General features: G+C 60.4%; 90 protein-coding genes and 2 pseudogenes (2 of these 92 running past the window's edge). 61 read left to right on the top strand and 31 right to left on the bottom strand.

The window, feature by feature from the left end; translation table 11 throughout:
* Nucleotides 1–184: the 3' end of a hypothetical protein gene (locus tag ABH945_RS26755; protein WP_429252526.1), read on the top strand. Its footprint begins 1,376 nt before the window's first position; the window shows 184 of its 1,560 coding nt (coding positions 1,377–1,560); the start codon falls outside the window, past its left edge; its stop codon occupies nucleotides 182–184.
* Between the two features lie 174 nt (nucleotides 185–358).
* On the opposite strand, the gene ABH945_RS26750 is transcribed toward ABH945_RS26755, so the two are convergent.
* Nucleotides 359–1,366 (bottom strand): ATP-grasp fold amidoligase family protein, encoded by a 1,008-nt coding sequence (locus ABH945_RS26750; protein ID WP_429252525.1) that lies wholly within the window; start codon nucleotides 1,364–1,366, stop codon nucleotides 359–361.
* Between the two features lie 50 nt (nucleotides 1,367–1,416).
* Nucleotides 1,417–2,340: a helix-turn-helix domain-containing protein gene (locus tag ABH945_RS26745; protein ID WP_429252623.1), complete on the bottom strand. Its 924-nt coding sequence runs from the start codon at nucleotides 2,338–2,340 to the stop codon at nucleotides 1,417–1,419.
* Between the two features lie 1,432 nt (nucleotides 2,341–3,772).
* Between ABH945_RS26745 and ABH945_RS26740 the strand changes: the two genes are divergently transcribed.
* The 6 genes from ABH945_RS26740 to ABH945_RS26715 all read left to right on the top strand — a co-directional run bounded on the left by ABH945_RS26740 (nucleotide 3,773) and on the right by ABH945_RS26715 (nucleotide 12,481).
* On the top strand, nucleotides 3,773–6,124 hold the full coding sequence (locus ABH945_RS26740; protein WP_429252524.1) for a polysaccharide biosynthesis tyrosine autokinase: 2,352 nt from the start codon (nucleotides 3,773–3,775) through the stop codon (nucleotides 6,122–6,124).
* Nucleotides 6,125–6,184: 60 nt separating this feature from the next.
* Nucleotides 6,185–7,300, top strand: coding sequence for a glycosyltransferase family 4 protein (locus ABH945_RS26735; protein WP_429252523.1), 1,116 nt, complete (start codon nucleotides 6,185–6,187; stop codon nucleotides 7,298–7,300).
* 3 nt (nucleotides 7,301–7,303) lie between these two features.
* Nucleotides 7,304–8,764, top strand: coding sequence for a hypothetical protein (locus tag ABH945_RS26730; protein WP_429252522.1), 1,461 nt, complete (start codon nucleotides 7,304–7,306; stop codon nucleotides 8,762–8,764).
* A gap of 118 nt (nucleotides 8,765–8,882) precedes the next feature.
* Entirely contained in the window at nucleotides 8,883–9,893 is a 1,011-nt protein-coding gene (locus tag ABH945_RS26725) for a glycosyltransferase family A protein (protein ID WP_074767341.1), read from the top strand.
* A gap of 28 nt (nucleotides 9,894–9,921) precedes the next feature.
* The gene (locus tag ABH945_RS26720; RefSeq protein ID WP_083380019.1) at nucleotides 9,922–11,238 is read left to right on the top strand and encodes a lipopolysaccharide biosynthesis protein; all 1,317 of its coding nucleotides are present in this window, start codon (nucleotides 9,922–9,924) and stop codon (nucleotides 11,236–11,238) included.
* 52 nt (nucleotides 11,239–11,290) lie between these two features.
* Nucleotides 11,291–12,481, top strand: a complete 1,191-nt coding sequence (locus tag ABH945_RS26715; protein WP_429252622.1) for a glycosyltransferase family 4 protein — start codon at nucleotides 11,291–11,293, stop codon at nucleotides 12,479–12,481.
* Here ABH945_RS26715 and ABH945_RS26710 read toward each other — a convergent pair.
* A complete protein-coding gene (locus ABH945_RS26710; protein ID WP_429252521.1) occupies nucleotides 12,457–13,092 on the bottom strand; it encodes a phosphatase PAP2 family protein in 636 nt (211 codons plus the stop codon). The two genes, ABH945_RS26715 and ABH945_RS26710, sit on opposite strands and share 25 nt — an antisense overlap.
* Before the next feature lie 96 nt (nucleotides 13,093–13,188).
* Nucleotides 13,189–14,436: an O-antigen ligase family protein gene (locus ABH945_RS26705; RefSeq protein WP_074767353.1), complete on the bottom strand. Its 1,248-nt coding sequence runs from the start codon at nucleotides 14,434–14,436 to the stop codon at nucleotides 13,189–13,191.
* Nucleotides 14,437–15,101: 665 nt separating this feature from the next.
* Between ABH945_RS26705 and ABH945_RS26700 the strand changes: the two genes are divergently transcribed.
* From ABH945_RS26700 to ABH945_RS26680, 5 genes are all read left to right on the top strand, one after another.
* Complete coding sequence (locus tag ABH945_RS26700) at nucleotides 15,102–16,616, top strand: mannose-1-phosphate guanylyltransferase/mannose-6-phosphate isomerase (RefSeq protein WP_074767356.1); 1,515 nt, start codon at nucleotides 15,102–15,104, stop codon at nucleotides 16,614–16,616.
* 40 nt (nucleotides 16,617–16,656) lie between these two features.
* A complete protein-coding gene (locus ABH945_RS26695) occupies nucleotides 16,657–18,039 on the top strand; it encodes an undecaprenyl-phosphate glucose phosphotransferase (RefSeq protein WP_429252520.1) in 1,383 nt (460 codons plus the stop codon).
* 81 nt (nucleotides 18,040–18,120) lie between these two features.
* Entirely contained in the window at nucleotides 18,121–19,179 is a 1,059-nt protein-coding gene (locus ABH945_RS26690) for a sugar-transfer associated ATP-grasp domain-containing protein (protein ID WP_429252519.1), read from the top strand.
* 117 nt (nucleotides 19,180–19,296) lie between these two features.
* Nucleotides 19,297–19,620: a hypothetical protein gene (locus ABH945_RS26685; protein WP_429252518.1), complete on the top strand. Its 324-nt coding sequence runs from the start codon at nucleotides 19,297–19,299 to the stop codon at nucleotides 19,618–19,620.
* 140 nt (nucleotides 19,621–19,760) lie between these two features.
* Nucleotides 19,761–19,970, top strand: a complete 210-nt coding sequence (locus tag ABH945_RS26680; RefSeq protein ID WP_429252517.1) for a hypothetical protein — start codon at nucleotides 19,761–19,763, stop codon at nucleotides 19,968–19,970.
* A 24-nt stretch (nucleotides 19,971–19,994) separates the two neighbouring features.
* Here the strand turns inward: ABH945_RS26680 and ABH945_RS26675 are convergent, their stop codons facing one another.
* Entirely contained in the window at nucleotides 19,995–20,576 is a 582-nt protein-coding gene (locus tag ABH945_RS26675; RefSeq protein ID WP_429252516.1) for a TetR/AcrR family transcriptional regulator, read from the bottom strand.
* Nucleotides 20,577–20,773: 197 nt separating this feature from the next.
* Between ABH945_RS26675 and ABH945_RS26670 the strand changes: the two genes are divergently transcribed.
* Nucleotides 20,774–21,550: an SDR family NAD(P)-dependent oxidoreductase gene (locus ABH945_RS26670; RefSeq protein ID WP_429252621.1), complete on the top strand. Its 777-nt coding sequence runs from the start codon at nucleotides 20,774–20,776 to the stop codon at nucleotides 21,548–21,550.
* A gap of 82 nt (nucleotides 21,551–21,632) precedes the next feature.
* Here the strand turns inward: ABH945_RS26670 and ABH945_RS26665 are convergent, their stop codons facing one another.
* A complete protein-coding gene (locus ABH945_RS26665) occupies nucleotides 21,633–22,031 on the bottom strand; it encodes a hypothetical protein (RefSeq protein ID WP_074767373.1) in 399 nt (132 codons plus the stop codon).
* Nucleotides 22,032–22,384: 353 nt separating this feature from the next.
* On the opposite strand from ABH945_RS26665, the gene ABH945_RS26660 reads away from it, so the two are divergent.
* Nucleotides 22,385–23,689, top strand: a complete 1,305-nt coding sequence (locus tag ABH945_RS26660; protein WP_429252515.1) for an MFS transporter — start codon at nucleotides 22,385–22,387, stop codon at nucleotides 23,687–23,689.
* Here the strand turns inward: ABH945_RS26660 and ABH945_RS26655 are convergent.
* The gene (locus ABH945_RS26655; RefSeq protein ID WP_074767379.1) at nucleotides 23,664–24,587 is read right to left on the bottom strand and encodes a LysR family transcriptional regulator; all 924 of its coding nucleotides are present in this window, start codon (nucleotides 24,585–24,587) and stop codon (nucleotides 23,664–23,666) included. The two genes, ABH945_RS26660 and ABH945_RS26655, sit on opposite strands and share 26 nt — an antisense overlap.
* Before the next feature lie 142 nt (nucleotides 24,588–24,729).
* Here ABH945_RS26655 and ABH945_RS26650 point away from each other — a divergent pair, with 142 nt between their 5' ends.
* The 4 genes from ABH945_RS26650 to ABH945_RS26635 are packed head-to-tail and all read left to right on the top strand — an operon-like array spanning nucleotide 24,730 to nucleotide 29,043.
* A complete protein-coding gene (locus ABH945_RS26650) occupies nucleotides 24,730–26,067 on the top strand; it encodes an MFS transporter (protein ID WP_429252514.1) in 1,338 nt (445 codons plus the stop codon).
* A gap of 22 nt (nucleotides 26,068–26,089) precedes the next feature.
* Nucleotides 26,090–27,265, top strand: coding sequence for an L-rhamnonate dehydratase (locus ABH945_RS26645; RefSeq protein ID WP_074767385.1), 1,176 nt, complete (start codon nucleotides 26,090–26,092; stop codon nucleotides 27,263–27,265).
* A gap of 31 nt (nucleotides 27,266–27,296) precedes the next feature.
* The gene (locus ABH945_RS26640; RefSeq protein WP_429252513.1) at nucleotides 27,297–28,298 is read left to right on the top strand and encodes a 4-hydroxythreonine-4-phosphate dehydrogenase PdxA; all 1,002 of its coding nucleotides are present in this window, start codon (nucleotides 27,297–27,299) and stop codon (nucleotides 28,296–28,298) included.
* A gap of 19 nt (nucleotides 28,299–28,317) precedes the next feature.
* Complete coding sequence (locus tag ABH945_RS26635; protein WP_429252512.1) at nucleotides 28,318–29,043, top strand: haloacid dehalogenase type II; 726 nt, start codon at nucleotides 28,318–28,320, stop codon at nucleotides 29,041–29,043.
* Between the two features lie 34 nt (nucleotides 29,044–29,077).
* On the opposite strand, the gene ABH945_RS26630 is transcribed toward ABH945_RS26635, so the two are convergent.
* On the bottom strand, nucleotides 29,078–30,100 hold the full coding sequence (locus tag ABH945_RS26630; protein ID WP_074767391.1) for a LacI family DNA-binding transcriptional regulator: 1,023 nt from the start codon (nucleotides 30,098–30,100) through the stop codon (nucleotides 29,078–29,080).
* A gap of 204 nt (nucleotides 30,101–30,304) precedes the next feature.
* On the opposite strand from ABH945_RS26630, the gene ABH945_RS26625 reads away from it, so the two are divergent.
* The 6 genes from ABH945_RS26625 (at nucleotide 30,305) to ABH945_RS26600 (ending at nucleotide 37,971) form a co-directional block, all read left to right on the top strand.
* The gene (locus tag ABH945_RS26625) at nucleotides 30,305–31,444 is read left to right on the top strand and encodes an ABC transporter ATP-binding protein (protein ID WP_429252511.1); all 1,140 of its coding nucleotides are present in this window, start codon (nucleotides 30,305–30,307) and stop codon (nucleotides 31,442–31,444) included.
* A gap of 133 nt (nucleotides 31,445–31,577) precedes the next feature.
* The gene (locus ABH945_RS26620; RefSeq protein ID WP_074767397.1) at nucleotides 31,578–32,837 is read left to right on the top strand and encodes an ABC transporter substrate-binding protein; all 1,260 of its coding nucleotides are present in this window, start codon (nucleotides 31,578–31,580) and stop codon (nucleotides 32,835–32,837) included.
* Nucleotides 32,838–32,901: 64 nt separating this feature from the next.
* Nucleotides 32,902–33,807 (top strand): carbohydrate ABC transporter permease, encoded by a 906-nt coding sequence (locus tag ABH945_RS26615; protein WP_074767400.1) that lies wholly within the window; start codon nucleotides 32,902–32,904, stop codon nucleotides 33,805–33,807.
* Between the two features lie 19 nt (nucleotides 33,808–33,826).
* Nucleotides 33,827–34,678 carry a carbohydrate ABC transporter permease gene (locus ABH945_RS26610; RefSeq protein ID WP_429252510.1) on the top strand — a complete coding sequence of 284 codons (852 nt, stop codon included), beginning with the start codon at nucleotides 33,827–33,829 and terminating at the stop codon, nucleotides 34,676–34,678.
* 38 nt (nucleotides 34,679–34,716) lie between these two features.
* Nucleotides 34,717–36,681 carry a beta-galactosidase gene (locus ABH945_RS26605; RefSeq protein ID WP_429252509.1) on the top strand — a complete coding sequence of 655 codons (1,965 nt, stop codon included), beginning with the start codon at nucleotides 34,717–34,719 and terminating at the stop codon, nucleotides 36,679–36,681.
* 114 nt (nucleotides 36,682–36,795) lie between these two features.
* A complete protein-coding gene (locus ABH945_RS26600; RefSeq protein WP_429252508.1) occupies nucleotides 36,796–37,971 on the top strand; it encodes a glycoside hydrolase family 53 protein in 1,176 nt (391 codons plus the stop codon).
* Between the two features lie 68 nt (nucleotides 37,972–38,039).
* Here ABH945_RS26600 and ABH945_RS26595 read toward each other — a convergent pair whose 3' ends face one another.
* The 4 genes and pseudogenes from ABH945_RS26595 to prpR all read right to left on the bottom strand — a co-directional run bounded on the left by ABH945_RS26595 (nucleotide 38,040) and on the right by prpR (nucleotide 43,657).
* Nucleotides 38,040–38,369 carry a hypothetical protein gene (locus ABH945_RS26595; protein ID WP_074767412.1) on the bottom strand — a complete coding sequence of 110 codons (330 nt, stop codon included), beginning with the start codon at nucleotides 38,367–38,369 and terminating at the stop codon, nucleotides 38,040–38,042.
* A gap of 275 nt (nucleotides 38,370–38,644) precedes the next feature.
* Entirely contained in the window at nucleotides 38,645–40,003 is a 1,359-nt protein-coding gene (locus tag ABH945_RS26590; RefSeq protein WP_074767418.1) for an MFS transporter, read from the bottom strand.
* A 69-nt stretch (nucleotides 40,004–40,072) separates the two neighbouring features.
* A complete protein-coding gene (locus tag ABH945_RS26585; protein ID WP_074767420.1) occupies nucleotides 40,073–41,293 on the bottom strand; it encodes a porin in 1,221 nt (406 codons plus the stop codon).
* A gap of 404 nt (nucleotides 41,294–41,697) precedes the next feature.
* Nucleotides 41,698–43,657 (bottom strand): annotated as a pseudogene (gene prpR / locus ABH945_RS26580) (propionate catabolism operon regulatory protein PrpR).
* A 219-nt stretch (nucleotides 43,658–43,876) separates the two neighbouring features.
* Here prpR and prpC point away from each other — a divergent pair.
* The 4 genes from prpC to ABH945_RS26560 all read left to right on the top strand — a co-directional run bounded on the left by prpC (nucleotide 43,877) and on the right by ABH945_RS26560 (nucleotide 49,618).
* Nucleotides 43,877–45,046, top strand: a complete 1,170-nt coding sequence (gene prpC, locus ABH945_RS26575; RefSeq protein ID WP_429252507.1) for a bifunctional 2-methylcitrate synthase/citrate synthase — start codon at nucleotides 43,877–43,879, stop codon at nucleotides 45,044–45,046.
* A gap of 284 nt (nucleotides 45,047–45,330) precedes the next feature.
* Nucleotides 45,331–47,928 (top strand): Fe/S-dependent 2-methylisocitrate dehydratase AcnD, encoded by a 2,598-nt coding sequence (gene acnD, locus ABH945_RS26570; RefSeq protein WP_074767428.1) that lies wholly within the window; start codon nucleotides 45,331–45,333, stop codon nucleotides 47,926–47,928.
* 104 nt (nucleotides 47,929–48,032) lie between these two features.
* Nucleotides 48,033–49,214, top strand: coding sequence for a 2-methylaconitate cis-trans isomerase PrpF (gene prpF, locus ABH945_RS26565; RefSeq protein WP_429252506.1), 1,182 nt, complete (start codon nucleotides 48,033–48,035; stop codon nucleotides 49,212–49,214).
* 158 nt (nucleotides 49,215–49,372) lie between these two features.
* Nucleotides 49,373–49,618 (top strand): hypothetical protein, encoded by a 246-nt coding sequence (locus ABH945_RS26560; RefSeq protein WP_074767432.1) that lies wholly within the window; start codon nucleotides 49,373–49,375, stop codon nucleotides 49,616–49,618.
* Nucleotides 49,619–49,736: 118 nt separating this feature from the next.
* Here the strand turns inward: ABH945_RS26560 and ABH945_RS26555 are convergent, their stop codons facing one another.
* Nucleotides 49,737–50,369: a TetR family transcriptional regulator gene (locus ABH945_RS26555; protein ID WP_429252505.1), complete on the bottom strand. Its 633-nt coding sequence runs from the start codon at nucleotides 50,367–50,369 to the stop codon at nucleotides 49,737–49,739.
* Between the two features lie 249 nt (nucleotides 50,370–50,618).
* Between ABH945_RS26555 and ABH945_RS26550 the strand changes: the two genes are divergently transcribed.
* From ABH945_RS26550 to ABH945_RS26530, 5 genes are all read left to right on the top strand, one after another.
* The gene (locus ABH945_RS26550) at nucleotides 50,619–51,788 is read left to right on the top strand and encodes an efflux RND transporter periplasmic adaptor subunit (protein ID WP_429252504.1); all 1,170 of its coding nucleotides are present in this window, start codon (nucleotides 50,619–50,621) and stop codon (nucleotides 51,786–51,788) included.
* 12 nt (nucleotides 51,789–51,800) lie between these two features.
* Nucleotides 51,801–54,947 (top strand): efflux RND transporter permease subunit, encoded by a 3,147-nt coding sequence (locus ABH945_RS26545; protein ID WP_074767438.1) that lies wholly within the window; start codon nucleotides 51,801–51,803, stop codon nucleotides 54,945–54,947.
* A 1-nt stretch (nucleotide 54,948) separates the two neighbouring features.
* Nucleotides 54,949–56,478 carry an efflux transporter outer membrane subunit gene (locus tag ABH945_RS26540; RefSeq protein ID WP_429252503.1) on the top strand — a complete coding sequence of 510 codons (1,530 nt, stop codon included), beginning with the start codon at nucleotides 54,949–54,951 and terminating at the stop codon, nucleotides 56,476–56,478.
* A gap of 412 nt (nucleotides 56,479–56,890) precedes the next feature.
* Nucleotides 56,891–58,216: an MFS transporter gene (locus tag ABH945_RS26535; RefSeq protein WP_429252502.1), complete on the top strand. Its 1,326-nt coding sequence runs from the start codon at nucleotides 56,891–56,893 to the stop codon at nucleotides 58,214–58,216.
* Complete coding sequence (locus ABH945_RS26530; protein ID WP_429252501.1) at nucleotides 58,213–59,973, top strand: winged helix-turn-helix domain-containing protein; 1,761 nt, start codon at nucleotides 58,213–58,215, stop codon at nucleotides 59,971–59,973. Before ABH945_RS26535 ends, ABH945_RS26530 begins: the two co-directional genes overlap by 4 nt.
* A 45-nt stretch (nucleotides 59,974–60,018) precedes the next feature.
* Here the strand turns inward: ABH945_RS26530 and ABH945_RS26525 are convergent, their stop codons facing one another.
* Nucleotides 60,019–60,288 (bottom strand): hypothetical protein, encoded by a 270-nt coding sequence (locus tag ABH945_RS26525; RefSeq protein ID WP_074767446.1) that lies wholly within the window; start codon nucleotides 60,286–60,288, stop codon nucleotides 60,019–60,021.
* Nucleotides 60,289–60,579: 291 nt separating this feature from the next.
* Here ABH945_RS26525 and ABH945_RS26520 point away from each other — a divergent pair, with 291 nt between their 5' ends.
* Complete coding sequence (locus tag ABH945_RS26520; RefSeq protein WP_429252500.1) at nucleotides 60,580–61,143, top strand: hypothetical protein; 564 nt, start codon at nucleotides 60,580–60,582, stop codon at nucleotides 61,141–61,143.
* On the opposite strand, the gene ABH945_RS26515 is transcribed toward ABH945_RS26520, so the two are convergent.
* Complete coding sequence (locus tag ABH945_RS26515; protein WP_429252499.1) at nucleotides 61,128–61,499, bottom strand: hypothetical protein; 372 nt, start codon at nucleotides 61,497–61,499, stop codon at nucleotides 61,128–61,130. The two genes, ABH945_RS26520 and ABH945_RS26515, sit on opposite strands and share 16 nt — an antisense overlap.
* A gap of 216 nt (nucleotides 61,500–61,715) precedes the next feature.
* Entirely contained in the window at nucleotides 61,716–65,249 is a 3,534-nt protein-coding gene (locus tag ABH945_RS26510; RefSeq protein WP_429252498.1) for an autotransporter domain-containing protein, read from the bottom strand.
* Nucleotides 65,250–65,624: 375 nt separating this feature from the next.
* Between ABH945_RS26510 and ABH945_RS26505 the strand changes: the two genes are divergently transcribed.
* A complete protein-coding gene (locus ABH945_RS26505) occupies nucleotides 65,625–66,857 on the top strand; it encodes an MFS transporter (RefSeq protein WP_429252497.1) in 1,233 nt (410 codons plus the stop codon).
* 109 nt (nucleotides 66,858–66,966) lie between these two features.
* Here ABH945_RS26505 and copM read toward each other — a convergent pair whose 3' ends face one another.
* Both copM and ABH945_RS26495 read right to left on the bottom strand, forming a co-directional pair.
* Entirely contained in the window at nucleotides 66,967–67,365 is a 399-nt protein-coding gene (gene copM, locus ABH945_RS26500; RefSeq protein ID WP_429252496.1) for a CopM family metallochaperone, read from the bottom strand.
* Nucleotides 67,366–67,459: 94 nt separating this feature from the next.
* Nucleotides 67,460–67,657 (bottom strand): heavy-metal-associated domain-containing protein, encoded by a 198-nt coding sequence (locus tag ABH945_RS26495; protein WP_074767458.1) that lies wholly within the window; start codon nucleotides 67,655–67,657, stop codon nucleotides 67,460–67,462.
* Nucleotides 67,658–67,917: 260 nt separating this feature from the next.
* Here ABH945_RS26495 and ABH945_RS26490 point away from each other — a divergent pair, with 260 nt between their 5' ends.
* From ABH945_RS26490 to ABH945_RS26475, 4 genes are all read left to right on the top strand, one after another.
* The gene (locus ABH945_RS26490) at nucleotides 67,918–69,525 is read left to right on the top strand and encodes a tetratricopeptide repeat protein (RefSeq protein WP_429252495.1); all 1,608 of its coding nucleotides are present in this window, start codon (nucleotides 67,918–67,920) and stop codon (nucleotides 69,523–69,525) included.
* Between the two features lie 275 nt (nucleotides 69,526–69,800).
* Nucleotides 69,801–70,775, top strand: a complete 975-nt coding sequence (locus ABH945_RS26485) for a hypothetical protein (protein WP_429252494.1) — start codon at nucleotides 69,801–69,803, stop codon at nucleotides 70,773–70,775.
* Between the two features lie 191 nt (nucleotides 70,776–70,966).
* The gene (locus ABH945_RS26480; RefSeq protein ID WP_074771039.1) at nucleotides 70,967–71,278 is read left to right on the top strand and encodes an antibiotic biosynthesis monooxygenase family protein; all 312 of its coding nucleotides are present in this window, start codon (nucleotides 70,967–70,969) and stop codon (nucleotides 71,276–71,278) included.
* 353 nt (nucleotides 71,279–71,631) lie between these two features.
* A complete protein-coding gene (locus ABH945_RS26475) occupies nucleotides 71,632–72,639 on the top strand; it encodes a zinc-dependent alcohol dehydrogenase family protein (protein ID WP_429252493.1) in 1,008 nt (335 codons plus the stop codon).
* Between the two features lie 72 nt (nucleotides 72,640–72,711).
* Here the strand turns inward: ABH945_RS26475 and ABH945_RS26470 are convergent, their stop codons facing one another.
* From ABH945_RS26470 to ABH945_RS26460, 3 genes are all read right to left on the bottom strand, one after another.
* Entirely contained in the window at nucleotides 72,712–73,335 is a 624-nt protein-coding gene (locus ABH945_RS26470) for an ABC transporter ATP-binding protein (protein WP_429252492.1), read from the bottom strand.
* A gap of 62 nt (nucleotides 73,336–73,397) precedes the next feature.
* Nucleotides 73,398–74,240 (bottom strand): shikimate dehydrogenase family protein, encoded by an 843-nt coding sequence (locus ABH945_RS26465; RefSeq protein ID WP_429252491.1) that lies wholly within the window; start codon nucleotides 74,238–74,240, stop codon nucleotides 73,398–73,400.
* A 93-nt stretch (nucleotides 74,241–74,333) separates the two neighbouring features.
* Nucleotides 74,334–75,221 (bottom strand): NAD-dependent epimerase/dehydratase family protein, encoded by an 888-nt coding sequence (locus tag ABH945_RS26460; RefSeq protein WP_429252490.1) that lies wholly within the window; start codon nucleotides 75,219–75,221, stop codon nucleotides 74,334–74,336.
* 147 nt (nucleotides 75,222–75,368) lie between these two features.
* Between ABH945_RS26460 and ABH945_RS26455 the strand changes: the two genes are divergently transcribed.
* The 7 genes from ABH945_RS26455 to ABH945_RS26425 all read left to right on the top strand — a co-directional run bounded on the left by ABH945_RS26455 (nucleotide 75,369) and on the right by ABH945_RS26425 (nucleotide 85,346).
* On the top strand, nucleotides 75,369–77,162 hold the full coding sequence (locus ABH945_RS26455) for an FAD-dependent oxidoreductase (RefSeq protein ID WP_429252489.1): 1,794 nt from the start codon (nucleotides 75,369–75,371) through the stop codon (nucleotides 77,160–77,162).
* A 118-nt stretch (nucleotides 77,163–77,280) separates the two neighbouring features.
* Nucleotides 77,281–79,074 (top strand): FAD-dependent oxidoreductase, encoded by a 1,794-nt coding sequence (locus ABH945_RS26450; RefSeq protein ID WP_429252488.1) that lies wholly within the window; start codon nucleotides 77,281–77,283, stop codon nucleotides 79,072–79,074.
* Nucleotides 79,071–79,682, top strand: a complete 612-nt coding sequence (locus ABH945_RS26445) for an NIPSNAP family protein (RefSeq protein WP_429252487.1) — start codon at nucleotides 79,071–79,073, stop codon at nucleotides 79,680–79,682. Before ABH945_RS26450 ends, ABH945_RS26445 begins: the two co-directional genes overlap by 4 nt.
* A 47-nt stretch (nucleotides 79,683–79,729) precedes the next feature.
* Nucleotides 79,730–80,563 (top strand): sugar phosphate isomerase/epimerase family protein, encoded by an 834-nt coding sequence (locus ABH945_RS26440; protein ID WP_429252486.1) that lies wholly within the window; start codon nucleotides 79,730–79,732, stop codon nucleotides 80,561–80,563.
* Nucleotides 80,564–80,656: 93 nt separating this feature from the next.
* Nucleotides 80,657–82,060 (top strand): MFS transporter, encoded by a 1,404-nt coding sequence (locus ABH945_RS26435; protein WP_429252485.1) that lies wholly within the window; start codon nucleotides 80,657–80,659, stop codon nucleotides 82,058–82,060.
* A gap of 89 nt (nucleotides 82,061–82,149) precedes the next feature.
* On the top strand, nucleotides 82,150–83,004 hold the full coding sequence (locus ABH945_RS26430; RefSeq protein WP_429252484.1) for an IclR family transcriptional regulator: 855 nt from the start codon (nucleotides 82,150–82,152) through the stop codon (nucleotides 83,002–83,004).
* 437 nt (nucleotides 83,005–83,441) lie between these two features.
* Nucleotides 83,442–85,346 carry an AAA family ATPase gene (locus tag ABH945_RS26425; protein ID WP_429252483.1) on the top strand — a complete coding sequence of 635 codons (1,905 nt, stop codon included), beginning with the start codon at nucleotides 83,442–83,444 and terminating at the stop codon, nucleotides 85,344–85,346.
* A gap of 74 nt (nucleotides 85,347–85,420) precedes the next feature.
* On the opposite strand, the gene ABH945_RS26420 is transcribed toward ABH945_RS26425, so the two are convergent.
* The 3 genes from ABH945_RS26420 to ABH945_RS26410 form a co-directional block, all read right to left on the bottom strand.
* Entirely contained in the window at nucleotides 85,421–85,687 is a 267-nt protein-coding gene (locus ABH945_RS26420; protein WP_074767482.1) for a hypothetical protein, read from the bottom strand.
* Nucleotides 85,688–85,741: 54 nt separating this feature from the next.
* Nucleotides 85,742–86,542: a TSUP family transporter gene (locus tag ABH945_RS26415; RefSeq protein WP_429252482.1), complete on the bottom strand. Its 801-nt coding sequence runs from the start codon at nucleotides 86,540–86,542 to the stop codon at nucleotides 85,742–85,744.
* A 227-nt stretch (nucleotides 86,543–86,769) separates the two neighbouring features.
* Complete coding sequence (locus tag ABH945_RS26410) at nucleotides 86,770–87,966, bottom strand: acyltransferase family protein (RefSeq protein WP_429252481.1); 1,197 nt, start codon at nucleotides 87,964–87,966, stop codon at nucleotides 86,770–86,772.
* A 594-nt stretch (nucleotides 87,967–88,560) separates the two neighbouring features.
* On the opposite strand from ABH945_RS26410, the gene ABH945_RS26405 reads away from it, so the two are divergent.
* Complete coding sequence (locus ABH945_RS26405; RefSeq protein ID WP_429252480.1) at nucleotides 88,561–89,697, top strand: OpgC domain-containing protein; 1,137 nt, start codon at nucleotides 88,561–88,563, stop codon at nucleotides 89,695–89,697.
* On the top strand, nucleotides 89,694–91,397 hold the full coding sequence (locus ABH945_RS26400; protein WP_429252479.1) for a tannase/feruloyl esterase family alpha/beta hydrolase: 1,704 nt from the start codon (nucleotides 89,694–89,696) through the stop codon (nucleotides 91,395–91,397). Before ABH945_RS26405 ends, ABH945_RS26400 begins: the two co-directional genes overlap by 4 nt.
* Before the next feature lie 220 nt (nucleotides 91,398–91,617).
* Here ABH945_RS26400 and ABH945_RS26395 read toward each other — a convergent pair whose 3' ends face one another.
* Nucleotides 91,618–92,031 carry a hypothetical protein gene (locus ABH945_RS26395; RefSeq protein WP_429252478.1) on the bottom strand — a complete coding sequence of 138 codons (414 nt, stop codon included), beginning with the start codon at nucleotides 92,029–92,031 and terminating at the stop codon, nucleotides 91,618–91,620.
* A gap of 274 nt (nucleotides 92,032–92,305) precedes the next feature.
* Between ABH945_RS26395 and ABH945_RS26390 the strand changes: the two genes are divergently transcribed.
* Nucleotides 92,306–93,232, top strand: coding sequence for an ABC transporter ATP-binding protein (locus ABH945_RS26390; protein WP_074767491.1), 927 nt, complete (start codon nucleotides 92,306–92,308; stop codon nucleotides 93,230–93,232).
* Complete coding sequence (locus ABH945_RS26385; protein ID WP_429252477.1) at nucleotides 93,229–93,990, top strand: ABC transporter permease; 762 nt, start codon at nucleotides 93,229–93,231, stop codon at nucleotides 93,988–93,990. Before ABH945_RS26390 ends, ABH945_RS26385 begins: the two co-directional genes overlap by 4 nt.
* Before the next feature lie 155 nt (nucleotides 93,991–94,145).
* On the opposite strand, the gene ABH945_RS26380 is transcribed toward ABH945_RS26385, so the two are convergent.
* The gene (locus tag ABH945_RS26380) at nucleotides 94,146–95,162 is read right to left on the bottom strand and encodes a helix-turn-helix transcriptional regulator (RefSeq protein ID WP_429252476.1); all 1,017 of its coding nucleotides are present in this window, start codon (nucleotides 95,160–95,162) and stop codon (nucleotides 94,146–94,148) included.
* A gap of 729 nt (nucleotides 95,163–95,891) precedes the next feature.
* Here ABH945_RS26380 and ABH945_RS26375 point away from each other — a divergent pair.
* From ABH945_RS26375 to ABH945_RS26365, 3 genes are all read left to right on the top strand, one after another.
* On the top strand, nucleotides 95,892–96,317 hold the full coding sequence (locus tag ABH945_RS26375) for a DUF3830 family protein (RefSeq protein WP_429252475.1): 426 nt from the start codon (nucleotides 95,892–95,894) through the stop codon (nucleotides 96,315–96,317).
* A 224-nt stretch (nucleotides 96,318–96,541) separates the two neighbouring features.
* Entirely contained in the window at nucleotides 96,542–97,762 is a 1,221-nt protein-coding gene (locus ABH945_RS26370; RefSeq protein ID WP_429252474.1) for a sensor histidine kinase, read from the top strand.
* A gap of 550 nt (nucleotides 97,763–98,312) precedes the next feature.
* Nucleotides 98,313–101,039 carry a YadA family autotransporter adhesin gene (locus ABH945_RS26365; RefSeq protein ID WP_429252473.1) on the top strand — a complete coding sequence of 909 codons (2,727 nt, stop codon included), beginning with the start codon at nucleotides 98,313–98,315 and terminating at the stop codon, nucleotides 101,037–101,039.
* 167 nt (nucleotides 101,040–101,206) lie between these two features.
* Here ABH945_RS26365 and ABH945_RS26360 read toward each other — a convergent pair whose 3' ends face one another.
* From ABH945_RS26360 to shiA, 3 genes and pseudogenes are all read right to left on the bottom strand, one after another.
* Nucleotides 101,207–101,335, bottom strand: a complete 129-nt coding sequence (locus ABH945_RS26360; RefSeq protein ID WP_074767503.1) for an MFS transporter small subunit — start codon at nucleotides 101,333–101,335, stop codon at nucleotides 101,207–101,209.
* A gap of 10 nt (nucleotides 101,336–101,345) precedes the next feature.
* Nucleotides 101,346–102,766, bottom strand: a pseudogene (locus tag ABH945_RS26355) (L-lactate MFS transporter).
* 391 nt (nucleotides 102,767–103,157) lie between these two features.
* Entirely contained in the window at nucleotides 103,158–104,477 is a 1,320-nt protein-coding gene (gene shiA / locus ABH945_RS26350; protein WP_074767507.1) for a shikimate transporter, read from the bottom strand.
* 383 nt (nucleotides 104,478–104,860) lie between these two features.
* Here shiA and ABH945_RS26345 point away from each other — a divergent pair, with 383 nt between their 5' ends.
* From ABH945_RS26345 to ABH945_RS26320, 6 genes are all read left to right on the top strand, one after another.
* Complete coding sequence (locus ABH945_RS26345) at nucleotides 104,861–105,100, top strand: hypothetical protein (protein WP_429252472.1); 240 nt, start codon at nucleotides 104,861–104,863, stop codon at nucleotides 105,098–105,100.
* On the top strand, nucleotides 105,078–105,797 hold the full coding sequence (locus tag ABH945_RS26340) for a GntR family transcriptional regulator (protein WP_012427873.1): 720 nt from the start codon (nucleotides 105,078–105,080) through the stop codon (nucleotides 105,795–105,797). The genes ABH945_RS26345 and ABH945_RS26340 overlap by 23 nt, the downstream gene beginning before the upstream one ends.
* A 660-nt stretch (nucleotides 105,798–106,457) precedes the next feature.
* Entirely contained in the window at nucleotides 106,458–108,224 is a 1,767-nt protein-coding gene (locus ABH945_RS26335) for a thiamine pyrophosphate-binding protein (RefSeq protein WP_429252471.1), read from the top strand.
* 24 nt (nucleotides 108,225–108,248) lie between these two features.
* Nucleotides 108,249–109,496, top strand: a complete 1,248-nt coding sequence (frc, locus tag ABH945_RS26330) for a formyl-CoA transferase (protein WP_429252470.1) — start codon at nucleotides 108,249–108,251, stop codon at nucleotides 109,494–109,496.
* 64 nt (nucleotides 109,497–109,560) lie between these two features.
* Complete coding sequence (locus ABH945_RS26325) at nucleotides 109,561–110,373, top strand: fumarylacetoacetate hydrolase family protein (RefSeq protein WP_429252469.1); 813 nt, start codon at nucleotides 109,561–109,563, stop codon at nucleotides 110,371–110,373.
* 64 nt (nucleotides 110,374–110,437) lie between these two features.
* A complete protein-coding gene (locus ABH945_RS26320) occupies nucleotides 110,438–111,196 on the top strand; it encodes an NAD(P)(+) transhydrogenase (Re/Si-specific) subunit beta (RefSeq protein ID WP_429252468.1) in 759 nt (252 codons plus the stop codon).
* 68 nt (nucleotides 111,197–111,264) lie between these two features.
* Here the strand turns inward: ABH945_RS26320 and ABH945_RS26315 are convergent, their stop codons facing one another.
* Both ABH945_RS26315 and ABH945_RS26310 read right to left on the bottom strand, forming a co-directional pair.
* Complete coding sequence (locus ABH945_RS26315; RefSeq protein ID WP_429252467.1) at nucleotides 111,265–111,564, bottom strand: hypothetical protein; 300 nt, start codon at nucleotides 111,562–111,564, stop codon at nucleotides 111,265–111,267.
* A gap of 96 nt (nucleotides 111,565–111,660) precedes the next feature.
* The gene (locus ABH945_RS26310; protein ID WP_074767521.1) at nucleotides 111,661–112,608 is read right to left on the bottom strand and encodes a LysR family transcriptional regulator; all 948 of its coding nucleotides are present in this window, start codon (nucleotides 112,606–112,608) and stop codon (nucleotides 111,661–111,663) included.
* A 390-nt stretch (nucleotides 112,609–112,998) separates the two neighbouring features.
* Here ABH945_RS26310 and oxlT point away from each other — a divergent pair, with 390 nt between their 5' ends.
* Nucleotides 112,999–114,342, top strand: coding sequence for an oxalate/formate MFS antiporter (gene oxlT / locus ABH945_RS26305; protein ID WP_429252466.1), 1,344 nt, complete (start codon nucleotides 112,999–113,001; stop codon nucleotides 114,340–114,342).
* A gap of 55 nt (nucleotides 114,343–114,397) precedes the next feature.
* Nucleotides 114,398–115,343, top strand: partial view of a LysR family transcriptional regulator gene (locus ABH945_RS26300; protein ID WP_429252465.1) — the 5' portion only. 38 nt of this gene lie beyond the right edge of the window; 946 of the gene's 984 nt are visible here — the first part of the coding sequence; it begins with the start codon at nucleotides 114,398–114,400; its stop codon lies beyond the right edge, outside the window.

The raw sequence follows: 115,343 nt of genomic DNA, 5'->3' as shown, positions 1-115,343 counted from the left end.
AAATTACATCACCACGCAACTGGGCGAGTTCTATCAGAACAGAAAGTCGCACAACATTCAGTCGGTGATGTACTACGTGCTCGATAGCGGTGACGACACCTACGGCATTATGGTCAACGGGTCCGCGATCAATCCGTCGTACAGTGCGTTCACGAGCTTCACGTCAGGTCACGCGGATAACTAACACGCGGTTGTCGGTGCCTGTTCTTATGCGAAGGATGTGAAGGAACAGGCACCGCGTGTTGAGCCGCTACAATGGCTTATCTCGCGGCAAGTCCGAGCGGGTGATGGAGGTACTTTCGTATCTCCATCACCCGCTTTTCGCTTTTCGAGCCGGTGGCTTTCCACCCTTCATCTTTCAGGCAAGCAGCTTTCCCCACTCGTAGTCGGTCTTGTCGGGAGTGAATGGCAATACGCCGGCACCGGGCGTGAATGTTAGCTCGCCGAAGTAGACCCGGTTATCCGGCGCATATAGGTCAACGCGAACGTAGTCGAAGTCTTCACATAGCTTGACGGCGGTGTCGAGCACAGTCTGAAGATGCGGAGGACGAGGTGCCGGTTTTGCACTGCGCTTGTAATAGCCAATAGCGATGTCGAGATGATTCCAGTCGACGTCGTACACGTCGCCATGAGTGTCGTTCCCGAATCTGTCCGATATCACCAGGATGTAGATGATGGGTCGTCCCGGCCGACCGCCAAAGCAATGCAGCTTGAAATCCGCAGGTATCTTGCCGCTTTCGTCCAGAAGCAATTGTTCGAAGAAGATGCGTGGTTTGATCTGGCGGTAGTGCCTTTCCCTTGCAATGCTGTAAAACGCGGTCGACAGCCACTTGTCGGCAAGAAGCTGAAGCTTTTCGAAAGATGTGGCAGATTTATTTTTGACCACCTCGACGAAGCTGCTGCCATGATTGGCCTTCATCACAAAGGCGTCCGGCAGCGCGTCGAAGACCTCACGGGTAAATGCGTCGGGCGCCGCGACTAGCGGAATGAGATGTTCCTCGCCAATCTTGCTCGCGATGTATTGCCGAACCGTTAGCTTGTCAGTCAGGCCGATATAGCGAGGATCGGGTCTGAGGCTACGCTGCAGAATCTTTTCGTTAAAGGTGACAGGGCGCACGAGGTTGGGGTACCGCCCGATACACTTATGATGAAGCAGGCTCAGAAACAGCGAGTCCGGCAGCATTGACTTCGCCGCCTCCTTGATCCTTCTGATCACGGAGCCCGACTGCGCCGGAGACTGATATAGCGCTGCTAGTGACTGGCCGGTTTCGGCGAGTACTTTGTCCTCATGCAACTCGAGTTCCTTGCGCAGCAAAACAGATGCGGCGGCTTCTTCTTCGAGCTGGACGGAAGGGGGGGGCGTCATCTCTCAATCCATTAATTGAAGGCGCTACGCGGCTGTTCGGAAGAGCGGGCTCAAGGAGTTTCCTTCAACATCTCAGTCGCCGAATGCCAGCCGTCTTCAGGCGTTAGCCACCGCTCCTCGGATTCGAAGTGCTGTTGCGCGCGAAATTGCGTGGGCGACATGCCATACCGCTCCTTGAACAGTCGGCCCAAACGGTTGCCGTCACCCATTCCACAACGCCGGGCAATCTTGTCGACAGGTAGATCAGTATTCTTCAACATCGTGCAGACGACCTCGAAGCGAGTGCGCAACAGATACTCGAGCGGGGTCATGCCGAATTCGCATTTAAAGCGACGCTGAAAATTGCGCTTGCTCATTGCCGCCGATTCAGCCGCTTTGGCCACTGAAATGGCTTTGCTGTAGTTGTCCTTGATCCACCGCGCCGACTCGCGAATCTTCTCCGTTGTCGTCGTAATGTTCGCGTCGTCGTGTTCGTTCTTGCTCTGCTCGTTGTAAGTGGGGTGCAGAAGACGGGCAATCTTCCTGGCCGTGTCTGAACTGAGATCCCGCTCGATCTGGGAAAGAGCCAGATCGGTTGGCGTTACGCTTGGAGTGGTGCGCATGGCGTCGCTACCGTCATCGAACAGGAAGATCGGTACTGTCGATTGCAATGGATTCCTGCAAACAACCGCGAGATTCGCACCTTGCTGAATCCCGAACGATGCAATCGACCCTTGGCGTGAGATCCACGAGAGAAATCGGTCATTGGATTCCATCGCTTCGGCGGCATCGCGGCACGCGACAAAGAATGCATGAAAATCTGCCAGGTTGTAGCGCTCAAGTGTCTGCGTCCAGATGGAAATGCTGGAAGAACTGGTCACCAGTCCGCCTCCATCCGAGAGCACCGAGAAGCGATAAGGAGGTTCTTCGCCTTCGGCTTTTTCGAACTCGTTGGCCAGCCGAAATGCATCTCCAATAGCTCCCGTAGTCACCATGGAACAGTCCTGAAAAACCAGAAGACCAATGTGTCTCATAGCGCGTAGCCCATTCAGATGCTCTTTGCCGAACGACGTAAAAAAATCGGTCGAGATCATCGTTCTCGTTATCAAACAAACGAGTCACTCACGTAGCGAGATTAGCGCATCGAAATTTTCAAGACGAACTTGGCCGGTATTCATGGGTGTTTGGCGTAATAGTCATGATCGGGGAAATACTTACCTCGCAATTTGCTAAAGGTCGTCCTAATATCTATTTCCACCAGAAACTTTTTCCGTAGCTAATGTGCAAGCCGGCAACTAGAAAGGCTATGAGCCATATGGCTGGCTGCTCCGCGTGGTAAGGGCTGTAGCGGAAAATCGCGTTCTAAACACGCGTTTTTTCTTTTGAACTGTCACTAACGTTCTGTTACAGCGCCAGACCCGCCTTGTATAACTCTGTTACATTAATTGCAGATAGCAACAATGCTTTCTGTTGCCGCTGCATTTGTAACGAAATCAACCTAATCGGCCAATAACACCCGAATTTATGCCCGCTATGATTCGGCCGTTTTTTTGCGGGCTATGCTTCACCGCAACATGGAAAGAAAAATCGTTAGTCCGCATTGAGCGATTTTTCAAATGTTTGAGATGAGTAATTTGCTTTAACGCGCCGTCACCTTGCTGTGGCAAGGTCATGCCAATTACCTTTCTACGGGGCCGCTGGATACCGTGTCCGGACTCTTGCGTGACATTTGGAGTTGTACCTGTCACTCAGAGTGTTGATCGTCTGGTTCTATCGGTCTTGCGTTCGTCGTGTTTCGCCAGCTTCTTATGGGACGAGGCGCGACCGTCTAGTGTTCGCATATAACAAATGACTTTGCAGGGCGTGTGTCTGGGAGGGCACGATGGCGGCTTGCCGACTGGGCGTTAGCAATTCCCGCTCGAGAACTTGTGCCATGGCAATCAGGCAAATGGTCGACCAGGTTGATCCCGGTGGAGGAATGCGCCTTTACCTTCTCCCGCTATGACCATGAGTTTTTTCGTAGAAACATCAAGTATTGAAAGTTCTGGAAACTAATTCGCAATCATATTTCGTAGTACCAATATGAAAGGCTTATGAAGCTATTGGATAGGCGGTTCTTCAGGTTCCATTGGCATTGGAGCACGAGAATGGGCGCCCGTTCAGCGCGGCAATGCCGCTAGCTTCAAGCGGCCTGCTGTAGCGATCAGCATTGCCAGCTAGACCAGTAACAAGCGCCGTACTGTCATCCGTTGTTCATGAAGTTCTGAACACGGTTCTCCGACCTTACTGACCCAGCACGTAACTCCGAGGTGCTGCCGGCCAATCAAGCCAACGCCGGCCGGCGGCGGTTCCAGATCGCGAACTGGTGGTGCAGCAGAGCAGTATCGATTCATTACTCTGCCCATCGAACATGGAAGGATCAAACCGGTGGATTACTACCCTCTGAATTCGCTCTCTCCCGCCGACAACAATGAGCGCGGCCAACTCAGCGCGCGCGGGATGCTCTCCCTGATGCGCGATCACATCTGGGAGATCGTGGTCACTACGGTGATCGTTCTGACGCTGGCGGTGGCCTACCTGCTTATTGCAACGCCAATTTATTCGGCTGACGTACTTGTGCGTGTGGATCCCCCGGAGCCCAATGCGCTAGGTCTGGCATTGCAGAGCCAGGAAGCGATGCCGCCTCCCGCACCGGCGCCCGTGACCGAAATGGCTGTGATGAAAAGTCGTTCGGTGCTTGACCCGGTAATTGATAAATACCGCTTCGACGTGTCGGTGACACCGCACAAGATTCCAATTCTGGGTGATATTGCCGAGAAATTCTCGACGCCTGGAGAACCGGCGGCTCCGTGGCTCGGTCTGAGTTCCTTTGCATGGGGCGGTGAGCGCGTGCAGATTGGCTCGCTGGATGTCCCGATCGATCTCGAAGAAGAGAAGCTCACTTTGATTGCGCTTGCCGGCAATGAATTTGAATTGCTCGGCCCTTCGAATCAGGTTCTGGTTAAGGGCGTGGTGGGTACTCCAGTCACTGACAACGGCGTCTCCCTGCTCGTGAAGCAGCTCGACGCACGGCCGGGCACGAAATTCGAAGTGATTCGCTGGAATGAACTCGACGCGGTTAAACGCTTTGCCGATCTGGTCAAGGTGAGCGACAAGGTCAAGGATTCGGGACTGCTTCAGATCGAATACGCGGACAGGAGCCCCGACAAGGCTGCTGAAGTTGCCAATGCATTGGGGCAGCAATACCTTGCATCCGCCGTGGCCAGCCGTCAGGCCAATGACACCACCACGCTCGCATTCATCAATGGAGAACTCCCCCGTTTGCTTGCGGATCTGCGGAAAGCAGAAGACGCGCTCAAGCATTTCCGTTCGAACTCGCAATCGATGCAGCCGACGAGCGAAGCGCAAGCATATCTTCAGGGCGGAATGGATCTCGACAAGCAGATAGCGACCTTGCAATTGCAACGTACGCAACTCCTCGAGCGCTATCAGCCGGATAGCCGCTGGGTGCAAAGCGTCGATACTCAACTTTCGCAATTGAAAAACGCCAAGGCGCAATTCAATGGCCGTTTTAGCGGAATGCCGTCGTCCGAACGCGAAAGCGTCGACCTTATTCGCGCTCAGAAAGTTGCGGAGACCATTTACCTCGGGATGGTTCAGAAAGCGGAACAGTTACAGGTTCGGCGCGCCAGTACCACGGGCGGTGCGCACATTGTCGACGAGGCGATCCGTCCCCACCGTCCGGTCAAACCTCAGCCCGCAATTGTGCTGGGCGGCGGGCTACTACTGGGTCTTGTCTCCGGCGTTGTGCTGGTCTTCATGCGGCGCCATGTGATGACCGGCGTGACGGATCCGAGATATGTAGAGCGCCGGATGAGCGTGCCCGTCTTTGGCGAGATCCTGTTCAGTCAGCAGCAGTTATCGCTTGATCGTAGTTTTGCTAACTCATCGCGAAAGTCGCTGCCCGGGCTCGGAGGACGAAGCTCTCTTCCGTTCCAGCGCACTGCGCCTGATGTCGAGATGCGCAGTAGCGCCAGTGCAACCGGCGCAACCCGCGCCGCGGCCTCGCTGAACGGCGACAGCAGCAGAGTGCTTGCCGCACGCTTTCCGCACGATACGTCCGTGGAAGGATTGCGAGGCGTGCGCACGGCCGTGACTCGCGATCTCGCCCATGCCCGCAATAACATTCTGATGGTTATCGGCCCGACACCCTCAGCAGGAAAGAGCTTTGTTGCAGCCAATCTCGCGATTCTGCACGCGGAGATCGGTTCCAAGGTCGTGCTGATCGACGCCGATATGCGCCGCGGTCATCTTGCATCGCTATTCGGCGATAGCAATCGCGGCGGCCTTTCCGAAGTACTGTCGGAGCGCATGGCTTTGCGGAGTGCACTGCGATCCACGAGTGTTGAGGGCTTGACCTTCCTCTCGTGTGGGGTGCGTCCGGAAAATCCCGCCGCACTGTTGATGAAGCCTCGTTTTAAAGAGGTTCTGGAGCGGCTCGGCAGCCAGTTCGATATGGTGATTATCGATACGCCTCCATTTCTCGCAGTCACCGACGCATCGATCATCGCGAGCGAAGCCGGTGCATCGCTGCTTGTGCTGCGCTCGGGAATGCAAAGCGAGCAGGAAATCGCCGACACGGTCAAGAAAATGGAGCGTGCCGAGGGACGCATTGCGGGCGCGGTCTTCAACGGTATTCCCCTGCGACGCAGTACACGCAATTACGGCTACGCGACCAACTACGACAGCGACTATGGAGATGTAGAAACAACGCATTGATTTCGTCGGTCGACCAAGTTGCATTTCAACGTTTTGCGGTGTCGTTAAACGGAGAACCAGATGTCTTTTGCTATTAATGGAAAGTTCACTTCGCAACCTGTTACTGGCGTCCAGAGGGTGGCGTATGAACTGACCCGGGCCATGCAGATGCGAGCATTGCCGGGAGACGACCTGGAAGTTTTAGTGCCGGAGAATGTTCGCGAACCCGGGTCATCTCTCAAGCGGCAGCGACGCCTTCGGTGGCTTCGAGGAACGCTTTGGGAGCAGATTACTCTCCCGATCGCAGCGAGAGGAAAGACGCTGCTCAATCTGTGCAATACCAATCCGCTTTTTAAGCGCGGACAGATCGTGATGGTGCATGACATGGCGGTCTACGATGTCCCGTTCGGGTTCTCAAGGAAATTCCGGCTGTGGTATCGAATCTGTTTCTGGGTATTGCCGAGAATGCAACCAGTCATCCTGACGGTGTCGGGCTATTCGAAGATGCGTATCTGTCATCACCTGAAAGTCGATGAATCGCGCGTGACGGTAGTGAATCCCGGCGCCGATCATCTGGACCGGGTGGTGTCGGACTCCGCAGTCATCGGTCGACTGGGACTTGTGAAAGACGCTTACTGCGTAATTGTCGGTAGCCTCGATCCGCGCAAGAACTTGCAGCGCGTTCTCGAAGCTATCGACAAACTGGAGCATCTTTCAGAAGTCAAATTCGTCATTGTGGGCGGTAAGAACTCACGCATCTTCAACAGTGAAGAAACGAAACAGTCCGCACGTGCCGGGCAGGTGCTGTGGGCCGGTTTCGTATCAGATGGAGAGCTGAAGTCGCTTTACGAAAACGCGGCTTGCCTCGTGTTTCCGTCCCTATATGAAGGGTTCGGCTTGCCGCCTCTCGAAGCGATGTATTGCGGGTGCCCGGTGATCGCGTCATCGCGGACCTCGATACCCGAAGCGTGCGGAGATGCCGCGATGTATTGCGACGCATCCTCGGCAGACGACATCGCCGAAAAGCTGTCGCTAATGATGAGCGACGCTGAAATGCGGCAGCATTACCGGACGAAAGGTGTAGCGCACGCGCGTGAGTTTCGCTGGGAACACTCGGCGCAAAAAGTGCTGGAAGTTCTGTACGGCCGTGCAGGAGACCGGCTGCCGGAACTGGCACCCAGAGCGTCGGTGAGCTAGCGCATGCCGGTACGCAACCGAATGGTCAAGGGCACGAGTAGCGTCGGCAGGCGTCGGGCATTGCGAGTACTGGCGGCGCTAACGGGAGCCGCGATTCCTTTAGTAAAGGGAAATGGCGCATTTGCATTGACGCCTAAAGCGAACTCGCTGGATGCGGGCGCTCGCAGAATTACCGATCTGATCGGTACGAATGGATGGGCGGGCTCGGCCAGCGATTTTCAGATGTGGCGCGCGATGGGCATTAGCTGGGGACGTGGTTCGGTCGGTCCAGGGCAACCGGAGGGGCCGGAAGAAGCAATGCGTATCGACAGAACGGGGTCGGCTTTCGACGGAGATCTGCCGACTGTTTTGATTCAGAACGACCGGAATGGAATCGGCTCGCTACTGATTCTCGGATATACGCCGAAATGGAATGCGACCGTGCCAGGCGATTCCAATTCTGCGCCGTTGGATGTCGAAGCCTGGCAGAACTATGTCGAAGCGGTAGTCCGCAAATATTCCGCTGCGCCTTTTAACCTGCGCTATTTCCAGATCTGGAACGAGGCGGCGGGCAAGTTGTCCGGCGGATTGCCGCAAGCCACTTTCTGGCACGGTCCGGACTTCAATAAGGACCAGATGCGGTCTAAGCCTTACGAACGTGCAATGCAGGACTATGTGGAGAAGGTTCACATTCCGGCGGCGAAGATTATCCGCAAGTATCACGCTTACGTGGTGTATGGCGGGTGGCCGGACCAGGGTGGGCTCTCCACATTCCAGCAATGGCTGGAATACAGAAGTCCGGCGTCGAAAGAGCGAATGCTGGATTGGGTCGATTACATCGATACGCACTACCTCCATGTTTCTGACCTGGATTCGCTGTATCAGCAATACGTAAGGAACGGTCCGGCGCGTGGAATCTGGCAGACGGAAATCGGCGATGAGTACATGAAGGATCCGCACTACCTGCCCCGCTATTTTTTCGATTTTGCTGTGTGGGCGCTCGACAGGAATTGGGATGATCCCGACAAGTACCTTTCGATGATTTATCACTGGGACGGCTATGAGCCTTTCCGCCTCACACATCGCGGACCGCCCACGCGAACTTACAACGTGTCGGGGAAAAGCCTGATCGTGCTTCGTCAGACGGCCGGTGGATCGCTGGCAAGCTTGTCGAAGCCATTGCAATTTGATTCCGGCGCGGCGGGAAGCGCGCTGTTTTCCGGCAATGACGTGGTGATGCAGGTAAGTGCGAGTTCAGGCTGGCAGAGCGTCACGGTATCTGGGCTCAAGCCGCCGCGTTCACGCACCGCGCAGATTCAGTTCGTCGACGCGTTGACGGGCGTAGTCAGCCCGCACGATGACGTCGCGCTTACATGGGACGACGCAATGCTGAAGGTCCGATTCAAGGTGCCAGACGAGGTGAACGGTGCAGGCAACAATCCGCCGAAACATCTCGCGTATATCGTCATCCGGCCTCGCGCGTAGCGGGGTGTGTTCGCGAAGGGAAGTTCACTTCGCGCAAAGTGTCATGCCGGCCGAGGTGTTGTCAGTTTCACGGCTGCCGGATTCCGGGTGGCCTAACTTTAGATAGTGTCGAGATACCATGAACCACGCGACCGTTGTGATCTGCAATTACAACTACGAGCACTATCTTGCCGCCGCCATCGATTCGGCGCTTGCACAGGACTATCCGGCAACGCATGTGTTGATCGTCGACGATGGGTCCACCGATGGCTCGCGGGCGATCATCGAACAATACGGAACACGCGTCTCTGCTATCTACAAGGAAAACGGCGGACAGGTCTCCGCTTACAACCAGGCGATCGAAATACTCGACACGGAATTCGCGATTTTTCTCGACTCTGACGATATCCTTTATCCGAGCGTCGTCTCCGAAGTCATGAGCCGCTTCTCTACCGGTCCGTGGGCAAAGGTGCAATTCCGCCTCGACGTAATGGACGGTGCGGGCGCACCAACCGGCGCCTATGTGCCTAATACCGAGCCGCCTGCCGATTGCGGAAAGCTGCTGAAAGGTGGCTGGCTTTATCCGTCACCGCCTGCGTCGGGCAACGCATATCGCGTGAGTGCTCTCAGGGCGATTTTTCCTGTTCCGGAAGAAGGAATCAATCGATACGGCGCTGATTTTTACGCGATTTACGGTGCGGCGCTATCAGGCCCGGTCGCGACTATTTCAAAATCGCTGGGAAGCTATCGGGTGCACAACGCTGGCGGCGCGACCGTGTCGTTCGCCAATTCGGAGCAGCTCACGAAGGCGCCAAAGGCTTTCGGCATGCGTTGGGCGATATTGCGGAATCTCGCCAGAGCGCGTCTTCAGATAGAGCTTCCGCCAAAGTTCTACGACTTCTCGCATGAGAAGGCTACATTCTGTTCGCATGTCTATCAGGCACCGTTTGCTTCGCGATGGCGCTGGATGTGGCGGGATTCCGGCAGTTATCTTCATACGATCGTCGCCAATCCTTTCTGGAGCCTCAAGAAGAAAATGGGCACGCTGGTGCTCTCAGGTTTATGTCTCGTCCCTTACTCGCCACTTTCCGACTTTGTGGTGCGTTATATCTCTAACCCGCTTGCCCGCCGTCGCGTGGCTGGGCGCTGAAGTCCAGAACGCGCGTCAGGAGGACTGTATGGATAGACGAGCGAACGCTAACGTAATTGCGTTTGTCTACGGCGGTTATTTGATGAGGTACGTCTATCTCATCATCGTGGTGCCGTTTTACGGAAGAATTCTGGGGGTGGCGGAATACGGTCGGGTGCTGGCGTCAATGTCGCTGATGAACGTGATATGGATGCTGGTTAGTTACGGATTTACTTTTGTTGGAATGCGCGAGGTGTCGAAAGCGCAATCGGCGGCAGAGTGCAACTCGATCTACTCGTTGCATGTCAGTGCCCGCCTTTTGCTGGGCGTGATGGGTGCGTGCATTGGTGTCGCGGCCACGATGTTGTCGCCAACGTTGTCGGAGCGGCCCGTGATCGGTTTGCTGGCGACCCTGCTGGGGATCGTTTCCGCGATGAATCTCGGCTGGCTGTTTCAGGGGCGTCAACACTTTCGAACCCCCATCATGATCGAGGTGTTCGGATTCGCGTTGAGCCTGGTGCTTGTGCTTAATCTGGTACGAGGACCCAACGACGCAGTATGGGTTCTCGCGAGTCTGCTGGTGGCAGGTATTGCGTCGTCGATCATTTCGTACGGTTTGACGACATGGCAGCTAGGGATGCCGCGCCTGAAGTTCGACGGTGTTGTTCCTCTGGTAAGAAACTCGACGATGCTGTTCTGCTACTCGTCCGGCTCCGTTGTACTTACTGCGTCGTCGACTTATTTACTTACGTTGTTATCGACGCCTGCTCAGGTGGGCTACTTCGGTGCCGCGGAACGATTTGCGACGATAGGACTGGCGTTGATGGGCCCCGCTTCGCAGGTGTTCATTCCCACCATATCGAGGCAGCTTGCACAGGGAGACAAGGAGGGCGCACACGCAACGACGCGTCGGGGCGCCACGTTGTTGATGGGGTACGGACTTCTGGTTCTGTGCGGCGCGCTGACATTGTCGCCGTTTGTACTGCCTCTGATTCTGGGCCCGGCATTTGAGCCGAGTGCCCGCGTATTGCAGATCTTTGCGTGGATGTTTCCACTCGCGGCGTTTAACGAGTTCGTTGCGTTCTATGTTTTTGTACCGAGGAGGAAGGATCGCCTGCTCGCTATAGCAGGTGTCACCTCGGGACTGGTGAATCTGGCTGCGGCGCTATTTCTCGCGCCTAGATATGGCGCCACGGGCATGGCGTCTGCTCGGGTAGTGGGCGAGGCGACATTGGCCGTCATTCTGATGGGCACGATGATCCGTCTCCAACTCGTGGGACTCGTGCCAGGAGCCGAGCGGGCATTAGGAATGTTTCGGGTTGCATGCGGCGTGCGGCCTCAGGCGGGTGCTGCAAAAGACGAATGAATCAGAGTGCTGGACGTGCAGGATCCCGGTTGTAATCTCACAGGAGGTCGAAGTGAAAGTCGCTATTGTTCACGATTGGCTGGTGGTCTCGGGTGGTGCAGAGAAAGTGTTGAAAAATATCATCGAGTGCTTCCCGAAAGCGGACATCTTCTCGATTGTCGATTTTCTGGAGGACCGCGACTGTGTCAAAGGAAAGACTGTCAACACATCGTTCATTCAGCGGATGCCATTTGCCCGCCGACGCTATCGTGCCTACCTGCCACTGATGCCGATTGCTATCGAGCAGGTCGACCTGTCCGGCTATGACCTGGTTATCTCCAGCTCGCATGCAGTGGCGAAAGGCGTGTTGACCGGGCCGAACCAGGTCCATGTCAGCTACGTTCATTCGCCGATCCGGTACGCGTGGGACCTGCAGCATCAATATCTGCGGGAATCGAATCTGAGTCGCGGAATAAAGTCGGTGATGGCGCGCGTGCTGCTTCATTACATTCGAGGATGGGATTCGCGTTCTGCTAACGGCGTCGATCATCTACTCGCAAATTCGCAGTTCATCGCGCGGCGTATCAAGAAGGCTTATCAGCGTGACGCAACGGTTATTTATCCGCCTGTCGATCTGGCGAACATGACGATGCGCGCGCAGAAAGAAGACTTCTACGTGACGGCGTCGCGCATGGTGCCTTACAAGCGTATCGATCTGATCGTTCGTGCCTTTTCGCAGACGCCTGAGCGTCGCCTTGTCGTGATCGGCGACGGTCCCGAGATGAAGAAGATCAAAGCAGTGGCCGGCGACAACGTGACGATTCTGGGACACCAGCCGTCCGATGTTCTGGTCGACTATCTGCAGCGCGCCCGTGCCTTTATATTTGCGGCTGAAGAGGACTTTGGGATCTCAGTGGTCGAAGCTCAGGCGTGTGGAACACCGGTTATTGCGTTCGGCAGAGGCGGCGCACTTGAGTCGGTGATTGGCTTACCGCTCGATCGGCCTACTGGCGTCTTCTTTGGCGAACAGACTCCCGAGTCTTTGCTGGATGCGGTGAGCCGGTTCGAACACAGTTCGCATCTGTTCGACGCGCGGCAATGCCGAAAAAACGCGGAGCGTTTTTCATCCGAAAACTTCAAGACTGCCTTGGTCAATTTTATCGATTCACGAGTGCCTTACGCGTGCGTCGAACAGTTTCTTCCTTATCCGGCCAGGGAGGCTTTGCCAGTCGACGAACATCATTTCGCGGACGTCGCGTCATGAGACAACACGCGATAGCGAATCCGGCTCAGGAGGGCAACGACGGACGGAGCGTGATTGCGGATTTCCGGCGAACGCGTTTCGATCAGATACTGAAATGGCGCCTGATGACCATAGGCAAGCGTTGAGACCAATAGCAAACTGAGAGTGGACCAGAGCGGCTTGAAACGTTCAAAGTCGACATTGACAGCGGCCCGTAAAAAGTACGCCGCAACGAGGACGCCAAGAAGCCAGCCGACAATGACTTCGGGCAGCGAATGTGAGTGATTCAGAAGACGGGAAATTCCGGTAAAGGCTCCAATAACCATACCGGCAATAACGCCTGGAACTGGCGGCAGACGCCACCATTTCAACTGGAGGGTAATGGCCACCATCCAGACGGAAGTCGACAGCATGGCGTGTCCGCTAATGACGCGAAAATCAAATGCCGGGAGGGAGACACCCCAGCCCGCGTAGACAATTTTGGTCGCGCCCACGATGGCGACGCCAACAGCAAGTACTCCGGTTAGCCTGAGCGCCAGGCGAACATCGACGAATGCAATCCAGCCAACGCATAGAGCGGCCACGGGTAAAGTCACGGCGCCGTCGCCGATGTTGGTAAATACGGTCCACATGGAATTTCCCCGTTTTTTTCATTGACCGCCGCCATCGCGCGCGCGAATGCAGAAGCTTTTCTGCGATGAACCGGCGCGATCGCGCCGATTTCCAAATCAGGACATTACTCGATCGACGGCTTTGGATTGTGGCCGCTCGAACACAACGGGAACGACCGCGCGCGACGCGAGCAACAGGGAAATGACAAGCGAAAGAATCAGTACATTAGACGGCGAGACCAGACGGTGTTCGGTTGCGGCCATCACCAGCAGGCACACGGAAGAGATCTCGACAAACCTGAAAGCGGCGAAGTTCTGTCCGCCGCCCATTAGCGCGGATGCTGCTGCTCCGTGCCTGCTCCAGTCGATCAGTTTCCAGAAGAAGCTCAACATCAAGGCGAGCCCGACCACGCCGAGTTCTGCAAGGATGTTCAGGTAGGAGTTATGGGCGTGGGAGTCGCTGTGTTCGATGACCACGTCGGACGGCACGCCAAATAGATGGAAATACGACGTTACGTTGCCGATATGATCGTCGAATGAGCCGAATCCAAGGCCTACGATCGGACTCTGCTCGAAATATGCGAGCGCCCTCGGCCACAACCATTCGTAGCGGATGTTCAGATTGGCGACTTTTTCGTCCTGATTGTGGATCGAGAAGGTATAGCCCATGTAGTCGACGGTTGAATTGGTATGGTAAATCGCCATCGCAATCGAGCCCGCGATGATGGCTGCTATCAGCGTCGCCAGCATCCAGCTCTTACGCCCGAAATAAAGGTAAGGCAGGGTCACCAGCGCGCCGAGTAGCGAGCCTCTGCTGTAGGTGGAAAAAAGCATCAGCCCGCAAGCCACGATCATGCCGAGAATCAGCTTGCTGCGTTTTTGCAGGTAGCACGCGATACCCAGGCAGAACAACATCGCGAAGAAGCCGCCGGCAGCATTGCGCGCGATGAAGTAGCTGCCGAAGCTGTCTCCGGGGTGCGTAAAAATGCTCAGTAAGCCATTTTCAACGATGTAGTAAGCGTAGAGCGGCAGGTTGACGATGACCGCGAACAGGAAAAACGTGCGTAGAACTTTATTCAGGTCCCAGCGGTGTACGTACAGACATCCGGCAAAAATAGGCGCATAGGAAATAAAAAAATTGCCATCGCGTCGGTAGAAATCGAATTCGGCAAAAGAACGCGGATCGTAAAGCAGCGTGGAAACAATGACCACCAACGTGAACGCGGTAAGAGGCGTGATAAATGCGGGGTAACTTCTTCCGAAAAAGCGCCACGAACACAGCACGATCGGAACAAATCCCACCGCGCTTACGGGGACCAGATTGGTAACCGTCAGGAATAATGCAAGTAGCGATATGTAAGCCATTGCAACTCCGAAAATACGAATGGCGAACAGTTTTTTAAGACCTGTTCATGACATCGTATCGACATGGAGCCGGGAACAAAAGGCCGGCATGAACCGACAGTGGACCATGTCGGCGTTTGATTGAACGACTTCGAAACTAAGTGTGTAAAGCCGGGATCAACGAGTGTGCGCATGAAGCGTTCATGAACGGTACCACGGGACGTATTTGATTTCCAACCTCACGCGCTTTTCAACGTGGAGAAACGTGAGCTTGATGTTGGCTGATCGAAGTGCTTAAAAAAACACCTTCCACGAGCAGAGCCAAAACCTCAACTGTTCGCGCCATCCATGCTGTGGTGCAACGTAATCTGACTAAGATGATTTCACCGGGTACTGCTCCCGTGGCACCAGTTGTCTGGCAACGCGGCGACAGGTCTATCGCTGAATGCCATGCTACTGCGATCGGGCCACAACGGTATCCATGCTTTCCGGCACAGCCGGTTTAGCGGCCAAACGTTAGCTCGCAGTGCCGCCGCAAACCACACGGCTTGCCTTGTCCGCCTGTCGAAGGCGTCCTTTTTAAAAAATCACATGAGACAAGCTGGACGCGAGTCGCGTCGCAACGCTTAATGCGTTGACGTCGCGATGGTCGTCTAAGAATGATCTCGAACGTAAAGGAGCTTTAAATGCGCAAGGTGAACGCAGTTGCAGGCGAAACAGATATCGACGCTATCGAACAGGCCTTTGCCGATTATCCACCGCTCGTGCAGGTGATTCTCGCCGGCGGCTCTGGAACCCGCCTGTGGCCCGTATCGCGCGAGCAGTTTCCAAAGCAGCTGATCGATGTGGTGGGCGATAAGACCTTATTGCAAGCCACCATGGGACGCATGGCGGGTTTCAGCAGTTCGTGGGACATCGCGGCGGACCCGGTCATCGTGTGCGGCGCAGAGCATTACTTCGCGACTTACGAACAGGCGCGAGAAATTGGCGTGAATGCGCGGATCGTGGTCGAACCGGCCCGCCGTGATACCGCACCGGCGCTCACACTCGCTGCACTGGCCGCATGCGCTGACGGACAGGATGCCATTCTGGTCACGATGCCTGCGGACCATGCCATTGCCAATCTCGATGCGCTTCATCAGGCCATCGAGATCGCCGCGCGCCACGCGCAAGCGGGATCGATTGCGACGCTCGGTGTTCCGCCCGATCGCGCGGATACGGGATTCGGGTACATCCGTCTAGGCAGCGAATTGCAGGACGGCGCACGTCGTATTGAACGGTTCGTCGAGAAGCCGGCAGCGGAACTCGCCGCACAGTATGTCGAATCCGGTAATTACTGGTGGAATAGCGGGATGTTCGTGGTTCGGTCGTCGGTGTGGCTGGCTGTTATCGAGCGTTTCCAGCCCGATATACACGCCGCTTGCGTCGCAGCCTATCGAGGTGCAAAAAAAGCAGACGAATGCATTATTCCCGATGCCAATGAATTTCTGCGCTCGCCATCGGACTCGATCGACTACGCGGTCATGGAGCACCTCGGCAAAGCAGATTCGCCATTCAGCGGGATTGTCGTGCCGCTCGAAGCGGGCTGGTCGGACCTCGGCTCGTGGGACGCAGTGTGGCAAGCCATGGAGAAGGACGAATTCGGTAATGCGTCGAATGGACGTGTGTTGTTCGAAGGTGCCACGGCGACTTATGCGCGCTCGCAGGGCGGCCGGTTGCTCGCCTGTGTAGGCACGGACAACCTGATCGTGATCGAGACCGACGACGCCGTGCTGGTCGCGGACCGCTCACACGTGCAGGACATCAAGGGACTGGTGACGCGCATCAAGCGGGAGAAGTCTCCCGAGGCCGATGCGCACAGAAAGGTCCGTCGCCCGTGGGGTTTTTACGATTCGATCGATCACGGCGACCGGTTTCAGGTCAAGCGGATCGTCGTGATGCCAGGCGCGCGCCTGTCACTGCAAATGCACCATCACCGCGCGGAGCACTGGGTCGTCGTGAGCGGAACGGCGCTCGTCACGCGGGGAGAGGAGCAGTTTCTACTAGGCGAGAACGAGTCGACTTATATTCCGCTCGGCATACGTCATCGTCTGGAAAACCCGGGACGTGTACCACTTCAGATTATCGAGGTGCAGTCGGGGACCTATCTTGGCGAGGACGATATCGTGAGATTCGACGACAAGTACGGCCGGTGCGGCTAAGTCAGTTGTGTTGAACGGGGCGTGCTCTTAGGGGGCTGCAATGCGATTGATCACGGGTCTGATGGCGAGATTGTTCGACGTGGCGATGATACTGACGGGTGCATTCATTGCCTCGCAGATCCGCTTCGACGGCGGCTCGCAGCGAAGTTTCTATCTTGCGTTCGTGGCGTTTTCAGCGGCGCTCTCGCTGGCGGTTTTTCCAGCATTGGGCGTGTACGAGTCATGGCGCGGCCGCTCGAAACGCGCTCTTTGCGGACATGTCGCACTTGGCTGGCTGGTGGTGCAGGCCTGTGCAATGGCGTTGATGTTCTCATTGCACCGGATCGATTTCGTTTCACGCTTATGGTTCGCGTATTGGACCGGCATGTCGGGCGCTGCGATGATGGCGGGGCGGCTGGTTACGCACATTCTGCTAGGCCGGGTGCGCAATGCCGGTTTGAACCTGCAACAGGTTGCGGTTGCGGCATGCGGAGATCATTGCGATGAAATCATTAGAAAAATGGAGATGTCGCCGGCCGCCGGCTTTCGCGCCAATGCACTCTATAACGTTCGTCCCAGCATTCCCGCTGCAACTACAGCGCCGGTGCGGATGTTCGACGAGCACGCCGCGTTTGTGAAGTACGTCAGGGAACAGGGCATAGGAGAAGTGTGGCTCGCATTACCGCTTACTGAAGAACGAACCATACTCAAGTTAGTCGACGAGTTTCGTAATGATCTGATCAATATCCGTTTCATGCCCGACGTTCGCACTCTGGCGCTTTTCGAGGGCAGTATTACGGATCTGCTGGGTGTGCCGGCAATCAATCTGGCGGCTTCGCCATTGCCGCCTAATGCAATGGTTCAGAAAGAGATGTTCGACCGCCTGTTTGCAGCGGTTGCGATCGTCGCCATATCGCCGATATTGCTGGCCTGTGCGATCGCCGTGAAACTCAGCTCGCCTGGCCCGGTGTTCTTCAGGCAGCGCCGTAAAGGTGCCGATGGGCGCGTGTTCAAAATCTACAAGTTCCGCACCATGCGGCTGCACCAGCAAAAGCAGGGCGTACTCGAACAGGCTACCCGTGGCGATCCTCGCATTACGCGAGTGGGGGGATTCCTGCGCCGTACGAGTCTTGATGAATTGCCGCAGTTCTTCAATGTGCTACGCGGCGATATGTCGGTAGTAGGACCGCGCCCTCATGCGCTCGAACACGACGACCTTTATCAGAACATTGTGTCCGGCTATATTCATCGTTATCGCATCAAGCCCGGCATTACCGGATGGGCGCAGATCAACGGCTTTCGCGGCGAGACCGATCGCATCGAAAAGATGGAAGGCCGGGTGGCGCACGATTTGTACTATTTACGGAACTGGTCGTTCAGACTGGACGTAAAGATCATTTTCGCGACTGTATTCAAGGGGCTTCATCATCCTAACGCGTACTGATGCTTAGATCGAGGTCCCAGTAATACGGTACAGGAAGTCGACCAGAGCAAAGATAGCCATAGTCCGGCTAAGCGAGACACGATGTTATTAGACGTTGACAGTGCAGTGCGGCAGTCGTTGAAGAAGGTGGCGCAGTACAGGTTCCACCAGGATCATGGGGCACAGGCCAGGAGGGCCTTGCAACTGATCGAGAAACAGTACGGCAGGGCGGACCCGGCCAACCTCAAACTGGCCGATGAATACGCGCGCGAAGTATTCGGCGACGGCGTCTACGGGCCCTGGCTTCGGGTGTATGCCGCGTTCAGCGGCACCTTCAAGGAAGGCTGGATTCCGGATAACTTTTACGGGAGCGTCGTCGTGCCGCAACTGCAAGGAGGGTACGGCAAGATTTCCCATTTAAAGCCTATCGCGCGGCTAATATTCGACGGCGGCGAGTTTCCCGACGTAGCCTATTTCGCCAATGGCCTGTTTTTCACGGGGCAAAGCGTGGTGATTCCCGAGCAGGAAGTGAAAAGTGTGGTGTTCCGGGAAGTAGACAGAGTGGTATTCAAGCTGGACGGATCAAGGCGCGGCAGTGGCGTGTTCTTCTTCGACAGAAATAATTTCGATCACGAGATTGTCAAATCGCTGGGTAATGGCGTCATTCAGAAATTCATTATTCAGCACAGTCTGTTTAATACCTTTGCTTCAAAGTCCGTGGCCACGTTGCGCTTCACGACCGTGGTGGACGATCTCGGCGGTATTTCCATTCGAGCCTGTTTTCTTCGTCTTGGTAGGGCGCAGGATACGCACGTCCAGACCGATCACGAGATTTGTGTACCGGTCAATCTCGCGAATGGTGAGCTTTGCCGGGAAGGTTATATGAGCGACTGGGGTCCGACGGAAGTACATCCGGATTCCGGCGTCAGCTTTTCCGGCGTGCGAATTCCGGTCTTCGAACAATGTGTTGCGACCGTGCTCGGTCTGCACAGGAAGATCCCTTTTGTGCGTTGTGTTGGTTGGGATATAGCCGTTGATGCCGACGAGAAGGTTCAGGTGATGGAGTGGAACGGCGAACACAACGATGTGAAGTTCAGCGAAGCCACGCAGGGTCCGTGTTTTTCCGGCCTGAATTGGGAGCGGCTGAAAGTTGTCTCCTGAGCGTCTGCGAGAAAGAAAGGCGTTACCGGTTGTCGCCCATTTGAAAGGCGGCGTGCCGATCAGGCGCGCAGGAAACGCGGGTCTGGCATCTATTCAGAACCCTTACGGAGACAGGACGTGAATGAGCGACTATGGTGCGTCCATATTGAAGGAGTGAACGACTTCATTGCTACCGATTCCCGTGAATCGGCCGAGCAGGAGGCGTTGGCGATCAATGCGCATATCGACCGGGCCGAGAAGGGTCCTCGCGCGCCTCTGTTGCGGGCGGTAGTGGTCGAGTGGCCGTTCACAGCATCAGGTCACGCACGCGCGCTCGACGAAGACTGGAAAGACCTCCAGCAGATGCCGCACCGGCAGTCGACTGCGGCTTCGTCAGGGGGCGTGCTGGTTAATATCGCGCGACGTGTGAGAGGGCTGGTGTCGGTTGCGCGCGGCAAGTAATGATTGCGTGCCGCTACACATGGCCGGTCATTTTGCCGCGGTTGTAACGCGGTAATTTTGCGCAACAGAACCGTAGCCTGAATGTCGGACTATCCCTCTACGATATTGACATTGTCCTCTTTCGATTAACGAGGTGGCCGATGTTGACTCATCACGAACTTGCAACACTTCTACGTCTGCGCGACGCTGAACGTTGTCTCGAAGAACTCGACCCTGAAGTGCTCGCATTGAGCCGCTACGACCTGGTCGAGATTTCCCGGCGTGACGACGGCGATATTTCGACACTCAAGCTAACAGGCCGTGGCCGCGAACTGGCGCGGCGATTGAGCGGTGACAGTGGCGACGTTTAAGTAACGTTGCTGCATTTCCCTGGCTTATGGCGCGGTGCCGCCCTGGGCCACGATCAGATCCAGTGACGCAGAAAGAATCGACCTGGCGAGTTCCTTGTCGTCCACGGCGCGCGCCAGCGTTACCGCACCGACGATTGTCGCGACAATGCCCAACGCTGCACTTTCGCTATGGCCTGCCAGGAGTTGCGCTATTTGCGACGCCAGTGAATGCACATAGGCGGTCAGCCGCTCCCGCACTTCCGGCGACGCATGCCGTGCTTCTCCGGCCAGTGCGCACAAAGCGCAGCCTGTGCCGGGATTCTTGATATGACGTTCGCTGAGAAACGATTCGGCGATGGCCCGCAATGGTTCCTTTGCCTTAAGGCCGCCCGTGCTACCGAGCGCTGCGATACGTTTCCTGCTTTGCGCGACTGCATATTCGAGCGCCTCGACAATCAGCGCGTCACGCGAATCGAAGTGCCCGTAGAACGCGCCATGCGTGAGCCCTGCGCTGCGCATGCAGTCCGCTACACCCAACGCTTCGATCCCATTCTCGCGAATTTGCCGTGCCGCCGTTTCCAGAACGCGCTGCCTGCTTTCCGCTTTTTGTGCCTGTGAATAGCCCATTTCCCGTTCACCGTCTCTTGACATTCTGCATGATGATCATAATACTAAAAATGTGCATGACGATCAACATGCAGAATGACGATGTGGATGGCATTTTTTACCCATCTCTAGCGGCGCGGTGCCGCTTAACCGTTTCATGCATTCCGCTCGCGGCACCATTAGCGACTGCGCGGGCGCTGCAACGAAGGAGAAAGATGATGCGTTTCACAGGAAAGACAGCGTTGGTTACGGGCGGGAATAGCGGAATCGGTTTCGTCACGGCGAAGCTGTTGATTGCCGAAGGCGCGCGAGTGGTGGTCACCGGCCGTGACGGCGCCAAGCTGGACCAGGCGGTGGCTGAGCTAGGTGAAAACGCGCTAGGCGTGCAGGCCAATCTCGATGACGAGGCGCAAATCAACTCGCTGTTCGAACGAATCAGGAGCGAGTTCGGTTCGCTCGACATCGTGTTCGCCAACGCGGGCATTTCTGGGCCGACGCCGCTCGGCGGCACGTCGGCGGCGGCATTCGAGGCAATTCTCCGCACCAATCTGACGGCCGTGTTTCTGACGGTCCAGGCCGCGCTTCCGTTGATGAGCGCGGGCGGAGCAATCGTTCTGAACGGCTCCGTGATGCGCGAACTCGGCGCGCCAGGCTCGGCTGCCTATTCCGCCACGAAGGCGGGAATTACGGGCATGGCGAAGGTGTTTGCCTCCGAACTCGTGCAGCGCGGTATTCGCGTGAATACAGTGATTCCTGGCGGCACGCGTACGCCGATCTGGACGCGTGGTGCAAGAGAAGGTGCCACCCTTGATGGAACAGAGCAGGCTCTGGCGCCACGTGTTCCAATGCAACGTCTTGCCGCGCCGGAAGAAGTGGCGGCAGCGGTGCTGTTTCTTGCTTCGGGTGACGCTTCAGGAATTACCGCTGCGGAGATTGTTGTCGATGGCGGCACGATCGGTGCCCCGTGGGGTGCACCGCTTTTCCGAGCGGCTTGATTGAGTGAATCGAGTGCTTTGAATACATCAACGATCGATTGCCGGAATGACATTTCCGGCAATCGGTCAATAAACACATGCGTCACTCTGACAAAGGCACATCTTCAATCAACTCCGCCTTGACCGCGCGAATCCGGCGATCGACAAAGTACCCACCGCCTTCGACATAGCGCAGATAAAGACGTCGGCAAGTCGTGCATTGCCAGACGCCGCAGCGGTTATACGGAAAGTACCGCGGCGCTATAGGGGCGTTCTCTGCCCAATAAGTCGTTTTGTCCGGCAAGTACTCGCTGTATGTCGGCTCAGGATTGTCTTCCGGCAATAACGTGCCAATTTCCTCGAGTTGAGTTTCGTCGAGCGACAACGGCTGCGATTGCCAGCCGTCCAGTGGTGTTCGGGTACACGAACAGGGCTCGGGCGCGCGCAGTTGCGCGGCGCGTGCGAGGTCGAGGAAGGTTGCAGCATTCAGATATTGCGCCATGTGCCCCATAGTCAAATGTTTCTTATCCGGTCCCGATGGAAGAGGCCCGTGCACTGTCGATGACGTGCCGCGCGTCCTGTTCGGTCATTGTGGCTAATGATATAGCCTGGACGCGTCGTTGCGCGGAATCAGGGATTTCTCGTCAGTCGTCGCAGACGCCCCCTTAGCGATAACCCCGGGTAATCGCAGTATCGAAAGAATTCATTGGTCAATTATCGCTGAGGTTCAGATAATGGTCCGGTAAAAAACTGAGCGCCGCGTCTGCAATCTCTGCATACAGCGCGGCTAAAGGAATCAGGTAAGCCCGAGCCTCGCGTTCTGACGTGAGTGCCGAGGCAAAACCGGAGGAGACAATGTTCCATCGACCCAAGGTCAGCAGGGCGATTCTCGCGATCATGTGCGCGATGTCGTTCATCATGTATCTCGACCGCGTCAATCTGTCGGCGGCTGCGGGTTTGATCCGCGACGATCTGCATCTCAGCAATACACACGTCGGCCTCGTTTTCGCGGCATTCGCGTACACCTACACAATCTGTCAGGTTATCGGCGGATGGGTTAGCGACCGTTTCGGTGCAAAGGTAACGTTGATTACCTGCGCGAGCATCTGGATCGTCGCAACGGTCGCCACCGGTCTGGCGGGCGGCATCGTGTCGCTGTTCTGCGCGCGCATGCTGCTCGGTGTCGGCGAAGGCGCGGCGTTGCCAGCCCAGGCCAGAGCGCTGACCAACTGGTTTCCGTCCAGCAAACGCGGCTTCGTACAAGGGCTGACGCATTCATTCTCGCGCCTTGGCAACGCAATTACGCCACCGTTCGTGGCGTTGCTCGTCGCGTATTCGTCATGGCGTGCATCGTTTCTCGCAGTCGGGGCATTGACGTTTGTGTGGGTCGTGGTCTACGCGTGGTATTTCACCGACAACCCGCGCAAGCATCGTCATATGACGGCGCAGGAGGAACTGGAATTGCCGCCTGCGGCCAAGGTGGTCGTCGAAAAAACGCGTGAGCCGACGCCGTGGCTGCGTTTGCTCAAACGCATTGGCCCGACCATGCTCGTGTACTTCTGCTACGGCTGGACCGGCTGGTTGTTCTTCACCTGGTTGCCCACGTTCTTCATGCACGGTCGCGGTCTCGATCTGAAAAGCTCGGCGATGTTCTCGGCCGGTGTGTTTCTATCCGGCGTGATTGGCAATACAGCGGGCGGAGTAATCAGTGACCGTGTGCTGAAGCGCACGCACAATGTGGTCGCCGCGCGGCGCAACGTGATCATCACGGCCTTTCTCGGCGCATTGATCTTCCTCGCACCGGTGATGGTGGTGAAATCGTTGCCGGTGATGGCGGCGTGCATGAGCCTGTCGTTCTTCTTCCTCGAAATGACGATCGGGCCGATCTGGGCCGTGCCGATGGACATCACGCCGATGCACGTTGGCGTAGCAAGCGGCCTGGTCAATGCAGGCTCGGCAGTCGCGGGGATTTTTACGCCGATTGTGTTCGGTCTCGTCGTCGATCACACGGGTAGCTGGACGCTCCCGTTTGCCGGCTCGCTCGGTTTGCTGGCGGTGGGTATCGTCGCGACGTTCTTCATGCGGCCGGATATTCCGCTTGATTCGATCATCACTCCGGCCACCGAAGCGGGCCTCACGCCGCGCGTATCGAGTCGATGACCAGTTGCGTGGCAGGCGTGATACGGCGGTTCTTGCGCAGAATCAGCCCGTAGGGTGCAAGCCGCCCGCGCAGCGGCGTGGCGACCGCTGCAATCGCGTTCAACTCGACGTAATACTGCGCGACCGAACTCGGCAATACCGCGAGCATGTCCGAGTCGCGCAGTAGCGACAACGTGGTGAGGATCGACGACGTTTCGACCGTGCTGACGGGCGGCGCGACACGCGACTCGCGGAAGGTCTGATCGATCACTTGCCGCATCGGGCTCGGATGCGGCTGAATGATCCACGGGTAGCGTGCGAGTTCGGCGAGTTTGGGGCGCACCGCAGCGTGTGCCATCGGATGGTCGGGGCGTACCACGATCGACAATGCCTCTTCAGCCAGGGTTTCGAAACTGAGATCGAGCGCAGGAAAGCTATCCGGGATGCGGCCGATCACGATATCCAGCTGGTCCTGCTGCAACGATTGCACGAGCACGTCGCTGGTGTCGATCGTGACGGACATCTGCAAACGAGGATGCGCCTCCTTCAATTTGACGATGGTCTGCGTCAGCAATTCCGGTGATGGCGCCATCACCGCGCCAATCCGTACCTTGCCGATATCACCGGCTTCGATGCCGGCCAGTTCCTCGCGCAATTCGTCGAGATCTTCGAACACCACGCGTGCATAGCGCATGACCGCTTCGCCGAAGATGGTCGGTTCCATGCCGCGCGCGTGCCGCACGAATAGCGATACGCCGATCGTGTCCTCCAGTTCCTGTAAGGCTTTTGTAGCCGCAGGCTGGGTCATCGCCATTTCGTCGGCGGCCCGGCGCAACGATTCGGTTTCCGACAACGCGACCATCAATTGCAGATGGCGAAGACGCAGACGTTTGCGTATGGTGGAGGCGGGCGCGATCATGTGAGCGATAACTCCAGTGAATCAGCTGATTCGATTTATTCAGTGGTCAGTTATTGGATAGTCTCTCACACTAACGCCTATGGAACGACTCGCGGATAACACCGAGACGCGGGCCGATTAAAAAAATCCAGGAGACAAATGTATGACGACGATTGCCGGTCCGGCGCTCGACAGCGCGATTGCCAAAGCGCGCACGAGACTGCTGCCGTTTCTGATCCTGATGTACTTGCTGGCTTTCATCGATCGCGCCAATGTGGGCTTCGCGAAGAACGTGCTTCAGGCCGATACCGGTTTGAGCGACGCGGCTTTCGCATTCGGCGCCGGCATCTTCTTTGTGGGTTACGCGGTATTTGAAGTGCCGAGCAATCTTCTCATGTACCGATTTGGCGCACGTGTGTGGATGAGCCGGATCATGGTCACGTGGGGCATTGTTTCCGCGTGTACCGCGCTGGTTCACGACGCATCGAGCTTCTACATTCTGCGCACGCTACTCGGCATTGCCGAAGCGGGCTTCTTCCCCGGCATCATTCTCTTTCTGTCGAACTGGTTTCCGTCGAAGATCCGCTCGCAGGCCCTGGGCATGTTCTATTTCGGCTTCCCACTTGCCATGCTGCTTGGCAGCCCGGTGTCGGGCATTCTGCTCGATACGGGTAACCCATTCGGTATGCATCCGTGGCAGTGGTTGTTTGTTGTCGAAGGTCTCGCGGCGTCGGTGGTTGGCGTCATCGCGTACTTCTATCTGACGGACCGTCCGTCGAAAGCATCGTGGCTCGATGAAGCGCAACGTCAGGCGCTCGATGGCGCATTGCAGAAGGAAGACGAACATAAGTTGGCGCATGGTCCGGCTTCAGTTATCGGCGCATTGCGCGACTCACGTGTGCTGTTCTGCGGCCTGATCTATTTCGCGGTTCAGATGAGCGTGTACGGCGTGGTGTTTTATCTGCCGACTCGCATTGCAGGACTCACGGGCGGACATGTCGGCACAAAAGTCGGCTTGCTGACCGCTATTCCGTGGATCGTGGCAATCGTCGGCACGTTCGTGGTCACTCGCACGGCCGACCGCTACGGTCATCACCGGACATGGGCCGCGGCCATGCTCGCACTCGCGGCGGTGGGTATCGGTGCAAGTGCGCTCACGTCGTCGGTCACGCTCGCGATTGCGGCATTCTGCGTCGCCGGAATCGGCTTTGTCGCCGTACAGCCGCTCTTCTGGACGCTGCCGACCGGTTATCTCGGCGGCGCGGCGGCCGCAGGCGGTATCGCGCTGATCAACTCGATCGGCAATCTCGGTGGTTTCGTCGCACCCAATCTGAAGGGGCTGGCCGAACACCTTGCCGGTTCCACCCAGGCCGGCATGCTGTCGCTCTCGGCAGTCGGCCTGATTGGCGCCTTACTCCTGCTTACTTTCCGGATGACGCCAGATTCATCCGCAGCCATTTCCCATCGCCCTGTACCGCTCGGCGAACGCCCGGGTCACTAAATTTTTTCGAGGAATCAACGATATGAAAATCAAGCATATCCGCACGCGCGTCTTTGAATGGAAGGGTAAGGTCGTGCCACCGCAAGCGCATTTCTGCACAAATGCGGTAGATATTCTTTACGAGCGCGGCGATGCGATGGGGTCGTTCCGTTTCCACGGCTGGCTGGTGGTGGAAATCGAATGTGACGACGGCACGGTTGGCATTGGTAATTGCGCGCTTGCGCCGCGCATCGCCAAGCAGATCATCGACGAGTACCTCGCGCCGATTGCAATTGGTGAAGACCCGTTCGATAACGAGTACATCTGGCAGAAGATGTATCGGCGCACGCTTGCGTGGGGACGTAAAGGAATCGGCATGGCGGCGATTTCGGCCGTGGATATCGCGCTGTGGGACATCATGGGCAAGGCCGTGAAGAAGCCGGTGTTCAAACTGCTGGGCGGCCGCACCAAAGAGAAGATCTGGTGCTATGCGTCGAAGCTCTATAACAACGACGACCGCGATGCATTTCTCGGCGAGGCTCAGGGTTATCTGGAAGACGGTTTCACCGCGATGAAAATGCGCTTCGGCTACGGTCCGAAAGACGGCCCGAAGGGAATGGCAAAAAACATCGAACAGGTACGCCTGTTGCGCGAACTGGTCGGCGACGAAGTCGACATCATGCTCGAATGCTATATGGGCTGGACGCTCGAATACGCGCGACGCATGCTGCCCCGCCTCGCCGAATTCAACCCGCGCTGGATCGAAGAGCCGGTGATTGGCGACGACGTGGAAGGCTACCAGGAACTGAAGAAGCTGAACATCATGCCGATCTCCGGCGGCGAGCATGAATTCACGAGTTACGGTTTCAAGGATCTGCTCGAGCGTCGCGCGATCGACGTGATCCAGTACGACACGAACCGCGTCGGCGGCATTACGGCCGCGCGCAAGATCAATGCGATGGCCGAAGCCTGGTCGGTGCCGGTGATCCCGCACGCGGGTCAGATGCATAACTATCATCTGACCATGGCGAGTACTGCGAGCCCGATGTCGGAGTTCTTCCCGGTGTTCGATGTGGAAGTCGGCAACGAATTGTTCTACTACATCTTCGACGGCGAGCCGCGTCCCGAGAAAGGTTTCCTGCAATTGTCGGACGACACGCCGGGCCTCGGCATTACATTGAGCGACAAGCATCTCGCCGATTTCAACATCGTCGAATAAGACGTTGCGCTACACGAACAGGATCATCAATATGAATCCACGTATTGCAGTTCTTCTCGGCGATCCCGCCGGCATCGGCCCGGAACTGATCGCACGTTTGTTGTCGAAACCGGCGAACCGGGCGCGCGCCGAGCTTCTTATCATCGGCGACCGGCGTGAGCTTGAAACCGGCATGAAGATCGCGGATCAACGCTTCGAATATCAGGTAGTAAATAACGCCGAAGCAGCATTTCAGCAAACAGGCGTACCCTCGCTAATCGATTTTCGTCTGACCGACGACGAGCCTTTCGAACGCGCGACATCGACCGAACGCGGCGGACGTTACAGTCTCGACGCATTCAGAAAAGCACTCGCGCTGACGCAGAAGAACGTCACGCAAGGGATGCTGTTCGCGCCGGTCAACAAGACCTCGCTGCATATGGCCGGCATGGAAACCGGCGACGAAATGGAATGGTTCGCGCGGCAACTCGACTACTCGGGCAGCTTCTGCGAATTCAACGTGCTTGATGAGTTGTGGACCTCGCGCGTCACGTCGCATATGGCGCTCAAGGATGTCAGCGAGAAATTGTCGGTAGAGCGGATAGTCGGTGCAGTGCGGCTGATTCACGACGGCCTGAAACGCGCGGGCAATGCGGCTCCCCGTATCGCAGTGTGTGGGCTTAATCCGCACAATGGCGACAACGGCGCTTTCGGACGTGAGGAAATCGACGTGATTGCGCCTGCCGTCGAAGCTGCGCGCGAACTCGGCTACGATGCACAAGGACCGTTTCCCGCCGACACGATCTTCGTTCGCGCTCGCGACCAGAAGGCATTTGACGGCGTGGTGACGATGTATCACGATCAAGGCCAGATCGCGATGAAGCTGATGGGTTTCTGGCGCGGCGTCACGGTACATGGTGGCTTGCCTGTGCCGATCGCGACACCGGCGCATGGCACCGCATTCGACATACATGGGCAGGGGAAGGCCGACGTCGGCGCGACACAGAAGGCTTTCGACATCGTGACGAAGATGGCGATGGATCGAATGGGTTGAACAACCGCGAGAAACAGGCATGCAACTGACTGACTTCGACACGCTTACCTTTGATTGCTACGGCACCTTGATCGACTGGGAGACCGGTATCTTCGAAGGATTGCGGCCGCTTCTCGAGCGTGTCGAATCGCCGCTCACGCGCGACCAGGTACTTGAGGCGCATGCGCGGCACGAGTCGTCGCAACAGAAGTACACGCCGCACCGGCGTTATCAGGAGTTGCTGCCTGTCGTGTACAAGCGTCTTGCTGAAGAATGGCAGACGCCGTACACACTGGCCGAATGCGTTGCATACGGCCAGTCCATTCGCAACTGGCCCGCATTCGACGATTCAGCGGACGCGCTGCGTTATCTGAAGCAGCATTACAAGCTCGTCATTCTGTCGAATGTCGATAACGAGAGCTTTGCGTTTAGCAACGAAAAATTGCAGGTTGAATTCGACGCGATCATCACGGCGGAAGATGTCGGTTCCTACAAGCCGTCACCGCGCAATTTCGAATACATGCTGGAGAAGCTGGCGGAACGCGGCCTTCATGAGGACAAGATTCTTCACACCGCCGAGAGCCTGTTTCACGATCACAAGCCCGCGAACGAATTCGGACTGGCTTCGTGCTGGATTTATCGACGGCACGCGAAAGAGGGTTTCGGTGCGACGATGGACCCCGGCTCGCAGCCGAAGATCGACTTTCGCTTCAACAGCATGGCTGATTTCGTGAAAGCGCACGAGGCACAATTGCGCAGGCAATAGTGTTCGATCGGTGTGCTGCTGCGGCGTGCGCCGATCACAAATAACCCTTCCTGCAGGGCCCCGTTGATGCCCGGACCACCAGTTCCGGCGGTGGACCGATCACCATCGACGGCGATTGCTCAGGTGTCTGGATCAACCGGATCAGGCAGTCAATCGACAACTCCGCGATTGCCGCTGTCTGGATCGCGACGGTCGTCAACGCCGGGTGAACCTGATGCGCGAGTTGAATATCGGTAATGCCAATCACCGACACGTCGTCCGGTACTCTGCGGCCCAGCGTGATCAATGCCTGCACGGCGCCGATCGCGAGCAGGTCGTTGGTCGCGAAAATCGCGCTCAGGTGCGGCCGGTTCGCCATCAGTTGCATGCACGCGGCGTAGCCCGCATCGATCGAGTCGCGGATTTGCAGCACCGCGGCGGCATCCGCTTCGATGCCGGCGGCGCGCATGGCCGCGCGAAAGCCGTTTGAACGCGCATCCTGCAAACCGCCGCAACCGTCGCCGATCAACAGGCCGATTTCACGGTGACCGAGTTCGAGTAGATGCCGCGCGGCCAGTTCGCCCGCCAACGCGAAATCCACGGCAACGCAGGGCAGAGCCGGAGGCGATTCGGGGTGTTCCCACATCGCCAGCAAAATCGGCGCGCTATGCGTGGCCGACGCGCAGAGATCGTTGATCGCGATGTCCGTGTTCATCACCAGCACGCCGTCGGCCAGCGTACCCGCGATCTGGTTCAGATACGCGCGGCCGATCTCGGCGTCGTCGTCGGTATTGCAGACCATCAGGAAATGGCCCGTTTTACGCGCGGCGCGTTCAGCGGCTAGCACGAATTCCGGATAGAACGGGTTCGAGATATTCGACAACATCAACGCAAGCGTCGACGAGCGACCCTCGGCCAATGCGCGTGCATTCAGATTGGGCCGGTAACCCAATTCGTCGATTGCTTTCAGCACGCGCTCGGCCGTTTCCGGGCGCACTTTCTCGCGATTGCGCAGCACGTTCGAGACGGTGGCGGCAGTGACGTGCGCGCGTTTCGCGACTTCAGACAGCGTGACCATTTTCGAGTTATCCCATATTTAGGGAAAGTGATTCAAATGTTGCAAGCGTGCGCCGACGTTGATAAGTTTCTGAAAAACATCCAGGAGACACCCGCCATGACTTTTTCCCTCAAACTCGAATTTAAGCGATTAAATGCCGACCGCACAAGGCCTGGCTGCTTATTTTTTTGTAAAATTTAAGCGGTTAAATCCTACGGAGGCAGCATGGCGACAATTCGTTTGACGGACGTGCAGAAGTCATACGGCGATCATCCGCCGGTGATCCGGCGCGTCAATCTCGAGATCGCGCAGCACGAGTTCTGTGTATTTCTCGGCCCGTCGGGTTGCGGCAAGTCGACCCTGTTACGGATGATCGCCGGTCTGGAAGACCTGAGCGAAGGCGAACTGCATATCGGCGGAAAGCTGGTGAACGATGTGCCTTCGGCACAGCGCGGCGTGGCAATGGTGTTCCAGAGCTACGCGCTGTTCCCGCATATGACCGTGTTCGACAACATGGCGTTTGGCCTGAAGCTCGCGAAGCAGCCGAAGGACGTGATCGATCGCAAGGTGCGCGAAGCTGCACGCATCCTGCAACTGGACAGCTTGCTGGATCGCTATCCGAAAGCATTGTCAGGCGGTCAGCGGCAACGTGTTGCGATTGGCCGCGCGATTGTGCGCGAGCCGGGCGTGTTCCTGTTCGACGAACCGTTGTCGAATCTCGACGCTGCGCTGCGTGGCCAGACCCGCGTCGAAATCGCGCGCCTGCACCAGCGTTTTGCGGATGCGAGCGTGGTCTACGTGACACACGATCAGGTCGAAGCAATGACGCTCGCCGACCGCATCGTGTTGCTGCATGCAGGCGCCGATGCTGAGCGTTACGGCAGCATCGCGCAGACCGGTGCGCCGCTCGAGTTGTATCACCACCCGAAGTCGCGCTTCGTGGCGGGTTTTATCGGCTCGCCGCGGATGAATTTCATCGACGCAACGGTTGATTCGATTGCAACCGGCAGCGTCACCGTGACGTTGCCGCAAAGCGGCGAGAAACTGGTTGCCAACGTCGACGGCCAGCGTCTTCAACGCGGCCAGAAAGTTACGCTCGGCGTGCGGCCGGAGCACTTGCGGCTCGACGGCGACGAACAGTTTGTTCAGTGCGCGACGGTGTTGTCCGAGCGACTCGGCGAGCACAGCTACATTCACGCGGATCATGCCACCGGCACGCTGATCGCCAAGGCCATCGGCGATACGCCTATCGGATCGGGTGAGCGCATTCGCATTCACGTTCCGCCTTCCGCGTGTCATCTGTTCGACGCGGACGGGATCGCTCTGCGGCGCAGTGCGTTCGAGCCTGAACGCGTGGCCGCGTGAACGGTCGGGTAGGGTGCTGAACTTTGCATCGACGGGTTCAGCAGGTTGAATTCCGCCACAGAGCGGGTTACTTCGCTGGCAGCCGTGCGCAAACGCTCGCTGTCAGTCAACAAGGTAGTCAAGGAGACACAAGATGATTGCTCTTCGCCTTCGCCGTTTTGCCCAGTTGTCGGTTGCCGCCGCACTGGTCGCCGGCACCTTCGCCAGCGTGTCGGCCGATGCCGACGCCGCCACGCTCACCGTCAACGTATCGGCGCGCGGTAATCAGCGCTCGACATGGCAGGACGCGTTCGACCAGTTCAAGAAAGCCAATCCCGACATCGATCTGAAAGTGACGTACATCACCGAGGAAGCGTACAAGGTGCAGATGGGCGGCTGGCTCGCCACCGATCCGCCTGATGTGGTGTCGTGGCACGACGGCGAACGCATGGCGTATTACGCGCAGCGCGGCCTGCTCGAAGATCTGTCGCCGGACTGGAGCAAGAACGGCTGGTCGCAACAGTATGCGTCGGTGAAGGAAGCATCGACGTATAAGGGCAAACAGTACGCGGCGCCGCTCGGCTACGACGCGTATGGCTTCTTCTATCGCAAGGATCTGTTCGAGAAGGCCGGCATCAAGAGCGAGCCGAAAACGTGGGATGAGTTTCTCGAAGCGAACAAAAAGCTGAAGGCAATCGGTGTTGCACCGATTGCCGTGGCCGCGCGCGATAGCTGGACGCTCGCCGCGTGGTTCGACTATCTGAACCTGCGTATTAACGGCAATGCGTTCCATCAGCAATTGATGGCCGGTGAAATTCCGTACACCGATCCGCGCGTGAAGAAGGTCTACACCACGTGGAAGACGTTGATCGACGATCACTACTTTATCGACAACGCGCTGTCGTACGATCTCGATTCGATCGCACCGTTCCTCGTGAACGGCAAGGCGTCGATGATGCTGATGGGCACGTTCTTCTCGGCAAGCATTCCACCGTCGATCAAGGCGCAAACCGGCTTCTTCCGATTCCCGGTAATCGACGCGAACGTGCCGATGGCCGAAGACGGCCCTGTCAACGTGCTGCTGGTTCCGGCGAAGGCAAAGAACAAGGCCGACGCGCGCAAGTTGCTGGCCTTCATGGAACAGCCGAAGATCAACGCGGAACTCGCGAAGGGCTGGGGTCAACTGCCGTCGAACAGTCAGTCGGCTGAACCTGAAGATGCAATCTCGAAGGTCGGCTTTCAGACGCTCGCGAATACGAAGGGCGGCATTGCGCAGTTCTACGACCGCGACATGCAGAAGGAAATGGCCGACGAGGGCATGAAGGCGATGCAGCAGTTCTATAGCGATCCGTCGCAACTCGACACGGTGCTCGCCCACCTCGAAGCAACGCGCAAGCGCATCTATCAGAAGTAATCCCGAAGCGCCGGCCACGAAGCATGGCCGGCGCTCGCCTTAGATTTCCGACGAGGCTCGATCCATGTCTCATTCCGCAGCGAGCCGCCTACCCGCGGCCCGGCGCCGTCACGCCTCTACGACGCGCCGTCATCAGCACCGTGCCGCGTTTTTCTTTCTGTTGCCGGGCTGTGCATTGTTTTGCCTGTGCGTGGTTTATCCGATTATCAGCAGTATCTCGCTCAGTTTCTTTAACTGGGACGGAATGACGCCAAAGACCTTTATTGGTCTCGGCAATTACATTGAGCTATTTCATTCGGATACGTTTTATACGGCGTTGAAGAACAACCTGATCTGGCTTGCGCTATTCCTGCTGGCGCCACCGCTTGGTTTGATGTTCGCGCTATATCTGAATCAGCATGTCCGTGGAATGCGCGTCGTGAAGTCGCTTTTTTTCGCACCTTTTGTGCTCTCGGGCGTGGTGGTCGGGTTGGTGTTCAGCTGGTTCTACGACCCTGGATTCGGTCTTCTGCGATTGATCGTCGGCCATGGCATTCCGGTACTTGGCGATCCCCATACAGTGACATTCGGGATTATTTTCGCTGCACTCTGGCCGCAAACGCCGTTCTGCATGGTGCTGTATCTGACGGGGCTGACGGGTATCAATCCTGAAGTCGTCGAGGCGGCGCGCATGGAAGGCGCGAAAGGTTTGCGTCTCTTGTGGCACGTGATTCTGCCGCAGTTGCGCCCCGCGACTTTCATGGCCGTCGTGCTGACCGTGATCGGCGCATTGCGCAGTTTCGACCTGATTGCGGTGATGAGCGGCGGCGGTCCTTTCGACAGTTCTACTGTGCTCGCCTATTACATGTACGACCAGGCGATCAAGTACTACCGCGAAGGTTATTCGGCCGCAATTGCCGTCGTGCTGTTCGCCATCATGCTCGTCTACATCGTGTTCCATCTTCGCCGCATGCTGCGCGAAGAGCGCTGATTTTCAGGAGTGATGTGTCATGTATCCGCTTCCCGTTGAACGCTGGAAACCGCTCAATCGCGCGCTTTATAAAGTGTCGTTGCCGATTGCTCTGCTGATCTGGCTATTGCCGATGCTCGCCGTTCTCGTGACGTCGATCCGTTCTTCCGACGAGTTGTCGCAAGGCGATTACTGGGGCTGGCCGAAGCATTTTGCGCTGATCGAAAACTACGGCACCGCACTCACGCAAACGCCGATGCTGCATTACTTCACGAATAGCGTGCTGATTACGGTGCCTTCGGTGATCGGCGCAATCGTGCTGGCGTCGATGGCGGGCTTTGCGTTAGCGACCTACAAATTTCCCGGCAATACAGCGGTGTTATTCGCATTCGTCGCCGGTAATTTTGTGCCCATCCAGATCCTGATGATTCCCGTGCGCGACATGGCGCTGAAAGTGGGACTCTTCAACAGCGTGTGGGCACTGGTGATTTTCCACGTGTCGTTCCAGACCGGCTTCTGCACGCTGTTTCTGCGTAACTTCATCAAGCAGTTGCCGTTCGAGATGATCGAGGCGGCGCGCGTGGAAGGCGCGAGCGAGTGGATGGTTTACTGGCGCATCGTATTGCCGCTGATCCGTCCGGCCCTCGCCGCGCTTGGCATTCTGGTGTTCACGTTCGTGTGGAACGACTATTTCTGGGCACTGTGTCTCACGCAGGGCGACGACGCCGCGCCGATCACCGTAGGCGTCGCCGCGCTCAAAGGGCAATGGACGACCGCGTGGAATCTGGTCGCCGCCGGTTCGGTTCTCGCCGCATTACCTTCCGTGCTGATGTTCTTCGCGATGCAACGGCATTTCGTCGCCGGCCTGACTTTTGGTGCGAGCAAAGGCTGAGCGCCCGCTCGACGTCAACTAACAACGAGACTTCTCTCATGCAACTTGGTGTGTGTTATTACCCGGAACAATGGCCGCGCGACATGTGGGCCGACGACGCAAAGCGTATGGTCGAACTCGGCATTACGCATGTACGTATCGCTGAATTCGCGTGGAGCCGCATGGAGCCGCGCGCCGGCGAATATGAATGGCAATGGCTCGACGAAGCCGTCGAAACGCTCGCGAGCGCGGGGCTGAAGCTCGTGCTCGGCACGCCGACCGCGTCGCCGCCGAGGTGGCTGATCGACGCGCATCCGGACGTGTTGCCGGTACGTGCCGACGGAACGCGCTGGAATTTCGGCTCGCGCCGTCATTACGACATTTCGAGCGAGACGTATAGGCGCGAATGTCTGCGTATCGTCGACGTGATGGCCGCGCGTTACGGACAGCATCCGTCTATCGTCGCATGGCAAACCGATAATGAACTCGGTTGCCATGAAACCGTGCCGAGTTACTCGCCGGCCGCACTCGAACGTTTCCAGAAGTGGCTCAAGCAGCGCTATGAAACCATCGCGTCGTTGAATGACGTCTGGGGCAATGTGTTCTGGAGCATGGAGTACCCGTCGTTCGAATCGATTGGTTTGCCGAACCTCACGCCGACCGACGCGAATCCGATTCACCTGCTCGACTTCCGCCGCTTCATGTCCGATGAGGTATCGAGTTTTCATCGCGAGCAGATCGATGTATTGCGAGCTCACGCGCCGAATGCGGATTTGCTGCATAACTTCATGGGCTTTTTCACGACCTTCGATCATTACGATTTCGCGAAAGACAATGCGATCGACGTCGCGACCTGGGACAGCTATCCGATCGCTCGCACTGAATCGATCGCATTGCCTGAAGAACAGAAAGCGCGATATGCACGCACCGCGCATCCCGATGTTTCCGCATTCGATCACGACCGTTATCGCGCCATTGGCGGCGGCCGTTTCTGGGTGATGGAGCAGCAGGCGGGTCCGGTCAACTGGGCGCCGTGGAATCCGGTTCCCGCGAAGGGCATGGTGCGTTTGTGGGCGTACGAGGCGTTCGCGCACGGCGCGGAACTGGTGTCGTATTTCCGCTGGCGTCAGTGCCCGTATGCGCAGGAGCAGATGCATTCGGGGCTTAATCTGCCGAACAACGAGTTGTCGCCGGGCGGACTGGAAGTGCAGCAGGCGGCGCGCGAGATTGCGAATTCCGCAGCTTTGTCCACACTCGGTGCGCCCGTGCGTGCAGCTGTCGCGATTCTGTTCGATTACGAAACGCAATGGATGTTCGAGATTCAGCGTCATGGCAAGACGTTCGATTATCAGACGCTGGTGTTCGACTACTACGAATCGCTGCGCGAACTGGGCCTCGATGTCGATATCGTATCGAGCCGCGCCGATCTTTCCGGGTATCGCCTGATCGTTGTGCCGAGCCTTGCGGTGATCGACGACACACTCGTTGCGCAGATCGAGCGCAGCGACGCGCAATGGGTTTTCGGCCCGCGCAGCGGCTCCAAAACGGAAGCCTTTGCGATTCCCGGCAACTTGCCGCCGGGCGCACTGCAGCGCGTTCTGCCGATGCAGGTGCTCGAAGTCGAATCGCTGCGGCCGTCGCTGACGCCTGCGTTGTCGGTCGGCGGCGCGAACGGCACGGCAATCTACTGGCGCGAGCATGTCCGGGCCAACGGCGCGACCCGAGTCGTCGCGCAGTTCGGCGACGAATGGCCCGCCATTCTCACGCACGGCAAGGTTCGATATCTGGCGGCGTGGCTGTCGCATGAGTTGCATCGCACGGTGCTGGGGCAGGCCGCTCGCGATGCGGGCCTCGAAACGCAATTGCTCGCCGATGGTTTGCGCATCCGCCGTCGCGGCGATCTGACATTTGCGTTCAACTTTGGCGCACAACAGGTGCAGGCGCCCGTACCCGCAAATGCCGTCTTCGTACTCGGACAAGCCGGACTGAATACCGGCGATGTTTGCGTATGGAAAGACGCCTGAACGGAATCACGTCGTAAGAAGGTGTTGCTGGAAGATTGGCATTCAGATTCAGACGCTTCAACCCGGACCAGGCAGCCCTGAGAGAGCTGCCATTCAATAGATGGAGGATGACGGATGAACCGAAGAGAAATGCTGGGATGGCTGGCTTCGACAGCAGCGGCGGCAGGCGTCGGCGCGACGGTGGGGACGCCTGCCGCTGTGTCGGCGGCGGAGCGCGAGCCGTCTGCGAAACCGCTACATGGCAGCCGCTTTGCAATGGGTGCGGACGTGTCGACGCTGCTCGAACTGGAAGCGAACGGTGCTAAATTTTACGAGCACGGCGTACGGCAAGACTGTCTGCGGCTTTTGAAAGACCACGGTGTCGATTCGATTCGAATCAAGGTCTGGAATGATCCTGGCAATCCGAACTTTTTTCCCGCAGACCAGAGTCCTGCAGCCGGTTATAACAATGCAGAACATGTGCGTGTTCTGGCGCGTCGTGCTGCCGCGCTCGGACTGCGCGTACTGATCGATTTCCACTACAGCGACTGGTGGGCCGATCCGGGCAAGCAGTATCCGCCGCATGCGTGGGCCGGCAAGGACATCGTGGAAACCTGTGCGCTGTTGTACGAGTACACGTCGAATGTGCTGAAGATGCTGGCACACGACGGCGTTCGTCCGGAGTGGGTGCAGATCGGCAATGAGATTACCGGCGGCATGTTGTGGCCGCTCGGCAAGTACGATCAACTCGACAACCTCGCGCAATTGCTGAAAGCGGGGCATGACGCCGTGAAGTCGGTCGACGAGCGCACCAAGGTCATGTTGCATATCGACAGCGGCGGCGACAACGCGAAGAGCCGCTGGTGGTTCGACGCGGCAACGCAACGAGGCGTGACGTTCGACGTGATTGGCCTGTCGTACTATCCGCAGTGGCAGGGTTCGCTGAGCGATCTGCAGAACAATGCGAACGATCTAGCGACGCGCTACGACAAGGACGTGATGGTGGTGGAAACCGCGTATCCGTGGACCACCAGCGATGGCGATTCCGAGCCCAACGCAATGACCAATGTCGGAACCTCGACTTTCCCGCAGACGCCGGCAGGCCAGGCGCAATTCCTCGGCGCGGTGACGGATATCGTGAAGGCGATTCCCGATGGTCACGGCAAGGGCGTGTTCTGGTGGGAGCCGGAGTGGATTCCGACGCCGAACGTCGGCTGGAAAGTCGGTGCTGGAGATCAGTGGGACAACAACACCGTGTTCGACTTCAAGGGTAATGCGCTGACGTCGATCGACGCGTTCCGCAAGCGCTGATTAGCCGCCGGCAAGCGCGGCGGCAGAGAAAAAATTCTCCGCCGCGCGCAGCTCGCCTGGGCCGCACATTACTGCGCGGCCTTTTGACCTTTTTGCTGATTGGCACACTCCGCCGACACCGCCATGCTCGCCTGATCGGGCGTCATGTGCGGCGCGTCGGGCGCATAAATTTTCTCGATGATCGCGTTGACCGCCTGACGGTCGGCGCTGTCCTGGTAGTACTTGGCCGCCTGATTGAGCGCCTGCGCCTTGGTCTTCTTGTGCGCGCGCCACGACGCAACCTGCCCGGCGATATCGCCGAGCGCAAAACATTGATCGCTGACTGTCTGCGCCACGGCCTGAGCGGCCGGTTGCGCGAGGCACACCGCCAGCAGCGCGGATACGACTACGCGTTTCATTACGAATCCTGTATTTAGATGAGCGACGGTGCGGCCGGGAGCGACTGACGACTGCGGTGGCCGAAACGGTAAATAGCCGCGTAGTTTACCGGGAAGTGGCGGTGCGCGTTCTTTTTCGGGGATTGGAGGCGCCGCGGCGTGGCGCTGCATGGGGCGTTCCGATAACGCCTGCGGCCCCGTGTCGCAAAGAAAAGGCCGCCTGGGCAGGCGGCCTGATGGCATCTGATCGACGAGCTATCGGGAAGGCATCGGCACAGCGCCGACCCCTTCCCACTTCAATGCCCGAACGACTCCGTCTTCGCGGCATTCCCCGTCGCCACATGCGGCCGTGCAGCCTGCTTGATCAGCAACGCCACGCACGCAATCAATCCCGCCACCGCGACCATCGCGAAAATCCCGCCAAACGTGAAGTGACGGCGCGTCAGTTCAGCCACCAGAAACGAACCGGCAATGCCGCCAAAACGCCCGATACCGAGCATCCACGCGACGCCGGTGCCGCGACCCTGCGTCGGATAGAACGCGGCGGCGAGTGCGGGCATCGACGATTGCGCGGTGTTCATCAACACCCCGGCGACGAACACGATAAACACCAGCGCGCCCACATTGCCGACCGCCTGGCCGATGAAGTACACGCTCACCGCAGTCAGCGCATAGCACGCAGCGATGATGCGGTTAGCGTTGAATCGATCCATCAGCACGCCGCACAGCACCGCGCCAACGCCGCCGAGCGGGAACAGCGCCGAAATCAGCGTCGCGCGCGCGGGCGTGAGACCGGCGTCCTTCAGCAGGATCGGCATCCAGTTGATCGACGCATAGAAGATCACGAGGCCCATGAAGTAGGCCACCCACAGCATCACCGAGCCGACGATGTACGAGCGCGACAGCACCACGCCCAGACCCTTGCCGCCGGTTTGCGGCGCGGTCTCGGTCATCGTGAAGACGCCGGCTTGCACGGCATCGCCGGAAATGCGCGCGAGCGCCGCGCGAATCCGCTCCACCGGCTTGTTGTTCGCCACCATGTAGCGCACCGACTCGGGCAGTTTGGTGAGCAGCAGGATCATCAGCAGAAGCGGGGCGATGCCGCCCAGCATCAGCACGCTGCGCCAGCCGAAATGCGGAATCATCCACGCGGCCAGGAAGCCGCCGAACGCCGCGCCTAGCGGAAAGCCGCAGAACATCAGGTTGATCACGGTCGCGCGACGACCGTCCGGACAGTATTCGCCCATCATCGTGACAGCGTTCGGCATCGCCGCGCCCAGGCCGACGCCGGTGATGAAGCGCAAGACGGTCAGTTCCTCGATGCTGGTCGAGAACGCCGAGCCGAAGCACGCTACGCCGAACAGCAGCACGGAGCCGAGCAGCATCGAGCGTCGGCCGAGCCGGTCGGATAGCGGCCCCGAACCGAGCGCGCCGCAAGCGAGGCCGAACAACGCGGCGCTCAGCACCGGCGCGAGCGCCGGTCGGGCGATGCCCCATTCGGAGATCAGCGAAGGCGCAATGAAGCCGATCGCGGCGGTGTCAAAACCGTCCAGCAGGACGATGATGAAGCACATGAAAAAGATCAGCCACTGGAACGGCGAAAACGGATGTTCGTTGATGAAGGTTTGAACGTTCACAGCGTTGCTGCGGTTCATATCGGGTCTCCTGATTGCGAAAAGGCCCGTCAATACGAGCCTTTTCTTTCTTATAGATCGTACGCCGTTTTAGAAGCGGTGCACGATGCCTACGCCCGCGGCAAACTGGCTGCGCGACGAGGACGGCGCGCTCTGGAAGCCGTCGCCGATCGTTGCCGTGGCGCTGATGACATGTCCTGCGCCTGCGTTGCCGAGCGTATTGCCGTTGGTGCGCTGGAATGCCTGCAACGCATAAAGGCCGGTACGCTTGGACAGTGAATAATACTCGGACAGATTGACCTGCTGGTACTGCGCGGAACTCGTGATGCCGTTGGCGCGCGTCGCACGAGTGTAGCTGTAGCCGGTTGCGAAATCCCACACGACCGACGGCTTCCAGTGCAGCACGAGCCCGCCCGTGTTGAAGATCGCCGTATCGTGGAAGCTCGAGCCGACACCCGGAATGTACTGCACGTTCGAATACGCGCCCGAGATATCCCAGCCGTTGCCGAAGTTATAACCGCCCGTGACCGCGAAGCGCTGTTGCGCCTGCGCCGTCCGGTAACCGTTCGTCACCGCCGACACGCCGACCTGCTGGCCGTTGTTGCCCGCCGTCGACGCCGTGCCCCAGTCGCCGCCGCCTGGCGTCGAATTGTTGATTCGCATGATGCCGACCGCAATCCCGACCGGACCGTTGATGTACTGCGCCGCGCCGCTCCACGTCGAGCCGCTGTTGAAGCTGCCGGGCACGCCGCCGAGCGAATACGAACCGCTGAACGTGAAGCCGTACCATTTCGGCGACGTATAGACCAGCGAGTTGCTCGCGCGGTAGATCGTATCGAGCGCGTCGAGGTCGCCCGGATGCGCGCCGTAGAAACCGGTGAGCCACGTGGTCGGGCTATATGGCGACAGCATCGTGTAGTACGCGGTGTACTGGCGGCCTGCCTGGAACGTACCGTAGCTGTTGTTCGTCACGCCGATCCACGCCTGACGGCCGAACAGCGCGTTGGTGAACTGGGCGCCGCCGGTCGCCGAATTGAAGCCCGACTCCAGCTGGAAAATGGCCTTGGTGCCGCCGCCGAGATCTTCCGAACCCTTCAGGCCGAAGCGGCTGCCCGCCCATACCCCTTGCACCATCTTCGTGTTCGACCGGCCGCCCGAAGTCGCGCCGAGCGTCGGCGCCTGGCTGCTCTGGTAGCCGATGCCGTTATCGACGATACCGTACAGCGTGACGTTGCTTTGCGCGAAAACGGGAGCGCTGGCGAATGCTGCAACTGCGAACGCGATCCGGGTCATGGTGATGGTGTGCTTCATGCTGCGTTCTCCAAATTCGATCTGCGAGAAGTCGGGCGACCGGGACTTCGATAAATTATTTATTTGAAAATGTTCGTATCTAGAACCGAGATTCGTAAAGCGAACGATCGAACTGTAAGCAATCTGACAATGAAGGGCCAATGCGGGAATACCCGAGCGTGTTGCGTATGCACATCGAATGAAAAAATACGTGGACGGCGGGCATGGACAGACGGCCGCACATGCCGTGTGCGTGGGGCTGGAGGGGAGGGAGATGGGCAGGAAAGGAGCCGGCTTTTTCGAGCCGGCGGGTATTCGGAAAGTTTCAATAAGCCATCGGAAAAATCACAACAAGCTTTTCCGTAGGAGTGCCATCACTTTCTCTCGCCGGGAGAGACACCCGGCGGCCGATGGCAACGCGGCCTTTATTCGCCGCGTCCCGCATTCAGCTTGCGCCACAACGTCGTTTTGCTGATACCCAGTGCCTTGCACACCGCATCGCGATCGCCTTCACGCTCCGAGCGCAGCGCGAATCTGATCGGCCTCCACGTGACGGCTGCTTTCGCGCAACGTCAGCGGAGTCTGTTTCGTGCGCGCCTGCTGTTCGATTATTTCGGGCGCGACGGTGCGTAGCATGTCGCGCGTGAAAACCGCTTCGCCTGCGGGCAACGTATCCGCATCGGCGAGTTCGACCGCAATCCGTTCGATCACGTTCTGCAACTCGCGCACATTGCCCGGCCACGTATAACGCCGCAACGGCGCGGCAAGCGTCGCGAGCACGCGTTCGGCGGCGGCTGCATCGGGCAGGCGCGCCGCGAGCCTCGGCTCGCGCGTCGCGGCTTGCAGCAGCAAGTCGACGGCGAGCGGCAGCAGGTCGGAAGGACGTTCGCGCAGCGGCGGCAACGCGATGCTGAGAATATTGAGCCGGTAATAGAGATCGGCCCGAAAACTGCCCGCCGCGATGCCTTCGGTCAACGCGCGATGCGTCGCCGCGACGACGCGAATATCCACGCGCATCGGCTCCGTCGAGCCGAGCCGCACCACCTCACGTTCCTGTAGCACGCGCAACAGTCTGCTTTGCAACGACAACGGCATTTCGCCGATTTCGTCGAGAAACAGCGTGCCGCGATGCGCGACTTCGATCAGTCCCGCCTTGCCGCCTTTGCGCGCGCCGGTGAATGCGCCTTCTTCATAGCCGAATAATTCGCTTTCCAGCAATGCTTCGGGAAACGCGCCGCAATTGATCGCGACAAACGCGAAGTCGCGCCGCGCGCTCAACTGATGCATGCTCTGCGCGACCATTTCCTTGCCGGTTCCGCTCTCGCCGAGAATCAGCACGGTAGCGTCGGACCTCGCGTAGCGTTGCACGAGAGTCCGCACTCGTTCGATCGATTCCGATGCGCCGACGATATCGCCGAGCCGGTAACGCGCGCTGAACTGCTGCACGCGTTGCCGCGAACGCAACGTGCGATCGAGCCGTTCGACAGCGCGCGATTCCTGAAACGTCAGCACGGTTCCGGCCGCTGCGCCGCTGGTGGCGAGCGGTCCGCGATGCACGACGTAGCTCGCGCCACGTACCGTGCAGAACGTGTCGCCGTCCGCGTCCGGCAGACTGCCGGCGAGATCGGGCGCGAGATCGAGCAGCGCGCGGCCCACGGCGTTCGTCGCGTCGATGCCGAGCACGCTGGCGAGGCGCTGATTCATCGCTTCGACGCGGCCTTGCGCGTCGAGTGCGACGACGCCGTCGCGCAGATGTTGCAGCAGATTGTCGAGCCGCTGCCGACGCACCGACTCGCGGTGCGTGGCCTGCGCGACTTCGAGCGCCGTGTCGAACGCGGTGCGCACCGACGCGCGCGAATAGAGAAACACCGCGCCCATGCCCGCGTTGGCTGCGAGATCGGTGACGAGTCCAGGGCCGACCACCACGTCGACCCCGCGATCGCGCAGATCGAGCACGACGCTCTCCGCGTCCTGAGCCGACTGGTACGACGCGAACGTGACATCGAGCGCATACGCGGAAGTGAAGCGCTGTACTTCGTCGGGCGCATTGCCGTGCGTGACCAGCGCGACCTTCGCGCCATCACGCCGCGCGCGGGCGAGCGCATGCATCACGTCGAAGCCGGTCGGGTTGATCCGCACGACGGGCACCGACACACGCGTTTTCAGATAGGCGCCGTTCGAGCCGCCCGCGATCACGACATCGGGACGACCCGCGCCCGCGCCTTCGATCTCGCGCACCGCGTCTTCGAAAGCGTGCGACACGATGCGCAGATCCGCGCGTTCGACGTACTCGCCCGCGATGTCGAAAAACAGATCGCGCAGACGGCTGATGCTCAACGCCCAGATGCGCGGGCGCTGGGCGGATTCGAACGGAGTTGTGCTCAAGGCGGGCGGCTCGCGAGAGGCTTGGAAGGGTTCATCATTATGCGCGCGTCCATTTCAAATTTGAAATCGAAATTCCATTTGTGAAATCGCGCGCGGGCGGTGCCGTCAGGCCGTCTTTCATGAAATCAGGCACTTAGCGCGCGTGGGCGAGGCTGGCCCATTCTTTGCATTTAAAGGTTCCAGAGCTAACGCTACCCCCACAAATCTGGAGACATGCACATGAGCGAAGCAGACAACAGCACGCCGGCCGCGGGCGCGTTCAAGCCCAAAAAATCCGTCGCCCTGTCCGGCGTGACGGCGGGCAACACCGCGCTGTGCACGGTCGGCAAGACCGGCAACGATCTGCACTATCGCGGCTACGACATTCTCGACATCGCGAGCGCGTGCGAATTCGAAGAAATCGCGTATCTGCTGGTCCACGAAAAGCTACCGACGCAGGCCGAGCTTCAGGCGTATAAAACCAGACTCAAAGGCATGCGCGGCCTGCCCGCCAACGTCAAGGCCGCGCTCGAATGGATTCCCGCCGCCGCGCATCCGATGGACGTGATGCGCACCGGCGTGTCGGTGCTCGGCACCGTGCTGCCGGAGAAGGACGACCACAATCTGCCGGGCGCGCGCGATATCGCCGACAAGCTGATGGCGTCGCTCGGTTCGATGCTGCTGTACTGGTATCACTACTCGCACAACGGCAAGCGCATCGAGGTCGAAACCGACGACGATTCGATCGGCGGCCATTTCCTGCATCTGTTGCATGGCGTCGAGCCGTCGAAGGCTTGGGTCGATGCGATGCATGTGTCGTTGAACCTGTATGCAGAGCATGAATTCAACGCGTCGACCTTCACGGGGCGCGTGATTGCAGGCACGGGGTCCGACATTTACTCGGCGATCACCGGTGCCATCGGCGCATTGCGCGGCCCGAAGCACGGCGGCGCCAACGAAGTCGCGTTCGAGATCCAGTCGCGCTATCAGACGCCCGACGAAGCGGAAGCCGATATCCGCAGGCGCGTCGAGAACAAGGAAGTGGTGATCGGCTTCGGCCATCCGGTGTACACGATCTCCGATCCGCGCAACGTGGTCATCAAGGACGTGGCGAAGAAGCTGTCGAAAGAGGCGGGCAACACGAAGCTGTTCAGCATCGCCGAGCGGCTCGAATCGGTGATGTGGGACGCGAAGAAAATGTTCCCGAATCTCGACTGGTTCAGCGCGGTGTCGTATCACATGATGGGCGTGCCGACGGCGATGTTCACACCGATTTTCGTGATCGCGCGCACGGCCGGGTGGAGCGCGCACATCATCGAGCAGCGGGTCGACAACAAGATCATCCGACCCAGCGCGAACTACACCGGACCTGAGAATTTGAAGTACGTGCCGCTTGCCAAACGCGTTTAATCGCGCGGCGTTTCTCCTCGATTGCATGTCCGGAAACGGCGATGCAACGAAGTTAGGCCTTGGCTCGTCAATACCCCGGGCCAGGGCTGTTTTTTGCGGAAACGGATGTGATCGCCAAGCCGCCGCCTGAGCAGCGAAACGCTCAACCGGCTACGCGTCAACCAGCGATAAACTACCCAGACTGTCCGACTGATCCACCAGCGCAATCCCGCTGGAAAAAAGGCTCGGCGGATTGCGAATGGCCGCCGCCATCGTCCCCGGATCAATACTGTTTTCACTACGCCATGAATACTGCAAACCGCAAACGCCTTCCCGGCACCTCGCTGGACTTCTTCGATACGCGTGCTGCGGTCGATGCAATCCAGCCCGGCGCTTACGACACATTGCCGTACACGTCGCGCGTGCTGGCCGAGAATCTCGTGCGCCGCTGCGATCCCGCCACGCTGACTGCGTCGCTCACGCAAATTATCGAACGCAAGCGCGAACTGGATTTTCCGTGGTTTCCGGCGCGCGTGGTGTGTCATGACATTCTCGGGCAGACCGCGCTGGTCGATCTCGCCGGTTTGCGCGATGCGATCGCTGCGCAAGGCGGCGACCCTGCGATGGTGAATCCGGTCGTGCCGACGCAACTCGTGGTTGACCATTCGCTCGCGGTCGAGTGCGGCGGTTTCGATCCCGATGCATTCGACAAGAACCGCGCAATCGAAGATCGCCGCAACGAAGACCGTTTCGATTTCATCAACTGGACAAAGCGCTCGTTCAGGAATGTCGACGTGATTCCGCCGGGCAACGGCATCCTGCATCAGATCAATCTCGAACGGATGAGTCCGGTCGTGCAGGTGAAAGACGGCGTGGCGTTTCCCGACACGCTGGTCGGTACCGACTCGCATACGCCGATGGTCGACGCGCTCGGCGTAATCGCGATCGGTGTCGGCGGACTTGAAGCCGAGAGCGTGATGCTCGGTCGCGCGTCGTATATGCGGCTGCCGGATATCGTCGGCGTGGAACTCACCGGCAAGCCCGGTGAAGGTATTACCGCAACCGACGTCGTGCTGTCGCTGACCGAATTCCTGCGTAAAGAAAAAGTAGTCGGCGCGTACCTCGAATTCTATGGCGAAGGCACGAGCAAACTGACGCTCGGCGACCGCGCGACGATCGCGAACATGGCGCCCGAATTCGGCGCGACGGCCGCGATGTTTTATATCGACGAACAGACCATCAAGTACCTCAAGCTCACGGGTCGCGACGATGAACTCGTGAAACTGGTCGAGACGTACGCGAAGGAAACCGGCTTGTGGGCCGATACGTTGAAGCGCGCCGAATATGAGCGCGTGCTGAGCTTCGATCTGTCGAGCGTGGTGCGTACGCTGGCTGGTCCGTCGAATCCGCATCGACGCTTGCCGGTTGCGGATCTGGCGGCGCGCGGGATTAGCGGCAAGGTCGAGAACGAGCCTGGCCTGATGCCCGATGGCGCGGTGATCATCGCGGCGATTACGAGCTGCACGAATACCAACAATCCCCGCAACATGATCGCGGCGGGTTTGATCGCGCGTAACGCGAACCGGCGCGGATTGACCCGCAAACCGTGGGCCAAAACTTCGCTCGCGCCGGGATCGAAAGCGGTGACGTTGTATCTGGAAGAAGCCGGCTTGCTGCCCGAACTGGAGAAGCTCGGCTTCGGCGTGGTCGCTTATGCGTGTACGTCGTGTAACGGAATGTCCGGCGCGCTGGACCCGGTCATCCAGAAAGAGGTGATCGAGCGCGATCTGTATGCGACTGCCGTGCTGTCCGGCAATCGCAATTTCGACGGACGTATTCATCCGTATGCGAAGCAGGCTTTTCTCGCATCGCCGCCGCTAGTGGTCGCGTATGCGATTGCAGGCACGATCCGTTTCGACATCGAGAAAGACGTACTCGGTATCGACGCCGACGGTCATGCGGTGACGTTGAAAGACATCTGGCCGACCGATGAAGAGATCGATGCAGTCGTCGCGGCGAGCGTGAAGCCCGAGCAATTCCGTAAAGTGTACGAACCGATGTTTGCCGTTTCCGTCGATACCGGTGAGAAGGCCAATCCGCTTTACGACTGGCGCGAAATGAGCACGTACATTCGACGTCCCCCGTATTGGGAAGGTGCGCTTGCAGGCGAGCGCACATTGAAGGGCATGCGTCCGCTTGCCGTGCTCGGCGACAACATCACGACCGATCACCTGTCGCCGTCGAACGCGATTCTGCCTGACAGTGCTTCAGGCGAATACCTCGCGAAAATGGGCTTGCCTGAAGAGGATTTCAATTCGTACGCGACTCACCGTGGCGATCATTTGACCGCGCAACGCGCGACTTTTGCGAACCCCACGTTGAAGAACGAGATGGTGCTCGAAGACGGCAAGGTGAAGGCCGGGTCATTGGCGCGCATCGAACCCGAAGGCACGATCACGCGGATGTGGGAAGCGATCGAAACCTACATGGAACGCAAGCAGCCACTGATCGTGATTGCCGGGGCCGATTATGGCCAGGGGTCGTCGCGCGACTGGGCGGCCAAGGGCGTGCGTCTTGCCGGTGCGGAAGCGATTGTGGCGGAAGGCTTCGAACGGATTCACCGCACGAACCTGGTCGGCATGGGCGTGTTGCCGCTGGAATTCAAGGCGGGCGTGAACCGGCTGACACTCGGCATCGACGGCACCGAAACTTTCGATGTGATCGGCGAGCGCACGCCGCGCGCGGACCTGACGCTGGTGATTCATCGAAAGAGCGGTGAGCGTGTGGACGTGCCGGTGACGTGTCGCCTCGACACCGCGGAAGAGGTGTCTATTTACGAAGCCGGCGGCGTGTTGCAACGCTTTGCGCAGGACTTTCTCGAGTCGTCGAAGGCGGCGGCCTGAATGGCTGCATGCCGTTCGGCGACCAACGTAATTACGTAACGCAAGACAGGGCGATATGCGCTTAAGCGCCTGCCGCCCGCTTATCTCATCAGGATGCGATTGTCATGGCCCATCGACCACAGATCAAAATTCCGGCCACCTACATGCGTGGCGGCACCAGCAAAGGCGTGTTCTTCCGCTTGCAGGATTTGCCCGAAGCCGCGCAGGTGCCGGGCGCCGCGCGCGACGCGCTACTGATGCGCGTGATTGGCAGCCCCGATCCGTATGGCAAGCAGATCGACGGCATGGGCGGCGCGACGTCGAGCACCAGCAAGACGGTGATCATCGCCAAAAGCAGCAGGCCCGATCACGATGTGGACTACCTGTTCGGGCAGGTATCGATCGATAAAGCTTTTGTCGACTGGAGCGGCAACTGCGGCAATCTTTCCGCTGCGGTGGGGCCGTTTGCGATTAGCGCGGGGCTGGTCGACGCGAGCCGTATTCCGCGCGACGGCGTTGCGACTGTGCGCATCTGGCAGGCCAACATCGGCAAGACGATTATCGGACACGTGCCGATGACCGACGGCGCCGTGCAGGAAACCGGCGACTTCGAACTGGACGGCGTCACGTTTCCCGCTGCCGAAGTGCAACTCGAATTCATGGACCCGGCCGCGGAAGAAGAAGGCGCGGGCGGCTCGATGTTCCCGACTGGCAATGTGGTCGACGATCTCGACGTGCCGGGCGTCGGTACGTTGAAGGCGACGATGATCAACGCGGGCATCCCCACCATTTTCGTGGAGGCGCACGCGCTCGGCTACACAGGCACCGAGTTGCAGGACGCGATCAATAGCGACGAAAAAGCGCTCGCGATGTTCGAAACGATTCGCGCACATGGTGCGTTGCGAATGGGCCTGATCAAGGATCTGAACGAAATCGCGACACGGCAGCACACGCCGAAGGTCGCGTTCGTCGCGCGGCCCGCTGACTATGTGGCGTCGAGCGGCAAGCAGGTGGCGGCAGGCGATATCGATTTGCTGGTACGAGCGATGTCGATGGGCAAACTGCATCACGCGATGATGGGTACGGCAGCGGTTGCAATCGGCACGGCCGCTGCGATTTCAGGGACGCTGGTGAATCTCGCGGCTGGCGGCGGCGAGCGGGAGGCCGTGCGATTCGGGCATCCGTCGGGGACGTTGCGCGTGGGCGCGGAGGCTCGGCAGGAAGGCGGCGAATGGACCGTCACCAAGGCGATCATGAGCCGGAGCGCGCGCGTTTTGATGGAGGGATGGGTGCGGGTGCCGGGGTGAGGATTCCCTCACATTACAAAGCGAAATCCCGCTAAATTACAAAAACCCTTCGCGCTGCCCGCGCCACTGAACGAATTTTTCCTCCGTGCTACGCTTGGCACCTTTCTCGCCGCACCAGCAGTCGAGTACTTTCAATCAAGCAGTATGCCGGAGGAAATGTGGCATTAGAGCATCGTGGTTTTCGGGTCAACGTAGACGTAGCAGCAGACGAACAGGGCGTGCAGTGGGTGTGCCGCTCGAGCATCGAGCGCATTGACGGCAACAGCGCAGAAGGCGCGCCCGCCGGTGACGAACTCACCATCCCCAAGCTGAAAATCGATCCGCTCATGGCAATTCATACGCTCGAGCATCGCGCAGTCGCCGAGATCGACGAGTTCTACGATCGCGTGCACGCCGCAGCCTGAAGCGCATCGACATGCGCCATATTGTCGCAGCCTGGCGGATCCAGAAGTAGCCAGGCTCGACGATAACCCTCTCCCGACAGTCATCAAACCGGTAACAGCGTATTAGCCTGGTTTACAGTTAATTACGCCCTGCATTGCCAATCGACACACAATCGATACAACGCAACGCAATCTCCACGATCTGCTCGATCTCCGAGTCGGTACTCGCGCACGGCATCATCAACCGCTTGCGAAAATAGCCGCTCAGCGCTGCGTGAATGAACGCTGCCGCCTGCTTCGTATCGAGATCGTCACGCAGTTGACCACGACGCACCGCGCAATTCAACGCCGCTTCGATCTGCGTCTCGGCCCGCACGCCGGCCATATGAATGCGCTCGCAGAACTGCAGCGTCTCCGGTGCGCTTTCACATTTGGTAAACGCAATGCTGTAGAGACGCCGCGCGTGCGTGACCTGCAATGCGTCGCGCAGACGCCGATGAAGATCGGCTCTTAACTGACTCAGCGGATCGTCGTCGCTATTGCACGGCGCAATCGCGAACGGGTCGAGCGGCAAATCGGAACACTCGAACATCGCGTGAAACACGGCCTCCTTGTTCTTGAAGTGGCCGTACACCGCGCCGCGCGTCACGCCGGCTTCCTTTGCTATGTCGTCCAGCGACGTGCGCGTCGCGCCGCGCAAAAAGAACGCGCGCTCTGCCGCGTCGATGATTCTGGCGCGCGTATCGAGCGCCTGCTGCCTGGTCCGTCTCATCCTTCACTTCGCCTTTCCAGCGAATCCCGGTGCGCAAAAGCACCTGGACACTGCTGCCGGTTTAAACACCGTTGCATCTTAATTGAGCGGTCCTGGCTGTTTCATTAATGAATCTTACTGACGGTTTGCAGCAGTAACCCAGCCTCGCGCGATCTCCACTATTGTCGGTCCCCTGACGCGTCCGTGCGTGCTTTTGCTTGTTCATTTCGCGTGCGCGGCGGCTCCTGTCCAACTCTTTTCAGGTCGTCCATGCTCAATCCCCTGCATCCGTTTTCCATTCGTCTTGTCGCGGCGCTGGCCGCCGTGTCGTTTGTCGCCGCCTGCGGCGAGAAGCCCGCGGCACCCGCTGCGCAGGTTCCCGAAGTAGGCATCGTTGTCGCTAAACCCACGCCGGTTCCGGTGGTCGTCGAATTGCCCGGCCGGGTCAGCGCGTTCCTCGTTGCGCAGATCATCGCGCGCGTGGACGGCATCGTGCTGAAGCGGGAATTCGTGGAAGGCAGCCAGGTGAAAGCAGGACAGCATCTCTATCAGATCGATCCGGCTCCGTACATCGCCTCGCTGGATAGCGCGAAGGCCACGCTCGCGAAGGCGCAGGCCACGCTGGTGTCCGCGCATGCGCAAACGCAGCGCTACAAGGTGCTGGTCGCGGCCAACGCGGTCAGCAAGCAGGACTACGACAACGCGGTCGCCGCCGAAGGCTCGGATGCTGCGGACGTCGCCGCCGGCAAGGCTGCGGTCGAAACCGCGCAGATCAACCTCGGCTATACGGACATCACGTCGCCGATCACCGGACAGATCGGCAAATCGGCGGTGACGGTGGGCGCTTATGTGCAGACGAGTTCGGCTACTGTGCTTTCGACCGTGCAGCAACTCGATCCCGTCTATGTCGACCTGACGCAGTCGAGTCTCGTCGGACTGAAATTGCGCCGCGATATGCAGGAAGGGCGTCTGAAAACCACCGGCCCGGATGCGGCGAAGATCAAGCTGATTCTCGAAGACGGCCGCGCGTACGACCTGCCCGGCACGCTCAAATTCTCCGACGTGACGGTCGATCAGACGACCGGCTCCGTGACGGTTCGCGCGACCTTCCCGAATCCGAAAAACATCCTGCTGCCCGGCATGTTCGTGCGCGCGGAGATTCAGGAAGGCGTCAACGAAAACGCCATCGTGGTTCCGCAGATTGGCGTGACGCACGATCAGAAGGGCAATCCGACCGCGCTCGTGGTCGACGCGAATAACAAGGTCGAATTGCGTCAACTGGTCACGTCGGGCACCGACGGTTCGAACTGGATCGTCGAGAGCGGCGTGAAGGAAGGCGATCGCGTGATCGTGCAGGGCACCGCGAAGGTGACGCCGGGCATGACCGTGAAGACTGTCGACGCGCAGATGCCGGCCACGCCCGCATCCGCCGCGCAATAAGCGGAGCGTCTGATGGCAAAATTTTTTATTGATCGACCGATCTTTGCATGGGTGATCGCGATCATCCTGATGCTCGCGGGTGTCGCGTCGATTTTCAATCTGCCGGTCGCGCAGTATCCGACCATCGCGCCGCCTTCGGTGCAGATCAGCGCCACCTATCCGGGCGCATCGGCGAAAACGGTGGAAAACACCGTCACGCAGGTGATCGAGCAGCAGATGAGCGGTCTCGACCACTTGCTGTATCTGTCGTCCACCTCGGACGACTCGGGTACCGCCACCATCACGCTGACGTTCGCGGCGGGCACGAATCCCGACATCGCGCAGGTGCAGGTGCAGAACAAGCTGCAACTCGCCACGCCGTTGCTGCCTGAAGCCGTGCAGCAGCAGGGCACCAAGGTCACGAAGTCGAGCAGCAGCTTCCTGATGGTGATGGCGTTCGTTTCGACGGACGGCAGCATGGACCGCTACGACCTCGCGAACTACGTCGCGTCGCACATCGAAGATCCGGTGAGCCGGGTTGACGGCGTGGGTACGGTGCAGCTGTTCGGCACGCAGTTCGCCATGCGCGTGTGGCTCGATGCAGACAAGCTCAACAAGTACAGCCTCACGCCGGTGGATGTCGAAACGGCGTTGACCAACCAGAACGTGCAGATCGCGGGCGGCTCGCTCGGCGGCACGCCGTCGGTGCCGGGCCAGGTGTTGCAGGCCACGATCACGCAGGCGACGTTGTTGCAGACGCCCGAGCAGTTCGGCAACGTCTTGCTGAAGGTGAATCAGGACGGCTCGCAGGTGCGGATTCGCGACGTCGGTCACGTTGACCTCGGCGGTGAAAACTACAACTTCGACACCAAGTTCAACGGTCAGCCGACCGCAGGCTTCGGTATTCAGCTCGCTACCGGCGCGAACGCGTTGCAAACCGCAGCCGCGGTCCGCGCGAAGCTTGCCGAGCTGTCGAAGAATTTCCCGCACGGTCTGAAGGTGAATTACCCGTACGACACCACGCCGTTCGTCAAGCAGTCGATTGAAGAAGTCGTGAAGACGCTGCTCGAAGGCATCGTGCTGGTGTTCCTGGTGATGTACCTGTTCCTGCAGAACCTGCGCGCTACGTTGATCCCGACGATCGCCGTGCCGGTGGTGCTGCTGGGCACGTTCGCGATCATGAACGTGGCGGGCTTCTCGATCAACACGCTGTCGATGTTCGGGCTCGTGCTGGCCATCGGTCTGCTGGTGGACGACGCGATCGTGGTGGTGGAAAACGTCGAGCGGGTGATGGCGGAAGAAGGCTTATCGCCTCGCGAAGCCACGCGTAAAGCGATGGGCCAGATTACCGGCGCGCTGGTTGGCGTGGCGCTGGTGCTGTCGGCGGTGTTCGTGCCGGTGGCATTCTCGGGCGGCTCGGTCGGCGCCATTTACCGCCAGTTCTCGCTGACGATCGTCGCGGCGATGGTGTTGTCCGTGCTGTGCGCACTGGTGTTGACGCCGGCGTTGTGCGCGACGATTCTCAAGCCGATCCCGCAAGGCCATCACGAAGAAAAGAAGGGCTTTTTCGGCTGGTTCAACCGTACGTTCGATTCGAGCCGCGACAAGTATCACGGCGGCGTGCAACACGTGATCAAACGTTCGGGCCGCTGGCTGATCATTTATCTCGCGGTGATCGCAGCGGTCGGCGTGCTGTTTGTGAAGCTGCCGAAGTCGTTCCTGCCTGACGAAGACCAGGGCCTGATGTTCGTGATCGTGCAGACACCGCCGGGATCGACGCAGGAAACCACGGCAAAGACGCTGAAGAACATCTCCGACTACATGCTCAGCAAGGAGAAAGATGTTGTCGATTCCGTGTTCACGGTAAACGGCTTCAGCTTCGCAGGGCGTGGTCAGAACTCGGGTCTCGTGTTCGTGCGCCTGAAGGATTACTCGCAACGTCAGCGCGCGGATCAGAAGGTGCAGGCGCTGGTCGGCAGAACGTTCGCGCATTACGGGTCGTATAAGGACGCGACGGTGATCGCGGTGAATCCGCCGTCGATTCCCGAGTTGGGCACGGCTTCGGGCTTCGACTTCGAACTCACCGATAACGCGGGTCTCGGCCACGAAGCGCTGATGAACGCGCGTAACCAGTTGCTCGGCATGGCGGCCAAAGATCCGTCGCTCGCGCTGGTGCGTCCTAACGGTCTGAGCGACACGCCGCAGTTCAAGGTGAACATCGACCGCGAAAAAGCGGAAGCACTCGGTGTGTCCGTCGCCGATATCGACCAGACGTTCTCGATTGCGTGGGCTTCCGCATACGTGAACAACTTCCTCGATACGGACGGCCGGATCAAGAAGGTCTACATGCAGGGCGACGCGAAATTCCGCATGAACCCGGAAGACGTCAGCAAGTGGTACGTGCGCGGTAGCTCCGGTTCGATGGTGCCGTTCTCGGCGGTCGCGTCGGGTGAATGGACTTACGGTTCGCCGAAGCTCGAACGCTACAACGGTATTTCGGCAGTGGAAATTCAGGGCGCGGCAGGCGGCGGCAAGAGTACCGGCCAGGCGATGGACGAGATGCAGAAGCTCGCCGCGAAGTTGCCCGCAGGTATCGGCTACGACTGGACCGGGTTGTCGTTCCAGGAGCGTCAGTCGGGCTCGCAGGCGCCGATTCTGTACGGCATCTCGATCCTCGTCGTGTTCCTGTGTCTGGCTGCGCTGTATGAAAGCTGGTCGATCCCGTTCGCGGTGATCATGGTGGTGCCGCTCGGCGTGATCGGCGCACTGCTCGCGGTCACGTTGCGCGGTCTGGAGAACGACGTGTTCTTCCAGGTCGGCTTGCTGACCACCGTCGGGTTGTCCGCGAAAAACGCGATTCTGATCGTCGAATTCGCCCGCGAATTGCAGATGGAGCAGGGGATGTCGCCGGTTGCAGCGGCCATCGAAGCAGCGCGTCTGCGACTGCGCCCGATTCTGATGACATCGCTCGCGTTCATTCTCGGCGTGTTCCCGCTTGCGATCAGCAACGGCGCGGGCTCCGCGAGCCAGCACGCAATCGGCACCGGCGTGATCGGCGGGATGCTGACGGCGACCTTCTTCGCGATTTTCATGATCCCGATGTTCTACGTCGTGATCCGTTCCAAATTCTCCAGTGACGACGCGCCGAAGCTCGACGACGCGAAGCACGAAGGACATTGACATGCAGAAACACGCACTGATCGTGCTCGCAGTCGCGGCATTGGCGGGCGGCTGCACGCTGGCTCCGACGTATCACCGGCCGGACGCGCCGGTGTCCAGCAGCTTCCCGAAAGGCGGCGTGTACGACACGCAGCCGGACGCGTCGTCGTCGGCGCAGGGCGCTAACGGGCGCAGCGCGCAGGGGCGCGCGGCCGCCGATATCGGCTGGAGCGATTTCTTCAACGACCCGCGTCTGAAGAGCATCATCCAGCTCGCGCTGCATAACAACCGCGATTTGCGCGTCTCGGTGCTTCAGGTGGCCGAAGCGCGCGACCAGTACCGCGTCGAACGCGCGAACCTGCTGCCGACATTATCTGCGTCCGGCACCGGCACGCGCACCCGCACGCCGGCAAACCTGTCGTACGTGGGTTACGCGACGACCTCCAGCGAGTACGTGGCCGAAGGCAGCGCGTCGTGGGAACTGGATCTGTTCGGCAAGGTACGCAGCCTGTCCGAGCAGGCGATGCAGACGTATCTGTCGACCGCGCAGGCGCGCAAGGCCGCCGAAATCGCGCTGGTGTCGAGCGTCGCCGATCAGTATCTGACGATGGTCGCCTACGACGACATGTTGAAGGTGACGAAATCGACGCTCGACGTCGCGACGAATTCGTACAAGCTGACCAAGCTTGAATTCGACAACGGCACGGGCTCGGAACTCGATCTGCGTGAAGCGGCCGGCACGATGCAGCAGGCGCAAGCCAACTACGAAAGCCAGCAGCGCTCGCGCGCGCAGGCCGAAAATGCGCTGGTGCTGCTGGTCGGCGAACCGCTGCCGGCCGATCTGCCCGCCGGCTTGCCGCTGTCCGACCAGAACCTGCTCGCCGATATTCCGGCGGGGCTGACGTCGGATCTGCTCGCACGCCGCCCCGACATTATGGAAGCGGAAGCGACGCTGAAGGGCTATAACGCGAACATCGGCGCGGCGCGCGCGGCGTTTTTCCCGAGCATCTCGCTGACTGGTAGCGCAGGTGCCGCGAGCCTGAGTCTGGGCACGCTGTTCAAGCCCGGCCAGGCTGCGTGGAATTTCGGCCCGACGATCACGGTGCCGATTTTCAGCGGCGGCGCGAACAAGGCGAACCTCGATCTCGCGCACCTCGAAAAGAACGTGGCGATCGCGCAGTATGAAAAAGCGATCCAGACGGCGTTCCGTGAAGTGGCCGACGGTCTCGCGGCACGCGGTACGTACGACCGGCAGATCGCGGATTTGCAGGCTTATGCGCAGTCGCAGCAGCGCCGCTATGACTTGTCGGATCTGCGGTACCGCAACGGCGTCGACAATTATCTGACGGTGCTGACCGCGCAAACCGATCTGTATTCCGCGCAACAGTCGTTGATTACCGCTTCGTTGTCGCGGTTGACCAACCTCGTCGATCTGTATCAATACCTCGGCGGCGGCTGGATCGAACATTCCGGCGACAAGGAACGTGCGCCGGATGCGCCGCTTTATAGCGCGCCTGCGGTTGCGCAGACGGCAGGAACCACGACGCAGTAAAGCGCGATGTGATGCAATGAAGTCGCGAAACCGCCCGCCTGCGATTCCCGCAGGCGGGCGTTTTTTTTGGGGTCATTCACGGCACGCAGATGAAACAGGACGCTCGATAACATCCCGTGCGCAGACGACCAGAAGCACCATGGTTGTGCGCGATCTGAAATTGGTTATCCTGATCATTCGCGCGATCATTCGCAATTGCCGTGTAGTGATTTGGCGCATCGAATTTTTCTTTACGCGCTCCACGGCGAGCGTGCGAAATCGCCCATCAAACAGGCACAAAAACCTGTGCCCTGCGAATCTCCCGACCTATTCTGTAGATAAATTGTCCGGCAGCGGACAGGCGTGGCGCGCACGATAGCCGGTGGCGCCCAGTTATCCGGCGCGGCCTGGTTATTTGCGATCGGGGTTCGGCATGGCTCACGAATCAACCGCTTCGTACAACGGGCGCATGAGCGCCCACCAACGCTGGATGATCGCGATCGCCAGCACGGGCGGCGCGCTCGAAGTCTTCGACTTCGTCATTTACGGTTTTTTCGCGCAGAACATCGGCCGGGCCTTCTTCTCTGCATCCACGGGTATTGCACCGGCGACGCTGTCGTTTCTCGTACTCGCGACGGGCCAGGTGGCGAGGCTCACGGGCGGCATGCTGCTCGGACGGCTCGGCGATCTTTACGGCCGCCGCCTCGTATTCGCTGCATCGGCGATGATCGCGGGTATTTCCACGCTGCTGATCGGTGTCATTCCACCTTACGCGGTGCTTGGAATCGCGGCGCCTGTCCTGTTGATTCTGCTGCGGATCGCACAGGGGTTTTGTCTCGGCGGAGAGTTGCCCGGCGCAGTGATTTACGCGGTCGAAACAGCCCATGCGCGACGCGGGCTCTTATGTGGGGTGGTGTTTTTTGCGGTGAATATCGCGTTGCTGCTTGCGTCAGGCGGCAATCTGCTGCTTCATATGCTGCTCACACCCGCGCAGATCGACATGTACGGCTGGCGCATCGGCTTTCTCGCAGGCGGCGTGTTTGGTCTCGCCAGTTTCTTTCTGCGCCGCAATCTGACCGAAACCGATGAGTACATCCGCGAATTTCGCGCGCACAGCAACGAGCCTTTGCGCGTGCTGTTCTCCGCGCAACTCGCGCCGACGGTGCGCGGTGTCGCGGCGGCGTCTCTCGTCGGCGTGTCGGGCGGACTGCTGGTCGCGCATTTGCCTGCGTGGTTGCAGGCATTGCATTACGATTCGGCGTCGATTGCCCGCGCGCAATTGTTCTATGTGCTGCTGATTTCTTTCGGCATCCTTGCAACCGCCCGTCTCGGCGACTGCATCCCGCGACGCTATGTGTTTCGCGCGGGCACTGTCATGTGGATGGTGTTCGCGCCGCTTTTCTATCTCGCCGTTCATGCACATGTCGCGAGTCTCACGCTGCTGTTTTCGGCGGCGGCTGTCGTCGCGTCGTTCGTGAACGGCACTTATGCGTGTGCAATCGCCGAAATGTTTTCCGTCGATGTGCGGTTCAGCGGTCTCGCGATGGCAATCAATCTGGGCCTCGCGATTCCGATGGGCATCGCGCCGCTCGTCGCGAGCCTGCTGTCGGCTCATCTGCGCTCCTCGATCGCGCCTGCACTGCCGATTGTCGCGTGCGCGATGTTCGCGTTCACCGCCTCGTTCGGAATGAATCGTGACGCTTCATCGCAAATCGCACGCACACGGAGGGGCGCGTCGCTGTCGGCTGGCTCCGAATGAATACGCGTTCGATCTTCCGGATCGCCGATATCGAACTCGATGTCGAGCGCTATGAATTGCGGCGCGGCGGCGTGCAGATTCCGCTTGAGCGGCAGCCGATGGAACTGCTCATCATGATGGCGCTGCGTCACGAACAACTGGTGACGCGCGCCGACATTGCGCGTTCGCTATGGGGCGGCAGCGCGTTTCGTGAAACGGATAACGGCATCAACACGGCGATCCGCAAGATTCGCGTCGCGTTGGGCGAGTCGCCGGATCAGCCGGAGTATCTGGTCACGGTCAAAGGCAAAGGGTATCGGCTGAATGTCACGCCGTCGGCGGGCGAAGAGGTGGTGTCGCTGCCTGGCGACGCGTTGCGAATGCTGGTGCTGCCGTTCTCGAATCACACGACCAACCGCGCGCTCGACCCGTTTTGCGATGCGCTCGCCGACGAAGTATCGGCGGCCATCGGTGCGGTGGACCCGGCCCATGTGCTCGTGATCGCGCGAACCACCGCGGCTCAGTACCGGACCATCACGCACGGTATCGCCGATATCGGCCGCCACCTGTCGCTCGATTACATTCTGGAAGGTTCGGTCGCCATCGACGGAGCGCAGATGCGGATTCTCACTCAACTCGTGCGCTGCATGGATCAGGTGCAGGTATGGAGCGCCGCGTACGAACCTGTGTCGCAAGCTCATTTCGACATTTGCCGGGAAGTGCGGTCCGCATTCGCGCGAGACGTGATGGCCGCACTGACCACGCCGGGATTGCATCCGCTGAGCCGGCGCTCGCCGATCAATCCCGCCGCGCACGACGACTGGTTGCGCGGCCGTTTTTACTGGACCCGTCGCGTGCATTTCGATGCGGGCTTCGCCGCGCATCACGCGTTGAGTGACGAGGATTTCGTGCGCGCGCTGGCTTATTTCGAAAGCGCGGTGGAGCGTGATCCGACTTATGCGCTGGGTTATGTCGGCTTGTCGAACGTGTTCGGTTCGACGGCGGCGCACGGTTTCTATGCGCCGAAAGACGGCTATCCGCGAGCGCGCGAAGCTGCGCTGCACGCGTTGCAACTCGACGCGAATTTGCCCGAAGCGCATCAGGCGCTGGCGGGCGTGCACTATTTCTACGACTGGGACTGGCGATCTGCCGAGGCCGAGTTTCTCGAAGCGTTGCGGATCAACCCGTCGCATGCGGAAACCAGCCGCCTTTATGCACGCCTTTTGCTGGTGCAAGGCCGCGATGCCGAAGGCCGCGCGCAATTCGAACGGGCCGAGCGGGCCGATCCGATCGGCTTCGAAGGCTCGCGTGTGTTCGGTCTGGTCCAATCGGGCCAGTACGACGAAGCGATCGCCGAATACTGCCTACACGAACGGCGCGCGCATTCACCGCTGGTGCATCAACTGGTGGCGACCGCGTTCGAGATTCGCGGTCTCTATGACGACGCCGTCGAGGCCACCGTCGAAGCCCTGTTCTGCAGCAACGCATTCGCGCGCGCGGAAAAGATCCGTGAAGCGTGGGACGCAGGCGGTTATCGCGACGTGTTGCAGTGGTATTTGCGCGATCTGACGGCGCGCGCGGCGGAGCGCTATATCTCGCCGTTTCTGTTCGCCGAACTCTATGCGCGGCTCGCGCAGCCCGAGCCGATGTTTCGCTGGCTCGAAGCGTCGCTGGCTGAACGTTCGCCGCGCATGTGCGAACTGAGGACCAATCCCTGGTTCAGACGGTTCAGGTCGATGGGACGTTTTCGCAGTGTCGAGAAGCGGATTGGCCTTTGACGCACGAGGTGTTCCGTGGTGCCGCCTGGTTGCGTCGCGCAGTGTTCAGTTGCCGTGATACAGGTCATGCATCAAACGCGCCTGCTCGCCGGATTGCTCCGAATGGATCAGATCCTGATAGACCTGCTGTCGGCTCGTCGCCGGAATGCCAGCGCCCGAACCCATTGCATTTCCCACTCCACCGACGTCCGCCGAGGGTGGCGCGGCCGAGGTGTCCGACAGGGTGTCCGTCGTCGGGGCTGGCGCGTTTTGCGCCCAGGCGCTGCCAGTCAATGCAGCAACTGCGCAGATCGCCGCAAGTCGTAGAGCTTTCATTTTGTTCACTCCTTTCCTACCCGGGTTGAAATAACAGCAGCGGGCAAACGCACCCGCTGGAGTCCGATAGTGCGCGCAGTCACTCAACCTCTCTATTGATTCAGTCTGAAGAAATCGTTAACTGTCGCGTCGCCGCGAAGGGTGTTGGCGCGTGCATCGGCATGGCGACCGTAATGCCCGCGCGGATTGCCCGCGTTTTCTCGCGTCACGCGCGCCGGGAACCGCGTCCGACGTTGCCGCCAGCACGGTCTATAACGATTACGCCATCCGGCCACCGATAAGGAGATGATCATGAATAGCCATCGTTTGAGTGTTCTTTCGGCAACCGCTGTTGCACTGCTGGCTTTTGGCGGAACAGCGTCGGCCGCAGGTCTCTGTTCGAACCAGACGCTAAGAGGCCCGTATGGGTTCAGCGCGAAAGGGGAGGTTCTCGGTCTGCTCGATGCGAACAAACTGCTGCATCCGTTCACCACGCCCGTGCCGCTCGACGATGTCGCGCTGGTCAACTTCGACGGCAACGGCCATATCGCGCGAACCGACTTCGGCAATGTCAACGGAACGCCTAAAGGCGGGCAGGTGAGTTTCAATCCGGCACAGAACGGCAGCTACAAGGTGAATTCCGATTGCACCGGCAACATGACGATCAAGTACGACAACGGTGTGGAGCTGGATCTGCAGATGGTCGTCGACGGCGATGCGAGCGATGTCCAGGCGATCATCGCCACCGAATATGTGCCTGGCGCTGCCAATGCGGCTGATGGAACGGTCTGCGAGACGTCCGGCGTGTCCGGCTGCTGGGAGGGTGTGCAGGTGAGTCTGGAAGGGAAGAAAGTGCTGGTCTACGGGTTCCGGTGATCAGGCGCGTGTTCGATTCGCATCATGCTCATGCGCTGACCGTTAGCGAGCCTCTGCGCGCGCGGCGTAGGATCGAGTGACGGCTCGCTGCGGGAAATCCACGCGAGTCCGTCGCCTTCGATATAGACGGTGAGCGGCCGGTCGACGCGTGCGATACGCGTGAACGCGGTCAGCTCGAAAGGGCGGGTGTGAATCTGTTCACGCTGAAGACCAGCATTGGCGGCCAGTGCATTGGCGCGTTCGTTGCGATCGGGCAGCGCGCAACCGGTGAGCAGCAGCGCGACGAGAAAGCTGCCCAGCCGCGATAGTGAGGAGCGGTGACGTGCACGGTGACGTGCATGAGCCGTCATCGTCATCGAGGCGCGAAGCCTGGCCGCGCCGGTTTGCAAAACCGACGCGGCCCGACAACGAAGCTGCGCAAACTGCACGGGCCGTGCAAGTTGCAGAGGCCGCACAAGCCGCACAAGCGGTACAAGCCGTACAAATTGCACAAGCCGAACAAGCCACCCGCGCCACACCAATCGCGTCAATCGCATCGCACCAACCCTTCGAACAGCGTGAACGCGTACCGCCTAGAACATCTGACGCAGTTTCAACGAACCGGTCTGCGAGAGGAAGTGCGAACCCGCCTGCACTTCATAGCGGGCGGTCAGGCTCAGATTGTTCGCGCGCAGCAAGGTCACGCCCAACTGGATATCCGCGAAATCGGCAATCGGCGTCGCGCCGACCGTCGTGAACGCGCTCCCGCCGGTCGGATCGGCGGCGAAACTTGCGCCCGTCACCAGTCGCGAGTGGTCGTACTCGTGGGTCCATTGCGCCTGCAGATACGGCACGATGTCGCCGTAACGGCTTGAGAAGCCCTTCTCCAGCTTCAGGCCCGCGTTGCTGCGCACGGACGTGGTATGCGCGGAATCGAGGGCCAATGCCGCGCCGTTGCCGCCGCTTTCCGTGTACGAGCCCTGATGCAGATAGCTGTACGACAGGCTCGCCAGTGGCGTCAGCGTGATGCCGCTGCCGACCGCGAGCGGATAGCCGAACTCTGCGCTCGCCACATATTGCTGTCCGTTGAACTGGCCGTTCGCTTCGCCCGAGAAGCCGGTGAAATCGACCACGCGGGTCGAGTCGTAGCGTTGCAGCACCGCGCCCGCCGCGAGGTTCACGTACCACGGATTGCCGCTGTAGCTCGCATAGCCGATCAGGCCGTACGCGTTGACGCGGGTCGAATCGCCCGCGCTGTTGTCGGTGTTGTTGACGGCGGTATTCGAATAGCTGAACACGCCGCCCGCGCGCCAGTTGTCGGTGATCGACCGGTCGACGCCGAGCAGCAGGCCGCCGTAGTTCGCGCTGTAGCCGTCCACGCCGTCCATCTCGCCCTGGCCCGCGTGGCCGCCGAACGCCTGGCCCCACACGCCCCAGGCGGGCGGTGCATCGCCGGTGGCGATGCCGGTCGCGCTGTCGGCCTGCGCGAGGCGCAGGCTGTCGGCGTGACCGCTGACGATGTTCAGCGCGTCGAGCGTCGGCGCCGCGGCGGCGCGGCCCAGCGACATCTGCGCGGCCGGGCTGAGTTGCACGCCCGCTTTGGTGGCCGCCGCGCTCGAGCCGAGGCTCAGTGCGGTCGCCGCGTTGTACAGGTTCAGCAATTGCGCGCTGATGCCGGTGTATTTCGCGAGACCCGCGAGCGACGCGTTGGCATTCGACGTCGTCGCGAGCGAGCTGGCCGGCTGGCCCGCGAGGCTGACCACCAGATCGCTGCGGCCATCCACCTCGACGGCGGTGCCGAACAGCAGGCCGCTATAGCCGAGCGCCGAGTAGTCGAGCGTGCTCTCGTTGTAGTTCGTGCCGCTCGCCGACGCGTCGATCACGACGAAGCGCTGGCCCGCCGCGAATCCATACGAGCCGGTATTCACCAGCGCGACTGACGAACCCGCCGCGAGCGTCGCGCTGCCGCCGACGACAAGGTGGCCGTAGCCGCTGTCGGTGCTCAGGTTGCCGGTCGCGACGGCATTGCTGCCGACCCCGACGCTCAACGTCGCGGCCGCGCTTTGCGTGTAATTGCCGGTGATGCTGAGATTGCCGCCGCCGCTACCCGGCGATACCGTGCCCTGGTTGTCCACGTCGCCGTCGATCGTGCCGTAGCCGGACAGCGTCGCGCCCGATGCCACGTCCACGTCGCTGGTCAGCGAGGCCGTGCTTGACGCGCTGCTGCCGAGCTGGAGCGTGCCCGCCTGCACCGTGGTCGTGCCGGTGTAGGTGTTCGCGCCGTTCAGCACGAGCGTGCCCGTGCCGGTTTTGTCGATGCCGTAGCTGCCGCCCGACTGCCCGATCGCGCCGTTTTGCGCCGCAGTATCCGTGCCGTTCACTTCGAGCGTCGTGTCGCCGCCGAGGCTCACCGTGTTCGCCAGCGCCACGCCGTTCAGATACACCACCGCCGAGCCGGACCCGGCCGTGTCGAGCTGGCCGCTGCCGATCGCGCTGCTGTTGCCGAGCACCAGCGTGCCGCCGCTCAGCGTGGTCGTGCCGACATAGGTGCTCGCGCCGTACAGCGTGACGGTGCCCGCGCCGATCGACACGCTCGCGAAGTTCGAGATCGAGTCGTGATAGGTGAAGCTGTTGCCCGCGCCGGGGATGATCGTCAGCGTGCTGGTGCCGGTGCCGCCCGAGATGCTGCCGTTGATTACGGCCGCGCCGCCGAGAATCTCCAGCGTGCTGTTGCCGCTGCCGAGATCGACCGCGCGGCCGCTGCTGTCGGCGGTGATGGTGCCGTAGTCGATCACGGTCGAGTTTTGCGCGCCGGTGCTGATCGCCGCTGCCGTCGCGCCGCCGCCTTCGATCACGCCGCCCGCCAGGTTGGTGATGGTCAGCGAGTACGCGGTCGCCGCGCCGGTCACGGCAATGCCCGAGTCGCTGTCGCCCTTGATCAGGCCGCTGTTGGTGACGGTCGTGTCGCCGTAAATGCCTTGCACGGGGATCGCGTCGCCGGTGGTCGGGTCCTTGTCGAGACCGGCCAGCGTGATGCCGCGGCCCGTCCCCGTGTTGGCCGTGCCGTCGGCATTGGTCGCCGAGTTGATGCCTTCGATCGTGCCCGAGTTGACGATCGTGCCGCCGCCGACAGTCACGCCTTCGCTGGTGTCGTCGTAGGCGTGCAGCGATTTGATCGTGCCGGTGTTGGTCAGGTTGACGAGGCCGTCCACGTCCACGCCGTCGCCGTCGGCGGTGACGCCGTTGCCGGTGATCGTGCCGTGGTTGACGATGGTCACCACTTCGTTGCCGTTGAAACCGTCGATGTTGATGCCCGAGCCGTTGTCACCCTGGATCGTGCCGCCCTGATTGTTGGTGACGCTCATCGTGAAGGTGCCGTCGGTGGTCACGTCGGTATTGCCGCCCGTGATGCCGTGCCGCGCGCCTTCGATCAGACCCGTCCCCGGCGTGGTCGCCGTGCCGGTCGTCGCGTTGACGATCGTGATGCCGCTGTTGCTTTGCGCGTCGATACCGTCGCTGCCGTCGGTGCTGCCGGGGTTGTTGGTCGAGCGGATCGTGCCGTCGTTGTACACGTAGCCGTTCACGCCGGGACGCACGGCGTCCGCCTCGTTGGCCTGGATCAGACCGGTCGCCGTGTTGATCAGAATGTTGGTGCCGGTGGTGATGGCGTTGAAGTCGATCGCCTGCGAACCGCCCGCCGATGCGTTCAGCGAAGTCAGCGTGCCCGCGTTATAGAACGTGATGTTGCTGTTCGGCTCGTTCATCTGGATCACGTCGGCGTCGGCGGTCTGGATCGTCGCGCCCGCGTTGTTGGTGACCGTCAGCGTCAGGCCGCCCGTGTTGTCGCGGATCGCGCGGCCCGTGCCGGTTTGCGTGATGGTGCCGTTGTTGGTGATGGTGGCGTCGCCGGTCACGGTAATCGCCACCGTGCTGCCCGATACCGCGAGGGTGCCGGTTGCGTCGACGGTGCCGGTCGTGCCCCCCGCGCCGAGGCTCTGCGCGGTGCTGGTGGTCGTGCCGCTGCTCACCTCGAAGCTCGCGTTGGAGACGGACTTGGCCCAGACGTGGCCCTGCTCGAAAGCGGCCAGTGCGCCGAGCATGGCCAGGATGATCTGTTTCTTTTGCATGCGTTGGTCGTAGCGTGTAGTTGAAATTCTTCTTACGGGTGCGCACAACGCATCCGGGCCAGCAGGGCGTCGCCGCCAGCATGCGCGGCGTGAGCGGGCCTGAAAGGACACAGCCGTGGCGTGAGAGCGCTGCGTGGTTTGCAGCGTGGAGCAGGGCGCCGCCGGTGAGCAGCGTAAATGGGCCATGATTCTGTCGCGCGGCTGTGACATCGCCGTGACTGTGGCGACGAGCGGGGAGTGGACTGGCCGTCCGCGAGAACCTATAGTCGCGCGGATAAGCCGCGTTCGCGCGGCAACCGGCGGCACGTTGGCGACGCCATATACGACGCGCCGTGCGGACGATGAGAGGACGACAGGCGGTACAGAGGAGGCAGGATGCAGGACAGGCCGGACCCGGCGGATAACGCAGCGCAGACGGCACACGCCCGTCGCGCCGTGCTCGTGATTGCGCTGGCCCAGTTGCTGGGAACCTCGCTGTGGTTCAGCGCGAATGGCGCGATGCGCGACTTGCAGGCCGTCTGGCAATTGAACGCGACCGGCATCGGCTGGCTGACGAATGCGGTGCAGGCCGGCTTTATCGTCGGCACGCTGATTTCGGCGACGACCGGACTCGCGGACCGGATGTCGGCGAGCAAGGTGTTTGCGGTCTGCGGCGTGGCCGGGGCGCTGCTGAACGCGTTGTTCGCGCTGTGCAGCAGCGGGCTGGCTTCGGCTATCGTGTTCCGCTTTGGCGTGGGCGTCGCGCTCGCGGGCATCTATCCGCTCGGGATGAAGCTGCTGGTCACGTGGGACCCGCGCCGCGCCGCGCAAACGCTCGCGTTGCTGGTCGCGATGCTGACGCTCGGTACGGCGTCGGTGCATGCGATACGCGCGTTGTTCCCCGGTGTGCCGTGGCAGGCGGTGGTGCTGGCGTCGTCGGGGCTGGCGGTGATCGGCGCGGCGTTGGTGCTGGCGCTTGGCGAAGGGCCGCATGCGCGTCGCTCGGGCAAGCGTCGGGCGGGGTTATCCGCGGGGATCGGCGAAGTGCTGCGGATCAGCGAGTTTCGCGCGGCGGCCCTCGGCTACTTCGGGCACATGTGGGAGCTTTACGCGTTCTGGACCCTGACGCCGCTTCTCGTGCAGCGGGCGTTCGCGCACGACGTTTCCGCATCCGCATCCGCCGGTTTGGTGGCGATGTGGTCGTTCCTGATCATCGCGGTCGGCGCGGCGGGCTGCGTGCTCGGCGGCAAGCTCAGCCTGTCGGTGGGAAGCGCGCGCACCGCTGCGCTCGCGTTGACGGTGTCGGGATTCCTGTGCGCGGTCTATCCGCTTTCGTCGTCGCTCGGGACGGCGGGGCAACTCGCATTGCTGCTGGTGTGGGGGATCAGCGTGATCGCGGATTCGCCGCAGTTTTCGGCGTTGTCGGTGAAGGCGTGTCCGGCTGACAGGATCGGCGGCGCGCTGACCTTGCAGAACAGCTTCGGCTTCTTTCTGTCGGCGTGTTCGATTCTGTGGTCGACCAGCGCCTACCATTCGCTCGATGCACGGGTCGCGTGGCTCCTGCTGCCCGGACCCGTCATCGGTTTGATCGCGATGACACCGCTACTGCGCAAACGGCCGCGCTGGTGATGGATGTCGTTGCGGCGGCATCGGTCGCGTCACGCCGCGCGTTCAGGTTACGCGGCGTTATCAGGATCGATTCGACGCCTGGTCGCCGGTCACCCGTTCTTCAAGACGCTCACTTGGCGCCGTGTTTCGCCTGCCAGCGGTGCATGAACTCGATTTCATCGTGCTGGGCCTTGATGATGTTGCGCGCGAGGCGCTTCAACTCCGGGTCCTTGCCGTACTTCAATTCCGTCTGCGCCATTTCGATCGCCCCCTGATGATGCGGGATCATGTGCGCGACGAAATCCTTGTCGGCGTCGCCGGTGTACTCGGGCGCGGTCATGTCGTGCATCATTTTGTCGTCGGCGGCCTTGAACGCCTGCGTCGAACCGTCAGCGCCGCCGTGAGCCGCACCGGACATGTCCATGCCCTGCATCGCGGCCGGTTGTTGGGCGTGGGCGGGTAGGGTCGCTACAGCAAGCGAAAGACCGCTGAACAGGCAGAGAGCGTGAAAGGCGCGAAGGTTTTTCATAGTGGATGTCCGTGGTTGAATGGTTGTGTCGAGCGGCGCTGCTATCGGGAAGCGGAAGTTTAGCCGGATTCATGCGTGTTCCGGCATGGTGCGCTCAGGCTCTCAACGAGGGATGAAACCCGGCCGCTTCGATTGTCTCGGCGAGCCGTTGCGCCGGCAGCGTCGACGTGATTCTGACCGTTTTGACGGGCACGTCGATGTCGAGCGTCGCGTCCGGGTCGAGCTGGTTGACCGCGCGGGTGATGGCCCTGGCGCAGCCGCCGCAGGTCATGTCGGGAATAGCGAATTCCATCGTTTATCTCCAGCAAGGAAGAGGTGTCAGCCTCAAGCGTGGACCTTCCCACGGCGGTAAGGTCAAGCGCTCTCCGCGTGATCGTTGCGAGGCCGTTTCGGAGCGCTCCTGGAGACGGCCTTTCATGCAATGTCGATAATCCGGCCCGGTAACGCGCAAACCGCCGACAAGTCGGTCCGCGAGCGTTACCCGCCGCACATCCTCATTGCCGTGCGCCGATCCAATATCACCGTCTACGGCGCCCTCGCGCAGTCCGCTCAATGCAACTCCACTCGCCGACCATGCCAAGCCAACCTCCGCCGCCACCCGAAGCTATTGCGATCTGGTTCACCGAAGCCGAAGAGGCACGCCATGCGGGCCATTTCGACGTGGCGCGCGCGAGGCTCGACCAGGTGCTCGCGCACGACCCCGCTCACGCACGCGCGATGCATGCGCAAGCGCAGGTGGCGCTCGCGTCGAATGAATTGGAACCGGCGCAGCAATGGGTGACGCGCGCCATCGCGACGCACGCCGAGGCTGCGTTTTACGGCACGTTATGTGTCATCCAGATCAGGCAGGGGGCGTACGCGGATGCATTGCAAACGGCGCAACGCGGGCTCGCACTGGCGCCGGAATCGACCGCGCTTCTTTACTATCAGGCGCTGATGCTGCAAGTACACGGCAGCCCCGACGAGGCCGCCAGGGTCTACTTCACGCTGCTCGAACTTGAGCCGGACCATCCGCGAGCGCTGGCGAACCTGGGCGTGGTTCTCAAAGACCTGGGGTCGTTGAGCGAAGCTGAGCGGTATCTGAGGCAGGTGATCGACATCGAGCCGTCCAACCGTGGCGCGCGGGCCAATCTCGGACTGGTTCTGCTGGCGGCGGGCCATTACGAAGAGGCGTGGCCGTATTTCGAAGACCGCGCAGCCAATTTCGTCGATGCAGAGGGGCGGCCTATCGCGAGCAACGCGCGGCTGCCGCTGCCCGAATGGCGCGGCGAGCGCATCGACGGTGCAAATGAAGACGATGCAGCGGCAAGCAGCGGCAAACGTCTGCTGATCGTTCCCGAGCAGGGCTTCGGCGACAGCCTGCAATTCGTCCGCTATCTGCCGCTGTTGCTCGAACGCTTTTCACAGGTCGGCTATATCTGCCGGCAACCCTTGCGGCGTCTTTACGAACAGTCGCTGTCCGCTCGCTGGCCCGGCCTCGTCATGCTCGACGACGCCTATCCCGATGTAAGCGACTGGGATTATCAGTGCCCGTTAATGTCTCTGCCGATGGCGTTCAGCACACGCGTCGAGACGATCCCCGCGTCGGTCTATCTGCATGCGGACGCGGAGCACAGCGCGGCATGGCGCGCGCGGCTCGACGCGTTGCCCGAAGCGGGCTTGCCGCGCGTCGGGATCGTGTGGGCCGGCGGCCATTCCGGTTTGACCGACGACATGGCGCGCAACCTCACGTTCGCGCGGATCGCGCCGTTGCTGGCGACGCACGGCGTCCGCTGGATCAGCCTGCAAAAGACCGACGACGACACCAGGCGAGCCGACGCCGGAACGAGTAGTACGCGCCTGATCGACTGGATGGACGAAGTCACCGATTTCGCCGATACCGCCGCGCTGATCGACAATCTCGATCTGGTGATCGCGGTCGATACATCGGTCGCGCATCTGGCGGCCGCGATGGGCAAACCTGTGTGGCTGCTCAATCGTTTTGCGGGCTGCTGGCGCTGGTTGCGTCAACGGGATGACAGCCCGTGGTATCCGGGCGTGCGCATTTTCACGCAACCGCAACGCGGCGACTGGAACGACGTGCTGAGCCGCGTGGCGATCGCGTTGCAGCAACGTTATTTGCTGGGTGACGGCTCGGGGGCGCCGATGACGAAGCATTAATCTGCGGATTGAAAAGCGCCATAGATCCTTCTTTCAGAAGACCGGCGATATATGGTCGTTCACGTTTACGGCACCCGCGCCTACATGGAGCGAGCCTCGCCATTCCATTTGACAATCTGGGGAAAACCTTACCGGTGCTATGTGCGCTTGCTCACCCACGCAGGCCAAACTTACTCGACGTGCTGTTCTGAACTGCTATTCTGGGTCCGTTCAATTTTCTGCGGTAACGGGCCACATGCCTTATCGAACAAAACCTAATTGATCAGGAGTTCGGCATGTTGAAAAAGGTAGTCGACCGGGCCAGACAGATCCGGCGCAGCGAGGGTTTCAAGCATTCCGTGGCGACGCCTTTGCGGCTTTCGCTACACGCGCGGCAGCGCTTCAATCGCGGTGTGTTTGCCATCGAGATTCAGGAGAACTCCGGCTTCTTCTCCGTGATGCAGATGGTCCTGTTCATCCTGATGCATTGCGACGAAAAACGGCTGACGCCCTGCATCAGCGCGCGCGGCGGTCTCTATGGCGATGCTGAACGCAGGATCGACTGGTTCTCCCATTTCTTCGAACCGGTCATGACATCGTCGGCGGCGGAGGCGACGCAGAAGATCAGGACGTCGACGGTCCGGGACCTGGTGCAACTGGGATTTCGACAGCGCTACGAAGCGCGGCTGCGGCTCGGGAGTGCGAGTGAGCTTTTCTTTTCGCACTACCGGCTGGCTCCGCACATCGAAGCGGAAGTCGATGCGATCTGTGCGGCACTCGACATCAATACGCGTACGCTCGGCGTGCATTTCAGAGGCACCGATAAAGCGCTGGAAGCCATTCCGGTTTCGTGGAGCAATTTCTGCCGCCAGGTGGACGCGACGCTCACCGATAATCCGCATCTCGCCAACGTCTTTGTTTCGAGCGACGAACCCGCATTCCTCGACTACTTCGCCGCATGGCCGTTTCGCAAGCCCGTCAGGATCGCGCCCGCGAAACTGCTTGCGCGGGGGAACACGCCGGTTCATTTCAGCGGCTATCCAGGGCTGGAGATAGGTCGCGAAGCACTGGTGTCGAGTCTGCTGTTATCGCGTTGCGGATTTCTGATCAAGACGCCTTCGTATCTGTCCGCGTGGTCGAAGATATTCAATCCTTCTTTGCCGATCAAACTCGTTTCGCCGCCACGTCAGGACGCATTCTGGTTTCCCGATAGCCGCATCTGGCTCGAACAGGCCGCTAACGAAAAGGCGGCGCAAGAAAAGGCCGCTTGAGCGCGCGCGGCGCATTGGCTTCTTTGCAACCGGGCAACACGGCTGGCGGATTCAGCAGACGCAGCGGACGCTTCAAAAAAGACCTGCTGAGGCAGGCCTATAATCGACGTTCGCTTCGCGAGCTGCGTGCGATCATTTTGCGCGAGCCCGCAACCTGCCAACTGTATTGCTACCGCAAAGAGGCTGACAGTATGTATATCGCCATGAACCGTTTCAAAGTGAGCCCGGGTTCCGAGACCGCATTCGAGGAGCTTTGGACGACTCGCGACACCCATCTGAAAGAGGTTCCGGGCTTCGTCGAATTTCATCTGCTGAAGGGGCCGCAGCGGGAAGATCATGTGCTGTATTCGAGCCATACGATCTGGCGCGATCACGCGTCGTTCGATGCATGGACAAAGTCGGAAGCCTTCCGGGCCGCGCACCGGAACGCGGGCGATAACCGCGTGCATTATCTCGGTCATCCGGAATTCGAAGGCTTTGAAGTCGTTCAGACTGTGAAGTGAATGTTGCAGGCAGGCGGCCTGCAGTTCGCGTGTGAATGATGCGCGTGAGGTGCGGGCCGCGGCTTTACAATCGCTTCGTTTTACCTTCTTTCGCCGCGTGCGCTGAAAAGCATTAGGCAAATGCAGGGCGCTTCCAAAAGCGCCACGTTCGCAAACGGCGTAACTATTGGTCACGTTGTTTCGCCCAGCGAATCGCGGCGATGCACCTCGTCGCGGCTATCAACGCCCCCCCACTCGAACACTCCTGAGCATCCGCCGACGCGTAAATCGGCCTTGCGGTATGCTTTTCGGCTCGCAGGGCAAGCTTCAATCCTGCCGCCGTGCGTCTGTGCAACAACCTGAGGAACGAATCCATGAAAGCCGTCAAAATCGGGTCGCCCGCCACCGTGGCGAATCTGCAAGTGGTCGATATCGCGGACCCCGGTCAACCCGCAGCGGGTCAGATTCGCGTGCGCATTCACGCGAACTCGCTGAATTTTCACGACTACGGAGTCGTCACCGGCAATCTGCCCGCCGACGCGGGCCGCATTCCGATGGCCGACGGCGCGGGTGTCGTCGAAGCAGTCGGTGAAGGCGTAACCGGATTCAAACCGGGCGATCACGTGGTGTCGTGCTTTTTCCCGTTCTGGGAAAACGGGCCGCCCGCCGTTGCCGATTTCAGCACGACGCCCGGCGATGGCGTCGACGGCTACGCGCGCGAAGTCGTCGTGCTGCCGGGCCATTACTTCACACATGCTCCGCGCGGCTACAGCCACGCTGAAGCGGCCACGCTCACCACGGCCGGACTCACCGCGTGGCGTGCGCTCATCGTGGACGGTCAGCTGAAAGCGGGCAGCACGGTGCTCGTGCTCGGCACGGGCGGTGTGTCGATTTTCGGCTTGCAGCTGGCGAAAGCGATGGGGGCGTCGGTGATCGCCACGTCTTCATCGGATGCCAAACTCGCGAAGCTGCGCGAACTGGGCGCGGACCATACGATCAACTATCGCGACAACCCCGAATGGGGCAAACAGGTTCGTCAATTGACAGGCGGACGCGGTGTCGATCACGTGATCGAAGTGGGTGGTCCGGGCACCTTGCCTCAGTCGATTACCGCCTGCCGGATCGGCGGCCATATCGCGTTGATCGGCGTGCTGACCGGACGCGCGGGTCCGGTGCCGACCGCCGCGCTGATGGCGCGTCAGCAGCGTTTGCAAGGGTTGATTGTCGGCAGCCGCCAGGATCAGCTCGATATGATTCGCGCGCTCGAAGTAACGGGCATTCGACCCGTGATCGACAGTACGTTCGCTCTGGAGAAGTTGGGCGATGCGTTCACGCATGAAGCGTCGGGCGCGCACTTCGGAAAGATTTGTGTGGCGGTTTGAGCGGACTTTTCGCGCGGAAATAGTTCGGGTCTTTCCGGTTCTATTTCCGCAAATCGATTGCTCAACTTCGGTCTAGGCTTTTCTCGCGAGGTCGGCGAATTGAATGCTCGCCGCCTCGCAAGCTTCGGTGAACGCCGTGTCGTAGCTCGTGAAAAACACGGTACGTGTACGGGATAACGTTCTGAACAGATCGGCCAGCACCGCGCGAGCCGACGCGTCGAGTCCACCTGCGGGTTCGTCTGCGATCAGTACATGGGTTTCGCCAAGCACCGACGCCGTTAAAAATATCTTCTTGCGCGTACCGAACGACATTTGCTCGAAGCGTTTGTCGAGATGCGGCGTGAGGCCGAAGCGATCCGCGAGATCGAGCGTGTCGGCAGCGAGCGCTACTTTTCGCTCCAACGCCACCTGATTCAAATACTCGCGACCGGTCTGCGTCGAATACGGCATGCAGTCTTCCGGCACATACGTCAGCGAAGATTTTGCGGCCAGCGGCTCGGTGCGCAGCGAATGTCCACCGAGCCATACTTCGCCCGAGTCGGCTGCGAGCTCGCCCGCGAGAATGCCGAGCAACGTCGATTTGCCGCTGCCGGATTCGTCGTTCAACGCGACGCAGCCCGATGCCGCGTCGTAGTGCAATCCCTGAAAAATAACGCGGTCGCTGTACCGCTTGCTGAGGTTCTCGAATCGAAGCATGGGGTCGAGCGTGGGTCCGTTGGTTGGCGTCGCGCAAGTGTAGCAGCGCAACGCCGCCGGAATTACTGGCCCGCTTCGAGCAGGAACGTCACCATCCGGTCGCACACGCGTCCGAACATCTGCGTACCGGTGACAGTCGGGCAGCCGCGCGCGCGAGCCGCTTCGATCAGCGGCGTGAGCGGCGGTTTCGTCACGACATCGCCGACGAAGGTGCTTGGCTGCAAACCCGACACATCGATAGGAAGCGGATCGTCCGCGCGCATGCCGAGCGGCGACGCGTTCACCACGACGTCGTACTCGTGCGCTGCCACGCTCGCCGGCACGCTGCGCGCTTCGCCCTGGCCGAGCGCGTTCAGACGGTTGGTCAGCGAAGCAGTGCGGTCGGCGTCGTTATCGCGCACGTCGAGCGAACCTACGCCGCTCTGAACCAGCGCGTGTCCGATCGCCGATCCCGCGCCACCCGCGCCAATTAACAACGCGCGTTTACCGCGCAATTCGCAGCCCGCATCGACGAGCGCGGCGACAAAACCCGTGCCGTCGAACATGCCGCCGTGCCACTGGCCGTCTGCCGTGCGGCGCAGCGTGTTGACCGCGCCGAGGAACGACGCCTCGGTCGACAGCGTCGCGCAATATTCCGCCGCGCTGAACTTGTGCGGCACGGTAATGATGATGCCGTCGACATTGCGCATCGGCGTGACGCCCGCGAAGAACGCGGGCAGGTCGGCGGGGGCGACGTGCGCGGGAACCACCAGCGCATCGCGGCCTGCCGTGCGCAAAGCGGCCGTCACGCCGGACGGCGAACGCACCTGCGCAATCGGATCGCCGACGATGAAATACACGCGGGTCGCGCCGCTCAGACCCTCGTCGAGCGAGGCGGAAAAAGAAACTGCGTCGGTTTGCGTCATGTTCAACTTCTCCTGAAAGTGGAGCCTGTAGGTATCGTGCACGATACCGGACTGTCCTGCCTGATTGGGTGATCGGGCTAGCGGCTTAGCGGGTTAGCGATAGAACGCCACGGTTTCGCGCAATCCCTGTTCGAGCGATGTGTGCGGTAAATCAGGCAGCCATTGCGCGAGCAACGGATCGGCAGGAAACGAAGTGGCAATGGGCAACGGCGCACCGTTTGCGTCGATTCGCGCACCGGGCACGATCGCACCGATTCGTGCGATCACCTCATTGACTTCGACGATGTCGCCCGCGAGCGTGAATGCGTGTGCACCGCGAGGCGCGGCGAATAGCGCAGCTTCGTAAGCGGCGGCGACGTCGTCCGCGTAGACGAGACCGGTCGAGCCGGTGAACGGAATCGCGTACGGCTCGCCGCGTGCCGCAGCGCGGCACGCGAGGCTCGGCCCGGCGCTCGATCCGGTTTCGCGGCCCGCGCCATACACGACCAGCGGCCGGAAACCGGTGCTGGCGATGCCGTGATCGTGCCAGTACGCGCGCGCCGCGCCTTCGCACGCGAGCTTGAACGCGCCGTATAAGGTCTGCGGAGAGGGCGCGGCGCCATCGTCGGGGCCGAACACCCCCGCGCTGCTCGCGTACAGCACGTTTTCCAGATTGGCGGCGCGCGCTGCCTCGAACACATTGAGCGTGCCGATCAGATTGATTTGCGCACCGCGCACCGGGTCGAGCGCGCAGGCCGGGGTCAGGATTCCCGCGAGATGAATGACCGCGTCGCAACCGTCCATTGCGCGTGATACGTCGCTGGCGAGGGCGATATCGCCGGTCGACCATTGCACCGCCGCAGCCCATTCCGGGGCGAGCGATTCCAGCAGTGGCGAGCCCGCGCGCAAGTCGAAAGCCCTCACGCTCAGGCCTCTGTCAAGCAGGCGCCGCATGATCCACGCCGCCAGAAAACCACTTCCTCCTGTTACCAGTACGCGCATTGCTGTGTCTCCGTCAATGTTCGAATACTTTGCTTTTTTGCTATTTCAGAATAGTATTCCAATATCAAAGCAAATTCTAGTTGATGCGATGAACAGGAAAAAACACCTGATTCGTCGCCCGCAAAAAAGGGACGCAAGGAGCACGTCATGGTGGAGACACTCAGCGGTTTGAAGCAGGATGAAACGTTCGACGTCGTGGTGATCGGCGCGGGCGGGGCAGGGATGTCGGCGGCGCTGTTCGCGGCTATCGACGGCGCGCGCGTGCTGCTGGTCGAGAGCACGGAATACGTGGGTGGTACGACGGCCTACTCGGCGGGCACCACATGGATACCGGATTCGATACACGGTCCGGCGATCAATCCCGATGACAGCAGCGCGAATGCCGAAGCCTTTCTGCGTCGCGCGGTCGGCGAGCGCAGCAGCGAGGCGCTGCGCCGCGCGTTCCTGAAAGCAGGGCCGCAGGCCGTCGTGCATATCGAGGCGAATTCGGACGTGAAGTACCGCGCGCGGCCGTTTCATCCGGACTATCTATCCGAACTCGAAGGATCGACGCTGCGTGGCCGCGCACTCGAACCGCTCGCGTTCGACGGCCGCAAGCTCGGCAACGCGTTCTCGCTGATCCGCCCGCCGATCCCTGAGTTCACGGTGCTGGGCGGCATGATGGTCGATCGCGACGATGTCGGGCATCTGCTGAACATGACGAAGTCGTTCCGGTCGCTGCGTCACGCGGTGAAACTGCTCGCGCGTCATGGCAGCGACCGCATCCGCTGGCCGCGCGGCACGCGTCTCGTGATGGGGAATGCGTTGATCGGCCGTCTGTTGCATTCGCTGCTCGCACGCGATGTCACCGTGCTGGTGAGTACGAAACTGGAGTCGTTGCGGACCGGGCGCGATGGTCAGATCGACGGCATCACGCTGGCTCAGAACGGCCAGCGCCGTCAAATCACGGTGACAGGTGGCGTGATTCTCGCTAGCGGCGGTTTCAACCGTCATCCGCAACGGCGTCGCGCGATGCTGCCGGGCGTCGATTCGAGCTGGTGCCCGGGAGCGCCGGGACACACCGGCAGTGCGCACGATCTCGCGCTCGCAATCGGTGCGCGTTATGGCGAAGGCGCGTTGAGCAACGCGTTCTGGGCGCCGGTCTCGGTGCGCAAACGCAGTGACGGCACGACCGCCGTTTTCCCTCACTTCATGATGGATCGCGGCAAACCTGGCATGGTCGTGGTCAACAAGGAAGGCCGGCGCTTTCTGAACGAAAACACCTCGTATCACCTGTTTGGTATCGCGATGCAGGAAGCGAACCGCAAGGTGCCGTCGGTGCCCGCGTATCTCGTCACGGACGCGGAAGGCCTGCGCAAATACGGGCTGGGCATGGTGCGCCCCGGCGGCAAGGGCCTGCAGCCGTTCCTCTCTGATGGCTATCTGGTGCGCGCCGACACGCTTGCCGAACTCGCGGCGAAGCTCGATATCGATCCCGCCGGACTCGCCGACAGCGTTGCGCGCATCGGCGAATACGCGAAGACGGGGGTCGATCCCGATTTTCAGCGCGGCACCACCGACTACCAGCGCGCCAACGGCGACGCGAACTGGCACGGGCCGAATCCCTGCCTGGGCCCGATCCGGCAAGCGCCTTTCTACGCCGTGCGGCTTTATCCGGGCGATATCGGCGCGGCCACGGGGCTCGTCAGCGACGACACGGCTCGCGTGCTGGATCGCGACGATCGACCGATTGGCGGCCTCTACGCGTGCGGCAACGATATGCAATCGGTGATGGGCGGCGTGTATCCGGGCCCCGGCATCACGCTGGGGCCGGGGCTCGCGTTTGCCTATCTCGCGGGACGTGACGCGGCGGCGCGCGCGAAGGCCGCGCAAACATCGCTGCCTTCATCCACGCGCAGAGATGAAGCGCCGCAGTGCGCAAAAGAAAAGATCACCGGATAAACCAGGGCGTCACCTGGTTTGGATGCACGTTATAAAATGGAATAGTATTCAACAAATGAGTTATGCCCGATCTTTTTCCCTTGATTCAAACGTATCCAGCGAACGAAGCAAACTGACGATGAAGCGCGAACCGATTCTCGAATGCGATGTACTGGTGCTGGGTTCTGGCGCGGCCGGTCTCGCCACGGCCGTGACGGCAGCGACGCGCGGTTTGCGCGTGATAGTGGCGGAGAAGGCCGACGTGTTCGGCGGCACGAGCGCATGGTCGGGCGGCTGGATGTGGATTCCCGGCAACCCGTTCGCCACGCGCGCCGGAATTATCGAAGAACCCGAAGCATCGCGAACGTATCTTCGTAACGAACTCGGCGCGCATTTCGATGCAGACAAGGTCGACGCGTTGCTCGAATCCGGTCCTGAAATGGTGGAGTATTTCGAGCGGCACACGTCGATGCGTTTTATCGACGGCAATCGTGTTCCCGATTTTCATACGACGCCGGGTGCTGCAACCGGCGGCCGTTCGGTTTGCGCGATGCCGTTCGATGGTCGCGAACTTGGGCCGCTGATCGACCGGCTGCGCCCACCGCTTGGCGTCGTGACGATCAAAGGCATGGCGATCGGCTCAGGTCAGGATCTCGCGCATTTTTTCAACGCGACGCGCTCGGTGCGCTCCGCGTGGCACGTGTTGCGGCGGCTCGCTGCGTTTGCGGGTCACAAGCTGCGTCATGGCCGCTCGATGTATCTGGTGAACGGGAATGCGCTGGTGGCGCGTCTGCTGAAATCGGCGCACGACCTCGGGGTCGATCTGCGCACCCATGCGAAGGCGGTGGCATTGCTGCGCGAGCCGGGCGATGCAGCGGGCCGCGTGACTGGCGCAACGGTCGAGATCGAAGGCGTCGTGCATCAGGTGCGGGCCACGCGAGGCGTCGTGCTCGCGTGCGGCGGCTATCCGCACGATCTTGCGCGCCGCGCGCAGACCTTCCCGTATACGCCGTCGGGTCGCGAGCACTGGTCCGCTGCGCCGTCGACCAATACCGGCGACGGTATTCGTCTCGGCGAATCGATCGGCGGTCATTTCGACGCGTCGCTAGAAACACCCGCCGCGTGGGCACCGGTTTCGCTCGTGCCTCAAGGCAGCGGGCAACCCGCCGTCGCGTTCCCACATCTGATCGAGCGCGCGAAGCCTGGTGTGATTGCGGTGACGCGTGCCGGGCAACGCTTTGTCAACGAGGCGTCGTCGTATCACGACTTCATCAACGCGTTGATCGGCACGACGCCCGCCGGTGAACAGGTCTGCGCGTGGCTGATTGGCGATCATCGTTTCCAGCGTCGTTACGGGCTCGGTTTTTCGAAGCCGTTTCCGTTTCCCACTGGCCCGTATCGACGGTCGGGTTATCTGAAACGCGCGAGCAGCCTCGCCGATCTGGCCGCGCAATGCGGGATCGATCCGCAAGGACTCGAAAGCACGGTGGCCGCGTACAACAGCTACGCGAAAGACGGCTTCGATCCGCAATTTCACAAAGGCTCGACGCCGTATAACCGCGTGCAGGGCGACGCACGGCACACCCCGAACCCCTGCCTCGCGCCGCTTGAAAACGGCCCGTTCTATGCCGTCAAGCTGCTGCCCGGCAGCCTCGGCACGTTCGCGGGTCTTGCCACGGACGCCAACGCTCGCGTTCTCGACGACGCAGGTCAGCCGATGCCCGGTCTCTACGCGGTCGGCAACGACGCCGCCAGCATGATGGGCGGTTGCTATCCGAGCGGCGGCATCACGCTCGGTCCGGCGATGACCTTCGGTTATCGCGCGGGCCTTTTCCTCGCCGACGCAGACGCCGAAGCGGATCAATCAACGCCGCCCACAGCGGCCACCCAATCGACGAATCCCACCATTCATTCACAAGGACACATGCAATGACTCTCTACGACACAGTCACGCTCACCGTGAAAATCGGCGCGAACGCGCAGGTTTTTGAAAGCATCAAGGCAAGCGGCAATCAACCCGGCTCGAAGCTGCTCGGCTGCTGGTACTCCGACATCGGCGCGCTGGGCCAGGTGATGGTATTACGCGGATTCGATTCGGAAGCTGCGCTCATCGCCGAACGCAAACGTCTGCTGCTCGAAGGCAATCCGTTCGGCTGCGGCGAATTCGTCACCGACGTGAAGATCGACAGCTATGCGCTGTTCCCGTTTCTTCCGCCGATCGAACCGGCGGTCCACGGCGGCATCTACGAGATGCGGGTGTACGGCACGAAGCTAGCGAGCCTCCAGCACACCATCGACGCATGGGAGAAAGCGGTGCCCGAGCGCACGCAGCGCTCGCCGCTCGTCGGCGCGATGTATTCGCTCGACGGCACCGTGCCGCGTTTTCTGAACATCTGGCCGTATGCGAGCGTCGACGAACGCTCGCGGATTCGCGCCGAAGCGGTGAAAGACGGCATCTGGCCGCCGAAGGGCGGCCCCGCGCATCTGACGACGATGGAGTCGACTATTTACGTGCCCGCGCCTTTCTCGCCGCTGCGTTAAACGCTGAACGCCATTGGCCGAGCCACGGCCAGAACTCAGGAGACAACATGACCCAGCACCATTCGCGCGCGCTTTCCCTATCCGCGTTGACCGTGCTCGAACTCACGCCGCCGCAGATGGTGGAGTGCGCGGCGCAGGCGGGCTACGACTTCGTCGGACTGCGCCTCGTGCCCGCCACCGATCATGAAGTGCGCCACGAGATCGTCCGCGCGACGCCGTTGAAGCGCGAAACGCTCGCGCGTTTGCGTGACACCGGCATCAAGGTGCTCGACGTCGAGATCTTGCGACTCAAGCCCGATACCGACGTGAACGCGTGCAAGCCGATGCTCGACACCGCCGCCGAATTGGGCGCGCGCTACGTGCTGGTGGCGGGCAACGATCCCGACGAAGCGCGCACCGCCGAGCGGCTCGCGCAATTGTGCGATCTCGCCGCGCCGCTCGGGCTGTCGCCGTCGCTCGAACCGATGCCGTGGACGGACGTGAAGGACATCACGCAAGGCGCGCGCATCGTGAAGGCGGCGGCGCGGGCTAACACGGGGCTGATCGTCGATCCGCTGCATTTCGACCGCGCGGGTTCGTCGACGCAAACCTTGCATGCGTTGCCGCGTGAGTACTTCGGCTACGTGCAGTTTTGCGACGCGCCGGCCGAGCGTCCTACCGACCTCGACACGCTGCTGTTTCAGGCCCGTTGCGAACGGATGATTCCCGGCGAGGGCGGTCTCGATCTCACGGGCATTCTGCGCGCGCTGCCGGATCACTTGCCAGTCAGCGTCGAAGTCCCCACTCAGCAATGGGCGCAAACCGCGCCCGCACTCGAGCGCGCCCGCAAGCTGCGCGACGCGACGCTCGGCGTACTCGAACGGACTTACGCGATGACGTAAGCCGTATATCGCGCGCCGGTCCCCCTCAACGCACGATAAAGATGCGACGGGGACGACGCGCCCATCCGCTAGAGAAGACGGTCTGGAGACACCATGAAACCTTCGATCACGACGGCGCGGCCGAACACGCCTGTTGCATCCCTATCACCCGTTTCACGCGCCATCGATGTGCAGCAGTTGCTCGACGAACAACCCGTCGGCCGCTTTCAGATTCTCGTGTTGCTGATGTGCATGTTCATTGTCACGCTCGATGGACTCGACACCGTGATGGTCGGTTTCATCGCGCCCGCGTTGTCGAACGCATGGGCGATTCCGCGCGACGCGTTGGGGCCGGTGATGAGCGGCGGCCTGCTCGGCCTCGCGTTCGGCGCGCTGGGCGCAGGGCCGCTCGCGGACCGCTTCGGCCGCAAAACGGTGATGACCGGCGCGGTGCTGTTCTTCGGCATCTGGAGTCTCGGCTCGGCGTTCGCGGCCAACATCACCGAGCTGACCGCGCTGCGTTTTCTGACCGGCCTCGGTCTCGGCGCATCGATGCCGAATGCCGCGACGCTGATGGCCGAATACGCGCCGCAACGCTGCCGCGCGCTGATGGTGACGACCGTGTTCTGCGGTTTCACGCTCGGCGCGGCAAGCGGCGGCTTCGTGAGCGCGTGGCTGATCGCATCGCACGGCTGGCACTCGGTGCTGGTTCTCGGCGGCGTACTGCCCATTCTTTACGTGCCGTTCATGATCAGGTGGCTGCCCGAGTCGGCGCGTTTTCTGGCGCTGAAAGAGAGCCGCCGCGCACGCCTCGTCACGGTGATGAACCGTCTCGAACCCGGCATGGCCGATCACACGACGCGCTTCGTCGCGCATGAAACGCCGCAGCGCGAGCGCAGCCCGGTCCGCCTGATCCTGTCGCGCGAATACGCGTTCGGCACGTTGATGTTGTGGGTCTGCTACTTCGCCGGACTGTTGACGGTGTACCTGCTAGGTAGCTGGCTGCCGACGCTGATTCGCGGCGCGGGCTTCACGCTCGGCGAGGCTGCCGTGGTCGGCGCGTTGTTCCAGGCGGGCGGCACGATCGGCTCGCTCGCGATCGGCTGGCTGATGGACCGCTTCAATCCGCATCGGGCGCTGGGCGCGACGGTGTTCATCGGCGGCGTGCTGGCGTGGGGGATGGGTCTGCCCGGTCACGGTTTCGCGGCGATCTGCGTACTCGCGTTCGGCATGGGCTATTGCATGAACGGCTCGAATACCGGCTTCTGCGCGTTGGCCGCGGGTTCGTATCCGACCCGGATGCGCGCCACCGGCACGAGCTGGATGCTCGGTATCGGCCGTTTCGGCGGGATCGCGGGGGCCATGCTCGGCGCGGGCATGCTGCACGCGAACTGGGGTTTCGGCGACGTGTTCACGTCGCTGGCGATCCCGGCGGCAGTGGGCGCGGCGGCGGTGCTGCTGAAGGGCGCCCGGCATCGCGGACCGGTTTTGCGGGTGAGCGCAGGCGTCGGGCACTGACCCGTGTAAGCGCCGTATCCGCTGCGTGCTTGAATTCCGATATGGAATCGTGTTCTCATTCGGGATTGAAATCGAACTGAGAGTGGATCATGGCGGGGAATCTCGAGCGGGCGCTGTCCATCATTGAACTGCTGGCGCGGCAGGGCGGCAGCCTGCAGCTGGCCGCCATCGCCGATACGCTGAACATTCCGCGCAGCGGCACGCACCGGCTGCTGGCGGAGTTGGCCGAAGAAGGCTACGTGCGGCAGGACGAGCACGGCGAATACGTGCTGGCGCTCAAGCTGGTGTCGCTCGCGCTGATGTGGCTGTCCACCGGCGGCGTGCTCGATATTTCGCAGCCGGTGCTCGACCGGCTCGCGGCGGCGTCGGGCGAACTGGCGCGGCTCGGCGTGGTCGAGGACGATCACATCACGTTCGTCGGCAAGGCGCAGGGCGCGAAGTCGGGCTTGCGCTACGACCCGGACATGGGCAGCCAGCCGCCGCTGCATTGCACCGCGAGCGGCCAGGCCTGGCTCTCGACGATGAGCGACGAAGAAGCGCTCGAACTGGTGTCGCGCCAGGGCGGCATCGGCAAGGCGGGGCCGCGCGGTCCCAAGGCGCCGAAGACGATCCAGCAGTTTCTTCAGGACCTGAACGGCGCGCGCAAACGCGGCTATGGGATCGCTAGCGAGACTTACGAAGCGGGCATGACGTCGATGGCGGCGGTGATCCGGCATCCGGTGACGGGGCTGGTGGTCGGCATTGTCAGTCTCGCGGGGCCGACCAGCCGTCTGCCGGATGCGCGGCTCAAGGAACTCGCGCCCGCGTTGCTCGAAGCCGCGTCGGACATGGGCGCGGCCACGTTGAGTTCGCCTTATTTCAAACGCAGCCTGCGGGTCGCGCCGGTGGCGGCGGTGGTGCAGCCGGTCGAGGCGAAACGCAAGGGACGGCCCCGCGCGGCTTGAGTTTTCTTTTCTCTATGGCGACGAGGACGCGCCCGCGTCCATCGCTTTTATCAGCGCGATAAAAATCTTTGCCGTAACTTTTTCCGCTTCTAAATAGGGCGCGGTTAATAATAGTTATGCGAAGTACGCGATCAATTTAGCGCTGATAAACTGTGCGCCTGAGCAGCAAATTGCGTGTTGAGCGCATCGCTCGCTCCCTACATTTCCGGCCTCGTAAATGGCTGGATAGACGGAAGAAATAGGCCTTTTCCCCGATTTGGAATACGTTTTCACCCAGCATAATGGGCCGGGTGAAAACGGTTAAAAGGGACGCATGTTTGGTTGTCCTAGATTCCTTCGACGGAACCCATGTATCGCAAGCCCATTTTCCCGCCGTCCTCACATACCTGTTTTGACCAGTACCAGGGTTCGCTTGAGCCCGTTTTTGGAAGTGACTCATGAAGCCGGGAAATAACTCGCTTGGGAAAAGACGCGTACGGAAAATCGCCATGGCGGTGGCTGCTGTTGTGCTCGTCATGCTGCTTGCCGGGGTGCTGTGGTATGCCCAGCATCGCAACGAGCCGGACGCGGCGGCGCTGACCGGCGTCGCAAGCCAGATGCGTAACGACCCTGCCGCGTGGACGCATGAAGAGAAAGACGCGTCCGAGATGCTGCGCGATATTCACGATGCAAAAGTCACGGCGATCGGCGTGAGTCCCAGCGCGATCCTGGTGTCGAGGCGCGACGGTCTGAAGTACTTCGTCACCGATCACAACGCGACGTTCTCGCATGCGCTTTTGCTCGGCGAACCCAAGTCGGGCGAAGCCGCGCCGTATCAACTCGTCTGGCTTCCCGATGCCGATATCCGCACCGGCGGCGCGCGCTGGGTGCAGGCATTCGACCAGTTCCGCGACGCGATCAGTGTGTTGTTGCCGCTGTTGCTGATCGGCGGAATGGTGTGGTTCATGCGGCGCGAAATGCGCGGCGGCGCGACGTTGCTGAGCGAAGCGCCCACGCTGCGCTTCGACGACGTAATCGGCGCAGGCGAGGCGAAGGCCGCGCTCGCAGACATTCGCGGCTATCTGTCCGATCCCACGCAATTCACGTCGATGGGTGTGCGCGCACCGTGCGGCATCCTGATGGTGGGCGGCCCCGGCGTCGGCAAGACGCGACTGGCGCAGGCGCTGGCCGGCGAATGCGGCGCGAGCTTCATCTCGATCACCGGTAGCTACTTCAGCGCGAAGTATTACGGCGTCGGTATCCAGAAGGTCAAACATCTGTTCGAACTGGCGCGCAAGAATGCGCCCACGGTAATCTTTATCGACGAAGCCGACGGGCTCGCGAAACGCACCGATACGGGCGGCGGTCCGGTTGAAGCCGAGAGCAACCGCATCATCAATCAACTGCTCGCGGAAATGGATGGCTTCGCGTCGAACGAAGGCGTCATCATCGTGGCCGCGACCAATCATCCGGACAATCTCGACGAAGCGTTGCGCCGTCCCGGCCGTTTCGATCGTACGGTGCAGGTTCGTTTGCCGGATCGCGAAGACCGCGCGAAGATTTTCCGCTTCTACGCGGACAGGCTGAAATCGAAATCCGCGGATATCGACTACGACCAGCTTGCCCGTCTGACTACCGGTTTGTCGCCCGCAACGGTGGCGATGGTGGTGAATCAGGCGGGGCTCGTCGCGCGCAAGGCGGGCGACACCGAGATCACGTCGAAGCATTTCATGGAAGCGATCAAGATTGCGCGCATCGGCGACGTGAGCGGCGCCGAGCGTGCGCTCAGCGAAGACGAACGCACGCGCATCGCGGTGCACGAGGCGGGGCATGGGCTGGTCGCGGCGCTGCTGGGCACAGGCGTACTCGAAGAAGTGACGATCCTTCCGCGAGGCGGCGCGTTAGGCGTGGCGCTCATCACCAAAGCGCAAGACAAGCACCTGTACCGCGAAACTGAAATTCGCAACGAAATTCAGGTCCTGCTCGGCGGACGTAACGCGGAGATTCTGACGTTCTCGGAAGCATCGAGCGGTGCTGCATCGGACTTGCAGGAAGCGTCGCGCATCAGTCTCGACATGGTGTCGAAATTCGGTTTCAACCAGGACGGCGATCTGTTCAGCCTTGCTGCATTGCCTTCGCAATACGCGGGCTTGCAGATGAAAAGTGCGATCGAACACGCCAATGTTCTGCTGAAGGAATTGAACGAACTGTGCTTCGGACTATTGCATTCGTACGAGCCGGTTTTGCGCGCAATTGCCGACGAATTGCTCGAACAGGAAACCGTGCCCGGAGAAACGGTGTATCGCCTGATCAGGGAGCACAAAAGTACGCTCAAGATCGTCCACGAGCCGGAAGCTGCGTGAGTTTATTTAAGCGGGCCTCGCGAGCTTAGTCGTGCGTGGCCCGCAATCGAATCTGCGAATCGGAACCCGCGAGCCTACGCAAAATCCGATTCCCCAGGTGACGGAACACCTGGCGGCGTTTCGGTGTCGCCGAGTGCATCTAGTGGATCGGACGCACCCCCAGCCGGATCTACAGCAGGTGGCGGGTTTTCGCCTTTTTTCGGCAGCGGCTGATCCAGGCCGGGCTCGACCGGCGTGGGAATGGCGTCGCCAATGGGCTTGGATACTTCGGTGGGCGGGCTGCCGGGGTCCTCTTCAGCCTGACGTTCAGGCTCTTTCGGGGAATTGGCTATATTGGCCACAACGACTCTCCAGTTGATGGAACAAGTCATTGATCAGCAAAGCGCGTACCACCCCTACGCGTGAAAAATCCCCGATTTCCAGATCATCTGCGCGGCGGCCATCGCCACGAACACCAGAACCAGAACCCGGAAGGCACCCGGTGGCAGACGATCCCGCAGCGGACGCACCAGCAGAATGCCTGCAATGACCGGCACGCTCGCGCAGGCCGAGATCGCCAGATCGCTCCAGCTCGCATGCGCACCGCCGCTGAACGCGGCGACCAGCGTAATGATCGACACCACGAGAATGATCGCAATCTGCTTCGTGAACGCCTTGCCCGTCGCGCCGGTCGCGATCAGATACATCGCCAGCAAAGGGCCGGGCACGGAGGCGATGCTCTCCATTAGCGCCGCACCGAATCCCAGTATGAGCCCAGCAGGCTTCGCCCATTTCGGCGACAACGTCAGCCGTGGCGACGCGAGCAACAGCAGCGCCGCGACCATCAGCAACGCCCCGGCGGCCGCCTGAGCGCGATGCGGTGCGAGCGAGATCAGCACCATCACGCCGACCAGGTTACCGACGATCGTGCCGATCAGCGGCGCGGCAATCCGGCGGATGGTGGGGAGCATCTCACCGCCTTCCAGCGCCTGCGGAATATTGCCGAGGATGATCGGCATCGACAGCAGTAACACGGCTGCCTTGATCGGCAGAAACTGGCTCAAGATCGGCATGGCGACGAGCGGCACGCCGATGCTGACGATCCCCTTGACCATCCCGCCGAGCAGAAGCGCAGCGACGATGCCGAGCAACGCGTAGAGGTCGAGCGTGTGCAGGGCGCCGCCGAGAATGCCGTCGGCTAAATTGAAATGAGACATCGTTGAGGTCCGCGAACCAGGCGCGCGGATCGAGCGGTGGCGTCGCGCGTGGCTTGTTTTTATCGTTGGTCTGTTCCGTGCCTGCGCGTCGTGCGTTGTGTGTCCTGCTTTGCGCGTGGCCGGAAACAGCCGGCTTGTGGTGAGGCCGCATGATACCGCGCCGTCAAAGCGGCTGCATGTCAGCGCAACTCGAAGCACACCCGGAAGTGCAGCGAATACGCGCGTGACTACACCACGTCCGAAGCGGTGCTGTCTTCGCGCAGTCTGCGTTCGGCGCGTGCGGCTGACGAGGTTCCGCGCGCTGGCATCGTCACTGGTTGGGCGGCGTCAGGCTGTGCACGCGAGCGCGTCTTGAGTCGCAGCACGGGTTCCTCGATCAGCCGCCACGACAGAACCGCTATCGCCAGCGAGATCGCAAACGACGCGACGATACCCGCCGCATGCGCCCACATCGGCACCGTGCCGCCGAACAGCGCTTCCGCGTGACGGTTGCGGGTCAGGTCGGGTATCAGATTGTGATAGAGATAGAAGCCGTAGCTGATGCGTCCAAAGCTTACCAGCCAGCGCGTTTCGAGAAAGCCGATCACCACCGCGTTGCGGCAGCACGCAATGGAACCCACGAGCGCGGCAATGCAGACTCCGTACGCGCCGCTAATCGCTGTGAACAACAACGGGTTGTCCACCTGACTCCACGTCGGCTCGGTGGCGCACAGCGCGACCAGTGCAAGACACACCACAAACAGCGTGATGCCGTGACCGAGCCACGAGCGCGTTCGCGCCTGCTGATGTTTTCCCGCGACCATCAATCCGCCGATTCCTCCCAGCGCAAGCAGCCAGAAGTTCGTCAACGGATGCGTGTAGATCGTGATCTCCTGCCAATGCGCGGCACGCATCGCCAGTAACGAAAACAGGCCGAGCGCGACGATCGCCCAGCATGCCGCGCGATGCCGCCGCGTCGCGAGCAACAGCAATAGCGGCGCGACCACGAGATAGAACTGTTCCTCGATCGCGAGACTCCACAAATGCGAGTAGCGTCCCGGCCACGAATGCAACACGGAGCCGATCCAGATATTCGACAGATACGCGAAGTGAAACGGCATGCCGCTCGCGAGTTCGGGACTCGCGAATCCGAGCGCCATCAGCACGCACATCACCACCAGCATCAGGTAGTAAATCGGAAAAATGCGCACGGTCCGGCGAAACAGGAAGCGCTTGAGTTCCGCGCCGAACTGACTGCCGCCCGCTTCGATCCGCGCGCGTTGTCCGGACAGAATGCCGATGATCAGAAAGCCGCTCAGCGCGAAGAAAATCCAGACACCGAGATGGCCGATCTCGCCGATGTCGCCAAACAGGCGGTGCTGAAAAAATACCATCAGGACTGCGATGGCGCGCAATCCGTCGAAGCCGGCAATCCTGTTGTTCATGGGTCGTCTTCCTCGGCGAAGGTGGCGCGCGTGGCGCTGCCGTTCAGGGCGGTAAGGGTGACAGCGGTACGCATCGGCAACGGTAAGGTCGACCGTGGCGAATGGACGGCGTCGTCATGACGCTCAGCGGACAAGCATGTCCGGTCCACACGAATGGCTGCCGCGTAATAAGTGCACCTCGGGGAGCACCGCATAGGGCGCCGCGCGATGCGCGCGAACTCATGCGGTCGAGCATGAAGGCATCGTCCGATGAAAAAAAGCGAAAAAAATCGCGCGTTACTTTCAGAAATTCTTTTCGCCGTTAATGACCGGTTGCATCCCCATTTCGCGATTTAAAGCCGCAAATCTTGCCGCAAACCCGAAGACGCGACGACTCAGTATCACCGCCCGCCGACAACTGAATTTCAGATTGCCATGCGACCTCGCACAACCAAAGGCCGGTTGTCAGCGCGCGAGGGCATTGTGCGCAAACGTGGTGGGAACAATTTATTCTCATGGTGTTCCTACGAACAGTAGCGGCCTGTCGACGTCTCGTCGCCTCGTCGCCGCTATTCACAGCGTGAGCGCAAACGCGCGTCAATCAGTGAGAATCGAATGGCAATCCGTCACGCTCGCACCGGAGGAAGTCCCGCTGGGGGACGTTCGATCGAAGTGGATTTCTTTCGCGGCCTCGTGCTGATCGTGATCGTGCTCGACCATATTCCGGGCAGCACGCTATCGCATCTGATGTTGCACGCGTACGCGATGTGCGATTCCGCGGAAGTGTTCGTGTTCCTCGGCGGCTATGCGTCGGCAGCGGCTTATACGGCGGTGCTCGCGGGCCGTGGCGAGAGCGCGGCGAAGATGCGCTTCGTCCGACGCTGCTGGGAAATCTATCGCGCGTATCTGTTGACGGCCGTGCTGACGCTCGTGTCGGGCGCGCTCCTTGCGCTGTTGCATCTGAACCCGCCGATGGTCGAGTTGAGCGGCTGGCCGCCATTCGCCGGCCAGCCGCTGCGTCAGGCATTCGACATTGCCGTGTTGCGGCGTCAACCGTATCTGTCGAGCGTGTTGCCCATGTACGTGATATTCGCGCTCTGCGTGCCGTTCGTGGTGCCGCTCGCGCGCCGCGCGTCGGTGCTGGCGCTCGCATTGAGCGTGGCGATCTGGGCGCTGGCGCGTCCGCTAGCCTCGTTATTTAGCATTGACGATATGTCCGACTGGGCTTTTAATCCGTTTGCGTGGCAGCTGATGTTCGTATTCGGCGTACTGTGCCGCGTGCAGCCTGTCAGCGAAAGTTTTCACACGAGCCGCGCCGCGCGCTGGCTGACGTGTGCGGCAATCGTCGCCGCGCTGACCTTCGCAATCGTCAAACTTTTCGTGCTGACGCAACCGTTGCCCGGCACGCTTAAACAGAACCTTTCCGTGGACCGCGTGATCAACTTCATCGTCATTGCCTGGCTCGCCGCGCAGTTGGTGCGTATGGGTGGCATTGCGTGGCTTGCGCAGCGGCTGCCTGCGGTCGTCACGGTCGGGCGCACAGGGCTGGTTTGTTTCGTCGCCGGTACGCTGGTTTCGCTGATCGTCGATACCGCCACGCCGCACATGTTTCATGGCTTTCGCGGCGTGCTGGTTGGACTCGGCGGCGATCTGGTCGCGATCGGCGCGGTGCTGATGATCGCGCGCGGCTGGAGCGGCTGGAAAAGCCAGCAGGCGGCTGCGCCCGCCAACAACGGCGCGGGTGCCGGATGACGGTGCGATGGCGCCGTCCACGTTCGGCAGCCAATGCGCGGGTGGCCCGCGCGTTCGCCTGGTTCGCTCCCGTTGTCGTGTCGATCGGTATTGGCACGGCTTCGTGTCTGCTCGCTGAGCCCGCTTTCGCCGCGTCTGGCGATACACCGCTCGCCATGCATTGCGCCGACCTGGCCGGCGCGGTGGTGTCCGCTGAACTCATCGGATTGCCGACTGCGGGCGCGCAGATCGAAACCGCAGCAATGGTGGGCGCGACCGCGCAGGGCAACCAGCAGGGCGGCGAATATTGCCGCATAACCGGCCGCATCAAGGCGCTCGAAGCAACCACGCCCGATATCCGTTTCGATCTGAATCTGCCACGTCGCTGGAATGGTCGCGCGTTGCAGATTGGCGGTGGGGGTTACAACGGCGTGGTCGTCAGCGGCACGGGTGTGATGCCGTTTTCACCGAACCGCGCGCCGCTCGCGCAAGGCTATGCGACGTTCGGCGACGACTCGGGGCACGTCGGCGATTCGTCGCTCGCGGTGTTCGGTCTGGTCGACGAGGCGGTGACGAATTTCGGTTACGCACATCTGAAGAAAACGCACGACGTCGCGCTCGCACTGATTGCGCGCGCGTACGGCAAGCCGCCGCAGCGGATGTACTTCGCCGGTGGCTCGACCGGCGGCCGCGAAGGCTACACCGTAATGCAGCGCTATCCCGACGACTACGACGGCGTGATCGCTAACTCGCCAGCGCTGAATTTTTCGGGTGTGAGGCTGCTCGGCGTGAAACTCGGCAACGCCGAATACGGCACACCTGGCGGCTTCATTCCGCCGCCGTTGCTGGAGCATGTTTATCAGCGGACGCTTGCGGTGTGCGACCGGCTCGATGGCGCAGCGGATGGCATCGTCAGCAATGTCGAGGCTTGCCGCAAGCAGGAAGCGGACATCATCGAATCGCTGCGTTGCACTGCTGGTTCAGCCTCGGCCGATGAATGCCTCACGGACCCGCAACTCGCGACCTTGCTCGTGATGCGCGACGGTCTGAGCCTGCCGTACAAACTCGCGTGGGATGTCGGCGGCTATCGCGGCTACAACATTTTTCAGGGCACGCATCTGACGGGAATGCTGGGGCTCGCGCATCAACCCGGGCGCTTGCCGGTGCCGACGTTTTTCGATAACGGCTATCTGTTCGCGCAAGGTGACGGTTATGTCCGCTACTTCGTCACGCGCGATGCACGTTTCGATTCGCTCAAATTCGATCCGCAACGGCCGGGTAAATATCGCGCGCAACTGGTCGCACTGTCGCAGACGATCGGCGCGATGAATCCCGACCTGTCGCGCTACATCGCGCGCGGCGGCAAGCTCATCACCTTGCAAGGTCTCGCCGACGAAGTCATCAGCCCGAATCAGACCATCGGCTACTACGAGGCGCTGATGGATCGCTTCGGCGCGGATCAGGTGAATGGATTCATGCGGCTTTATATGGTGCCGGGTTTTCAGCACGGCGGCGGCGTGTTCATTCCTTCGGTCGATCTGCTGGGCGCGCTCGATAACTGGGTGACGCACGGCGTTGCGCCTGAAACGTTGACGGCCACCGATATCGCCGCAGCGACCAATGGACGCTCGCGTCCGTTGTGCCGTTATCCGCTGTTTCCGCGCTATGTGGGCAAGGGGAATGTGAATCTTGCCGGTAGCTTTACTTGCGCGGAACCGTGAGACAGTCCGTGGGTTTTGCGAGCGCACTACGAAGTGCCGTGTCTTCCTGAAAAATGTGCGCAGCGGTTGGAAATTCGACGTGGTTCAGCGGCGGCATTGACTCCCTAAAGTTGAGAGCGCGACAAAAAGGGCGGCGCCGCCACTTCCGGCTGCGCCGCCCGTATCAACTTGCAAACCGCAACTTCCCGATCTTCAATTCCACTACACGACGAATCGGAGATCACTGTCCGTTCTGCATCGTGCCCGTGTTGCCGTTCATGTTATTGCCCGTGCCGTTGTTCATGCCATTGCTCATGTTGCCGCCGGAGCCCTTCATCGACGGGCTATTCGGCGAGGCTCCAGTGCCCGTGCCCATGCCGCCGCCCGTACCGGTCACGCCCGGCGAGCCGTAGCCCGAGGAACTCGGCGAGCGCATCGTGTTCGGGCCGACACCGGGCGATGCGGTCCCGCCTGCGCCGCCCGTCGTGCCGCCGCCCGCACCTACGCCATTGCCGCCCACTCCAGCGCCAGCACTCCCTCCAGCACCGCCGCCTGCGCCGCCACCGGCACCTGCTCCGGCTGCTTGTGCATACGCACCGCCCGACAGCGCCATCACGAGTGCCGACGCCAGAACCGCTTTCGTAACGTGTTTCATGGTCCACCTCCATCGATTGGATTGATTTCACGCGAGCGTCTGTCGCTCGCATGCATGGACTGCCGCAAGCGGTGTGCCTCAGCCGTCAAGCTGCGAGTTCCGGCCGGAGGCAAGGAGTCCGCGGGCACGTCACAGGGTTCACCCGGGGCGCGCAGATCGGAGCGCTGCACGCTTTGCCACTTTCCATTACATTGCGGGTGCGCTCGCGCGATTGCAGCGCTTTTTCCAACCCAGCTTTTTCAACCCAACAACGGTGTCTGCCATCGTCGACTCCATGCAGCCAATCGTCTCGGTCAAGAACCTGTCGAAAACCTATGCCAGCGGTTTTCATGCGCTAAAAAATATCAATCTGGCGATCAACCCCGGAGAAATCTTTGCGTTGCTCGGGCCGAACGGCGCGGGCAAAACGACCCTCATCAGCATCATCTGCGGCATCGTCAACGCGAGCGAAGGCAGCGTGACGGTGGACGGCCGCAACATCGCCACCGACTATCGCGGCGCCCGCTCGCTGATCGGCCTCGTGCCGCAGGAACTGACCACCGACTCGTTCGAAACCGTCTGGGCGACCGTGTCGTTCAGCCGTGGGCTATTCGGCAAGCCGAAGAATCCGGCGTATATCGAGAAGGTTTTGCGCGACCTGTCGCTGTGGGAGAAGCGCGACAGCAAGATCATCACGCTGTCGGGCGGCATGAAGCGGCGAGTGCTGATCGCGAAGGCGCTGTCGCACGAACCGCGCGTGCTGTTTCTCGACGAACCGACCGCCGGCGTCGACGTCGAATTGCGGCGCGATATGTGGAAGCTGGTGCGCTCGCTGGCCGAAAGCGGCGTGACGATCATCCTCACCACGCACTACATCGACGAAGCGGAGCAGATGGCCGACCGCATCGGCGTGATCAGTGCGGGCGAGATCATGCTGGTCGAAGAAAAGACCGAGTTGATGCGCAAGCTCGGCAAGAAGCAGTTGACGCTGCAACTCGAGAGCCCGCTCGCGCAGGTGCCGCCGTCGCTGGCCGGTTATGCGCTGGGTCTGGAGAAGGGCGGCAACGAATTGATCTATACGTATGAAGGCGAGGGCGGCCGCACCGACATCATCGCGCTGCTGAAGGCGCTCGATGACGCCGGCATCCGCTTCAAGGATCTGCATACCACGCAGAGTTCGCTTGAAGATATCTTCGTCAGTCTGCTCCGGGGTGGTCAATGAATATTCACGCAATCCGCGCGATCTACAAGTTCGAGATGGCGCGCACCTGGCGCACGTTGATGCAGAGCATCATCGCGCCGGTGATTTCGACGTCGCTCTATTTCGTCGTGTTCGGCGCGGCAATCGGCTCGCGCATCAAGGAAGTGGACGGCATCAGTTACGGCTCGTTCATCGTGCCGGGGCTGATCATGTTGTCGCTGCTGTCGCAGAGCATTTCGAATGCGTCGTTCGGCATCTACTTTCCGCGCTTCACGGGCACGATTTACGAGTTGCTGTCTGCGCCGGTCTCGTATCTGGAGATCGTCGTGAGTTACGTGGGCGCGGCCGCCACCAAATCGATCCTGCTCGGGCTGATCATTCTTGCTACGGCGGGGTTGTTCGTGCCGCTGCAAATCCAGCATCCGTTCTGGATGATGCTGTTTCTCGTGCTCACGGCGGTGACGTTCAGCCTGCTCGGGTTCATCATCGGCATATGGGCGGATAGTTTCGAGAAGCTGCAACTCGTGCCGCTGCTGATCATTACACCGTTGACCTTTCTCGGTGGAAGCTTCTACTCGGTCAACATGCTTCCCGATTTCTGGCGCGTCGTGACGCTGTTCAATCCGATCGTTTATCTCGTCAGCGGCTTTCGCTGGAGCTTTTTCGGACTCGCCGATGTGAACGTCGGCATCAGCCTCGCGATGACCGCGCTGTTTCTCGCGGTGTTTCTGCTGGTCGTGGGCTGGATCTTCAGAACGGGTTATCGCTTGAAAAGCTGACGGCATTCATGAAGGCGGCATGGGAAGCTGGCCGGGACCTTTGCTAAGGGGCCGCCAGCTTTTATGTCCTTCGAACTGAGTCTGCCCGATACGCTCAACGCGCTGCGTTTCGGATGACGTGACGGCTTTCGCCGTCACGTCATCCACGCTTCGAACTACGACACATAGGCCTGCGCGACATTGATCAACTGCACGCGATTACGCACGTTGAACAACTGCCGCAACCGGCGCAGATGATAGTCGACGTTATGCGGCGACAGTCCGAGGAAATACGCAATTTCCTTGTCACGCTGACCCTGTACGACCCCCTTCAACACCGCATGCTGCAACTCGCTCAACGCAACGGGCTGCTGCTGCGCGGGCGCGATGCCGATCGCGCTTTTCGCATGCGTCCAGATGAATTCGTGGATCGTGTGCGCGAACATCAGCGTTTCGGCGACGATCGATTCGGTCATCCAGCGCGGGTTGCCGATCTCCGAGTTGAAGCACAGGCTCGCGCTCAGTTCCGGCTCGGGCAGCGGCATTCGCGTGAGAATCCCGCTTTTCCGGCCGGTGGCCTCCAGCATGTCGATCAAACCGCCAAGCCGTTCGCTGCGCAGTTGCGCGCGCGGCAGGTCGGCGCGCAAATCGGCGGTATTCCACAGCAACGGCATGCCGGTCGGCGACGCCAGCGCCACCCGCGGGTCCAGTTCGAAATAGCGCTCGCGGAAATAGCGCGTGAGCCAGGTCTGCGATTCGTAGCTGCTGAGCACGAACATCGTCTTGTGATGCGCGGACGTGCGCGTGGCCGTATAGCTGAACGAGTCGAAACCCAGCTGTTTGATGCGCCGCCGCACGAAGTCGATGCGGTCCTGCGCATTATTGAACCGGCCAAGCGGACTGATGAACGGCGCACTGCGCCGTGTAGCCGGCGACGGCGTGCCGATCTCCTCCTCGGTGAAGAGCGTGAGAAAGCCTTTGGGCGCCGCCCCCGCACCCGCTGCGGTGCGGGCCGCGGTTTCCGGGGTGCCCGATGCTTCAGCCGCGTGGGCTGACGCCCCCGGTTGCCGCGTGCCGGCCGGGTAGGCCGGTTGGGCGGACACCGCAGGGTTACAGGCTGCCGATGCGTGCCCGGCTTCGCCTTGCGGCGGGCCGGTCAGCCAATGCGGCAGCGTATCGCATTCGTGTTCCATGAAACGGTAGCTCCGGGGTTCGAAACGCATGAAAGACGACAAGCAGAATGATTAGCGATTTCCGGAATTTACGGTAGCCGGTTCCTTGCTATCATTTTCGGGTTCTTGCGCTGGCCGTGAAAAACTGGCCGGACTGAGCAGTGTCATTTCGCGCGCCTGTTTCGTCTTGAGACCGGCGAGACCAACGAGGCGCCGCACGAATTCGTCACGCGTTTGCGGCTTGAAGAATCGGCGAGGCTGCTGCGGACCACCGTCAGACCGTGTTGCAGATTGCAAGTGCGGTGGGTTTCGGGGGCACCAGCCACTTCTCCGCGCGGTGTGGGCGTGACGATGGCGTGATTCCACTGGCTGATCGGCTACCCGCTTGCAGGATGAACGCCCGGCGAACAGAACGGCCGGGTCGCAAGGGTACGGGCATCGCAGCCGGTTCGTCTGCGTAAGCAAATCACGCGCGTTTCGCAGTTTGCTGCGCATTGCGTGGCTTGCAAACTACGAACTTTCGTGGCGGCGAGTGGTTAGACCTGGCATGAATTTGTTTGACCAGCACGTTCAACAGCTTTCGACGGCGCGGTTGCGGCCGGTCTAACTGGCCTGACCGGCTGCGACGCAACCGTATCTGCTGGACCCTTGCGCGGGGCGACAGAATAACGCCCACCCGCCTTGGCCGAAGCCGCGTTTGACTGACCGTTCCATTCAAGCTCATTCAACCCGTCACCTGAAAATTCTGCGATGACCCGACTCCGAATCACCTGCTGCGGCCACGAATTCATTGCCGAAACCCATCCCGACGCGCCCGACACCGTCGCCGCGTTCATGAAGCTGCTGCCGTACCGCCAGAAGATCATTCACGTGCGATGGAGCGGCGAGGGCTGCTGGGTGCCGCTCGGCGATTTCAAGCTGGAAAACGACGGCGTCGCGGTCAGCTTCGAGAATCACACCAGCCATCCGTCGGTCGGCGACATTCTGTTTTACCCGGGCGGCTACAGCGAGACCGAGATCATTCTCGCGTACGGCTCCTGCTGCTTTGCGAGCAAGATGGGGCAACTGGCGGGCAACCATTTCCTGACCGTCGTCGAAGGTCGCGAGAAGCTGCGCGAACTCGGCACCAAGGTGTTGTGGGAAGGCGCGGAGGAAGTGCTGTTCGAAAAAATCTGACGCAGAGCCGCAGCGGACACGCAACAGCGCGTCCTAACCCTGGTTAATTTCCGTTCCGTAAATCGCGCATACTGGAGGCGCAGGAGCGGCCCGTGAAGCGCGCGGGACGCGCCTCCTGAGTGTCTTTCGAGTGTCTCCCGAGCGTGGCTGCTGCCGTTGCCGCGCGCCGGCCAAGGCGCGAAACATTCATTTTTGCGGCCGCCACGCGGCACCAGGTCTCCTACATGCCGGACTCGCCTCTCTCTCCGCTCGCCGCCTTCGCCGCACATCTGCGGCAGCACCAGGTCGATTTGACCGAACGCTGGATGAAGGCCGTCTTTCACGATGCCGATCTGACCGAATCCGATCGGCTCACCTACGAGCAACTCGCCGACCACATCCCGAATATTCTCGACGAGATTTGCAGCGTGCTGGAAAACCAGGACCTCGATCATGTCGAGACCGCCATCGAACGGGACGCGCGGCTGCACGGCAAATTGCGCTGGAAACAGGGCTACCGGATCGACGAACTGGTGCGCGAACTCGACCTGTTCCGGCAGATGCTGACGGGCGCGATCGTCGAATACAGCGAAACGCGGCCGTCGTTCACGCGGCGTCACGAAGAGCGCGCGCGGCATTTCATCGACGAGGCCGTGAGTTTCGTCACGCTGACGTCGATCCGCGAGGTCGTCAACGAGCGCGACCGTAAGATCGACGACTACACCGGGCGGCTCGAGCGGGTCAATCACGAACTGACGCTCAAGCAGCGGCTGGTCGGCGAACTGCACGAATCGCGGATGCAGATCACGCGCAGTGTCGTGCACGATCTGCGTAACTTTCTCAATGTGTTTTCGATGGCGCTGCAACTGATGAGCCGCGCGCCGTCGAAAACCGAGACCGCGCTCGCACTGGCAAACCGCCAGGCCGCGGATATGAAAACGCTGGTGGACGAACTGGTCGAATATTCAGTCGTACTCGGCGACACCAGCCCGCTCGCGCTGGAACGTTTCGCACTGCGCGAGTTGTTCGACGAATTGGCGATTTCGTGCGAGCCCGCCATCGAGGCGAAGGGGCTGCGCCTGCAGACCTCGTTCGACATCGCGCTGACCGAGGTCGTCTCGAACCGGCTGAAGCTCAAACAGGTCGCGCTCAACCTGCTGACCAACGCCGCGAAATATACGCGCGCGGGGCAGGTCGATCTGACCATGACCGCGACGGAAAACGATCGCTGGCGGCTGCGCGTGTCGGATACCGGCGTGGGGATCGGCGCGGCCGACCGCGAGCGTGTATTCAAGGAGTTCGAACGCGCTACCGATGACGATATCCCCGGCGCCGGTCTGGGTCTCGCGATCGTCAAGGAGTTGTGCCGGGTGCTCGAAGGGGAGATCCGCTTCGATTCACAGGAAGGCGAGGGGACGGTCTTCGAGATTACTTTTCCGATGCGTCTGCAAGCCGGTGAGTCTTGAAGAACTCTGGTCCGGTTAAGAGTGATTGGGGTTTTTTGCCGTCTTGGCTTAGGCCTCGCGGTATTTCGTCTTAATTATTCTATGTATTTTTAAGGTGAATTTCGGTTGTTTCTTGTTGATTGGCTTCTCATTTTAGAAGTCTGGGATTAATTCGAATTTCAGCTTGTTTAATGCAACTCTGGGTAAGAAAAGCGGCTGATTTTAGCTATTTCGCCCGAGTGGTGTTATGTCTTTTATCCTGATCAAGTTGTTCCGTAGCTTTTTTAGGAGTAGTCGTATTCTCGATGCGACCTGCTTCGCGGCACACTTGGCATTGCGTTTTTTTCAATAAAACGAAAGCGTAATGCGCTCCTAATTTCTAATTGGTTTAATCCAATTTATTAGGATGTCATAAGAAATGTCTTGGTTAATAAGCTGAGGCAAAGGATGAGAGGACATGTTGAGTAAGAGCTATAAGAATGTGCTTATTAAAGCGCCCCGTATTGCCGAAGCCGTACCGACTTTTGCAAAGCGAAGTGGACTGAAAGCCGCATTGGCGTGCCGGACGCTGATGGCAGCCAGTGCCGGTTTGTTGAGCGCGCTGACGCTGGCTCAACCCGCTCGCGCCGAAACCTGCGCGCCGCAGGCGCAGGACTGTCCCAGCGTCGAACAGGTGCTGACGGCGTTTGCGCAAAGCGCGTCGGCGGATGCAACCAGTCCGACGGCCGCGACGAATAGCATGAGCGGAATCGCGAGCACCCAGGAGGTCGCGGCGCAACCGCAAATTGCCGCGGTCGCGGCCACGGCTCCTTCCGTGACCGACTACATCTCCGTCAGCGAAAACGTCGTGCAGGGCACCCGCACCAGCGCGTCGAGTGCGCTGAATGCAATGGCGATCGGCCCAACCGCTGCGGCGACGGGTATCAATGCGGTGGCTGTCGGCGCAGGTTCCGCTGCGGGGAGCGACGCGTCCACGGCGATCGGTTCCGGTGCGGGCGCGTTGTCCATCCACTCGACCGCCATCGGCGCGGGAACGACGGTGGGCGTGCTGTCCGACAACTCGGTGGCGATCGGCTACAACGCCCGCTCGAGCGCACTCAACAGCATGTCGATTGGCGGCTTTGCCAGCGCGACCTCGGCCGGGTCGGTAGCGATTGGCTATAACGTATTTGTCGCGCAGGCAGCCACGAACTCGCTGTCACTGGGATCGAACTCCTCGGTCAGTGCAGCCAATTCGGTCGCGCTCGGCAGCGGGTCAGTCGCGGATCGCGCCAACGTGGTCGCGGTGGGCAACGCGACGCAAAGCAGGCAGATCGTGTCGGTCGCGGACGGCACGCAGGCCACCGACGCGGCCAACGTCGGCCAGCTTTCCCGCGTGGCGAATGCGCTGGGCGGCGGCGCGTCGATCGACACGAACGGTGCGATGGTCGCGCCGGCTTACACCATCGGCGCGGCGACTTATAGCGACGTCGGCTCGGCGCTCGCGGCAGCGGTCACGGCCGGGGTGCAGGCCAGTACCGATTCCGTTCAGTACGATTCGACCGCGCATGACGTGGTGACGTTGGGCAACGCGGGCACGCCGGTCAGGATCGCCAACGTGGGGGCCGCCAATCTCGCAGCGGATAGCTCGGATGCGGTGAACGGCGGTCAACTGTTCGCGACCAACCAGGTTGTCGAGGAGAACACGAGCAACATCACGAACCTCGATCAGCGCGTGACTGACAACACGTCGAGCATCACGAACCTCGATCAGCGCGTGACCGACAACACGTCGAGCATCACGAATCTCGACCAGCGCGTGACCGACAACACATCGACCATCAACAACCTCGACACGCGGACCACCGCGATCGAGGGGGACGTGACGAACATCACGAACCAGATCACCAAAGGAGAAATCGGGCTGGTCCAGCAAGACGAGGCGTCGCGCGATCTCAGCGTGGCGAAAGATACCGATGGTGCGCGCGTCGATTTCAGCGGCACTTCAGGTGCGCGTGAGTTGACCGGTGTGGCGGCGGGCACTACAGATGCGTCTGCAGTCAACCTGAGCCAGCTCAAACCGGTGGCGGCCGCGCTGGGCGGCGGCGCGCAGATCAACGCGGACGGCTCGTTCACCGCTCCCACGTATCACGTGCAGCGCGGCACGCAAAGCACGGTCGGCGACGCGCTCGGCTCGCTCGACAGCGGACTCAGCACGCTGCAGCAGAACATGGCGAACGGCGGCATCGGCGTGGTCACGCAAGACCCGGTGACGCGCGCGATCAACGTCGGTGCAACGATGGACGGCTCGCTCGTCAACATGGCCGGCACAGCGGGTAAGCGGGTTGTCAGCGGCGTCGCGCAGGGCGCGGTTAGCGCGGCGAGTAGCGACGCGGTCAACGGTTCGCAACTTTATGCGCAGGCGGCAAGCACGGCGGTGGCGCTCGGCGGCGGCTCGACTGTGGCGGCGGATGGCACGGTGACCGCGCCTTCGTATAGCGTCGACGGGACGGTGGTGAACAACGTCGGCAGCGCAATCACGAATCTGGACACCCGCACGTCGCAAAACAGCAATGACATTGCGAGTTTGCAGACGACGGTCGGCAGCATCAACGGATCGGTCGCGAACGCGGTGCAGTACGACAGTGCCGCTCACGACAGGATCACGCTCGGCGGCACCTCGGCCGACGCGTCGAAGGTCACGTTGACCAACCTGCAGGCCGGCGAAGTGTCGGCCACCAGTAGCGATGCGGTGACCGGCGCGCAACTCTGGCAAACCAACCAGCAGATCACCAATATCAGCCAGTCCGTGCAGAACTTCCAGGGCACTGGCGACGCTTATATGTCGGTCAACAGCGCCGGTAACGCGGCACAGGCGATTGGCAACAGTTCGGTGGCGATTGGCGGCGGCGCGCAGGCATCCGCACCGAATTCGGTGGCGATCGGCGAGGGTTCGGTGGCCGACCAGACCGGCACGGTCTCGGTAGGCTCGTCGGGCAACGAGCGTCGCATCACCAATGTCGGTGCAGGGCAGGCGCCTACCGACGCCGTCAACATGCAGCAGTTCCAGGGCGGCATGGACAAGATTGCGCGCAATGCTTATTCGGGCACGGCGTCGGCTATCGCGCTGACCATGGTTCCAGAAGTCGACGCGAGCAAAAACCTGGCGATCGGTGTCGCAACAGCCGGTTATAAGGGATATCAGGCAGTGGCCGTGGGTTTCTCGGCGCGTGTCACGCCTAGCCTGAAGGTGAAAATCGGCGCGGGTATCAGCGCGGCAACGACGACGGTCGGTGCGGGCGCCGCGTACCAGTGGTAGCAGAAGACCAAGGTTTTACACGCGTGACGGCCGGAGCGTGGCCTTACGCGCATAACTTCTCGCATGCGTAAAAGCGAAAACCGGCAGCGAAGCATCGCAACAGAACGTTGCAATATGCACTCGCTGCCGGTTGTCGTTACCCGAGCGGACGGGCGAAGCGGTCGAACTTATTTGAACAGCTTCATCGCCTGCATGAGCGTGTTGACCACGCCCCATGCGAGCGGAAGTGTCACGTACAGCCAGAAGATCGCGAGCTTCGCCTTGCTGGTCGGATGCGGAGTGTGAAGGGTCGACATGCGGATCTCCTTAGTTGCCTTTGGCGAGTTGTTCGTCAGTCATGTGGTGCTTCTCGTCCACACGCTTGACCAGCAGATTGCAGACAAAGCCGATCACCAGCAGCGCCGCCATGATGTGGACGGTCATCGTGTACGCATCCGCTTTGGCGACACCGTTCGCGACTTCATATGCGCGAATGTAGTTCACCAGCACCGGACCGGCGACACCCGCAGCGGCCCACGCGGTCAGCAGCCGCCCGTGAATGCCGCCGACGAATGCCGTGCCGAACATGTCCGCGAGATAGGCGGGCACCGTGGCAAAACCGCCGCCGTACATCGTCAGGATCACGCAGTACGCGAGCACGAACAGCGCGATCTGGCCGGAGGCCGCGAAGCCCGGTACCAGGTAGTACAGCACCGCGCCGAGCGCGAAGAAAATGAAGTAAGTGTTCTTGCGGCCGATCCAGTCCGACGCCGACGCCCACACGAAACGGCCGCCCACACGAAACGGCCGCCCATGTTGAACAGCGACAGCAGGCCCACGAAACCTGCGGCAGCCGCCGCCGATACCGTGTTCTTGAAGCTTTCCTGGATCATCACCGAGGCCTGGCCGAGAATGCCGATGCCGGCCGTCACGTTCAGGAACAGCACCAGCCAGATCAGATAGAACTGCGGCGTCTTCAGTGCCTGGTCGATATGAACGTGGTTGCGCGAAATCATCTTCTTCTGGCTGGTTGCGGGCGGCGTCCAGCCGGCCGGCTTCCAGTCCGCCGGCGGCACGCGGATCGCGAGTGCGCCGATCGACATCGAGATGAAATACGCGATGCCGAGCACGACGAACGTCTCCGCGACGCCGACGCTGGTGGCGCTGCGGAAGTGGTTCATCAGCGCGACCGACAGCGGTGCGGCAATCATCGCGCCGCCGCCGAAGCCCATGATCGCCATGCCGGTCGCCATGCCGCGACGATCCGGGAACCAGCGGATCAGCGTTGAAACCGGCGACACATAACCGAGCCCAAGCCCGATTCCGCCGATCACGCCATAGCCGAGATAAAGCAGTGCGATCTGATGCAACTGCACGCCGAGCGCGGCAACCAGGAAGCCGCCGCCGAAGCAGCACGCGGCGGTGAACATCGTGCGGCGCGGGCCGACACGTTCGAGCCATTTACCCGCAAAAGCCGCCGACAAACCGAGGAAAACGATCGCCAGCGAAAAGATCCAGCCGAGCGAGGTCAGCGACCAGTCGTCGGCGGTGGATTGCGTGATGCCAATCACCTTGGTCAGCGGACCGTTGAACACGGAGAACGCGTAGGCCTGGCCGATACACAGGTGAACGGCGAGGGCGGCGGGCGGCACCATCCAGCGCGAAAAACCCGGCTTCGCGACGGTGGCCTGCTTGGAAAAGAAAGGGGTAGAGCCGGACGCCCCGCCTGGCTCGGTGATGCTGCTCATGGTCTGTCTCCGTTGACGAAGTATTTGTTATCGGCGTTCACACGCGATGCTTGAGGCGTCGCGCTGAAAAGTCCGCTGATTCCCGTATCGTCAAAATATGAAATGAATTTTCATGTTTAGCGGGTTCATGTCGCCAAGAAACCCGCCTGGTCGAACGATATGGGGTGAACTTCGCCTTTGCAATATGAGATAGCAAAGCATAAGGCGTTCACCCGATGGAGGCGCGATTGTAATCGGACGAATGGATGCCGTAAGGGGTCGTGCGCGATGACATGTGAAATTCAGTGGTAATCAGACCTTGGCAAAGCAAAATGCAGCGCAAAAACAAAACGGGCCGGCGGTGGCTTCTTCGCCACTCGCCGGCCCGTTCGGCCGTGTTGCTCCGCGAGATTCAGGCGGTGCCGCGGCCCGTTTTCATTTTTGCCGCGACCGCTACCGAGATCGCGCAGCCAATCGCGAGATAGGCTGCTACCGGATGCCACGAGCCGCCCGCAAAGCTGACCAGCGCCACCGCGATAAACGGCGTGAAACCGCCGCCCACCACGCTCGCCACCTGATAGCCCACGCCCGCGCCGCTATAGCGATACTCGGTGCCGAACAGTTCGGTGAACATCGGCTGTTGCACGCTGACCACCATGTCGTGCGCGACGTTCGCGAGCATCACCGCGAAGACGACGATCCACACTGTCGAGCGCGCGTCGAGTGCGAGGAAGAACGGCACCGCGCTCAACATGCCGATCACCGCGCCGATGATGTACACACGGCGGCGGCCGAAGCGGTCCGCGAGCAGTGCAAAGCAGGGAATCGTCACGCAGCTCAACGCGCCGACCAGCAGGCCGATCGTGAGGAAGAACTCGCGCGGCATGTGCAGGTTCGCGGTCGAGTAGTTAAGCGCGAATGCGGTGACGATATACATCGTGAACAATTCGGCCAGACGCAGCGCGATGATCAGCAGGAACGCTTTCGGATGACGCAACAGCGCTTCGACGATCGGCAGACGGACACTGCGCTCGCCTTTTTTGCCGACCTTTTCGACGAACTCCTTCGACTCTTCCATGCTCGAGCGGATCCACAGCGCGATCAGCACGAGCACGACGCTGAACAGGAACGGCAGACGCCAGCCCCAGCTGAGGAACGACTCGTTATCCATCGAGCGGCTGATGATCGCCACCAGCCCGGTCGACAGCACGAGGCCCACGCCGTAGCCGACCTGCACGCCGCTGCTGTAGAACGCTTTCTTCTTCTCCGGCGCGCTTTCGACCGCCATCAGCGCTGCGCCGCCCCATTCGCCGCCGACGGCGAAGCCCTGGATCGCACGCAACGTCACGAGCAGAACGGGCGCCCACCAGCCGATGGTGGAGAAGGCCGGCAACAGTCCGATTGCCGCCGTGGACAGGCCCATCATCATCACGGTCAATACCAGCATGCGTTTGCGGCCGAGGCGGTCGCCATAGTGGCCGAACACGAAGCCGCCGAGCGGGCGGAACAGGAAGCCGACGCCGAAGGTGGCGAACGCCGCCAGCGTGCCCATGGCCGGGCTGACCTTCGGGAAGAATTCGGCGTTGAAGACCAGCGCCGCGACGATGCCGTACAGCAGGAAGTCGTACCAGTCGACCACGGCGCCGACGAAGCTGCCGAGTGCCGCTTTGCGTGCCTGGCTGCGTGTGGCGCGGTTATCGGCCATTGTGGCCGTCGGGATGGTGGTGCTCATGACGCAGGTCTCCTTGAAACTTGGGCGGCAGGATGGGATCGGGCGGCGCAGTCAGGCGGGCGTAAGGCCAAGCCCGGGGCCGCAGTCGATCCATGCCGGATGTCCCGAAGATTAATGACGCAACGCGGATATCACAATCCGCATTCGAATGAAATTGCGCGATCATCGCACGGAAGTGCGCGCATAGCGCGCGTTTTGCGCGTATACACCAAGCATCTTTGCTTTGTTCGAAGCGGCGAACCCGTCGTGCTCGCACCGTGCTAACGTGAGACTGCATCCTGAAAACAACATTTTCGTTGATATACTACATACGGAATATTGAAAAATGCGGCGTTGCAGCATATGATTGAGTGGTTCGCTCACTTAATCGTCTGGAGTTGCAAATGGAGTTTGTGCCTCTTGCGCTGTTCGCCGTTGCTGTCGTGGGTTTAGGCGCTGCCGCCACCGTTTTGTTGACCGACTGGATTCCGCAATCGGTCGCGCAACTTGCGTCGCACCATGGCCGTTTTATTGGCCTGGGTGAGCAAGCTGGCGGGGCAGGTGCAGCGCACGCAATGTCCGCAGTGCCGGTTTGCGCGCATGTCCAACCAGAGGCGATGAATGTCGTCAGAACTTCAAACTGAAGCAGTGGCTACTCCGCTGACCTTGTCGTTGCAGCCCATCGGCGCGAGCGCGAGCTTGCGCGATCAGGCGTATGCGATGCTCCGCCAGGCGATTGCCGATGCGGATATCTACCAGAACCGCGAAGAAATCCGGCTCGACGAGCGCGTGCTGAGCGAGTCGCTCGGCGTGAGCCGAACGCCGGTGCGCGAGGCGATGACCTTGCTCGAACAGGAAGGTTTTTTGCGGATGGTGCCGCGGCGCGGCATTTACATCGTGCGCAAAAGCAAGCGTGAAATTGTCGAGATGATCCAGATGTGGGCGGCGCTCGAAAGCATGGCGGCGCGACTCGCCACGCTGCACGCTACCGACGAGGAAATCGCCCGTTTGCGGCACATGTTCGACAATTTCCGCGACGCGACGCCGGCCGAGCATATTGCCGAATATTCGGACGCCAACATCGCGTTCCACCAGGCGATCGTCGAGTTGTCGAAGTCGCAGATCATCCTCGATACGATCAAGAACATCTTCATCCACGTGCGGGCGATTCGGCGCATGACGATCTCGCAGAGCGATCGCGCGTCGCGCTCGATCGTCGATCATCTGCGGATTATCGAAGCGCTGGAAAAGCGGGACACGGAACTCGCCGAGCGTCTGACGCGCCAGCACTCGCTGGATCTCGCGGCGTTTGTCGAAGCGAATTGCGATTTTCTGGATTGAGGTTGGATGCCGATGTGAGCGCGTAAGCGCAGTAGCAAAATCTGGAGAGGCCCGCAGTGTGAAAACACAGCGGGCCTTTTTGTTTTGGTTCTTTCTTTGGCGCGGTGCCGCACGAGGCTTCGGGATAAACCCTTTCTTGACGGTCTTAAAAATAAGGTATGTGATATATCAACAGCGATCAGGGTGCGTGCAAGAAGTGGGTGGTTTCCCTTGTCGGGTTGTTTGAGTTGGCTCAATTTTTGGCATAAAGCCTTGCCAGATAGGGTTTTTTGTCGAATCAGGAGCAGTCATGCGACGTGAATTCGGCCTTGCTTGAATGTGATATATCACATACGGTATGTATCTACGTGGGTCAGATGAAGTTGCCGGAATCGACAGCCGTTGCACTACCGAGTGAGCAGCAACAGCTTTCATGGGACCGAGTAAGCGCCAAGGCGCTCACTACACCGACAGCTTTGCATGGGTTCCAAATAAGCCCTAAAGCGCTAACTTGGGCCGACAGCTTTGCATGGGGTGGGAGTAAGCGCTAAAGCGCTAACTCCCACCGACAGCTTTGCATGGGTTCCAAGTAAGCGCTAAAGCGCTAACTTGGACCGACAGCGTTGCATGGGCTCCAAGTAAGCGCTAAAGCGCTAACTTGGAGCGACACAGGAGACGACTATGTCTGCAGTTGTTTCATCGTTGACCTCAGCCACAAACAGCGCCACCACCGCCGACGACACCCTCAAGCAGAAGACGCGCAACGCCGGCGTCATCTCCGGCGGCCATCTGGTGGCGAAAGCACTGAAAAACGAAGGCGTCGACACGATCTTCACGCTGTGCGGCGGCCACATCATCGATATCTACGACGGCTGTGTCGATGAAGGAATCCGCATCATCGACGTGCGGCACGAACAGGTCGCCGCGCACGCCGCCGACGGCTACGCGCGGCAAACCGGCAAGCTCGGCTGCGTCGTCACGACTGCGGGCCCAGGCTGCACGAATGCGGTGACGGGCATCGCCACCGCGTTCCGTTCCGAAAGCCCGATCCTGCATATCGGCGGACAGGGCGCGCTTACGCAACACAAGATGGGCTCGCTGCAAGACCTGCCGCACGTCGACATCATGGCGCCGATCACCAAGTTCGCCGCCAGCGTGTCGAGCACCGAGCGGGTCGCGGACATGATCTCGATGGCCGCGCGCGAGTGCTTCAACGGCGCGCCCGGTCCGTCGTACCTGGAAATTCCGCGCGACGTTCTCGACCGCGAGGTCGACCTGACGCGCGCCGTGGTGCCGCAGCCGGGTCACTATCGGGCGTCGACGAAATCGGTCGGCGATCCGCGCGATATCGAAAAACTGGCGGACGTCCTTGTGAATTCGGAGCGTCCCGCGATTCTGTACGGGCAGCAGGTGTGGACCGCGCGCGGTCATGAAGAGGCGATCGCGTTGCTGCGCGGGCTCGACATTCCCGGCTATTTCAACGGCGCGAGCCGTGGGCTGCTGCCGCCGGGCGATCCCCATCATTTCGACCGCACCCGTTCGCAGGCTTTTGCAAATGCGGATGTGCTGATCGTCGTCGGCACGCCGTTCGATTTCCGCATGGGTTACGGCAAGCGGATCAGCAAAGAGTTGACGCTCGTGCAGATCGACATGGACTACCGGACGGTCGGCAAGAATCGCGATATCGATTTCGGCCTGGTCGGCGATCCCGGTGCAATTCTGGCGGCGGTGCTGCAAGCCGCGAGCGGGCGTCTGAAGGATGACAAACGTCAGGCACGCCGCAAATGGATGGCGCAATTGCAGGACGCGGAAGCCACCGCAACCGAAAAGCTGATGCCGCTTTTCAAATCGAATAGCACACCGATTCATCCATACCGGGTCGCTTACGAACTCAACGAATTCCTCTCCGACGACACCGTGTATATCGGCGATGGGGGTGACGTCGTGACGATTTCCGCGCAAGCGGTGCGCCCGCGCCGGCCGGGTCAATGGATGGACCCGGGCGCGCTCGGCTCGCTCGGCGTCGGCACCGGCTTCGCATTCGCGGCGAAGCTGGCACATCCGCAAAAAGAAGTGCTGTGCTACTACGGCGACGGCTCATTCGGCATGACCGCGTTCGACATGGAAACTGCGAACCGCTTCGGCGCACCGTACCTCGCGGTCATCGGCAACAACTCGGCGATGAACCAGATTCGCTACGGCCAACTTGCCAAGTACGGCGACGAACGCGGCAACGTCGGCAATTTATTGAGTGATGTGCCGTTCAGCAAGTTCGCTGAAATGCTCGGCGGTCACGGCGAAGAAGTGCGCGACCCCGCGCAGATCGCCGGCGCGTTGCAGCGTGCACGTGAAGCGATTCATCGCACCGGACGTTCGGCGGTGGTCAACATCTGGGTCGATCCGCGCGAATACGCTCCCGGAACAAAAAATCAAACCATGTACAAATAAGCGGCAGCCTTCAGGAGACATGACATGAGCAAAGCACTCGACGGTGTGCGCATTCTCGATTTCACGCACGTTCAATCGGGGCCGACCTGCACGCAATTGCTGGCGTGGTTCGGTGCCGATGTGATCAAGGTGGAGCGAGCGGGCGCGGGAGATATAACGCGTGAACAACTGCGCGATATTCCCGATGTGGACAGCCTGTACTTCACGATGCTCAATCACAATAAGCGCTCGGTCACGATCGATACGAAAAATCCTGAAGGCAAGCAGGTTCTCGAAGCACTGATCCAGAAATGCGATGTGCTGGTGGAGAACTTTGCACCTGGCGCGCTGGATCGAATGGGGTTCACATGGGAGCGGATTCAGGAGTTGAATCCGCGGATGATCGTTGCATCGGTAAAGGGCTTTGGCCCTGGTCCTTATGAAGACTGCAAGGTCTATGAGAACGTCGCGCAATGTGCGGGCGGCGCGGCATCGACCACCGGTTTCGACGACGGGCCACCCGTCGTGACCGGCGCGCAGATCGGCGACAGCGGCACGGGTTTGCATCTGGCGCTCGGCATTGTTACCGCGCTATATCAGCGTACGCATACCGGTCGTGGACAGCGCGTACTCGCTGCGATGCAGGACGGCGTGCTCAATCTCTGCCGCGTGAAATTGCGCGATCAGCAGCGGCTCGACCGCACCGGCACGATGAAAGAGTATCCGCAATATCCGAACGGGAAGTTCGGTGAAGCGGTGCCGCGCTCGGGCAATGCATCGGGCGGCGGTCAGCCTGGCTGGATTCTGAAGTGCAAAGGCTGGGAGACCGATCCGAACGCTTATATCTACTTCATCACGCAGGCGCCGGTGTGGGCGAAGATCTGCAATGTGATCGGCAAGGAAGAGTGGGCGACGGACCCCGACTATGCAACGCCCGCTGCGCGCTTGCCGCATCTGAAGGATATCTTCGACGAGATCGAACGCTGGACGATGACCAAGACCAAGTTCGAGGCGATGCAGATTCTCAACAAATACGATATTCCGTGCGGCCCGATTCTATCGATGAAAGAAATCGCAGAAGAACCGTCGCTGCGTAAAACAGGCACGATTGTCGAAGTGGATCACCCGACGCGTGGCAAGTATCTGACCGTGGGTAATCCGATCAAATTGTCCGATAGCCCCACTGAAGTGAAACGCTCGCCGCTACTCGGTGAACATACCGACGAAGTGATGGCCGAACTCGGCTACTCACTCGAACAGATCAGCGCGCTGCGCACTGCCGGCGCGATCTAGCGCGTCACTCGCTGAGTCCGTTGTCAAAGAAACAGATCGTGCCGAAGCGCTCAAGGAGCGATGTATGGATACGTGGATGCGGTTCATGTCGGGCAATGGCGATATCGTGTTCGGTCGTGTGGAAGGTGGTTATCTGCACGAGTACGAAAGTATCGAGCGGCCGGTGCCGACCGGTGCGGTGTTGTCGACGCGCGCTCTGGCGCCAGTCGCTCCGTGTGCGCCAGGCAAGATCGTCGCGCTGTGGAACAACTATCACGCGCTGGCGGCGAAGCTCGACAAACCCGTGCCCACGCATCCGCTATTTTTGCTAAAACCCGCCGGCTCGGTGATAGGGACGGGCGAGCCGATTCGTCGGCCGCCTGGTTACGCGGGCAAGATCGTCTATGAAGGCGAACTCGGCATTGTGATTGGTCGACGCTGTCGCAATGCAAGCGTTGAAGAAGCGGCCGATGCGATCTTCGGCTACACGCTGATCAATGATGTGACGGCCGCCGATCTGCTGAACGAGAATCCGCATTTCCCGCAATGGTGCCGCGCGAAAGGCTTCGATACGTTCTGTTGTATCGGGCCCGCTATCGTGTCCGGTTTCGACTGGCAGCGCGCGAATCTTGTCACATCGCTCGATGGCGTCGAACGGCAAAACTATCCTTTCGCCGATATGGTGTTCTCGCCCGCCGAGCAGGTCAGTCTCATCTCGCAGGATCTCACGTTCGAACCCGGTGACGTGATTGCGTGCGGCACGTCGATCGGAGTCGGCTCGATCAAGGAAGGTGCAACGGTGTCTATTACCGTCGATGGAATCGGCACGCTTAGCAATACATTGATCGAAGCAAACGCGACGGCGGCTAAAAAGGCAGAGCGCGTCGCGGCGGTCTGACGGGATGGATGGTTGGATGGTTGGATGGCCAAACGTCGTCACATCGCAATACGGAGAACAAGGCATGCCGCTAGCGTCTGACAGTACCGCGTGGATGTGTTCTTTGTCAGAATCCGGCCTCGGTGTCGTGCTCGCCTCTGCAATGGCCTTGCCGATTGGGATTGCTGTAATCGTTGCGCTTGCGGCAGTTGTACCGCGAAGAGTCGATCACGGATCCACACGTCGTGCGCTTCTCGCGTCCATGCTCGGAAGCGCAGCGGGATTCGCTTTCATGTCAGGCGGCTGCGCGCTTTATCTGTCGTCGTCAGCTTGGGCCAATATGGAGCGCGCCGAAATCGATGGCGCGGTATTTATCGGCGCACTAGTTTTCGCTTCATCCGCTATTGCGCTTTGCAAATTGCGTGGCGCATTGCCACTGAAAACGGTTGCACATCCGGGGCACGGCATCGTCAATCTGATTGCGATCCTCTTATGCGCCTGGCTCGGTTATGGATTCGTGACCGAGCAGGCGCAACCGTTCGGACTCGCCGCATTACTCGCAACAGGTGCCTTGGCATGCGCTCTCGGTGTACACATTACGACCAGTCGTGAGTACTCCGGTGAGCACGCGCTTGCAACTCTTGCAACCGGCAGGGCAGGGGTACTGTCACGCATCGAATGGCGTGGCGGAGATGAACCGGCATGGGTGTTGCGCGAAATAATGCCTGGCAGTGTGCGCACGGCAGCATATCGACATCGTCGCGACTGGCATAACGGCAATGGCAGATCGGGAGCGTGCGTGCGCCACCGGTTGACTCAATTGACGACACGCCACCGGCTATGAACGTGCATACCTATCGGAGATCACGCATGCCGGAAGACGGGATCATGATCCCGTCCCCAGACTCATCTTTATGCAGGAGAGAACTCGCTGTAGTACTGCTCTTTCTTGTGCAGGATCATTTGCGCGAGAAAGTCGGCGTCGTAAGCACGATGAAGATGACTGTGATAACGCTCGATATAGGCCGTAATACGCGCCACTTCTCCGTTGAATTCCTTGAGGAGATCGAGCGTGTCACGATCCCAGCGGAAACGCAAACCGAGATCGCTGAACGCCGCGTTATAAGCACTCAAGTGGGCGTCGTCGGGATGGCGTTGAGTAACGCGGGCAGAGCGGGCACTGCTGTCGGATTCAACCTGAGTGTGGTTCATGATCGGCCTCCTCGGCTAACGAGTAGAAGAACTCGTTTGCAGGATAGAAGCACCGATGAATTTGTAATAGTTAAAGTTTTATTGGCTATCCATAGCCTACTGCTTATACACGCTCAGTTCCTTCACACGCGTGATCTTCTCGATCAGATGCGCGCCTTCTTCCATCAGGAAGCTTTTGAACGCTACGGCAACCGGCGGCAGACGTTTGTTCTTTCTATGCACGACATACCAGTTGAGCATGACGGGAAAGCTCTCGACATCCAGCACGACCAGATGGCCCAGTTGCAATTCGAGGCTGATGGTATGGGCCGACAGGAACGCGATGCCCATGCCGGCAATCACCGCCTGCTTGATCGTTTCGGTACTCTTTATTTCCATCGCGATCTTCAGATTGGAGAGGCGCCCGGCAAAACCTTCTTCCATCGAATTCCACGTGTCGGAGCCGCGTTCGCGCACGATGAATGCTTCGTTAGCGAGCTGGCTCATCCTGATGTTGCGCTTGTGTGCAAGCGGATGTGTTGGCGCTGCCACGATCACGTAAGGGTGGGGCGCGAACGGTTCGTTGGTGGCGTCGGTTTCGTGTGGCGGGCGCACCATGACCGCGAGATCGGTCTGATTCGTCGACAACTGATGCAGCAGTTCTTCCCGATTGTGCACTGCGAGGTTGAGAACGACACCGGCATAGCGGCGCGTGAATTCGGCGAGCAGGCGCGGAAAAAAGTAGTCGCCCGCACTAATTACCGCCACATTGAGTTTGCCGCCCGAGACGCCCTTGAGCTGACTCATGGCCTCGTCGACTTCGTGGAATTGTTGAATGATCGCGCGGCTGTAGTGAAGCATTTCGGTGCCGGCCGGCGTGAGGTAGATCTTTTTGCCGAGTTGTTCGAACAACGGCAGGCCCGCGTGTTCTTCGAGTTGGCGAACCTGAGTGGAGACCGCAGGTTGCGTCAGATGCAATTCTTCGGCGGCACGCGAGAAACTCAGATGGCGCGCCACCGTTTCGAACACCTTTAGTTGCCGCAGAGTCGCATTGCGCATCGTCATGGCCGATGTATAAGCAAATGTGAATCGACATAATAACAAACTTTAATTATTGGTAATTCAGCAATGACCCTAGCATGTAACTGTAAGAAGCGGAATTGCCGCCTTGATACCCGGGTTAACGTGTGTATCCGGTGCGGAAGTAGGAACGGCTTGTCAGTACTTCTGGAACACGCAATTGAATGATCGGAATAAAAGAACTTCCGAAAAAGCGATGATTGATCGACATCGCTTTTATAGAAAAGAACTGAGAGACAAATAATAAATTTTCCCGAAGAGCAAGGCTTTTCGGGTCACAACCAAAAGGTGGGACGCAACAGCACGGCGTGTCCTCCGGAGAAGTTCCTCCGGAGCGTTGACCGGCTGCACTAATAAATAGTGGAGACAAGGCTCATGGACAATATCACCCAGCAAACGCCCCGGCTATTTTTGGGTAATCGTTGGTGGCAACTCGTCATCGGCATGGTGTGCATGGCTCTGGTGGCGAATCTGCAATACGCGTGGACATTGTTCGTCACACCGATGAACGCGCGGCATCACTGGAGCGAAGCGTCCATTCAACTTGCCTTTACGATCTTCATTCTCACCGAGACGTGGCTCGTGCCATTGGAAGGCTTGCTGGTCGACAAATTCGGACCTCGCCCAGTGGTTGCCGTGGGTGCGGTATGCGCGGGTCTGTCGTGGGTGATGAATTCGTATGCGACGACGCTCGGTGTTCTCTACCTTTCCGCCGTGATCGGCGGCATCGGCGCGGGTGGCGTGTACGGTACCTGCGTCGGCAATGCGCTCAAGTGGTTCCCCGATCGACGCGGGCTCGCAGCAGGGCTGACTGCTGCGGGCTTCGGCGCCGGCGCGGCGATTACCGTCATCCCCATTGCCAACATGATTACCCGCTCCGGCTACGAGCACGCGTTCTTCTTCTTCGGCATCTTGCAGGGCGTGAGCATTCTGATTCTCGCGCTGACGTTGCGCAGGCCGACGCCGCGTCAGCAGGCGGTGCGCAAGACCCGCTTCGCGGTGACGAAGGTCGACTTCACTGCGGGACAGATGATCAGAACACCCGTGTTCTGGGTGATGTATGTGTCGTTTGTCGCTGTAGCAGCAGGCGGTTTGATGGCCACCGCGCAAATCGGTCCGATTGCAAAAGACTGGGGCCTTGCTCGTATTCCGATGTCGCTTTTCGGCATGACCCTGCCGCTGCTTACCGCCACGCTTTCTATCGACAATATCTTCAACGGCTTGACGCGTCCGTTGTGCGGTTTTATTTCCGACAAGATTGGCCGCGAAAACACGATGTTCGTGATCTTTATCGGCGAAGGTCTGGCCTTGCTCGGCATGATGCAGTTCGGCACCAATCCCTACGCGTTCATGACCTTCGCCGCTCTGATCTTCCTTTTCTGGGGCGAGATCTTTTCGATCTTTCCGGCAATCTGCGCCGATACATTCGGCAGTAAATATGCAACGGCCAATGCCGGAACGTTGTACACCGCCAAAGGCACGGCGGCGCTTCTCGTGCCGATTGCTTCGGTGCTCGCGGCCATGGGCGGATGGAGTCTCGTGTTCACCGTTTCCGCAGTGATCACGATTGCTGCGGGCATTTCGGCTAAGTTTGTCCTTGCGCCGATGCGTTCACGCTGGATCGAGTCGCATAACGAACCTCAGGGCGTGCTGGCGGTTGCAGGCAATGGGCATGGTCCGTCGCGGCTGAGCAACTGGCCTGAGCAGACGGGGGAATAGGCGTGAGCCACGCGCGCGCGACAGCGATATCGGTAGCGACCTCGGTCATCGCGTCATGAACGTCTCATTGCAGCAACTCAAGGTATTCGTCGCCGTCGCGCGTGAGCGAAGTTTTACTCGTGCGGCGCGCGAATTCGATCTGACGCAATCGGCAGTGAGCCGGTGCGTGCGCGAACTCGAAGACGCCGTCGAATTGAAACTCTTCGATCGCACTACGCGTCAGGTCGAATTGACGAATGCAGGTGCAAGTCTCGAAAGAAGAATCGGCAGGCTACTGGACGAAATAGAACTGACATTGCGCGAAGAACGCGCAGCATACGACGGACATACCGGCGTCGTGGTGGTCGCGAGTAATCCCGTGTTGTCGTCAGGTTGGGTCGCGCAGTCTCTTGCCCGTTGTGCCGACGCTTATCCAGACCTGGTCGTGTCGATTAAAGATCAACCGCAAAGTAGCGTGCTCGCGAGTGTCGAGCAGGGCGAAGTGGACTTTGGCGTAGTGTCCGTTGCCGAGCCACTCGCTGGCGACTTGCTACACGCGCAGGTGCTTTTCACGACTTCGCTGCATGCGCTTATACCGGCCGTGCATCCATTGGCGAAGCGTGATCATGTCGAATGGCGCGAGTTGAATGAATGGACGCTCATCACGCTAAACGGCGATGCAGGAATACGCGCCGCGCTCGAAGTAGCGTTCAACACGAATCAATTGAAACGACGAACGTTGCAGGAACTCGGTCACGTTGCCGCTGTTTCTCGCATGGTCGAACTGGGGATGGGCGTCGGCGTTTTGCCAATCGACGGGCATTGGCCGTTGCCCGCAGCGTCGCTGGTCACGCGTCTACTCGTTCCTGAGGCGACGGTGACAACAGTGCTGGTGCAGCGGCGGAATCGTTCTCTGCGTCCCAACGCCGCTGCCGCATGGGCGCAATTTGCCGCCAGTGCCAGTGCCAGCGACGCGTCGCCGCTAACGGCACCTCTCGCTTCGCAGAATTTCAATTGGAAGG

The sequence above is a fragment of the Paraburkholderia sp. GAS333 genome (assembly GCF_050435665.1).
In the GTDB taxonomy this organism is placed as follows: domain Bacteria; phylum Pseudomonadota; class Gammaproteobacteria; order Burkholderiales; family Burkholderiaceae; genus Paraburkholderia; species Paraburkholderia fungorum_A.
The sequence above is the reverse complement of the archived record's forward strand: the minus strand, read 5'-3'. Positions and strand labels throughout refer to the sequence as shown.

Bases quoted from the DNA above. Each gene is read 5' to 3' on its own strand.
- ABH945_RS26750 (WP_429252525.1), bottom strand. From the start codon at position 1,366: ATGACGCCCCCCCCTTCCGTCCAGCTCGAAGAAGAAGCCGCCGCATCT.
- ABH945_RS26745 (WP_429252623.1), bottom strand. From the start codon at position 2,340: ATGGTGACTACGGGAGCTATTGGAGATGCATTTCGGCTGGCCAACGAG.
- ABH945_RS26735 (WP_429252523.1), top strand. From the start codon at position 6,185: ATGTCTTTTGCTATTAATGGAAAGTTCACTTCGCAACCTGTTACTGGC.
- ABH945_RS26730 (WP_429252522.1), top strand. From the start codon at position 7,304: ATGCCGGTACGCAACCGAATGGTCAAGGGCACGAGTAGCGTCGGCAGG.
- ABH945_RS26725 (WP_074767341.1), top strand. From the start codon at position 8,883: ATGAACCACGCGACCGTTGTGATCTGCAATTACAACTACGAGCACTAT.
- ABH945_RS26720 (WP_083380019.1), top strand. From the start codon at position 9,922: ATGGATAGACGAGCGAACGCTAACGTAATTGCGTTTGTCTACGGCGGT.
- ABH945_RS26710 (WP_429252521.1), bottom strand. From the start codon at position 13,092: ATGTGGACCGTATTTACCAACATCGGCGACGGCGCCGTGACTTTACCC.
- ABH945_RS26705 (WP_074767353.1), bottom strand. From the start codon at position 14,436: ATGGCTTACATATCGCTACTTGCATTATTCCTGACGGTTACCAATCTG.
- ABH945_RS26700 (WP_074767356.1), top strand. From the start codon at position 15,102: ATGCGCAAGGTGAACGCAGTTGCAGGCGAAACAGATATCGACGCTATC.
- ABH945_RS26695 (WP_429252520.1), top strand. From the start codon at position 16,657: ATGCGATTGATCACGGGTCTGATGGCGAGATTGTTCGACGTGGCGATG.
- ABH945_RS26690 (WP_429252519.1), top strand. From the start codon at position 18,121: ATGTTATTAGACGTTGACAGTGCAGTGCGGCAGTCGTTGAAGAAGGTG.
- ABH945_RS26680 (WP_429252517.1), top strand. From the start codon at position 19,761: ATGTTGACTCATCACGAACTTGCAACACTTCTACGTCTGCGCGACGCT.
- ABH945_RS26675 (WP_429252516.1), bottom strand. From the start codon at position 20,576: ATGGGCTATTCACAGGCACAAAAAGCGGAAAGCAGGCAGCGCGTTCTG.
- ABH945_RS26670 (WP_429252621.1), top strand. From the start codon at position 20,774: ATGCGTTTCACAGGAAAGACAGCGTTGGTTACGGGCGGGAATAGCGGA.
- ABH945_RS26665 (WP_074767373.1), bottom strand. From the start codon at position 22,031: ATGGCGCAATATCTGAATGCTGCAACCTTCCTCGACCTCGCACGCGCC.
- ABH945_RS26660 (WP_429252515.1), top strand. From the start codon at position 22,385: ATGTTCCATCGACCCAAGGTCAGCAGGGCGATTCTCGCGATCATGTGC.
- ABH945_RS26655 (WP_074767379.1), bottom strand. From the start codon at position 24,587: ATGATCGCGCCCGCCTCCACCATACGCAAACGTCTGCGTCTTCGCCAT.
- ABH945_RS26650 (WP_429252514.1), top strand. From the start codon at position 24,730: ATGACGACGATTGCCGGTCCGGCGCTCGACAGCGCGATTGCCAAAGCG.
- ABH945_RS26645 (WP_074767385.1), top strand. From the start codon at position 26,090: ATGAAAATCAAGCATATCCGCACGCGCGTCTTTGAATGGAAGGGTAAG.
- ABH945_RS26640 (WP_429252513.1), top strand. From the start codon at position 27,297: ATGAATCCACGTATTGCAGTTCTTCTCGGCGATCCCGCCGGCATCGGC.
- ABH945_RS26635 (WP_429252512.1), top strand. From the start codon at position 28,318: ATGCAACTGACTGACTTCGACACGCTTACCTTTGATTGCTACGGCACC.
- ABH945_RS26630 (WP_074767391.1), bottom strand. From the start codon at position 30,100: ATGGTCACGCTGTCTGAAGTCGCGAAACGCGCGCACGTCACTGCCGCC.
- ABH945_RS26625 (WP_429252511.1), top strand. From the start codon at position 30,305: ATGGCGACAATTCGTTTGACGGACGTGCAGAAGTCATACGGCGATCAT.
- ABH945_RS26620 (WP_074767397.1), top strand. From the start codon at position 31,578: ATGATTGCTCTTCGCCTTCGCCGTTTTGCCCAGTTGTCGGTTGCCGCC.
- ABH945_RS26615 (WP_074767400.1), top strand. From the start codon at position 32,902: ATGTCTCATTCCGCAGCGAGCCGCCTACCCGCGGCCCGGCGCCGTCAC.
- ABH945_RS26610 (WP_429252510.1), top strand. From the start codon at position 33,827: ATGTATCCGCTTCCCGTTGAACGCTGGAAACCGCTCAATCGCGCGCTT.
- ABH945_RS26605 (WP_429252509.1), top strand. From the start codon at position 34,717: ATGCAACTTGGTGTGTGTTATTACCCGGAACAATGGCCGCGCGACATG.
- ABH945_RS26600 (WP_429252508.1), top strand. From the start codon at position 36,796: ATGAACCGAAGAGAAATGCTGGGATGGCTGGCTTCGACAGCAGCGGCG.
- ABH945_RS26595 (WP_074767412.1), bottom strand. From the start codon at position 38,369: ATGAAACGCGTAGTCGTATCCGCGCTGCTGGCGGTGTGCCTCGCGCAA.
- ABH945_RS26590 (WP_074767418.1), bottom strand. From the start codon at position 40,003: ATGAACCGCAGCAACGCTGTGAACGTTCAAACCTTCATCAACGAACAT.
- ABH945_RS26585 (WP_074767420.1), bottom strand. From the start codon at position 41,293: ATGAAGCACACCATCACCATGACCCGGATCGCGTTCGCAGTTGCAGCA.
- prpC (WP_429252507.1), top strand. From the start codon at position 43,877: ATGAGCGAAGCAGACAACAGCACGCCGGCCGCGGGCGCGTTCAAGCCC.
- acnD (WP_074767428.1), top strand. From the start codon at position 45,331: ATGAATACTGCAAACCGCAAACGCCTTCCCGGCACCTCGCTGGACTTC.
- prpF (WP_429252506.1), top strand. From the start codon at position 48,033: ATGGCCCATCGACCACAGATCAAAATTCCGGCCACCTACATGCGTGGC.
- ABH945_RS26555 (WP_429252505.1), bottom strand. From the start codon at position 50,369: ATGAGACGGACCAGGCAGCAGGCGCTCGATACGCGCGCCAGAATCATC.
- ABH945_RS26550 (WP_429252504.1), top strand. From the start codon at position 50,619: ATGCTCAATCCCCTGCATCCGTTTTCCATTCGTCTTGTCGCGGCGCTG.
- ABH945_RS26545 (WP_074767438.1), top strand. From the start codon at position 51,801: ATGGCAAAATTTTTTATTGATCGACCGATCTTTGCATGGGTGATCGCG.
- ABH945_RS26540 (WP_429252503.1), top strand. From the start codon at position 54,949: ATGCAGAAACACGCACTGATCGTGCTCGCAGTCGCGGCATTGGCGGGC.
- ABH945_RS26535 (WP_429252502.1), top strand. From the start codon at position 56,891: ATGGCTCACGAATCAACCGCTTCGTACAACGGGCGCATGAGCGCCCAC.
- ABH945_RS26530 (WP_429252501.1), top strand. From the start codon at position 58,213: ATGAATACGCGTTCGATCTTCCGGATCGCCGATATCGAACTCGATGTC.
- ABH945_RS26525 (WP_074767446.1), bottom strand. From the start codon at position 60,288: ATGAAAGCTCTACGACTTGCGGCGATCTGCGCAGTTGCTGCATTGACT.
- ABH945_RS26520 (WP_429252500.1), top strand. From the start codon at position 60,580: ATGAATAGCCATCGTTTGAGTGTTCTTTCGGCAACCGCTGTTGCACTG.
- ABH945_RS26515 (WP_429252499.1), bottom strand. From the start codon at position 61,499: ATGACGATGACGGCTCATGCACGTCACCGTGCACGTCACCGCTCCTCA.
- ABH945_RS26510 (WP_429252498.1), bottom strand. From the start codon at position 65,249: ATGCAAAAGAAACAGATCATCCTGGCCATGCTCGGCGCACTGGCCGCT.
- ABH945_RS26505 (WP_429252497.1), top strand. From the start codon at position 65,625: ATGCAGGACAGGCCGGACCCGGCGGATAACGCAGCGCAGACGGCACAC.
- copM (WP_429252496.1), bottom strand. From the start codon at position 67,365: ATGAAAAACCTTCGCGCCTTTCACGCTCTCTGCCTGTTCAGCGGTCTT.
- ABH945_RS26495 (WP_074767458.1), bottom strand. From the start codon at position 67,657: ATGGAATTCGCTATTCCCGACATGACCTGCGGCGGCTGCGCCAGGGCC.
- ABH945_RS26490 (WP_429252495.1), top strand. From the start codon at position 67,918: ATGCAACTCCACTCGCCGACCATGCCAAGCCAACCTCCGCCGCCACCC.
- ABH945_RS26485 (WP_429252494.1), top strand. From the start codon at position 69,801: ATGTTGAAAAAGGTAGTCGACCGGGCCAGACAGATCCGGCGCAGCGAG.
- ABH945_RS26480 (WP_074771039.1), top strand. From the start codon at position 70,967: ATGTATATCGCCATGAACCGTTTCAAAGTGAGCCCGGGTTCCGAGACC.
- ABH945_RS26475 (WP_429252493.1), top strand. From the start codon at position 71,632: ATGAAAGCCGTCAAAATCGGGTCGCCCGCCACCGTGGCGAATCTGCAA.
- ABH945_RS26470 (WP_429252492.1), bottom strand. From the start codon at position 73,335: ATGCTTCGATTCGAGAACCTCAGCAAGCGGTACAGCGACCGCGTTATT.
- ABH945_RS26465 (WP_429252491.1), bottom strand. From the start codon at position 74,240: ATGACGCAAACCGACGCAGTTTCTTTTTCCGCCTCGCTCGACGAGGGT.
- ABH945_RS26460 (WP_429252490.1), bottom strand. From the start codon at position 75,221: ATGCGCGTACTGGTAACAGGAGGAAGTGGTTTTCTGGCGGCGTGGATC.
- ABH945_RS26455 (WP_429252489.1), top strand. From the start codon at position 75,369: ATGGTGGAGACACTCAGCGGTTTGAAGCAGGATGAAACGTTCGACGTC.
- ABH945_RS26450 (WP_429252488.1), top strand. From the start codon at position 77,281: ATGAAGCGCGAACCGATTCTCGAATGCGATGTACTGGTGCTGGGTTCT.
- ABH945_RS26445 (WP_429252487.1), top strand. From the start codon at position 79,071: ATGACTCTCTACGACACAGTCACGCTCACCGTGAAAATCGGCGCGAAC.
- ABH945_RS26440 (WP_429252486.1), top strand. From the start codon at position 79,730: ATGACCCAGCACCATTCGCGCGCGCTTTCCCTATCCGCGTTGACCGTG.
- ABH945_RS26435 (WP_429252485.1), top strand. From the start codon at position 80,657: ATGAAACCTTCGATCACGACGGCGCGGCCGAACACGCCTGTTGCATCC.
- ABH945_RS26430 (WP_429252484.1), top strand. From the start codon at position 82,150: ATGGCGGGGAATCTCGAGCGGGCGCTGTCCATCATTGAACTGCTGGCG.
- ABH945_RS26425 (WP_429252483.1), top strand. From the start codon at position 83,442: ATGAAGCCGGGAAATAACTCGCTTGGGAAAAGACGCGTACGGAAAATC.
- ABH945_RS26415 (WP_429252482.1), bottom strand. From the start codon at position 86,542: ATGTCTCATTTCAATTTAGCCGACGGCATTCTCGGCGGCGCCCTGCAC.
- ABH945_RS26410 (WP_429252481.1), bottom strand. From the start codon at position 87,966: ATGAACAACAGGATTGCCGGCTTCGACGGATTGCGCGCCATCGCAGTC.
- ABH945_RS26405 (WP_429252480.1), top strand. From the start codon at position 88,561: ATGGCAATCCGTCACGCTCGCACCGGAGGAAGTCCCGCTGGGGGACGT.
- ABH945_RS26400 (WP_429252479.1), top strand. From the start codon at position 89,694: ATGACGGTGCGATGGCGCCGTCCACGTTCGGCAGCCAATGCGCGGGTG.
- ABH945_RS26395 (WP_429252478.1), bottom strand. From the start codon at position 92,031: ATGAAACACGTTACGAAAGCGGTTCTGGCGTCGGCACTCGTGATGGCG.
- ABH945_RS26390 (WP_074767491.1), top strand. From the start codon at position 92,306: ATGCAGCCAATCGTCTCGGTCAAGAACCTGTCGAAAACCTATGCCAGC.
- ABH945_RS26385 (WP_429252477.1), top strand. From the start codon at position 93,229: ATGAATATTCACGCAATCCGCGCGATCTACAAGTTCGAGATGGCGCGC.
- ABH945_RS26380 (WP_429252476.1), bottom strand. From the start codon at position 95,162: ATGGAACACGAATGCGATACGCTGCCGCATTGGCTGACCGGCCCGCCG.
- ABH945_RS26375 (WP_429252475.1), top strand. From the start codon at position 95,892: ATGACCCGACTCCGAATCACCTGCTGCGGCCACGAATTCATTGCCGAA.
- ABH945_RS26370 (WP_429252474.1), top strand. From the start codon at position 96,542: ATGCCGGACTCGCCTCTCTCTCCGCTCGCCGCCTTCGCCGCACATCTG.
- ABH945_RS26365 (WP_429252473.1), top strand. From the start codon at position 98,313: ATGGCAGCCAGTGCCGGTTTGTTGAGCGCGCTGACGCTGGCTCAACCC.
- ABH945_RS26360 (WP_074767503.1), bottom strand. From the start codon at position 101,335: ATGTCGACCCTTCACACTCCGCATCCGACCAGCAAGGCGAAGCTCGCG.
- shiA (WP_074767507.1), bottom strand. From the start codon at position 104,477: ATGAGCACCACCATCCCGACGGCCACAATGGCCGATAACCGCGCCACA.
- ABH945_RS26345 (WP_429252472.1), top strand. From the start codon at position 104,861: ATGGAGTTTGTGCCTCTTGCGCTGTTCGCCGTTGCTGTCGTGGGTTTA.
- ABH945_RS26340 (WP_012427873.1), top strand. From the start codon at position 105,078: ATGTCGTCAGAACTTCAAACTGAAGCAGTGGCTACTCCGCTGACCTTG.
- ABH945_RS26335 (WP_429252471.1), top strand. From the start codon at position 106,458: ATGTCTGCAGTTGTTTCATCGTTGACCTCAGCCACAAACAGCGCCACC.
- frc (WP_429252470.1), top strand. From the start codon at position 108,249: ATGAGCAAAGCACTCGACGGTGTGCGCATTCTCGATTTCACGCACGTT.
- ABH945_RS26325 (WP_429252469.1), top strand. From the start codon at position 109,561: ATGGATACGTGGATGCGGTTCATGTCGGGCAATGGCGATATCGTGTTC.
- ABH945_RS26320 (WP_429252468.1), top strand. From the start codon at position 110,438: ATGCCGCTAGCGTCTGACAGTACCGCGTGGATGTGTTCTTTGTCAGAA.
- ABH945_RS26315 (WP_429252467.1), bottom strand. From the start codon at position 111,564: ATGAACCACACTCAGGTTGAATCCGACAGCAGTGCCCGCTCTGCCCGC.
- ABH945_RS26310 (WP_074767521.1), bottom strand. From the start codon at position 112,608: ATGACGATGCGCAATGCGACTCTGCGGCAACTAAAGGTGTTCGAAACG.
- oxlT (WP_429252466.1), top strand. From the start codon at position 112,999: ATGGACAATATCACCCAGCAAACGCCCCGGCTATTTTTGGGTAATCGT.